This window comes from Streptomyces sp. NPDC006335 (genome assembly GCF_040612795.1).
GTDB lineage: Bacteria > Actinomycetota > Actinomycetes > Streptomycetales > Streptomycetaceae > Streptomyces.
On sequence record NZ_JBEXQX010000009.1, the window covers coordinates 55079 to 167656 of the forward strand.

Below are 112578 nucleotides of genomic sequence, written 5' to 3' on the forward strand. Positions count from 1 at the left end.
GGCAGAGCAGGATCACACCCCAGCCGGTGAGGTTGATCTTGTAGACGTAGTCGCCGACGCGGGTCCAGACGTCGTCCTTCGCGAGCAGGGAGATGCCCTGGAAGATCGCCAGGATGCCGTTCATCAGCATCAGCACACCGGCGAAGACGACCCCGCCGGCGGCCCACGCGGCCTCGGTCGGCGTGGGTCCCATGCCCGGGGTCGGCGTCGCCGTCGGCGTGGTGCCGGCGGACGGCTGGGTGGCGTGCGGTTGCTGCGTCATGGCCGTGTCCCACCTTTCGTGGTCGATGTGCTTCGACCATCCGGCGCAGCGGGCCCGCCCACCACGGGGGTGGGCCGTTCGGGTGACACGGGGCGTGCGGCCGTACCGCGGGGGCCCTTCACTGGTAAGGACCTGCACCCGGGAGGCGAGATGACCCGCTGGACGACGGCCGCGCTGCTGGCCGTCCTGTCCCTCACCGGCCTGACCGCCTGTTCCGGCGACGACAGCCCGTCGTCGGTGGCGAGCAAGGTCGCGTCGGCCGCCTCGCGCGCCGGGGACGCGGTGTCGTCGGCGACGGCGGAGGCGGGCAGACGGTTCGACGGCATCAACAACGGCGTCGACGCCGGGGACGACGTACGGCTCGGCACCCCCGCGACCGCCTCCGACGGCCGCACGACGGTCGAGGTCACCGCCGCCAACCGCGCGGGCTCGGCGAAGTCCTTCGCCGTCCAGGTCGACTTCACCGACGAGGCGGGAAAGCTGCTGGACGCGGTGGTGGTGACGGTTCGGGACGTCCCGGCGGGCGGCTCCGGGAAGGGAACCGCCCGCAGCACGCACGACCTGTCGGGGGACGTGCGGGCGAAGGTGTCCCGGGCGGTGCGCTACTGACCCGCGCACCGGCCCCCGGCCGGGATCACGCCATCCAGAAGAAGACGGCCGTCATCCGCTTCTCCTCCAGCGTGCCGCCGCAGTAACCGGTCGCGCTGTGCACGAGGTTGGCGTTGTAGAGGAGCAGCCGGTTGTACCGGTGCGGTACCCGTACGTCCTCCTCGAAGGCGCCGGGCGCGACGAACCGGGTGCCGAGGGCCTCGACGAGGTTGTTGTGCGGGGCCTGCACGACATTGCCGCCGAGCCGCCCGCCGGGCAGGGACTGCCGGTAGAAGCTGGTGCCGCAGTCCTTGGGGACGCCGGGGTTGAGGTACAGCACGGCGGCGTACCGGCACAGTGCCCGGGAATCGGTGTGCGGCCGGGGTTCGCTCTCGCCCTCCCCGACGACCTGGACGCAGTTGTGGTTGAGGGTGCCTCCGCCGGGCGCCCGCTGCACCCAGAGCTTCGCGGCCCCGGTCGCCTTCCTCACCAGCCGCTCCACGCCCGCGAGTTCGGCGGGTTCGAGCCCGGGCATGGTCCGCAGCCCCGGCCAGGTCTCCGAGGTGTACGGGTGCCCCCGCACCCAGTCGTCCTTCGCGAGACAGCGTTCCCGTACGGCGTCGGGGTCCCGGAGCACGTCGTCAATCACCCAGTAGTCGCGACCCTTGGTGGGCTTGCGGTAGGGGAGGACGGGGAGGGGCCGCTGCGCCCGCTGTGGCATGGACATGCAGTGAATCTAGGTCCGGGGCACGTCAGGTCTCTCCCGCGATTTCCCCCGGACTTCCCCGCGAACCGGTCAACGAACGGTCAACGCGCCACCGCTCTGTGACTCCGGTCATCCCGGAAAGAGCTGATGAACACTCACGCCCCCGCGTCCGTACTCCTGTGCGTCCGACCCGCCTCGTGGCGGGGCACCCTACCGGGCAGGAGGCACGGTGCCACTCTCGCGCAACGCGATGGGAACGCTGTTCGTCGGCGGAGCCCTCACATTGACCCTGGGCGCACTCGCCTATCCGTCGATGCTCGGAGTGAGCACCGTATCCAGCGCACAGGACAGAGTGATCGCCCAGACACAATGGGGTCCTCTGACCGAGCTGGACCGGGACTTCGTCGTCAAGGTGCGGGCCGCGGGCCTGTGGGAGTACCCGCTGGGCGAGGTCGCCCTGCAGAAGGGGACGACCCCGGAGGTGAAGGAGGCCGGACGGCACCTCATCGACGGACACGCGGCCCTGGACGCGGCCTGCCGCAAGATCGCGCCGATGCTCAACATCACCATCCCGAACGTGGCGAGCCCGCAGCAGGTCGGCTTCGTGAACACCATCGAGTCGAGCAGCGGCCAGCAGTTCGACACGAACTTCGCCAACATCCTGCGGGTGACGCACGGCTCGATCTTCAACACGATCTCGAAGGTCCGCTCCACCACGAAGAACTCGCTGGTGCGGTCGCTGGCCGACATGGCCAACGACACGGTGCTCGACCACATGACGGTCATGGAGAAGACCGGCTTCGTCAACTTCGACCAGGCCCTCTTCATGCAGACCACCCCGCCGAAGCTGCCCGACACCGACCTGACCCCGCCGGCGCCGCAGCCCGGCGCCCCGATGGTCGTGCTCACCCCGCCGCCGAACCCGACCTCGACGCCGCTCGCGGTCCCGGGCGAGAACGCGAACGGCGCCACCCCGGCCGCGGGGGCGACCCCGACACCGACCGTCGGCTAGCCCAGCCCTCGCCCTAGCCCAGCCAGGCCGTCGTGTCCGGTCCCAGCAGCCCGTCCTCCAATGGGCTGCTGGTCATGAGCACCTCCCCGGCCGGAAGCGGGACGGCGGCCTCCGACAGGTTGGCGACACACCGCCAGCCCTCGTGGCGGACGAAGTCCAGCACGCCGGCCGGGCTCCTGTCCGTCCAGGTGAGTTCCTCCCCCTGGAGGAGCTTGCGGCGCAGACGCAGCGCGGTGCGGTACAGCTCCAGCGTGGAGCCCTCGACACCGTCCTGGGCCTCGACGGCGTACTCGGCGAACCACTGCGGCTGCGGCAGCCAGGCACCGCCCGCGCCGAAGCCGTACGACGGACCGCTCCTCGTCCAGGGCAGCGGCACCCGGCACCCGTCGCGCCCCTTGCGGACCCGTCCCGTCTGCTCCCAGATCGGGTCCTGGAGCACCTCGAAGGGCAGGTCGGCGACCTCGGGCAGCCCGAGCTCCTCGCCCTGGTAGACGTACGACGATCCCGGCAGCGCCAGCATGAGCAGTGTGGCCGCGCGAGCCCGCCGCAGGCCGCGGGCGAGGTCGATCCCGGGCGCGTGGCCGCCGGACATCAGCCAGGCGTTCTCGTCGGTGCCCGGCGGCAGCACCAGGCGGGAGGCGTGCCGGACGACGTCGTGGTTGGAGAGCACCCAGGTGGCCGAGGCGTGGGCCGTGCGGGCGGTGGCGAGGGAGTCGGTGATGACCTGGCGCAGCTCCTCGGCGTCCCAGGCGGTCTGGAGGTACTCGAAGTTGAAGGCCTGGCCCAGTTCGTCCGCGCGGGCGTACAGGGCGCGGCGGGCGCCCGGCACCCAGGCCTCGGCGACGGCCATGCGGGGCGGGGTGAAGGAGTCGAGGATGGTGCGCCAGTCGCGGTAGATCTCGTGGACCTCGTCGCGGTCCCAGTAGGGGTGGTCGCCCGGCGGCAGGTGGTGCAGGGCCTCCTCCGCGACGCCGGGCAGGTCGCCGAGGTCGCGCAGGGGCTCGGTGAGGTCCTTGGCCAGCGCGTGCGCCACGTCCACGCGGAAGCCGTCGACCCCGCGGTCGCACCAGAAGCGCAGGGTGGTGCGGAAGTCCTCGCGGACCTCCTCGTGGGACCAGTTGAGGTCGGGCTGCTCGGGGGCGAACAGATGCAGGTACCACTGCCCGTCGGGGACCCGCCGCCAGGCACTGCCGCCGAAGACGGACTGCCAGTCGGTGGGCGGCAGTTCGCCGTGCGCGCCCCGCCCGTCCCGGAACACGTACCGTTCGCGCGCCGCGGACCCGGGCCCGGCGGCGAGGGCCTCCTGGAACCAGACGTGCTGGTGGGAGGTGTGGTTGGGGACGAGGTCGACGATCACCTTCAGGCCGAGCCGGTGGGCCTCGGCGACCATGGCGTCGAAGTCGTCGAGGCTGCCCAGGCGCGGGTCGACGTCCCGGTAGTCGGCGACGTCGTAGCCGCCGTCGGCGAGCTCGGAGGGGTAGAAGGGGCTCAGCCACAGGGCGTCGGCGCCCAGGGCGGCCAGGTGCGCCAGGCGCCGGGTGACGCCCTGGAGGTCCCCGAGGCCGTCACCGTCGGCGTCGGCGAAGCTGCGGGGATAGACCTGGTAGACGACGGCCTGCCGCCACCAGTTCGGGTCGTGGCTGGAGAGGTCGGGCGAGGGGTCGGGCGTGGTGGTACGCGGGGTCACGCGGGCTCCTCTGCGATTCCGGTGCGATATGTACGTTCCATGAAGGCGACAAAGGGGATATCTGTCCACCTCACCGGAAAAGTGAACCCGGGATTTCCGGAGGAGGCCGTTCCCGGTGTGTCGAAATTGTGATGGTCATTGAACGGACCTTGTATCACCGCAGGTTGACAGCGTTCCGCAAGGAGATCCACGATGTGCGAACACCGTGGCGCATGTGACCAATGGGCCCAGTGTTTTCTGAGACCACTCTCATCCTGACGGGATACGTATGTCCATAGCGAGACGTGTCACCATGCGGCGCCTGTTGGGGACGGGCGCAGCGACGCTCGCCTTCTCCGCTGCCCTCGCCTCCGTCGCCTCCGCCTCCGACTGCCCCGGCGGCAAGGGCTGGCAGGACGGCGGAAGCTACAAGCCGGGTACGGGCGCCGGCTCCAAGACCGAGACCGACCGCTGCGAGTTCTCCCTCGACGGCAAGAACTTCTTCGCCTCGGTCAAGGTCGACGACCTGAACCTGAAGCCGACCGACGACGGCAAGGTCCACGTCAAGGTCCGTGCGGCGGGCGACGCGTCCACCTGCACCGCCTCTCTCGCGTCCTACCGCGCGCACGGCCCGACGTTCGCCACCTCCGGTGAGCAGGTCTTCCACGACTTCGACACCGTGACCGTCAAGGCCGGCTCCGTCGACTCCCTCGACATCTCGATCCCGGACGCCGGCTGCTACGCGCAGATCGACCTCTACCGGGGCAACACGAAGTTCGACGGCAAGCTCGACGCCAACGACGGCCTCCCGCACGGCGACCTCCCCAAGGGCCCGGACCACCCGGTCATCAAGGACAAGCTGATCGCGGCCTGGAACGGCGGCACGAAGGACTGCACGACCACGCAGACCACGCCTCCGGCGACCCCGCCGGCCTCGGAGACCACTCCGCCGGCCTCGGAGTCGACGCCTCCGGCCTCCGAGTCCACTCCGCCGGCGTCCGAGAGCACGCCCCCGGCCTCCGAGACCCCGGGCACGGACACCCCGACCCCGTCCGCCTCGGAGTCCACCACGACTCCGGGCGCCCCCACGCCGAACGGCGGCGGCGGTGACAACCTCGCCGAGACCGGCGCCAGCAGCAACACCCCGCTCATCGCGGGTGGTGCGGCGGTGCTGCTCGCGGGTGGCGCGGGCATCGTGCTCGCCACGCGTCGCCGCAAGGCCTCGCGCGCCTGACCCCTTCTGACGGGGCCGTCCCACCTTCGGGTGCGGGCGGCCCCTTCCGCGTGTGTCCGCGGTCTTCCGCGTGCCGGGCGTCAGTGCAGGGTGGGCCGGTAGACGAGCTCCTGGATGTGACCGTCGAGCGTCCGGCTCTCGATCAGCTCCAGGTCGAAGTCGGCCGCGTCCCGGAAGACCGGGTCCAGGCCGGTCCGGCCGGTGATGACGGGGAAGAGGGTCACCTGCACCCGGTCGACCAGTCCGGCGGCCATCAGCGCCCGGTTCATCGACAGGCAGCCGTGCGAACGCAACGGCACCTCGGACTCCTCCTTGAGCCGGGCGACGACGTCCACCGCGTCACCGCTCACGACGGTGGCGTCCGGCCAGCCCAGCGTGTCCTCCAGGGTGGTCGACACCACCGTCGTCGGCAGGTTCCGCATCCGGGTGACCCACGGGTCCCGCACGTCGTCCCCCTCGCTGCTCGCCGCCAGCATCTGCGCGAACGCCCGGTAGGTGGTGGCCCCGAAGACCATCCGCTGCTCCTCGCGGTACTGGGCGAGGCGGTGATCGAGCAGCTCGGGGCCCTGCTTGCCCCAGTAGCCGCTCCAGTCGCCGCCGGCGGCGCCGTAGCCGTCGAGGCTGGAAAAGACGTCGAAGGTGTACGTGGCGGTCATGGCGTTCTCCGGTCTTCTCGAAGCTTTTTCGTGTCGTCCCGGCAGACCCGACGCGCCTCCCGAACTCATCGCTCGGCCCTGCCGTGGCCCTATAAATCGAACACATGATTGAATCCGGGCATGCGATCGTTCCCCGACGACCTCGCCCGGGCACAGCGCGAGTGGAGTGCCACCTACCGGCAGCTCGCCGAGCGCCCCGGCCGTACGGAGCTGCGCCGACGCCTGTACCGGCTGTCGACCCAGGTGTTCTTCCACCCCCACTGGCAGCACGGGCGCCCGCGCCCCGCGGAGTGGCGGGAACTGCGTGACCTCGCGGACGTCGGCGAACGGCTCCCCCGATGACGGACCGACATGCGGGACCGTACGTCGCGGACGATCCTGAAGACATGTCCGGACCGATCCGTGTGATCGTGCACCCTCCGTCCCCCACCGGCGGCCGCCGCGTGCGCGTCGACGGCGAGATCCTCGGCCTGGCCCACAACCTGACCGACGTCGCCGAGTTCCTCCGCCGCGCGGGACTGGAGATCGATCCGGCGGAGGTGGCGCAGTCACCGTGGATCGAGTGGAAGGGGGGCGGGCCGGAGCGGTGGGGGGTGGAGGGGTGACGCGGGTCACCGACCGGGGCTCTCTCTCCCTCTAGGGGCGCGAACGGGACCCTGCTCAGCGGGGGCGCGCGACCGGGGGCCTCTCTGGGGCCGAGGGGCGCGACCGGGGGCCCCTCCCTCAACCGCCCAGCACGACCGAGGGCCCTCCCTCAGCCGAAGGGTGACCAGGGGCCCTCCCCCTGCCGTCAGGCGCGACCGGGAGCCTCCCTGAGCCGAGGAGCACTACCGGGGCCCTCCGTCAGCCGCCCAGCACTACCAAGGGCCCTCCCTCAGCCGAAGGGCGCGGCCAGGGGCCCTCCCCCAGCCGTCAGGCGCGACCGGGGGCCTCTTTTGGGCCGAGGGGCCCTTCCTCAGCCGCCCAGCGCGGCCGGGGTCCGCAGGCCGAGCCACTGCTCGGCGTCCCAGGCCTCGAACCGCTCCACCTCGGTGAACCCCAGGTTCGCCGCGAGGCGCATCGAGCCGACGTTGGCGCTCTGGGTGGTGAGCACCACCGGCTCGCCGGGAAGCACACCGGCCAGCCAGTCGAGGGCCGCCCCGCACGCCTCGGCGGCGTACCCGTGTCCCCATGCCCGCGGCAGGAACAGGTAGCCGAGGTCGACCTTGCCCGCTGCGGCCGGCCTTCGGTGCCCGGTCGCTCTCCTGAGCAGGATCTGGCCGATCATCGCCCCGTCGAGATCGACGACGAAGCTCCCGGGCCACCGTTCGGGCACCGCGGGCAGCTCGCGCTCGAGCTCGTCACGCGGCCGGGGCCCGCCGAGGTAGGTGTGCACCTCGGGCGAGGCGAGCAGTTCGACGAACGCCGCACGGTCCCGGACCTCGGGCGCACGAAGCACGAGCCTCCTGGTTCTGATCGGTGAGGGCGGCCAGGTCACGGGTCCCAGGTGTTCCATCCGCGCACGCTAGCCGGTGATCGAACCCGGTGAACGGCAAACACCGTACACAGGCCCGCCCGGCGAACGAGGGCGACCGACCCGCGCGTTCACGACACCTGCTGCAACAACCCCCGTACCGCCTCGTCCACCACCGAGTACCGCACGACCCGCCCCTCCTTCTCCCCCGCCACGACCCCGGCCGCCCGCAGCAGCCGCAACGCCTGCGACACGGCGGGGTCGTTCATGCCCGTGGCGATCGCGAGGTCGGAGACGGCCAGGGGGCCGGTCCGGTGCAGGGCGAGCAGCAGGGACAGCCGGTTCGGGTCGGCGAGGAGGGCGAAGCGGTCGGACCAGGTGCGGACGTGTCCCGGGTCGCCGATCGCGGCGATGGCGTCGCACACCCGGTGCCCGTCGATGGTGCGGCGGTCGGCTCGGTCGGCCGGGACGAGGTGCATGGGGCACATCCTCGCAGGCGGCCATGTGTGATCTTCCATACCTGCGCAGGTGTGCAGCTATGCAGGAACCCCCACCCCCGCCTACGGTGGGCGGGCCGTGGTGCTCGGGAAACCGGTGACGACCCCTCAAAGGTCCATACCGGTGCGGCCCTCGCCACTGTGATCGGGGAGTTTCCCTCCCACGTCCCTCACGGGACAGCCACTGGCCGTCATCATCAGGCCGGGAAGGCGGGCGGGGAAACGCACGACCCGTAAGCCAGGAGACCGGCCACGGCAGCTCACGAGTTCATCCACGAGGTGCTGGAGTGACCACCGTATGACCGACCCTGCCCTGCCCGGGACCGCCGCCGCCCCCTCCTTCCGCTGGCGGCGCGAGGACACCGTCAAGACGGCCGGTCTGATGGCCGCGATAGCCGCGCTGCACGTCCTCGCCTTCGGCATCCTGTTCCTGCTCGTCGTTCCGGGGCACTACGAGGTCGGCGACAAGGCCTTCGGCATCGGGCTCGGCATCACCGCCTACACCCTCGGCATGCGGCACGCCTTCGACGCGGACCACATCGCCGCGATCGACAACACCACCCGCAAGCTGATGGCCGACGGCAAGCGGCCGGTGTCGGTGGGGTTCTGGTTCGCGCTCGGGCACTCCAGCGTGGTGGTCCTGCTCGCCGCGCTCATCGCGGGCGGCACCCAGCTCGCCGGCAAGGTCATGAACGAGGGGTCCGGCACCCACCAGGTCCTGGGTTTCCTCGGTACGACGATCTCCGGCACGTTCCTCTACCTCATCGCCGCCCTCAACCTGGTCGCCCTGGTGGGCATCCTGAAGGTCTTCCGGGCGATGCGGGCGGGGTCGTACGACGAGAAGGAGCTGGAGCAGCACCTCGACTCGCGCGGGTTCATGAACCGGGTTCTCGGGCGGCTCACCAAGTCCATCACCCGGCCCGGGCAGATGTACCCGCTGGGCTTCCTCTTCGGGCTCGGCTTCGACACCGCCACCGAGGTCACGCTGATGGTGATGGCCGGGTCGGGTGCGGCGGCCGGACTCCCCTGGTACGCGATCCTCTGCCTTCCCCTCCTCTTCGCCGCCGGCATGAGCCTGTTCGACACCCTCGACGGCACGTTCATGAACTTCGCCTACCAGTGGGCCTTCTCCAACCCCGTCCGCAAGGTCTTCTACAACCTCGCCATCACCGGGCTGTCCATCGCGGTCGCCTTCTTCATCGGCACGATCGAACTCGTCGGCGTCCTGCACGACAAGCTCGACCTCACCGACGCCCTCACCACCTGGATCGCCGACATCGACCTCGACAACGTCGGCTACGTCATCGTCGGCCTGTTCGTGGTGGTGTGGGCGGCGGCGATCGCCTACTGGCGGCTGGCGAAGGTGGAGCAGCGCTGGGGCGTCAGCGGTTCCTGAGGCGCGGGGTCTCCGAGACGCGGGGTTTCCGAGGTCCCCCGAGGCGCGGGGTTTCCTGAGGCGCGCGTGGCGACTAGACCCCCTCCACCGCCGTCAGCCACAGCTTCACGTACCGCTCCACGTCCACGCCCAACCCCACGTCCACCAGGGTCACTTCGCGCTCGCCCTCGTGGATCTCGGACTCGCCGGGACGGCGGCGGCGGTCGACGACGGTCTGGCCACGGGTGGGCCCGGGGGCCAACGAGACCTCCACCGGGAGGAGTTCGGTGGTCAGGCCGTCCGGGTCGACGACCGCGCAGACCGCGCCCGCGTCGCCGAGGCCGCCGGTGGGGGTGGGGTCCCCCGTGGTGGCCGGGTCGCGGTGGGCGAGGAGTTCGCCGGCCATGCGCAGGGACGGTTCCGAGCTGGCGCGCAGGCGCTGGACGTCCGCCGCCGGGACGATGACGCGCTCGAAGACGTCCAAGCCGTACATGGTGATCGGCACCCCGGCGGTGAGCAGGACCGCGGCCGCCTCGGGGTCGTGCCAGACGTTGAACTCCGCGACCGGTGTGGCGTTCCCGGTCGCCACCGCGCCGCCCATGAACACGATCCGCTCGATGTTCCGCACCACTTCGGGGTGCGTGCGCAGGAGCAGCGCGATGTTGGTGAGCGGCGCGGTCGGGACGAGCGTCACCGGGGTGGGCGAGGCGAGGATCTCCCGCCTGAGGAGCGTCACCGCGTCCACGTCCACCGCCACCCGGGTCGGCGCGGGCAACCCGAGGTCGCCCATGCCGTCGAGCCCGTGCACGTGCTGCGCGGTGCGCACGGGCTCGATCAGCGGCCGCTCGGCACCCCGGGCGACCGGGATGTCCCCGGCCCCGGCCTGCTCCAGCACGGTCAGCGTGTTGCGGACCACGCCGTCGACGTCGGTGTTCCCGGCGACACAGGTGACCGCCCGCAGGTCGATGCCGGGATGCCGGACGGCGAACAACAGGGCCAGGGCGTCGTCGACACCGGTGTCGCAGTCGATGATCACCGGGATGGGCTGACCGGTCACGGCGGGGGTCCTTTCGTCACTGGCGTACGTCGCTGGCGTACGGGACCGACCTTACGCAGCCGCCCAGAGTTCGGCCCCACGATCACCGTCCCGGGCGGCGATCCGGTCAAGCAACGCGTCGACCGGCACAGCTCCTGGCCTACGTCCGTCCCGCAGCCGTACGGCCGCACAGCCGGCGTCGGCCTCCCGCTCGCCGATCACCGCCTGGTACGGCACCAGGCGCGCGGCGCGGATGCGGGCGCCGAGGGTGCCGTCGCCGGGGCCGGAGAGTTCGGCCCGGATACCGCGCGCTTCGGCCCGCCGTACGACGTCGAGGGCCCGCTCCTCCTGGGCGTCGGCCACGGGGAGGACCACGAGCTGCACGGGGGCGAGCCACACCGGGAACGCGCCGCCGTGCGCCTCGATGAGATGCGCGACCACCCGTTCCACGCTGCCGATGACACTGCGGTGGACCATCACCGGGCGGTGCCTGCCGCCGTCGGGGCCGGTGTAGTGGAGGTCGAAGCGTTCAGGCTGGTGGAAGTCGATCTGGACGGTGGAGAGGGTGGACTCACGGCCGGCGGGATCGCTGATCTGCACGTCGATCTTGGGGCCGTAGAAGGCGGCCTCGCCCTCCGCGGACTCGTACTCGACGCCGTCCAGGACCTCTTCGAGGAGAGCGGTGGCGCGGCGCCAGAGCGCGGGGTCCGCGACGTACTTGGCGGAGCCGCCCGGGAGGGACAGACGGTACCTGGCCGCCCGGATGCCGAGGTCGTCGTGGGCGCGCCGGATGAGGTCGAGGGCGGCCCGGGCCTCCGCCACGGCCTGTTCCGGGGTGCAGAAGATGTGGGCGTCGTTGAGCTGGATGGCACGGACGCGGGTGAGACCGCCGAGGACACCGGAGAGTTCGGAACGGTACATACCACCCAACTCCGCCATCCGCAAAGGCAGTTCACGGTAACTGTGCGACCTCGACCGGTAGATGAGGGCGTGGTGCGGGCAGAGGCTGGGCCGCAGCACGACCTCCTCGCCGCCCAGCCGCATCGGCGGGAACATGTCCTCGCCGTAGTGGTCCCAGTGCCCGGAGATCTCGTACAGCTCCCGTTTCCCGAGCACGGGCGAGTACACGTGCCGGTACCCGGCGGCCCGCTCGGCCTCCCTGACGTACTCCTCCAGGACATGCCGTACGACGGCCCCGTCGGGCAGCCAGTACGGCAGCCCCGCGCCCATCAACGGATCGGTGTCGAACAGACCGAGCTCACGGCCGAGCCGACGGTGGTCGTGCGCGGGGTTCAGGGGGTGCTGGGGGTTCAGGGGGTACTTGGCGTTCATGGGGTTCTCCCTCGCGGTGGGGGCGAGGAACCGACGGGAACGGCGAAGCCCCGGGGCACTCGCCCCGGGGCTTCGGACTGCGTCAGCGGTCAGCGCGCCGGGACCTGCTCCGGCGTCGTCGTGATCGACGGGATGGCGATGAGGTGGGCACGCTGCATGGGGCGAGGGTAGGGGGTGGGGCGGGGGCGGGGCTACGGGGTTTTCCGCCGGGGCCGAGGACGACGCAGAGGGGCTTGTCGGTGGGCACCGCTACTATCCGGGACGACGAACGGAGTCAGGGAATGGGCCACGTGAACGAAGCAGCGCTCAAGCGGAAGTTGGGTATCCCGGACTGGCGGAACCTGTCCAAGGACAAGGTGCTCAAGTTCGCGGCAGCGATGCCCGAGATGGCCACTGAGGTGCGGCTCAAGCTCATCGAGCAGTTCCCCGCCTTCAAGGACCTGGCCAAGGCCGACATCGATGCGGTCACAGAGGCCCACAAGTCCACTCTCGCGGCCAACGAGAACAGTCAGAACCACTTCTACCAGGCTTCGCAGGACCAGCGGGACGCCCTGCGGGCCGACCTCGGTCGGGACGACCTCAGCTGGGAACAGCGGGAGGCCCTCCACGACCGCCTGGACCAGAACGTGCGGCGGGTATCCGAGAAGGACAGCGAGAGCAAGCAGTTCCTGGGGGCGGGGATGAGGGTGGTGGCAGCCGCTGGTGCAGCCGCTCTCGCGCTGAGCGTGGTGTACGTCGGCGGCAAGATCGCTGGAGCGAGCGAGGACGGTTCCGAGGAAGCCCAGTAGCACTGGTACTGATCGGCGCAGTCCTCCGTCTACCCGAGTTCACCGCGACGGAGGGCGTCCCTCATCTCGCTGAGCTTCGCCGTCGTTGCCGGAGTCCACTCCGGTGCTCGGTCAGCGAGTCGGAGGGCATCGTCGATCTCGCTGAGCTTCTCGGAGGACAGCACGGCCGCCCGCTCCATCAGGTCGTCCCGGGACACGGTGGTCAGCCATGTGCACGGGGTGAAGCCTGGACGCGGGAACGCGAGCCGCAGCACGCCTTCGAGCGGCAGCCCTTCACCGGCGCCGACCGTCACTTCGATGCCCAGACCGCTGACGTCGAGACCCGCCGGAGCGACGACCTGCATCACCTGGAACCCGGACGCGTCGTCTCCTGACAGCAGTACGACCAACCTCCGCTCGTCGAACTGGACCCACCAGACTTCGCCCCGTTGCACAAGCCCTCCCAGACACAGCACGGCAGGCAGACGCTGCGCGACCTGACGCGGCCACCGTTGAGCATCGGTGTGCGAAGACAACGATCATGCGGTGGCCGCAGGTCACAGCGTAGACCCCTGCCCCGCTGCCAGAAGGCGTTCGAGGGCCTGACGAGCAAGAACTGCTGGACCATCGCCGGTGACACTGGCTGCGCACCGGATGTGCGCAGCCGATACGGCAGTTGATCGTCGGCCGGGGTCGTGGCGGGGGGCGCAGTGCCCGTCAGCGGGAGTCGGCGGCCTCCGCTTCCCCTTGACGGGTGCTCGCTCCCCGTACCACCGCCACCGCCGTCAGCGCGACCGCCAGGCCCAGGGCCGTCTGGGGGGTGAAGGGTTCGCCGAACATCAGGGCGCCCCAGACGGCGGTCACCGGGGCCATGAGGAACATGAGGGTGTTGACCTCGGTGACTCCGGAGCGTTGCAGGACGAGCCAGTACAGGCCGTAGCCGCCGAAGGTGGAGAGCGTCACCAGCCAGATCGTGGCCAGCCAGAAGGATCCGTCGGCGGGCGGGGTCGCGGTGCCGGTCGCGACGGCGGCGGCCGTGAAGACGGCGGCGCTGGTGGCGCAGTGGACGGTCATCGACACGGCCGGGGTCACCGGGGTGCGGGAGCGCCGGTCGAGGAAGGTGGCCGCGACCAGCGAGAGCATCCCGGCGAACGGGACGAGGTAGGTCCACCACGCCACCCCCGTCGTCGACGCCGCGTCGGCCGTGGTGACCAGGGCGACTCCGCCGAGACCCAGGCACAGGCCGAGCCACTGCCTGGCCGAGACGTACTGGCGCAGCAGCGGACCGGCGAGCGCGCCGGCGACCAGCGGCTGGGTGCCGTCGATCAGGGCCGTCGTACCGCTGGAGACGCCGAGCTGGATGGCGTAGTAGACGGTGAGGAGGTAACCGCTCTGGGAGAGCAGCCCGATCAGGACCTGCCGTGCGAGGTCGCGGGGTGCCAGGGGGCGCCAGGCGGCCCGGCCCCGGTACAAGGCGAACGCGGCGAGGGCCACCGCCAGCGGCAGGAAACGCCACATGAGGAGCGTTGTCGCGCCGGCGTCCTGCGTGCCCAGCTTCGCTCCGACGAACCCGGAGCTCCAGCACACGACGAAAGCGGCGGAGAGCAGGACGTTCATCGAGGTCACCACCCGTGACTAAACAGATCTGTATACGTCCTTGCCCGCTCCACTATACAGATCGGTATAGTCGGGAGCGTGGGAGACAGCGCACAGGCACAGCAGGTACGGCGGATCAACATGACCCCGGGCGCCCGACGCGCCCTCGCGGCGGCGTCCCGGCTGTTCTACGAGCGCGGCATCCACGCGGTCGGCGTGGACCTGATCGCCGCCGAGGCCGGGGTGACGAAGAAGACGCTCTACGACCGGTTCGGCTCCAAGGAGCAGCTGGTGGTGGAGTACCTCGCCGACCGGGACGAGCGCTGGCGGACGTATGTCCTGGAGCGGCTGGGGGCGGCGGGGCCGGCGGCCGTCGACCGGGTCCGCGCGGTCTTCGAGGCCTCTCGGGAGTGGATGGACGACAACAGCCCCAAGGGGTGCGGCATGGTCAACGCCCACGCCGAGATCAGCGACCCCGCGCACCCGGCGTACGCCGTCATCACCGGCCAGAAGCAGTGGATGCTCCGGCTCTTCACCGACCTGGCCCCCGAGCAGGCCCGCACGCTCATGCTCCTGCACGAGGGCGCCCTGGTCGCCCACGGGCTGCGCGTCTTCACCGACCCGATCGGCTTCGCCTGCGAGGAGGCGATGGAGGTGCTGGGTGCGGACGGCGAGAACTAGATGTTGCGGGACATGACGTCAGTGAAACCAAGGTGCTTCGACTGGTATCGGTCGGGTACCGTGCGGGCCATGTCGAGTCCTGAGTCAGACAAGGTGGGGGCTTTCGGTCACGCCGTCAGCCCCCTGAGCCACTGAGCTCGTAGCCCTGTCGTCGCGCCACATTCTGCGGACGGGCGAGTGTGCCCTTGGGGCTGGCCGCGGTGACGAGATGACCTTCTCGTGCTTCTCCTCACCTCGGAGCCACTCGATGCCTTTCCCGCTGTACCTGCTTGCCATGGCTGTTTTCGCCATGGGCACCTCGGAATTCATGCTCGCCGGCCTCTTGCCGGACATCGCCTCAGATCTCGATGTCACAGTCGGGACGGCCGGAACGCTCACCTCGGCGTTCGCGGTCGGCATGATCGTCGGCGCCCCCCTTGTGGCCGCGCTGGCCCGCAACTGGCCCAGGCGCTCCAGCCTTCTCGGGTTCATCCTCACCTTCGCGGCAGCTCATGCCGTGGGCGCCAGCACCACAAGCTTCCCCATACTGTTCGCCACCCGGCTCGCCGCCGCGCTCGCGAACGCAGGGTTCCTTGCCGTCGCTCTGACGGCTGCCGCCACGCTGGTCTCACCCGACAGGAAAGGACGTGCGCTTGCCGTGCTGCTGTCAGGCACGACGGTGGCCACGATCGCCGGTGTCCCTGGCGGCGCGGTACTCGGCACGTTGCTCGGCTGGCAGGCCACCTTCTGGGCTGTCGCCGCCCTCTGCTTGCCGGCAGCTGTCGGCATCCTGAAGGGAATCCCGGCAGGACGTGATGAAGGTGAGGCTACCGGCAGGCAGGCGTTGCGAACGGAACTCGCCCAGCTCACACGGCCACGCTTGATTCTGGTGATGCTGCTCGGCGCGCTGGTGAACTCGGCAACCTTCGCAAGCCTCACCTTCCTCGCCCCCGTGGTGACCGACAGCGCCGGGCTGGGCGAGTTGTGGATCTCCATTGCTCTGGTGCTCTTCGGCGTCGGATCCTTCGTGGGCGTCACCGTCGCCGGCCGGCTGTCCGACCGGCGTCCCGGCCCGGTCATCGCCGTCGGCGGCCCATTGCTGCTCATCGGCTGGCCGACCCTGGCGATGCTGGCCAACGAGCCGGTCGCCCTGTTCATCCTCGTGTTCGTGCAGGGCGCACTGTCGTTCGCGCTGGGCAGCACGCTGATTACGCGGGTCCTCTACGAGGCCGCGGAAGCCCCCACCATGGCCGGCTCGTATGCGACCGCGGCGCTCAACGTGGGCGCCGCCGTCGGCCCCGTCATCGCTGCGGCCACCCTCAGCACCGAAGCCGGCAACCTCGGGCCGCTCTGGGCCAGCGGACTCCTCGTCGCGGCCGCGCTGCTCATCGCGTTCCCCTTCCTCACCGCCATCACGGCCGGCCGGAGCACCGAGGTGCTCCGATGACACATGCGAACGTCCCTTTGAACATGCAGGGACGCCGAAGGCTCGTGGCACGCTGCCGCACCCGTCCGATCGCGCGTGTCGCCGCCGAGGCCGGTGTCTCCCGCGCCTGCCTGTCCAAGTGGAAGAACCGGTACGACCGGTCGTCGAACGGGTCGAGCAGTTACGGCGAGACGACAAGTGGTCCGCCCGCCGGATCACCCTCGAACTCGCGAACCAAGGCATGCGGATCAGCGAGCGCACCGTAGGCCGGTGGCCGGCGCGCCCAAGCAGAGCGAGCTCGGGCAATCGCGGTCTGGAACGCCCACCACAACTACCACCGGCCTCGCACCGCCGCCGGAAACCGTCTCCCGTCTCACGCCTCACGCCTCACGCCTCACGCGCGAGCATCACCAACGTCATGGCCGGCAACAACTAGATCCCTGCGCAAAGGGCCTGGTGGGCGGCCGGGGTTCCTGCACCCCGGCCCCGTAGCCCCGTTGGCCCGGAACCCGTAGCCCGTACGGCCCAGACCGCTGGTGACCTCCGTGAAGCCGGTGATCACTTGAAGCATGACCCCGCCCCGCGCCGCCCGCGCCGCCGCCTCCGCTCTCGCCCTCTCCGGGCTCCTCGCCGCCACCGCCTGTTCCGCGCTCTCCACGCCCCCCACCGCCCCGAGGCCGTCGATCACGCCGCCCAGCAGCGCGCCGCCGCCGTCCCCGAAGGCGTCCGCCGCCCCGTCCTCGGCCCTCACCGAGGCGATGGCGCGGGCCGCGCTCGTCACCGACGCGGACCTCGGGGAGCCCTGGACACCGTCCCAGGGGGTGGCCACCTGGCACGACGAGGTGCTGAAGGCGAAGGCCGACCGACGGGAGTGCCAGCGGCTGCTCGACGCCCTGTACGCGGACGAGTTGTTCGGCGCCGACGCCCGTCCCCGCGCGGTCGTCGGGATGGACGACGAGTGGAACGAGGCGCAGATGCGGTATCAGGTGCTCGCGCGTCCCCAGGCGGAGATCGACAAGACCCTGGCCTGGCTCAGGAGCCTTCCGCGCACGTGCTCGCAGTTCGCGGCGACCACGACCACAGGGGCGGTCCTCGGGGCGCAGGTCGCCGAGTTGCCGTTGCCGGAGGCGGGAGACGCCCGGCAGGGGCTGCGGGTGCTGCTGACCGGGCAGTCGCCGGACGGCGAGCCGACGACGCTCACGCTGGACGTCGCCGCGCTCCGCGTGGGTGAGGACGCGATCAGTGTGACGAACGGCGGCTTCGGCGACGTACAGACGGACGCCACGCAGGCGGTCGTACAACTGGGGGCGGAGCGGCTGGCGGAGGTGCGCAGGCAGGGGCGGGTGCAGGTGTGAGCGGTCAGTCCCGCTCGAACCGTTTCCGGTGCCAGACCACGTCGTGCGCCACGTCGAGCGCGCTGCGGCTGTGCGCGAAGGCGTGCGCGCGCAGCCGGGCGAGGGCCTCGTCCGCGTCGACGCCGAGCTGCACCATGATCATGCCGACGGCCTGGTACACCTCGTCGTGCGCGGTGGCCAGGCCGCTGAGCCAGGGGTCCTCGCCCTCCGGGCCGTTGTCCTCCCCCCGGGGCAGTGCCATCAGGGCCACCGTCATGACGCTGGCCACCAGCTCGGCGACACGCAGCTCACGCCGGGTGAGTTCGCCGGGGGCCTCGCGGTAGAGGTCGAGGGTGCCCACGCACACGGTGTCGTTGCCGAGCGGCATCGAGTAGACCGCCCGTATCCCGGCGGCGGTGGCCTGCTGGGCGAAGACGGGCCAGCGGACCGCGTCCCGGTCGGAGGTCAGGTCGGTGGCGAACACGGCGGTGCCGGCCGCCGCGGCGGACATACAGGGTCCGTCGCCCAACGTCGCCTGCATGTCGGAGAGTTGGGCGGCCCGGTCGCTGCTGGCGCTGAGCTGGACGGGCATGCCGTCGCTGCGCAGCGACACGCTCGCCCCGGCCACCGGCAGCAGCGCGACGGCGGCCGCGCACAACTTGCCCGGGATCTCGGCGGGCTCGGCGCCCCGCACTCCGGCCGCGATCACCTCAGCCGCCCGCACCTGATCCCGCACCGGCCTGGGCACGGCTCCGGGGTGGTGCCCGCTCTCGCGGGCGGGTCCGGCCCCTGGGTCCTGACCCGCCTCGCGTGGCCGACCAGCCTCGCGTGGCCCAACGGGCTCGCGCTCGTCTCCGCCGCCCCGGCCCCGCTCCCGGCCGCCCTGCCGTGCGCGTTCCGGTCGGGGTGGTCCGCCTCCCGGTGGCGCGAGCGGGCCGGTGCCGTCGTCCGGGTTGGCGAAGGTGCCCGCTTCGCCCGCCGAGCCGGGGGACGGACCTGGCTCGTCGCCGTGGGCGTCGCCGCGGGCGTCCCTGGGCCGCACGGTCACCGCCTCCCTCGGTCGACGCGGGTGTCCGTCATGGCCCCCGAGCAGACTCACCGGGAGCGGGGGGCGCCGCTCGTGGCGTACCCGCCCAGGGGCACCGCCCGGCTACCCCTCGCACACTGGGCGAAACGCCCGGAAGCGGTACGGCGGACCAGCGCTCTTCAGCGGTCCCGGCGGCCTGAGAGCCCTGCCCGTACGGTCCCGGCCGCGGCCCAACTCGGCGGCGGGTCCCGGTGTTCCGGGATCCCGAGTCCTCCCTGAGTCCTCGCCGAGTCCTCCCCCGTGCCCTTCCCAGACCGCGCACCGATTCATTACGGTCTTCGATGACGGTCAGGGAGCGGCCGCGTGGCGTCGAACCGTGCCGGAGCCGCCCGTGCGCCCCGCTCCTCCCGCTGTTTCTCCACCTCTCCTCGCGCCCGGACCGCGCCGCGCCGTGCTCTTCGTCCCTGTTCCGCGACGCCGACCGGGGCGCCTCCCGCCGTCCCGAGCGGGCCGGGGACCTTCCAGGAGGACCGCGTGACAAGGCGCGTGTCCCCACCGGGGCGGCCGTTGTCCACCTACGCGGACGACGGCCGCCCCGGCGCCCCCTTCAGCGCTTCTCGTACGGATCGGCCGGTTGCCGCACCAGCCGTACCGCGCTGGCGTCCACGACCGGCGGCCAGGCGCTGTCGGTGCCCAGTTCGCCCTCGGGGTGCCAGGTGCCGGTGACGGTGACCCAGGTGTCGACCGGCGGGGCCCCGTCCGTGGCCCCGCGCACCTCGACCTTGCTGGTGGTGGCGTCGGCCGCGCAGCAGGTCACGGAGAGCCGGGTGAGGTACCAGGTCCCGTCGTCGCCGTGGGTCACGAACCCGGTCATCCGGACCGTACGGCCCTTCAGCGAGTGCCCGCTGTCGTAGATCGCCCGCGAACCGAACGCGCCGAGGGTGAGCTCGACCGGGTCCCCGGCGGGCAGGGCCGGGAAGGCTCCCACGCCCTGTGCCGCCCGCTGCGCCGCCTCGCGCTCGGCGCTGTAGGAACCGAGGGCGGGCGGCGGGAAGAGCAGCAGGGCGAGAGCGGGCAGGGTGAGCAGCCAGGCGATCCGCGGCCCGGCGGCACCGTGATCGTGACCGAGCCCGTGCCCGTACGCGCCCGCCTCGTTGTCCTCGCCCTCCCCGCGCCCCTCGACCGTCTCGACCGCCTCGCGCCCGCCCCGCCCTGCGACCGCCATCGCCGCCCCGAGCAGCACCAGCACCCCACCGGACACCACCAGGTAGGGCCGCAACCCCTCCTGCACGTACCGCAGGTACAGCTCACTGAACAGCGATATCCGCAGGACCGCCGCGCCGACGAGGACGAGGAGCAGACAGGGGCCGTAGCGCCTCACGACAGCCACCACCCCACGAGCACGCTGCTCAGCAATGCCACCACCCAGGTGACGGACGAGAAGCGGATGGCGAAGGCCCGGCCGAAGGTGCCCGCCTGGAGGGCGATCAGCTTGAGGTCGACCATCGGTCCCACCACCATGAACGCCAGTCGCGCGGTGGGCGGGAAGCCGCTGAGGGACGCGGCCACGAAGGCGTCCGCCTCGCTGCACACGCACAGCACGACCGCGAGGACGGCCAGCAGCGGCACCGCCAGCCAGGCGGAGCCGGTGAAGAGGTCGAGCACGGAGCGCGGGACCACGATGTCGAAGGTCGCCGCGGCCGCCGCGCCGAGCACCAGGAAGCCGCCCGCGTGCAGGAAGTCGTGCTGGAGCCCGGCGCCGAAGGCCCGGAGCCCGCGGGCGGAGGTCCCGGTTGATCGTTTCGGCAGCCGCAGCCACTCCTCCCGACCGAACCTCGCCCACAGCCAGCCCATCACCACGGCCGTGGTGAGTGAGGCGACCAGCCGGCCGAGCACCATCCCGGGCTGTCCGGGAAACGCGATGGAGGTCGCGACGAGCACCACGGGGTTGATCGCGGGCGCGGACAGGAGGAAGGCGAGCGCGGCCGCCGGGGCGACCCCGCGCCGCATGAGGCTTCCGGCCACCGGCACGGAGGCGCACTCGCACCCCGGCAGCACGACCCCGGCCGCGCCCGCCACCGGTACCGCGAGGGCCTGGCTGCGCGGCAGGAGCCGGGTGAAGACCCGCTCCGGCACGAAGGCGCCGATCGCCGCGGAGACGACGGTGCCGAGCAGGAGGAAGGGCACGCCCTGGACCGCGACCGCCGTGAACACGGTCCACCAGGCGGCGACGGGCGGAGTGTAGAGGTCGAGGGCGAGAGTGGGTCCGAGGACCGAGGCGACGGTGACGACGGCGGCCAGCGCGGCGCCGCCGAGGGCGATGTGGACCAGTACGCGCACACCGAGCGCGACGAGCCGCAGTCCGTCGGACACGGTCCGCCCCGTCGCGGTCCGTTCGGCCCCGGCCCGGCTGGCCACGGTCCGTCCGGCCACCGTCCTCTGGTTCTCCACGCGCTGTGTCCCACCCGCTCGTCCGTCCCGGGCAGGCTAACCGGACACACCTGTGCACAAGCCGGGAATCCTCATAGAGGGGGCTGTGCGGGCGCGGGCCCGAGCGTGGTGGTGCCGGGGGCCGTACGGTGTCCGAGGCCGGTGCGGTAGGCGTCCAGTGCCGCCTCGATCCTTCCGGTACGGCGGAGCAGATCGCCCAGCAGCCGGCACAGGTCGGCCAGGTCACCGGCGGCGCCGGCCCGCTCCAGCAGGCTCAGGGCACGCACGTAGTGCTCCTCGGCGGCCTCGGTGTCCCGGGCGTCCTCGGCGATGATGCCCAGGAGGCGGTGGGCGGCGGCGGAGTGCAGGGCGCCGCGCTCGGAGCTGAGGTCGCTGAGCACGTCGTGGAGCAGGGCGGCGGCCTCGTCGGACTTGCCGCGCCGGTGCAGCACGTCGGCGAGCTCGACGGCGGCCTGGCTGGAGTACAGGGCCGCCCGCTTGGCGGAGAGCATGGCGAGGGCCTGCCTCAACTCGGCCTCGGCGCGCTCCAGTTCGCCGTTCTGGGCGTAGACGTACCCGCGCATCCAGTGGCAGTTGGCGAGTTCGGTGCGCAGCTGGAGCTGCCGGTACAGTTCGGCGGCCTTGGCGAGGGAGGCGTCGGCCTCGGCGAGGCGGCCCTCGGCGAGCAGGGTGCGGGCGACGGAGCGGTGCATCCGGGCGACGAGGGCGGGGTCGGCGGACCGGGGGGCGAGCGCGAGGGCGAGTTCGGCGGCCTGGGCGGCGCGCGCGTGGGCGCCCATGTCCATGTAGGGGCCGATGACGCTCGCGTAGAGGAGGAGCAGGGCGTCGGGATCGTGGAGGCCACCGCGGTTGAGCTCGTCGATGGTGGATTCCAGCAGGTAGACGGAGTAGCGCAGTTCACCGGTGAGGTAGTGGGCGAGGGCGCGGCCGCGGAGGGCGGGGACCCGGGCGGGCAGCGGGACGTCGTCGCCGAGGGCCTGCTCGGCCCGCTCGAAGTACTGGCGTGCGGCGCCGAGTTCGCCCGTCTCCACGGCGCACTCCCCGAGCCCGAGCAGGGCGGCGGCCCGCACGTCGGGGAGGTCGAGCGCGTCGGCCTCGGCGAGCAGGGTGGTGTACTGGCCGGCGGACTCCTCGGCCTCCCCGGTGGCGAGGGTCCGCTGGGCCTCGGTGAGGCGCAGGCGCAGATCGGTGACGAGACGGGCCGGGCGGCCGGTGGCCAGTTCCTCGAAGCCGACGCCGAGGCGGTCGGCGAGATGCCGGAGCGCGTCGTCGGAGGGCCGCACCCGTCCGGACTCCAGGGTGGAGATGTAGGCCGGGGTGTAGGCCGGTTCGGCCAACTGTTTCTGCGTCAGCCCGCGTTCGACCCGCAGCCGCTGCACCCGTCGCCCGATGACGCCCGGGTCGTCCCGCTCCGACATGGCCAACTCCCCAAGCCCCTCTTGCCGTTCGGCTCTCGCAGCCCCTAGGTTAAACGGCGTATTAACCCTGCTTAATACACCGTCACCGCCCTGGGTACTCACCGCCACCGCTGCGAGGCCGCCGTGCTCGAACGCACCAGCACCACCGCGCGCTACACGAGGGGTTTCGCCGCCGCCGTCGTGGCCGTGGCCACGCTGGTCCTGGCGGCCAACGTGGGGCCGGCGAAGGCGTCGGGGGAGCGGCCGGCCGGGCAGGTGGACCGGGTCCGGCAGGTCACCGGGCACCCGTCGCAGTGAGACCGGCCGGGGACCGTCACGTCCCGTCGGTCTCCGGGCCGAGCATCATGTCCTTGCGGCTGTACAGCGGTAGGTCGGTCGTGTCGAGCTTCCAGGTGCCGAGCTCGGTCGCCACGGCGAGCGGGGTGCCGTACGGCTGCTTGTGGAGGCGGTTGGCGTAGCGGGGGCGCCCGCCGCTGGTGTCGATGCCCCACTGGTAGGTCCAGGTGCCGTCGCGGGGGTCGAGGATCAGGTAGTGACCGATGCCCATGGCGGGGTAGTCGCGGCTCTGACCTCGTAGTCGTTGCCCGGGTTGGAGGGCGAGACGATCTCGATGGCGAGGAAGATCTCGCGCGGGTCCAGTGGGCCGTCGGTCAGCATCGCCTCGCGTGCGGTGACGATGAGGTCGGGGACCCGGAGCTTGCCCAGGGAGTCGTCGTCGGTGTCGGTGGCTTCGAAGGTCAGTATCCCGTCGGGGAGCTGCGGATCCAGCTGACGTGCGACGTCCTTGGCCGTGACCTGGTGGCGCGGAGGGGGGCTCACCATCATGACGAACGTCCCGTCACTGATCTCCGGGTACGTGAAGCCGGGCGGCGGTGTGAAGTGCTCACGCAGCTCGCGCAGGTGTTGATAGATCGCCTGCTCGCTCATACCGCCGCCCCCTTCGGAGTCGCTGGTCGCACTCATCGTAGGTGGCAGTGCGTATACGTGGAGCAGCTGCTCAGAGCTGGAACTCCGCCGGGTTCACCCCCAGGGCCGCGCAGGCCTCCCGCAGGACCGCCTGTTCCGCCTGGGAGAAGTGACCGTCGGCGCCGGCGATGACGATGCCGGTCTGGATCACCGCGCGCGCCTCGGTCGGCTTCTTGGCGGCCTTGGCGATCTCCTGGAGCGCCTCGGCCTTGCCCTGCGGGAAGTTGCGGGTCAGTTGGTCCACATGCTTGTGGAAGCGCTGGCGCAGCTGCTCCGGCGGGAAGTTCTGCAACACGTCGTTGCCGAGGATCAGGGACTCCATCTGCTGCATCTCGGCCGCGTCCACCTGGCCGTCCGCGGCCGCGACCAGGGCGCACATCGCCATGCTGGCGTCACGGTACGCGCCGCTCTTCAGCTCGGTCTTCAGGGAGCCGAGCTGGGTCTTCAGCACGCCGACGAGCTGGGCGCGTGAGCCGCCGCGCGCGCTGCCGCCCTGTCCGTGCCCGCCGGTCGTCGTGCCGCGCCCGCCCTGCGCCTGCTGCTGCAGGTTCTTGGCCTGGTCCTTGAGCCGGTCGAACAGTGCCATTGACGTCACCTCGGTACTCGTCATGAGTGATCTCACCCGGTCAACGGACGCGCCCTGGTAAAGGTTCCACCAAGTGACCTCAGCAGATCTCCCGGTACCCGGCGTCCGGGACGTACGTCCGCCACCGCGCCCTGGTAAGTCCGCCCAGGGAGTCGATCCGCTCGGACTCCCCTCGGCGTCGGCGGCCTCTGCCGCATCCCCCGCGGGCTCCGGCGCCTACGCTGCCCGCATGACGTCTGCCGCCGCCCGTACCGCGCTGGAGCTCACCGCCGACCTCCCGGTCCCCGACCTGGAGGACTTCTACCGGGACCTGCACCGCCACCCCGAGCTGTCGGCCGAGGAGCACCGCACGGCGGCCCGGCTCGCCGAGCGGTTGCGGGCGGCCGGTTTCGAGACGGCCGAGGGCATCGCCGGCACCGGCGTCGCGGGCGTCCTGCGCAACGGCGACGGTCCGACCGTCCTGCTGCGCGCCGACATGGACGCGCTGCCCGTCGAGGAGCGGACCGGGCTGCCGTACGCCTCCGAGACGCCCGGGGTGATGCACGCCTGCGGGCACGACCTGCACGTGACCTGGCTCGCGGGGGCGGCGAAGGCGCTCGCGGACGGCCGGGACGCCTGGTCCGGGACGCTGCTGCTGGTGGGCCAGCCCGCCGAGGAGGCCGGCGGCGGGGCGGCCGCCATGGTCGCCGACGGGCTCTACGACCGTTTCCCGCGCCCGGACGTGCTGCTCGGCCAGCACGCGGTGCCGGGTCCGGCGGGCCTGTACCCGCACGTGCCGGGCCTGATCATGTCGGCGACGACGGACGTGGAGATCGTGGTGCACGGCCGGGGCGGACACGGCTCGCGCCCCGAGACGGCGGTCGACCCGGTCGTCACGGCCGCCTACATCGTCACGCGGCTCCAGACGGTCGTCAGCCGGGAGATCGCACCGCGCGAGTCGGCCGTCCTGACCGTCGGCCGGATCGAGGCGGGCACGGCCCCGAACATCATCCCCGCCACCGCCCGCATCTCCCTCAACCTGCGCACCCAGTCGGAGGCGGTCCGGGACCGGATGCTCGCCTCCATCCGGCGGATCGCCGAGGGCGAGTGCCGTGCGGCCGGCTGCCCGCGCGAGCCCGAGGTGACCCTCGGCGGCTCGTACCCGGCCACGGTCAACGACCCGGCGACCGACGACCGGATCGCCGCCGTGCACCGCGAGGTCTTCGGCACCGACACCGTCTTCGACTCCGGTCCGGCGATGGCCAGCGAGGACTTCTCGAAGCTCGCGCTCGGCGAACTCCCGTACTCCTACTGGTTCGTGACCTGCACCCCGGCCGCGGTGTGGGAGGCGGCGCCGGGCGCGGACCTGCTGGAGAAGTTCGACGCCGTCCCCAGCAACCACAGCCCGCACTTCGCCCCGGACCTGTCGACGGTGGCGCCGGGCGTACGGACGCTCGTGTCGGGGGCGCTGGCGATGCTCGGCTAGAACGGAGTCGCCTGGAGTTCCCGCAGCTGCTTGCGCACGTTCTCCAGGGCGCCGGGGCGGCGGCCCGGGACGCGGACGCGCAACTGGGCGAGCAGCGTGCCCAGTTCCTGGGCCCGGGACTTGTCGCGCACCTGGCCCCACTGGTGGTGGGCCCGGTCGACGGCCTTCTCCACGTCCGGCGAGTCGGGGGCCTGCCCGGCGGCCAGCCGGGTCTGGGCCACCGTCAGCCAGATCCCGCAGCTGCGCGCCGAGTCCTTGGCGAACATCGCGAGATCCGCCCGGACCTCGGACCAGTGCAGGGCCTGCTCGGAGGCGGGGCCGTGCGCCCGGGCAGCGGCCTGCTCGTGCGCCAGGGCGACCGCGTCGGCCTCCTGGTGACGGCCGGCCTGGACAGCGGCGGCGATGTGGGTGTGGGGGTCCACGGGTTCCTGCCGAGGAGGCTGCGCCGGAACCGCCAAAACCGCCGGCCGTTCGGGCCGGTACGCGGGTCTGGGGGCGAAGCCCCCGGGTACGGCCACCGGGGCGGGCGGCACCGTCAGCACCACGTCCCCGTACGCCTCGGAGCCCAGCCGTCCGAACGCCTGCTGATGCAGCTGCTCGACCGGCGGACGCCACCCGCTGCGCAGGATCGTCGCGATCGTCTTCATGTACGCCGGCACGGCCACCGTACGTCGGGAAGGCGGCGGCGCGATCCGCCCGTACACCGCGTTGTTGCGCCCGGAGTCGAGCGCGTGCGTCCGCAGCCATCCCCAGGTGTCGACGTCGGCGTGCAGATCGAGGACGAGGGTCGTCGACCCCGGGGAACGCAGCCGGAACTCCTCGCGGATCCACTGCCAGGGCAGGGCGGTGTAGCGCACGGTGGCCGGGGTGGTGCGGGCCAGTGCGAGGTGGGGCAGGTGCTGGCGGCGGTCCAGGGCGAGCTGGCCGGTGACGAACACGGTGAGCGGGCCCGGCGTGGCCGCGACGGCGCGCAGGCGGGTCAGGACGGCCTGCGGCTCCAGGGGGTCGGCGAGCTCGACGACGTTGGCGGTGTCGGTGCCGGAGAGCACGGCCGGCGGCACGGCCGCGAGGACGGGCAGCACGGACGCCGCGTCCACCAGACGGCTCTTGCCCACCGGCGAGGCGGCGAGCAGCAGCACGGTCCCGGGCATCGGTCCCTCCCCATCCCCCGTCGATCACTTACGGCAGCACGGTAACCGCTGCGGCCGCGAAGGGGAGTTCTCAGGACGGCAAACGTCCCTTTCCTGCCCGCTCGTCGGCCCTGCGCACCGCGAAGACCGTGGTGTCGTCGAGGAGTCGGCCGCCGCAGTGCCCGAGGGTGCCGTCGCGGACGAGGGCCACCAGGCGGCGGGGCTCGACGGCACGCGGGTCGGCGGCGAGGGCGCGGGCCACCTCGTCGGCGAGGGCGTAGAACTCCCCGGTGCCGTCGCGGGCCTCGGTGACGCCGTCGCTGGTCAGCAGGAGGGTCTCGCCGGGGCCGAGGGGGACGCGGTGGAGGGGCGGCGGACCGTCGGTGGACAGGGCGGTGAGGCCCAGCGGGAGTCCGTCGGCGGCGAGCAGCGGCCGTACCCCCGACGGGCCGACCACCAGCGGCGGTTCGTGACCGAAGACCATGGCCTCCACCACGCCGGTGTCGGCCTCGGGGAAGCCGAGCAGGACGGCGGTGGCGAAGCGGTCGCCGTCGTCGCGGCCGAGCGCGGTGACATGCCCGCCGTGCCGGAGCACCCGGACCTCCAGCCGCTCGGCGACCGTCGCGAGGTCCGCCTCGTGGTACGCCGCCTCACGGAACGTGCCGAGCAGCGCGGCCGCCGCCTCGACGGCGCCGAGCCCCTTGCCCTGGACGTCCCCGACGAGCACGCGGGTGCCGTGCGGGCCGGGCTGGATGTCGTAGAAGTCGCCGCCGACGCGGGCCTCGCTGTCGGCCGCGAGATACACCTCCGCGTGCTCCAGACCGCCCCACACCGGCGGGAGCGGGCGCAGCACGGTACGGCGGGTGGTGTCGGCGACGTCCCGCATGTGCAGCATGCTGCGCTCGCCGCGCAGGCGTACCGCGCAGGCGAGGACGGCGAGGACGCCGCCGACGGCGACCAGGATGAAATCCGGCAGTCCCGACTGGTACCGGTTCGGCCAGGAGCTGTCGCCGACGACGTAGGTGACGAGGGCGAGCGCGGCGAAGGCGGCGGTGCCGGGGACGCCGCAGATCGCGGCCGCGATGCCGGGGACCAGGACGACCCAGGAGATCATCCGGAACTCGGCGCCCGTCCTGTAGTCGATCACGGTGATCGCGACGAGCAGCAGGAGGGGCGGCACCCAGGCGGCACTGCGGCCGCGGACGCGGAGCACCTGCCCCCGGCCTACTCCGCTCATGGGGCCAGCGAAACACGGGGAACCTCCCCCCGCCATCCGACTTGCCCGCGCGCCCGCGCAGGTGTGCTCTGGTAGTCGGGGGCGTATCGGGGTGGAGAGAGAGGAGTGCTCTCATGGCTCACGCGGCACCCTCGGGCGGGTTCGCCCGGACACCGGATGTCTTCGGCGCCAAGGTGCACCTGGCCGCCAGGTACGGCATCCCGGTCGTGCTCGGCCTGGTCTACGGCTACTGGGCGGCCGCGAACCGCCGGGACGGCGGGCCGATCACCGGCTGGAACGTGCTGTTCGGCTGTGTCACGGCCCTCGCCTTCATCGTCCTGTGCATCGCCGTGGCGACGTTCGCCCCGCTGCTGAAGCGGGAACTGCACTCGGCCGTGAAGTCCGGCTTCGCCGGGGCGGCCGTCGGGTTCCTGTACAGCCAGACGGGCGAGAGCGTGCTGCGTTCGACGGCCCTGGGGCTGGTGGTCGCGGCGGGGATCTTCATGGTGTTCTTCTACCGCTACTACACGCACGAGGACGGCGAGGGTAACCGGATCCGCTAGCGGACACCGCACCGGCCGCCAGGACCACCGGACGGCGTAATCCCCGGCTCCACGGCTCGCGCGGGCGGCGGCGACGGTTTTGCCTGGAAGGGTGACCTCCCGTGTCCGTGGCCCCCTGTCGGCCGCCCTGATCGCCCTGGCCTGTCTCCTCGTGCCCTTCGGCGCGTTGGCGGCCTGGGCGGCGTACGGCCTCGCCGACACGGACCGGTACGTCACGGCGATGGCACCGCTCGCCGACGACCCCGCCGTGCGGGACGGCGTCGCGGACGCGGTGGCGGACGAGGTCGGCGCGCCGGCCCGGCCCTTCGTCCGCGCCCTCACCCGCACCCCCGCCTTCGGCACGGCTTGGGACGCGGGCAACAGGGCGATCCACCAGGCCGTGCTGCGGGCCGTCCGGGAGGGCGGCCACCACGAGGTGACCGTCGACATCGCCCCCGTCGCCGCCCGGGTGGAGCACCGGGTCGCCCTGCCCCGCACCGAGGTCGCCGTGCTCCCGGCACCCGCACTCGACCGTCTCCGGAAGGGCTACGTCGTGCTCGAAGTCACCGGTTTCTGGCTGCCCGTCACTGCCGCCGTCCTCGCCGTCGCCGGTATCGCCCTCGCCGCCTGCCGCCGCCGCGCCCTCACCGCCACCGCCCTCGGCACGGCACTCGGCGGGGCGCTGCTGGGCCTCGCCGTCGCCGTCGGCCGCCGTCTCACCCTGACCGACCTGACCGACCCGGTGCGCCGCCCGGCCGCGGGCGCCGTCTACGACGCCCTGACCGGCACGCTGCGCACGGTCTCCTGGCTGCTGGTGGCCGTCGGCCTGGCGGTGGCCCTGAGCTGCTGGCTCACCGGCCGGTACGGCTTGCTGCGAGCCCGGCGAGCGTGCGCAGCGCCCGTTCCAGATCCGGCACGGCCACCGACGCGAGCCCGAGTCTGACCGCGTCCGGGGTGCGGTTCGGGCCGACGGCGAAGGAGGGCCCGGGCGCGAGGGCGACACCGAGCGCCGCGGCGGCGGCCGTGAAGGTGTCCGCCCGCCAGGGGGCCGGGAGCTCCCACCAGGCGTAGTACGCGCGCGGATCGGACCGTACGGCGAACCCGGCCAGGCACTCGGCCAGCACCCGCTGCCTGCGCGCGGCGTCGGCCCGCTTGGCCTCGACCAGGTGCGCCACGGTCCCGTCGACCGTCCACCGCGTCCCCGCCTCCAGCGCGAACCGCCCGGCACTCCACCCACCGGACCGGACCGCGTCCGCCACCGCGTCCACCCGCCCTTCCGGTACGACGAGGAAGCCGACGGTGAGCCCGGGCGCGACCCGCTTGGACAGACCGTCGACGACGTGGGTGAGGGCGGGGGCGTGCGCGGCGAAGGGGTCGTCGGTCTCCGCCAGGAACGACCAGATGCGGTCCTCCACGACCGGGATGCCCAAGTCGTTGACGACACGGGCGAGTTGGCGTCTGCGTCCGGGGCTCGTGGTGACGGACGTCGGATTGTGCAGGGTCGGCTGCACATAGAGGGCCGACAGGGGAGCGGAGCGGTGGGCGGCGGCCACCGACTCCGGGAGCGGGCCGTCCTCGTCCGTGGCCAGCGGCACCAGGGTGAGGCCGAGCCGGGCCGCGATCTCCTTGACCAGGGGATACGTCAGTTCCTCCACGCCGACCCGGCCGCCCGGCCGCACCAGGGAGGCGAGGGCGGCGGCGACGGACTGGCGGGCGTTGCCCGTGAAGAGGATCCGGGAGGGGTCGGGCCGCCAGCGGGGGGTGGTGAGGAGGGCGGCGACGGCCTCGCGGGCGGCCGGGGTGCCGGTGGCGGCGGCCGGGCGGAGGGCTTCGGTCAGGACGTCGGGGCGCAGCAGGGGGGCGAGGGTGGCGGCGAGCAGCTCGGACTGGCCTTCGGCGGACGGGTAGTTGAGCTCCAGGTTGACGGGTGTCCCGGCGTCCTCGATGAGTCCCCTGCCGGGCCGCCCCGGCGCGGTGGCCTTCACGAAGGTGCCGCGCCCGACCTCTCCGACGACCAGTCCCCGCCGTACGAGTTCGCCGTACGCCCGCTCCGCCGTCGACGCGGCTATCCCGTGCCGGCGCGCGAACTTCCGTTGCGGGGGAAGGCGTTCGCCGGGCCGGAGCCGTCCGGTGGTGATGTCGGCGGCTATGCGGTCGGCGATACGCCGGTAGTCGTGCACGAGGACCCCCTGTGATTGCACTGAGGGCAAAAATTTTATTGCCCCGAGAAGTGGCGCCGACCTAGGGTCGGCGTCATGACGGCGATCCCCCTGGTCCTGGTGCACGGCCACCCCTTCGACCACACGATGTGGCGCCCGCAGATTGAGGCGTTCGCCGCCTCGCGCCGCGTGGTCGCCCCGGACCTGCGGGGCTACGGCACCTCCGCGCCGGCCGCCGAGGTCGACCGCTTCGAGCGTTTCGCCCAGGACATCGAGGCCCTGCTGGACGAACTCGACGTGTCCGCCTGCGTGTTGGCGGGCCTGTCCATGGGCGGCCAGATCGCCATGGACTGCTACCGGCGCTTCCCCGAGCGGATCCGGGGCCTGGTCCTCGCCGACACCTTCCCGGCGGCGGATACCCCCGAGGGCGTGCGGGTCCGGCACGCGACGGCGGACCGGCTGGAGCGCGAGGGGATGCGCGGGTACGCCGACGAAGTGCTGGAGAAGATGGTCGCGCCGTACGCCTCCCCCGAGGTCAAGGCGCACGTCCACGGCATGATGACGGCCACCCGCCCCGCGTCCGCGGCGGCCGCCCTGCGCGCCCGCGCCGCCCGCCCCGACTACCGCGAACTGCTCACCCGGGTCACGGTCCCCGCGCTGGTGCTGGTGGGCGCCGACGACACCTACACACCGGTCGCCGACGCCGAGGCCATGCACGCGGCGCTCCCCCACTCGGAACTGCACGTCTTTCAGGGGGCGGCACACCTGCCGAACCTGGAACGGGCGGAGGAGTTCAACGCCGTGCTCGGGGAGTTCCTGGCGAAGGCCGACGCCCGCTCGTAGGCTCGGGACGGTGACCCGCCGAAGACTCGGTACCTGGACCGCCGCCCTGCTCTTCACCGCGGTGAGCGTGATCCTGGGCTGCCGGCTCGCCGACACGGACGGCGTCACCCCCGTCCCCCAGCTCCTCGCCTTCCTCCCCTGGCTGCTCGCGCCCACCGCGGCGGGCCTGGCCCTCGCCCTGCTCACCCGCTGGTGGGCCGGGACGATCTGGGCGGCCGTCGTCCTCGCCCTGCTGGCGTGGTTCATCGCCCCGTACGGCCAGGGCCGCGAGCCGGACGGGCGGGTGCTCGCCTCCTTGCGCGTCCTCACCTCCAACGTCGAGTTCGGGCGGGCCACCGACGCCCTCGTCACCGCCGTCCGCGAGGAGAAGCCGGACATCGTGTTCGTGGCGGAGTGCGAGTACGGCTGCTCGGCGACGCTGCGCCGGTCCCTGTCCGAGGGCTACCCGTACCGGCGGTCCGTGGAGGGCGCCGGCTCGACGGGGTCCGTCGTCCTCAGCCGCTTCCCCCTGAAGTCCGCCGCCGGGATCCAGGACAGCACCATGGGCATGCCCGGGGCCGTCGCCGACGTGCGCGGTCACGCCGTACGGCTGCAACTCGCGCATCCGATGCCCCCGCTGCCCGGACAACTGGACGTGTGGCGGCGGGAGTTGGGGAAGCTGCGCGACTACGCGGCTGCCGCGGGCAAAGCACCGGTCGTCCTGGCCGGCGACTTCAACGCCTCCCAGGACCACGCGGCCTTCCGCGCGATCCTCGACACCGGGCTGCGCGACGCGGCCCGCCTCGCGGGATCGGGCCGCACACCGACCTGGCCGGCCCGCACCGCCCCGGCGATCGGCGCGCAGATCGACCACGTGCTGGTGTCGGCGGACTTCTCCGCGCGCGACGCCCGCTTCCTGGACCTGGCGGACACCGACCACCGGGCCCTGCTGGTGGACATCACACTGCACGGCCCGGCCCCTTCGCAGGCAGTGGTCGGGAGGACGATCACCGGATCCTCCTGAGGGTGCGGGGCCCCGCGCGCCCGTCGGGAGCCGGGCCGCCGGCGCGCCCCGCGTCCGCCGCTACACGCCGATGTCGCACCCGTCCTCGCGCCAGACGGCCACCACGGCCGGCCGCACGATCCTGCCCGCCCCGTCGGGCCAGGTGCTCGCCGGCTTCTCCACGGTCGCCCCACTGATCTCACCGGGGTGCTGCACGGCCACCAGCACCCGCCGGTCCTGCACCAGCGGACCGCAGGTCTCCGCCCCCGTCGGCACCGTCAGGAACTGCTTGAGCTCACCGCGCCGCTCGCCCTGGGTGGCCACGCCGAACAGTCCGTCGTGCGATCCGAGCTGGTTGCCGTCCGTGGAGATCCACAGGTTCCCGTGCGGGTCGAAGGCCACGTTGTCCGGGCAGGAGATGGGACTGACGTCGTCCTTGGGGAAGCCCGCGAAGTAGGTCGCGGGGTCCTCCGGGTCACCGGCGACGAGGAACAGCGTCCAGGCGAACCTCGTGCTGTCGGCACGGTTCCACCGCTCGGTGAGCTCCAGGATGTGCCCGTGCTTGTTGGCGTTGCGCGGGTTGGCCTCGTCGGCCGGGGCATTGGCGCCGACCCCGCGGTTGGTGTTGTTCGTCAGGGCCACGTACACCTTGCCGGTGCGTGGGTTGGACTCGATGTCCTCGGGCCGGTCCATCTTGGTCGCCCCGACCTTGTCGCCCGCGAGCCGGGTGAAGACGCACACCTCGTCGGCGGTCATGCCCTCGACGTGCGACACGGCCCCCTTCGCCGTGGCGGTGACCAGCGGGATCCATTCCCCGCCGCCGTCGAACTCCCCGTCGGTGGGCAGCTTCCCGGTCCCGTCGATCTCGAGGGCGGGGGAGTCACCGGTGAGCCGGGCGACGTACAGGGTCCCCTCGTCGAGCAGGGAGAGATTGTGCTCCCGTACGGCCCGCGAGCTGCCGTGCTTCATCCGCTTGCTGCCGACGAACTTGTAGAAGTAGTCGAACCGCTCGTCGTCCCCGGAGTACACGACAGGACGGCCGTCGTGCGTGAGCCGCACGGTCGCGCCCTCGTGCTTGAACCGGCCGAGCGCGGTGTGTTTGCGGGGCGTGGAGGTGGGGTCGTACGGATCGAGCTCGACGACGTATCCGAAGCGGTGCACCTCGTTGGGCTCCTGGGCGACATCGAACCGCTTGTCGAACCGCTCCCACTTGCGCTCACTGGCGCCGGTCCCGATCCCGTACCGCTTGTCCGTCGCGCGGCTCGCGTTGGCGAAGTACTGGTTGAAGTTCTCCTCGCCGTGGAGGGTGGTGCCCCAGGGGGTGGTGCCGCCGGAGCAGTTGTTGAGCGTGCCGAGGACCTTCCGGCCGGTCGGGTCGGCGGAGGTCCTGAGCAGCTCGGACCCGGCGGCGGGCCCGGTCAGCCGGAACGCGGTGGTGGCGGTGACGCGCCGGTTGAGGTGGTGCCGGGGTACGACGGTGAGCGCGCCGTTCCTCTTGTTCTCCTCCACGACGACGGCGGACAGCCCGTGCGCGGCCCAGGCGACCTCGACCTGCTCGCGGGTGGGGTTCGCGGCGTCGTAGCCGCGGAACATCAGGACCTCGTCGGTGTACTCGTGGTTGGCGACGAGCACCTGCCGGCCGCGCTCGCCCGGGAGGGGCAGCAGCGCGAGGAAGTCGTTGTTGTAGCCGAACTGGCCGGCCTGGGCGGCGGCGGTCTGGTGCTCCGGGTCGAAGGCGGGGGCGCCGCGCAGGATGGGCTCGCCCCAGCGGACGACGACGTTCTGGGAGTAGCCGTCCGGGATGGTCACGGTGTCGTCGGTGTTGGGCGCGACGGGGGTGAACCGCAGCCCGCGGGCGGCTTTGCCCTTGGGCTCGGGCTTGCCGGTGACCTGCTGGGCGGCTTCGGCCGACGGGGCCGTGACGACGGTGCCCGCGGTGCCGGCCGCGGCGGCGACGGTCACGACGGCGGCGGCGCGCATCATCGAGCGGCGGCTGAGCGCGGTGGCGATGACGTCACCGACGTACGGGTTGGCGGAGGTGTTGGGCGCCGGGTGGAAACAGGCGTCACCACACCGGAAACGGCAGGTCAGGGCGGACCGCCCATGGACGGTGTTGATCAACGGCAGCTGTGCGCGCACTTTTGCTCTCCCCTTGCTTCCCCTTGAAGCTCGCTTGACGGACGGTAGGCGCGGGTCCGTGCGAGAGCGGGGCGGGGCGGTGAACGGTGGATGAACCCGGGGTGGACGTAGCGGAGTTGACGTCACGCGCGGGTGAAGTCCGGAAGTAGGTCTTGACGCCCGGGCCCCTGGCCACCTGCCCCTGCCCAAGATCGCCCCCAGGGGCCGCTAACCTTACGTGTCCGTCCTGGCCAGGGATTGACGGGCTACAACTCATGCGAAGGGTTGCGCACATGGGCATTCTCACTCTCCTGCGGAACGCGTTCGGCGGCCGATCACGCAAGGGCGCTGCCACCGAGGCAGAGGGTGCGGTTCCTTCGCAGGAGGCGACGGAAGCGAAGCTCCCGTCCCCCGCGACCGAGCCGACCCCGTCTCCGGCGGCCTCCGAGCCGACGCCTGCGGCGGCCGCGGTCCCCGAACCGCGCACCGCCACGCTCTCCACCGAGTCCGAGCACGAGCTGGTCGCGGCCGCCTTCGACAAGGTGACGGTCCCGAAGCAGGTGCCTCCGGCGGCGGGACAGGTGGACGAGACGCCGGTGACGGAAACGCCGGTGGAGCCGGAGCCGGTCACGGAGACGCCGGTAGAGAAGGAGCCGGTCACGGAGACGCCGGTGGAGCCGGAGCCGGTCACGGAGACGCCGGTGAAAGAGGCGTCGGCGCCTGCCGTGGGCGAGGAGGCGGGCGTGGAGGCCGTGGCGTCCGAGGCGCCGGCGGTCGAGACGGCGGACGTCGGGACGGCGGAGGCCGAGGCGCCGGCGGTCGAGGCGCCGGCGGTCGAGGCGCCGGCGGTCGAGACGGCGGAGGCCGGAACGGCGGAGGCCGAGGCGCCGGCGGCCGAGACGGCGGAGGCCGAAGGGCCGGCGGTCGAGACGGCGGAGGCCGGGACGGCTGAAACCGAGACGGCGGAGGCTGAGGAGCCGGCGGCTCAGACGGGGCGGGTTCCGGACGAGTCCGCGGCTGCGAACGGGCGGCCCAGCGAGGAGACGACGGCCGAGCCCGAGGCGCCCGCCGAGGAGACGACGGCCGAGAACGCGGCTACCGCCGAGGAGACGCCCGCCGAGAGCGCGGCGTCTGAGGTACCCGCCGCTGACGAAGCGGTGGCTCAGGACGCGGCCGTAGAGGAGCCGACGGCTTTGCCGGACGCGTCCGCTGAGGAACCGGTCGCCGAGGATGCCACGTCCGAGGAGCCGGCGACGGAGCCCGGGGCAGCCGTGGAGGAGAAGGCCGCTGAGGGAACCACCTCCGAGGAGCCCCCCGCCGACGAGCCCGTCGCCGAGGAAGCGGCCTCCGAGACCCCGGCCGACGAAGAGCCCACCTCCGACGCGCCCTCTTCCAGCGAGCCCGTCGCCGAGGAGCCGGTCGCGCAGGAGACGGTCGTAGAGGAGCCGACCCCCGGCACACCGGAGGCCGAAGCCTCGCAGGTCACGGAGCCGGTCGCCGAAACCGTCGAGGAACCGCAGGTGGAGCCGGACTCCGAGCCGGCCCCCGGCCCCGCCGTGCCGGCCACCCTCCGCACCGCCTACGACGCGGCCGCCGCCACCCTCGCCGCCCACGACCTCACCGGCACCACCGCGAGGACGTACCTCGTCCTGGACCGTTCCGCGAGCATGCGCCCGTACTACAAGGACGGCTCCGCGCAGGCGCTCGGGGAGCAGACGCTCGCCCTCGCCGCTCACCTGGACCCCGAGTCCAAGATCCACGTCGTCTTCTTCTCCACCGAACTCGACGGCACCGGCGAGCTCACCCTCGCCGAGTACGAGAACAAGATCGACGACCTGCACGCCGGGCTGGGCCGCATGGGCCGTACCAGCTACCACGCGGCCGTCGAGGAAGTCCTCGCGCACCACACCAAGGAGTCCCCGGACACCCCCGCCCTGGTCGTCTTCCAGACCGACGGCGCCCCGGACGCGAAGACCCCCGCCACCCAGGCGCTCACGGAGGCGGCGAAGAGCCACCCCGCCGTGTTCTTCTCGTTCGTCGCCTTCGGTGACCCGGAGAACAAGGCGTTCGACTACCTCCGCAAGCTCAAGCTCGCGAACACGTCCCACTTCCTCGCGGGCGAGACCCCGAAGGAGCTCACGGACGCGGAGGTCTACGAGGGCATCCTGGCGAACTGGCGCCCGTAACCCCCGGAGATCACCACAGCGCACCACCGGGCCGCCCGCTTCCCACCCCGTAAAAGGGGAAGCGGGCGGCCCACCCATGTCGGATACGATTTCAAGACTCGCGACGCGACTCACCCGCACGACCAACCTGGGAGCAGCCCCCGATGGCTCGACACCTCATCACCAGCGCCCTTCCGTACATCAACGGGATCAAGCACCTGGGCAACATGGTGGGGTCCATGCTCCCGGCGGACGTCTACTCCCGCTACCTGCGCCAGCGCGGCCACGAGGTCCTCTACATCTGCGCGACGGACGAGCACGGCACCCCGGCGGAGCTGGCCGCGAAGGAGCAGGGCCTGCCGGTCGACGAGTTCTGCGCGCAGGCGCACGACGCGCAGAAGGCGGTCTACGACGGCTTCGCGCTCGCCTTCGACTACTTCGGCCGCAGCTCCAGCGCGCAGAACGTCGAGATCACCCAGCACTTCGCCCGCCGCCTGAACGAGAACGGGTTCATCGAGGAGCGGGCGATCCGCCAGGTCTACTCCCCGACCGACGGCCGCTTCCTCCCGGACCGCTATGTCGAGGGCACCTGCCCGCACTGCGGCTACGACAAGGCCCGCGGCGACCAGTGCGAGAACTGCACGCGGGTCCTGGACCCCACCGACCTGATCGACCCGCGCTCGGCGATCTCCGGCTCCACCGACCTGGAGGTCCGCGAGACCAAGCACCTCTTCCTCCTCCAGTCCAAGCTCCAGCACGAGGTCGAGGAGTGGGTCGCCCGGCACGAGGACGACTGGCCGCAGCTGGCCTCCTCCATCGCCCGCAAGTGGCTGACCGAGGGCCTGCACGACCGCGCGATCACCCGTGACCTGGACTGGGGCGTGCCCGTCCCGGCCGACACCTGGCCGGAGCTGGCGGCGGAGGGCAAGGTCTTCTACGTCTGGTTCGACGCCCCGATCGAGTACATCGGCGCGACGAAGGAGTGGGCGGACCTCGACCCGGAGAATAGGGACTGGAAGTCGTGGTGGTACGACGTCGACACCGATGTCCGCTACACCGAGTTCATGGCGAAGGACAACGTCCCCTTCCACACGGTGATGTTCCCGGCCACCGAGCTCGGGGTGCGCGAGCCGTGGAAGAAGGTCGACTACGTCAAGGCGTTCAACTGGCTGACGTACTACGGCGGGAAGTTCTCCACGTCCCAGAAGCGGGGCGTCTTCACCGACCAGGCCCTGGACATCCTCCCGGCCGACTACTGGCGTTACTTCCTGATCGCCAACGCCCCCGAGTCGGACGACTCGTCCTTCACCTGGGAGCACTTCACGGCGACGGTGAACAAGGACCTCGCCGACACCCTCGGCAACTTCGTCAACCGCGTCCTGTCCTTCTCGAAGAAGCGCTTCGGCGAGGAGGTCCCGGCGGGCGGTGCGCCGGGGGAGGCGGAGGCGAGGCTGGGCGAGGAGATCGCACGCCTGCTCGCCGAGTACGAGGCCCAGATGGAGGCGCTCCAGTTCCGCAAGGCGGCGGCCGCGCTGCGCGCCCTGTGGTCGGCGGGCAACTCCTACCTGGAGGAGAAGGCCCCCTGGCTGGAGATCAAGACCGACAAGGACGCCGCGGCGCTGACCCTGCGCACCGCGATGAACCTGATCCACCTGTACGCGGTGGTCTCGGAGCCGTTCATCCCGGCCACCTCGGCCGCCATGCGCCAGGCCTTCGCCCTGCCCTCCGACACCGCCACCTGGGTCACCGCCGACGAGGCCCGCGCCCTCACCGCCCTCACCCCGGGCATCGCGTTCACCGTTCCCCCGGTCCTCTTCGCCAAGCTGACGGACGAGGACCTGGAGACGTACAAGGAGCGCTTCGGCGGCGAGTAGACCGCTCGGGGACACCGATCGGAAGGACCCCGCTACTGCCGTGTCCGCGCCAAGCCGTATGGTTTGCGCCATGGCAGTGCCCGGGGTCATTCCTGTCGCGTACGAGCCGAAGCACCGCACCGAGACGATCGGGCGGTATGCGGAGGGTCAGTTCCTGGCGTCGATCACATATGCCTTCCCTGAGGGATTCCGCCTCGAGGAGGGCTGGGAAGATCAGAAACGCCTGTACGCGGTCCTGCACACCTTCGACGCCGAGGGCAATTACCGCGACTCGGACATCTGGTGCGCCGGTACCTGGGCGGATCAGCAGCGTGACCCGGGCGGCGACGCCTCGCCCCTCACCCGCGCCCAGGTCCACCGCGCGACCCTGCTCCGCAGCCTCCCGCGCCGCTCGTACACGGACATCGCGATCCGCCCCTTCAGCGTCACCCACGAGGGCGTCCGCTTCGGCCTGGTGATCCGCGAGGACGAGGGCGAGCAGTGGGCGGAGCTCTACCCGGACCGCCTCGCCTTCGCGGAACCGTGGGACGGGACCTACGACACCTGAGTGCGTCGGTACGCGAGGGCCGGGGGCTCGTGGTCACCCGGCCCTCGCGTGTCTCTTGTGCTACTGGAGCACGCCCGCCCCGGTCGTCGTGGCCAGTGACGTAGGCAGGTTCTTCACCGACGAGGCGGAGGTCTCCAGGCCCGCCGTCAGGGTCGGGGTCCAGTTCACCGTCGTCTTCAGGTCCTTCGAGGACGCGGCGTTGTAGGCGGCCACCAGGTCGGTCGCCGTGCCGTTGACCAGGTTGCCGGAGCCCGCGATCGCACCCGTGCCGTCGCCGGACAGCAGCTTGGAGACCTTCACGCTCGACGGGACCGTCCAGTAGTTGTTCGCGGCGACGACCTGGGCCTTGGCGCGGGAGTTGATGCTGTACTGCAGCGCGTAGCCGTTCAGGGTCGTCACGTCGTAGTGGTTGTTGTAGATGTGGATCTGCCCGACGCGGGCCAGCGGCGCCCGCTGGACGATGCCCTTCCACACGTTGTGGTGGATCGAGACCCGCAGCTTGCCGCTCGGCTCGCTGTCGCTGCTGCCGATCAGCATCGTCTTGTCGTGGTTGGTGAACTGGTTGCGGGAGACGGTCACCAGGTCCGAGCTCTTGGTGATGTCCAGCGCCCCGTCGTGGATCTGGTACTCGCGGCCGAAGTACTTCGGGTTCGCGGAGTCCAGGTGCGGCGCGTCCGTGAACGTGTTGTGGTCCGCCCAGACATGGGTCGCGCCGCGCAGCGTCACCGAGTCGTAGTTGGAGTTCCAGTTGCCGTCGTCGCCGTCCGTCGGGTCCCACTGCGGGAAGCAGTCCTCGGTGGCGGCGAAGGTCAGGTTGCGGAAGATGACGTTGTCCACGTTCTGGATCTGGAGCATGCCGCCGGAGATCCCGGCCTTGGTGCCCGGCTCGCCCACGATCGTCGTGTTCGCGGGCACCTTGAAGACGATGTTCGCGGCCTGCTTCTTCTGGGCGGCGGCCCGCGCGGTCTCCTGCGTGCCCGACGGCAGCTTCGAGCGGCCGTAGGTCGCGGGGTCGAACGCCTTCAGGTACGAGGCGAGCGAATAGCCCGTCCCGGACGCGTAGTTCGCGCAGGTCAGCTTCTTGCCGGCGTCGTCGGTGTTGGCGTCGATCGTGCCCTTGACCTTGATGATCCGCGGAGTGGTGTCGGACGCGGACCCGAGCGCCTTCACCAGCTGTGCCCGCGTGGAGACGGTGAAGGTGTGCGCGGAGTCGGCCTTGGTGCCCCCGGTCGTGCCCGTGCCGGAGGACGCCCAGCCGTCCTTCGCGGCGAGCGTCTGGTGGGACAGGTCCACGGCCTGGGCGTTCGCGTTCATCACGACGGCACCGGCGCCGACGCCCGCCGCCACCACGGCGGCGGAGACGACCAGGGTGCGGCGCTTGCGGAGGGACCGGCGGTGGGAGGCAGAGGCCACGGGGATTTCCTTACGAGCGGTGGTGGGACATGTGTGTTTCATGGAGCACCGGTGAAGGCGCTTCCGTCCTCAAGTGGCCGCCGGGATCAAGGGGGTTGCCGCCACCGGGAAGAAATTTCCGGGCTCCGGGCCCGCCCGCCGCGCCCGGTCCTGACGCTGATAGCGTCCGATCACTTGTGCGAGGGCATGGGCCCTCGCGGGGAGGGAAACCCACATGGGCAGATACGCCCTGCCGCGCCGCCGTCTGGCGGTCGCGGTCTCCTCGGTGGCGCTGGCCCTGGCGGGCGGCGCCGTGCTTCCGACGACGGCGGCCGTGGCGGCCCCGGCCGTCCCGTGGACCTCGGCCACCGCCGTCACCGGCGCCGACACCGACACCTACGTCAAGGACCTGGTGACCGCCGCCGACGGGTCCGCCGTCGCGGTGTGGAACCAGTTCGCGGACACGGACAGCACCGAGCGCAAGCTCTACGCCGCGGTCCGCCCCGCCGGCAGCGACACCTGGGGCACGCCGGCCCTGCTCACCACCACCCCGGACGAGGCGGGCGGCGTCACACTGCACGCCTCCGCCGACGGCACGGTCACCGCGCTGTGGACGGAGTACCCGGACGAGACCTCGCCCGGCGCCGGTCCCTTCGACAGCCGGGTCGTCACCTCCGTGCTCTCCGCCGACCACTCGGGCTGGTCCACGCCGGTCGAACTCGTCGGCACCGACACGGCCTGGGGCGACGGCGGCATCGACCTCGCCGAGGCACCCGACGGCACGCTCACCGCGGTCTGGAGCGTGCGCACCGACTCCGGCAGCTCCCCGTGGGAGGTGTACGCCCGCACCCGCGCCGCCGACGGCACCTGGTCGGCGGCCGCACAGCTCAGCGACACGGCCGCGGACGGCGCCGACAGCGCCCACGCGCCGAGCGTCGCCGTCACCTCCGACGGCACCGTCGTCGTGGTGTGGAAGCAGACCGACGGCCCATCCGCCTCGGTGCGCACGGTCTCGCGCGCGCCCGGCGCCACCACGTGGACCGCTCCCGCAGCCGCGACCCCGAGCTACCAGTCGATCAGCGACCCCGAGGTCAGCGCGGCCGACGACGGCACCGTGACCGTCGCGTACGAGGGCACCGACGCGTCCGAGGACCAGTCGATCCTCACCGCCGCCCGCTCCGCCGCCGGCGTCTGGGCCGCTCCCGAGACGGTCACCGCCACCGACAGCCTCGCCGGCACTCCCGAGCCGCTCATCGCGCCGGGCGGTGACGTCACCCTCGTCTGGGTCGACTGGACCACGACGTTCGGCACCCGCACCGCCACCCGCGACGCCGCCACCGGCGCCTGGTCGGCCGTACAGACGCTGTCCACGTCGTACGTCTCCGAGGCCTGGGACACCGCCGTCGCCGACGACGGCACCGTGCACGCCCTGTGGCCCCAGGCCGTCGGCGACAAGACGACTCTGATGGAGTCCGTGCGCAGCGACGGGCGGTGGAGCAGCCCGACCGCACTGCCGGGCTCGACGTTCGCCAACGTCCTCGGCCAGGTCAGCGTCGGTGAGGACGGCACTGCCAGCGCCGTCTGGTCCGGCGCCACGAGCGACTCCGCGAACTGGCACCTGTTCGGCAGCCGTACCGCCTGGCCCGCGCTCGCCGTCCGCGGTTCGAACGTCCCGGCCACCGCCCCGCTCAAGGGCACCACCACCGCGAGCAACGCCTGGGCGCCCGCCTGGACGCTGAGCAGGCCCACCTCGTCCTGGTCCGTGACGCTCACCGACACGGCCGGCCGGACCGTCCGCACGCTCACCGGTTCCACGGCCGGCCTGAGCGTCACCGCGAGCTGGAACGGCCGTACGGCAGTGGGGACCTACGCCGCCAACGGCCCGCTGACCTGGACCCTCAGGGCCACCCAGGAGGGCGCGGCCTCGGCCGTGAAGCTCGCCTCCGGCACGGTCGCCGTCACCGGCGGCGCGGCCGTCGCCCGTGACTTCGGCGGCGCCTCGGCCACCCCCGACGGCACCGGCGACCTCCTCACCCTCGACTCCTCGGGCGCGCTCACCTTCCAGATGGGCAAGGCGTCCACGGGAGCCTTCTCGGCCAAGGTCAGCGGCAGCGGCTGGCCCACCACCGTCAAGGCGGTCCCCTTCGGTGACCTGAGCGGCGACCGCTGCAACGACGTCCTGGTCCGGCTGAGCAGCGGCGCCCTGCGCCTGTACAAGCCCGGCTGCGGGTCGGCGGTCAAGCCGTCGACGTCGTACACCTCGCTCGGCACCAGCGGCTGGAACCAGTACGACGTGCTGACCTCGCCCGGGGACGTCAGCGGCGACGGCCGCCCGGACCTCGTCGCCCGCAACGCCTCCACCGGCACCGTCTACCTCTACAAGGGCACCAGCACCGGCACGCTCTCCGCGCGCGTGAAGCTCTACGACAACTGGAAGGGCTACAAGAAGATCGTCGGCGCCGGCGACCTCAACGGCGACGGCGTCGGCGACCTGCTCGCCCAGGACGCGTCCAACACCCTCTACCGCTACGACGGCACCGGCAGCGGCACCTTCAGGGCCCGAGTGAAGCTCTTCACCAACTGGGGCGGCTCCTACAACGCCGTCGTCGGCGTAGGGGACCTCACCGGCGACGGCAAGACGGACCTCGTCTCCCGCGACACCGGCGGTGTGCTGTGGCGCAACAACGGTGACGGCAAGGGGTCGTTCGGGGCGAGGGTGAAGGTCGCCACCGGCTACGGCGGCTACAAGTTCCTTTCCTAGGGGGAGTGCACATGCGCAGATGGAGTGCGGCCGCGCTGGTGGCCGCGAGCGTGACGCTGGGCGCGCTGCTGCCGGTCACCCCGGCGGCCGCGGTGCACGGAGGCGTGCCGGGCGACTTCAACGGCGACGGCTACAAGGACGCCGTGCTGCCCGCGCCGGGGGCGGACGTGTCCGGCAAGGAGGGGGCGGGCGCGGTGGTCGTGCTGTACGGCTCGTCGTCCGGGCTCGCGGCGAGCCGACGCAAGACGATCACGCAGAACACGTCCGGGGTGCCGGGCACGGCCGAGAGGGGCGACGGCTTCGGTACGGCCACGGCGACCGCCGACCTGAACAGGGACGGATATGCCGACCTGGTCGTGGGATCGCCGCTCGAGGACTCCTCGAAGGGTACGGACGCCGGTGCGGTGACGGTCCTGTGGGGCAGCAGGAGCGGGCTGGCGGGAGGGACGGATCTGCCTTCGCCGTCGGGCGAAACGACTCGGTACGGCCAGGACATCGCCGCGCTCAGCACCGGGTCCGGCGCGAAAACCCGGGTCGCGGTCTCAGGCTGGGACGGGTCGGTGTACTTCAGCGGACCGTTCAGCCGCAACGGCACCTACGGTTCGGTCACGTACAACGAGCAGACTCCCTCCACCGAGTCCGTCACGCTCGGCGACTTCGACGGGAACGCCGTCCCCGACCCGGCCCTCGCCACCTCCCGCTTGAGCGAGCTGAGCGGCGGCGCCATCTACGCGAATCCCGCTTTCGGCAACCAGCTTCAGGGCAACGGCCTCATCGTGTCCGCCGGTGACCTCAACGGCGACGGCTGTGCCGACCTCGTGGCTGGCGACCCCGACGAGCCCGAGAAGGCCGGTGTGGACGGCGAGCCGGGCGGCCGGGTCCTCATCTGGTACGGCTCGCCGACCGGCATCGCCACCGACACCAAGCCGGTGGAGATCACGCAGGACACCGCTGGTGTCCCCGGCGCTAGCGAGAAGGGCGACGCCTTCGGCGGGGCGCTGACCGTCGCCGACCTGAACCGGGACGGGCTGGCCGACATCGTGGTCGGCTCACCGTACGAAAAACTCGCCACCATTCATGCCGGCCAGGTCACCGTGATCCCCGGCCGTGCCTCCGGCGCCCTCGGTGCCGGCGCGTACTCCTTCTCCCAGGACACCGCGGGCGTCCCGGGCGCCTCCGAGATCGACGACTTCTTCGGTACAACGGTCGCCGTGGGGGACATCGACAAGAACGGCAGGCCGGAGCTGTTCGTCAGCGCGACCGGTGAGAACAACTACACCGGCGCGGTCTGGGTCTTCCCGGGCGGCTCCACCCGACCGACCGCTACTGGCAGCAAGCTGTTCACGGCCGCGTCCGTAGGCCTCTCCCAGGTCAACGGCACACTGCTGGGCGGCTACGGACTGTTCTCGGTGATCTGAGCTGCCGTGAGGCACGGAAGGAGCCCGGGACTTCGCCGTCCCGGGCGCCTGTTCATGCGTGGATCAGATCGATGTGCCGTCGTTCGTCGTGTCCGGGTCGACGCCCATCGTGAGGGAGCCGACGACGCCCTTCGCGATGTTCTTCTTGTTGTACTTCAGCTTGAGCAGGCCGCCCGTGGTGCCGCTCTGGTCGTAGATCGTGTCCTCGGTGAGCGTGGTGCGCTCGGTGGTGCTGGTGGAGTACGGCGCGACCTCGGCGGAGGCGAGCACGGCCTCCTCGGAGAAGAAGAACTGGCCGGTGTGGCAGGTGTTGCCGCCCTCGTAACCGGCGTCCGTCCACGCGCCGTTGACGTGCACCTTGGTGTGGATGTGCACACAGCGGCCCTGGTACCAGCCCGGGAAGATCGTCCTGAAGGTGACCTGGCCATGCTTGTCGGTCCTCCAGGTGCCGCGCAGGTAGCGCTCGTCGTCGGTGGGCTCCTGGTGGACGCCGCCTCCGGTGCCCCCGGTCGGCGCGCCCGACGGCGGCTCGCCCGTGGGGGTGCCGCTCGGTGCGCCGGTCGGGGCGGTGCCGCCACCGCCGGTCGACGCGGCCTCGTAGCCCGAGTAGATGCCGAGCGCGTCGCAGTGCCAGATGTCCACGGCCGCGTCGGCGACGGGCTTGCAGGTCTCGGAGTCGATCACCTTGAGCCTGAGGGTGAGGGGGATGCCCTCCTTGTCCTCGGTGATGTCCTGGCGGATCTTGTCCGCGTCGATGTAGTAGGGGCCCTCGGTGGTCTCCGAGGTGAGCTTGTAGCAGGCCTCCGCGGCGGTGGAGGTACCGCTCGCGGAGGCGGCGGCCGCGCTCTTCTCGCCCGCGAAGGCACCCGACGCGGCAAGGGTGCCCGCCGCACCCACCGCCACGGCCGCGCCCGCTCCGGCCACGACGACCTTGCGCCGCGTGAGGTCCTTCTTGTGTTTCGGCCCGGGGGCCGACTGCTGGTGTTCCGGCTGGATTCCCGTCATGCACAGCGAAGGTAGGTAAGAAGGCTGTCACGGGCGTGGGAGCGGACTGTGGCTTCCTGTGACGCCGGAAGGGCCCGGAACCGACATCGGTTCCGGGCCCTTCCCGCGCTGCCTGAGTCCTACTTGGGCTGCGGCTTACGCACCGACAGGTGCAGCTCCCTCAGCCGGGCCTCCTCCAGCTCCGTCGGCGCGCCCATCATCAGGTCCTGGGCGTTGCCGTTGAGCGGGAAGGCGATGGTCTCGCGGATGTTGGGCTCGTCCGCGAGGAGCATGACGATGCGGTCGACACCGGGGGCGATGCCGCCGTGCGGCGGGGCGCCGAAGCGGAAGGCGCGCAGCATGCCCGCGAACTTCTCCTCGACGGTCTCGCGGTCGTAGCCCGCGATCTCGAACGCCTTGAGCATGATCTCGGGCTCGTGGTTCCGGATGGCGCCGGAGGACAGCTCGACGCCGTTGCAGACGATGTCGTACTGCCAGCCCAGGATGTCCAGCGGGTCCTGGTTCTCCAGGGCCTCCAGACCGCCCTGCGGCATGGAGAACGGGTTGTGCGAGAAGTCGATGGCGCCGGTCTCCTCGTCCTTCTCGTACATCGGGAAGTCGACGATCCAGCAGAACCGGAAGACGCCCTCCTCGAAGTGCCCGGCGCGCTTGGCGGCCTCGACGCGGACCGCGCCCATGATCTTCGAGACCTCGTCGAACTCGCCCGCGCCGAAGAACACCGCGTGACCGGCGGCCAGCGACAGGCGCTTGGTCAGCTCGGCGACGTTCTCCTCGGTGAGGAACTTCGCGATCGGACCGGACAGCGAACCGTCCTCGGCGACCCGCACCCAGGCCAGGCCCTTCGCGCCCTGCGAGACCGCGTAGTCACCGAGCTGGTCGAAGAACTTCCGGGGCTGGGCGGAGACGTCCGGCACCGCAAGGGCCCGCACGTGCTTGCCGGCGAACGCCTTGAACTCCGAGCCCTCGAAGACGTCGGTGATGTCGACGAGCTCCAGCTGGGCGCGCAGGTCCGGCTTGTCGGAGCCGTACTTCAGCATCGCCTCGCGGAACGGGATCCGCGGGAACGGCGAGGTGACCTCGCGGCCGCCGCCGAACTCCGTGAACAGCTCGGTCATGAGCTTCTCGATCGGCTGAAAGACGTCCTCCTGCTCGACGAAGCTCATCTCCACGTCGAGCTGGTAGAACTCGCCCGGCGAACGGTCCGCGCGCGCGTCCTCGTCACGGAAGCAGGGCGCGATCTGGAAGTACCGGTCGAAGCCGGAGATCATCAGCAGCTGCTTGAACTGCTGCGGTGCCTGCGGCAGGGCGTAGAACTTGCCCGGGTTCAGACGGGAGGGGACCACGAAGTCGCGGGCGCCCTCGGGGGAGGTCGCCGACAGGATCGGGGTGGCCATCTCGTTGAAGCCGAGGGCGACCATCTTCGAGCGGATCGAGGCGATCACCGACGACCGCAGCATGATGTTCTTGTGCATCCGCTCGCGGCGCAGGTCGAGGAAGCGGTACTCCAGACGCCGCTCCTCGTTGACCCCGTCCTCGGTGTTGATCGTGAACGGCAGCGGGGCGGCCGCGCCGAGCAGCTCGACCTCGCCGACCTCGACCTCGACCTCACCGGTGGGCAGGTCCGGGTTGACGTTCTCGGTGCCGCGGGAGACGACCTTGCCGTCGACGCGGACCGTGGACTCCTTGGTCAGCTTGTCGAGGGCCTCGTACGCGGGCGTGCCCGGACGGGCGACCAGCTGCGTGATGCCGTAGTGATCGCGCAGATCGATGAAGAGGATGCCGCCCAGGTCGCGCCGATTGTGCAGCCAGCCACTCAGCCGGACGTCGGTACCGACGTCAGAGGAGCGGAGCTCGCCGCAGGTGTGGGACCTGTACCGATGCATCGTCGTTCATCCAGTCTTCGCGGATCGAGGGGCGTGTTTCACGTGAAACAGCTCCCAGCCTACCGGGGACCCCGAGATCGCCTCCCCACCATTACGACTCGGCCAACAGTGGCACTTCCGGAGCCCCTGTTCTTAAAGTGGGGCAATGCGCACTGGTGAGCCCCTGCCCGCCGTGGGGGAGGTCCTCACCGCCCTCGCGACCGGCCTGTGGCAATGGGACACCGCCACCGAACTGGTCACGGTCGACGCGGAGGCCGCCCGGCTGCTCGGGCTGCCCGCCGAGCGGGCCACCCTCACGGAGGCCCAGGCACGGGCCCGGCTGCACCCGGTCGACTGGAACGAGATCATCAGCGTCGTCGGACTCGCCGTCGCCGAGGACACGCTCGCCGAGGTCCGGATCAGGATCATGGACGAGCGGGGCCGGGTGACCCGTACCGTGCGCAGCCGCTCCAAGCCGTCGTACGACCGGGCCAAGAAGTCGTTCCGGCTGATCGGCACCCTCCAGGAGGTCACCGAGCCGACCCCCGGCACCCCCGCCGGACGCACCGCGGTCACCGGCGACTGGCGGCGCTCCCGCGAGGCCTTCCTGCTGGACGCGGGCCGCGCCCTCGCCGAGGCCCGCTCCACCGCCGAGGTGCTGCGGGTGGCCGCGGGCCTGTCCATGCCGGGTTTCAGCCCCGACGGTCTGGCCGTCTTCGGCGTCGAGGGCGACCGTTTGACGATCATCGGCCACCACGGCCAGCAGCCCGGTGACGAGAGCCCCTTCTCGCACATGTCCCTGGGGACGGACTACCCGGCCGCCGAGGTCGTGCGCACGGGCCGTGCCGTCTATCTCTCCAGCCCCGAGGCCTACCGCTCGCGCTACCCGGTCACCTGGCCGCTCGCCCAGCGCTTCGACCGTCAGTCCTGGGCGTTCCTGCCCCTGACGGTGGCCGGCCGCACGATGGGCGCGTGGATGGCGGCCTTCGCCTACCCGGTCGCCTTCACCCCGGACGAGCGCTCGGTCCTCACGACGGTGGCCCGCATGCTGGCCCAGGCCCTGTCCCGCGCGGGCCTGGCCGAGTCGGAACGCGAACTGACCGACGGCCTCCAGCGCTCGATGCTCCCCACCCTGGGCCCCGAGATACCGGGCATGACCGTCGCCGCCCGCTACGTCCCCACCGGCGGCGGCCTCCAGGTCGGCGGCGACTGGTACGACATGATCCCGCTGCCCGGGGGCACCTCCCGGACGAAGTCCGGCACCGGACGGTTCGCCCTGGTCATCGGGGACGTCCAGGGCCATGACGTACGGGCGGCGGGCCTGATGGGCCAGCTCCGCATCGCCCTGCGCGCCTACGCCGCCGAGGGCCACCGCCCCGACGCGGTCCTCTCCCGCGCCTCACGCTTCCTCAACGGCATGGCGTACGGCGTCGACGACCCCTCCGACACGCGCTTCGCGACCTGCCTGTACGTCGAGGCCGATCCGGTGACCGGCGTTCTGGAGGTGGCCCGGGCGGGCCATCCCGACCCGGCGATCCGCATGGCCGACGGCACGGTCCTGGCCCGCCGCACCGAGGGCGGTCTCCCGCTGGGCATCGACCCGGACGCCGACTACCCCACGACCCGGATCACCCTGGAGCCGGGCGAGACGCTGATGCTGTGCACCGACGGGCTGATCGAGACCGGCGGCCACGACTTCGAGACCGGCTGGAAGCGCATCCGCGCCATCCTGGAGACCCATGACGGCGACCTGGAGGCACTCGCCGACGCCCTGATCCAGGCCGTCCACGGCCCCTCCTCGCACCACACCACCGGCCCCCTCGCCGACCGCCGCGAGGACGACATCGCGGTCCTGCTGCTGCACCGGGAGGGAGACGCCCGGGACCCGGCCGTCGTAAGGCCCACGGTCCGCCGCACCATGCTGTCGGTGGCCCAGGCGGAGCCCGAACGGGTCGGGGTGGCCCGCCAGCAGCTCCGCGAACTGCTGCACGACTGGCCCTCCGCGGACCAGGTCGACTCGGCGGTCCTGCTGCTGTCCGAGATGCTGACCAACGTCCTCGTCCACACCGACGCGGACGCGCTGCTGCTCGCGGAGGTCCGCGGTGAGGCGGGCGAGCGCCGGATGCGGATCGAGGTCACCGACACCAGCGACGACCTCCCGCACAAACGCCGCCCCGGCGAGCTGGCCTCCTCCGGCCGGGGTCTGATGCTGATCGAGCTCCTGGCGGACGTGTGGGGGGTGGACCCCCGGGGCGAGGGCATGAGCATCTGGTTCGAGCTGTGCGAGTCCTCCGGCGAGCCCTCCGCATAGGGCGGGGTCAGGCGGCAGACGTCAACACGCATCCCCCACTCTCACCCATTCAAGTGACCACCGAGCGACTGGCGGCGACGGCTCCCGCACCGCCTGCACGATGTGTGCCCTGGCCGTGACCCGACCGCAGGCAAGGAAGTCGCATGGGCAAGCCCGCATCCCAGAAGGACCGTGCCAAGGGGTCCTCGTTCTCGCTGTCGTACGAAGGCGCCGAACGCGAGCCTTCCAAGAACCACATCAAGGTGGGGAAGGGCGGCTTCTCGTTCAAGGGATCGACGCTGGCTCTCGTCGCCCTCGCCGCCCTGACCGTGGCCGGCGCGGGGACCTACTGGATGCTGACCGGTCAGGGCCAGGGCAGCCCGAGCGGTGCGGGCGTCACGCCGGGCACGAGCGTGACCTCAGGCGGGGCCGACGCCGCGGCGGCGCCGGCGAAGACCGGGCCACCGCAATCCCCGACGCCGGGTGTCACCCAGGCGGTCGACGCGGGGCCGGCGGCGGTACGGGAGCACCGCAAGGTCGTCCTGCGTTCGGGATCCAACGTGGACCTGGACTTCACCAACGGCCAGTCCGACATCATCTTCTCGCTGCCCGCGAACGCCGCCGACGGCTATGCCATCGTCGGCGACAACGGCGACCTCGCCACCGTCGACGGCCCCGCGACCGCGGAGAGTTGCGCCGCGGCCACCGAGTTCGGATTCGCCGTCGACCAGAAGAACATCCGCCGGGGACTCACGGCGTGCGTGCTCACCGACGAGAACCGGGTCGCGGCCATCACCGTCCTCGGCTGGCAGGCGGACGACGCGAACTACGAGGGCGGCCTGTCGTCCGTCACCATGGACGTCACCACCTGGGAGAAGCCCGAAGGCGCCGCGTGACGCCCGGCGGGCGACCTACAGCCCGCCCTCGGTCATTCCGTGCACCGCCGGTACCGTCCCCAGCCGCCCCTTCTGGAAGTCGTCGAACGCCTGCTGGAGTTCCTCGCGGGTGTTCATGACGAACGGGCCGTAGTGGGCCATCGGTTCGCGGATCGGCTGTCCGCCCAGCAGGACGACCTCCATGTCCGGAGTGTTCGAGTCCTGCTTCTCGTCCGCGCGGACGGTCAGCGAACCGCCGGCTCCGAAGACCGCCGTCTGGCCCAGGTGGATCGGGCGGCGCTCGGCGCCCACCGCACCGCGGCCCGCCAGCACGTACGCCAGCCCGTTGAAGTCCTCACGCCACGGAAGGGTGATCTCCGCGCCCGGCGCCAGCGTCGCGTGGATCATCGTGATCGGGGTGTGGGTGACACCGGGACCCTGGTGGCCGTCCAGCTCACCGGCGATGACACGGAGCAGCGCGCCACCGTCCGGCGTCGACAGCAGTTGCACGTTGCCGCCCCGGATGTCCTGGTAGCGCGGCGCCATCATCTTGTCCTTGGCCGGCAGGTTCACCCAGAGCTGGAGCCCGTGGAAGAGCCCGCCGGACATCACGAGGGCCTCCGGCGGAGCCTCGATGTGCAGGAGACCCGAACCGGCCGTCATCCACTGGGTGTCGCCGTTGGTGATGGTGCCCCCACCGCCGTTGGAGTCCTGGTGGTCGAAGATCCCGTCGATGATGTAGGTGACGGTCTCGAAGCCGCGGTGCGGGTGCCAGGGGGTGCCCTTGGGCTCTCCCGGCGCATACTCCACCTCACCCATCTGATCCATCATGATGAACGGATCGAGGTGCCGGTAATGGATTCCCGCGAACGCCCTGCGCACCGGGAAGCCCTCCCCCTCGAAGCCACTCGGCGCGGTCGTCACGCCGAGGACGGGACGGGCCACCGCGTCCGCCGTCGCGGCCACGCGCGGCAGGGTCAGCGGGTTGTCGACAGTCACTGCGGGCATGTCGGTACCTCCTTGTGGTTGGTTCGAGTTTAGTTGAGCGTTGAACTTCCTGCCACCCCTAACGGCAGAAGCCCGGAGGGAATTCCCTCCGGGCCTTCCGTCACGGGCCTACCGCGTCAGTTGCTGAAGTACAGGTACTTCCATGCCCCGTAGGTCGTCGAGTTCACGGTGTCGCCGGACGAGCCGTTGACGTACACCGACCGCATCCGCGCCCGGATGCCGGACTCACCGGCCGCCTCGAGCGTGACGGCCGACTTGCCGTTCGAGCCGAGCGCGAAGTACTCCGAGCCCGCCGAGTACCAGGTGCCCTGGTAGTAGACCTCGAGGTCCATGCGCTGCTCGCGGCCCGGGTAGTAGGTCATCGTCGTGGTGAGCACCGGGTCGGTGTTCTTGTGGAACCAGTAGTACGACGTCGAGCCGATCTTCGCCGTCTTGTAGTGCTTGGAGACGGCCGTGGAGACCTTGACCCGGGCGTACGCCGTGGAGGCCACCGTCTTCGGCTTGTACCGGGCGTCGCCCGAGAAGACCGCGGTGACCTTGGTGTCGCGGGTCATGTCCACCACGGCGGAGATGTTGCCGTCGGCGTTGACGGTGCCGGTCTTGATCAGCTTCTTCCCCCGGTCGCTGCCGAAGGGGTCCGCGTAGATCGAGACCGAGCGGTTCTTGTACGTCGTGCCGAGGTGCGCGGTGAACTTGACGTCGGTGCCGTAGTTGTACAGCTTGCCGTTGTTGTTCAGGCTCAGCGTGGTCGCGGCGCGGGAGACCTCGACGCTGTCGGAGGCGGTGGCCGCGGTGTGCGTGGCGTCGCCCGCGTACTTCACCGTGTACGTCACCTTGCCGCCGGCGGGCGGGGTGTTGGTGAAGGAGTACGTGCCGTCGGCCTTCACCGTGACGGCCGGCAGCGCCTTGCCGTTCGGGCTGTCCAGGTCGGTGCGGGTGACCGAGAGCTTGGCCCCGGCGGGCAGCGGCACCGTCGCCGAGAGCTTGCCGGTGACGGTGAGCGACTTGGCCCGGGTGGCGGTGGAGGGCGCGTTGACCGTGAGGGTGGGGACGTTGAGGTTGGGGTCGGTGAGCACCTTGACCGTCCAGCCGCCGTTGCCGGCGACGAGGGCGAAGACCCGGGAGGAGTCGCCGGCCCAGGCCACGTCGGCCGCGGGCTGGGTGCCGGTGCTGTAGGAGCGGACCGGCTGCGTGGCGCTGGGCCGGTAGATCGCGACCTTGGTGCCGGTGACCTGGGCGATCAGGCCGCTGCGTCCGACGTCCGCGGACTGTCCGCCCGGGTAGGCGCCGGCCTTGGTGAGGCTGCCGTTCGCATAGGCGTGCCGGTCGGTGCCGTTGACGAGCACCTTGTCGTCGCCGGCGACGAGGTCGATGTCGCCCACGCCGTCGTTCAGCTCGTACGAGGTGTCGTTCCAGGCGATCACCTCGGGCGTGCCGCTCGACACGTCGAGGACGGCCTCGGCGCCCGTGGAGACCCCGGTCACGCCGACGGCCAGCAGGCCCGGCCGCAGCGGGTCGGTGTCCAGCAGGGCCTGCCCCCACAGCCCGCTGCCCGTTCCCTCGGTCGGGAGCTGGGTCAGCGCCACCGGGTCGGCGCCCGTCGTCGGGTCCACCGCCAAGTCGACCGAGCCCAGGTCGCCGTCCCACTGGTCGCCGTAGGAGAACCAGACCTTGCCCCCGGCGAAGGCCACGTGGCGCGGGCCGGTGCCGGTGGCGACCGGGTAGCGGGCCTTGACCTGGAGGTCGGCCGCGTTCAGGGCGACGATCTCGTGGCTGGTGGGCAGGGCCGCGTAGAGGGTGGCGCCGTCGTCGGAGACGGCGAGGTCACCGGCGTTGTCGAGGCCGGTGGCCTGGGCGACGAGGGTGCCGTTGTAGTCGGTGGCCAGGATCTGGCCGTCGGCCTGGTCGCTGACGAAGACCCGCCGGAGGGCGTCGTCCACGACGAGGCCGCCGGGGCTGGTGACCACGGCGGAGGCGGCCGAAGCGGTGCCGGCCGCGGCGACGCCGAGCGCCACCGAGCTGAACATGACCGCGAGCGCCGTCGCGGTCGAGGTGCTGCGCATGCGCACAGTGATGAACCCCCACAGAGAATCCCGGCGGTGCCGGGAGAGCTGAAAGCGCCGCGCGGCACCCGGACGCGAACCGCCGGAAGGCGGTGGCGTGCGGGGCGCGGCTGCCGAAGGGAACTCTATGGCATGGCAGTGACAATCGAACGGGAGTTTTGAACTCGCGATGCGACGGCTACCCGTACATCCGCCGCATCGCGAACTCGACCATCTGCTCCACGGCCTTCGCGTCGAAGACGATCCGGTGTTCGCCCTCCATGTCCAGGACGAAGCCGTAGCCCGTGGGCAGCAGGTCGAGGACCTCGGCGCCGGTGATGACGAAGTACTTGGACTCCTTGCCCGCGTACCGCCGCAGCTCCTTGAGGGTGGTGAACATGGGGATCACCGGCTGCTGGGTGTTGTGCAGGGCGAGGAAGCCGGGGTTGTCGCCGCGCGGGCAGTAGACCTTGGACGTGGCGAAGACCTGCTGGAAGTCCTCCGCCGCCAGCTGCCCGGTGGTGAAGGCACGCACCGCGTCCGCGAGGGAGGGCGGGGACGGCTCGGGGTACAGCGGCGGCTGCTGGCCGTACCCGCCCACACCGCCGGCCATGGGCTGCTGCGGTGGGACGCCGTACTGCTGCTGGGCGCCGGCGTTCTGGTCGTAGCCGTACATGGGCGTAAGCGTACCGAGGGGTGCGGGGGCCGCGGACGGCTACCGGCCATGCGGGAAACCGACAGCGACCCGACAGCCGCCGGCTCTGGGTCTGCGGGGCCCGTCGCTCGTAGCGTCGACCCATGCGCCGACACCACGACGACGAGAGCCACGAGCACGACAGAGGGCTCTCCTACGACCTTCCCGTGCTCGCCCGCCGACGGATGATCAGGCTCATGGCGGGAGCGGGGGTGGGGGCGGCCCTGGTACCCCTGGCGGGCTGCACGGCCGACGCCACCTCCTCCTCCACCTCGGCGGCGGACTGCGCCACGGTCCCCGAGGAGACCGCCGGCCCCTACCCCGGCGACGGCTCGAACGGCGTGAACGTGCTGAAGGAGAGCGGGGTCGTCCGCCGCGACCTCACCCGGAGCTTCGGCGACTCGGCCGGCGGCACCGCCGAGGGCGTGCCCCTGACGCTCACGCTCACCGTGCTGGACGCCGGCTCCGGCTGTGCGGACCCGAGGAAGGGGGCCGCCGTCTACGTCTGGCACTGCGACCGGGAGGGCGGCTACTCCCTCTACACCGAGGGCGTCACCGACGAGAACTACCTGCGGGGCGTCCAGGAGACCGACGCGAAGGGGCAGGTCACCTTCACCACGGTCTTCCCCGGCTGCTACACCGGCCGCTGGCCGCACATCCACTTCGAGGTCTACGGCAGCCTCCGGGACGCGACGCGGGCCACCGCGATCACGAACACCTCGCAGCTCGCGCTCCCGAAGGACGTCTGCGACACGGTGTACGCGACCGAGGGCTACGAGCGGAGCGTGGACAACCTGGGCCGGCTCTCGCTGGAGTCGGACAGCGTCTTCCGGGACGGCCACGATCAGCAGCTCGCGGCCGTGACAGGAGGCGTCGAGAAGGGCTACACCGCGACACTGACCGTCACGGTGTGAACCGTCACAGATGGCGGGCTCGGGGTTGCGGCTTATTACCGACGGGTAGCATCATCGTAGCTACTTGTTGGTATGTGAACTAGCGCGAGGAACCAGGTGCCTCGCCGAACTCTTTACGGAGCCGTCGCCATGGGGCACTACAAGTCGAATCTGCGCGACATCGAGTTCAACCTCTTCGAAGTACTCGGCCGCGACAAGCTGTACGGCACCGGGCCCTTCGCGGAGATGGACGTCGAGACCGCGAAGAGCATCCTGGAGGAGCTGACCCGCCTCTCGGAGAACGAGCTGGCGGAGTCCTTCGCGGACGCCGACCGCAACCCGCCGGTCTTCGACCCCGAGACGAACACCGCGCCCGTCCCGGCGTCCTTCAAGAAGAGCTACAAGGCCTTCATGGACTCCGAGTACTGGCGGCTGGGCCTGCCCGAGGAGATCGGCGGCACCACCGCGCCCCGCTCGCTCATCTGGGCGTACGCGGAGCTGATCCTCGGCGCCAACCCGGCCGTGTGGATGTACTCCTCCGGCCCGGCCTTCGCGGGCATCCTCTTCGACGAGGGCAACGACGTGCAGAAGCACATCGCGAAGATCGCCGTGGACAAGCAGTGGGGCTCCACCATGGTCCTCACCGAGCCGGACGCCGGCTCGGACGTGGGCGCCGGCCGCACCAAGGCGGTCCAGCAGGAGGACGGCTCCTGGCACATCGAGGGCGTCAAGCGCTTCATCACGTCCGGTGAGCACGACATGGAGGAGAACATCCTCCACTACGTCCTCGCGCGGCCCGAGGGCGCCGGTCCCGGCACCAAGGGGCTGTCCCTCTTCCTCGTTCCCAAATACCTCTTCGACTTCGAGACCGGCGAGCTGGGCGAGCGCAACGGCGTCTACGCGACGAACGTCGAGCACAAGATGGGCCTGAAGGCCTCCAACACCTGCGAGATGACCTTCGGTGACCGCCACCCCGCCAAGGGCTGGCTGATCGGCGACAAGCACGACGGCATCCGCCAGATGTTCCGCATCATCGAGTTCGCCCGCATGATGGTCGGCACGAAGGCGATCTCCACGCTCTCCACCGGCTACCTCAACGCGCTGGAGTACGCCAAGGAGCGCGTCCAGGGTCCGGACCTGGCCAACTTCATGGACAAGACCGCCCCCAAGGTCACCATCACCCACCACCCCGACGTGCGCCGCTCGCTGATGACGCAGAAGGCGTACGCGGAGGGCATGCGCGCCCTGGTGATGTACACCGCGGCCGTCCAGGACGAGATCCAGGTCAAGGAGGCGGCCGGCGAGGACGTCTCCACCGAGAACGCCCTCAACGACCTGCTCCTGCCGATCGTGAAGGGCTACGGCTCCGAGAAGGCCTACGAGCTGCTCGCCCAGTCCCTCCAGACCTTCGGCGGCTCCGGCTTCCTCCAGGAGTACCCGATCGAGCAGTACATCCGGGACTCCAAGATCGACACCCTGTACGAGGGCACCACCGCGATCCAGGGCCAGGACTTCTTCTTCCGGAAGATCGTCCGCAACCAGGGCGCCGCGCTGAACTCCCTCGCCGAGGACATCAAGAAGTTCCTGGCGCTCGGCACCGGCGGCGAGGAGCTCGCGGGCGCCCGTGAGCACCTCGCGAAGGCGGCCGTCGAGCTGGAGGCGATCGTCGGCCTGATGCTGACCGACCTCGCGGCCACCGAGCAGGACGTCAAGAACATCTACAAGGTGGGCCTCAACACCACCCGCCTGCTGATGGCCTCCGGTGACGTCGTCGTCGGCTACCTGCTCCTCAAGGGCGCCGCGATCGCCGCCGAGAAGCTGGAGACCGCCTCCGCCAGGGACAAGGCGTTCTACACCGGCAAGATCGCGGCGGCGAAGTTCTTCGCGGCCAACGTCCTGCCCGGCGTGACCCTGGCCCGCAAGGTCGCCGAGGGCGTCGAGCTGGACCTGATGGAGCTGGACGAGGCCGCGTTCTAGTCCCCGCGACGCCGCGCTCCGTTCCGGGCGGGGCCGCGTTCTAGGACACACCTGCACAGCTCCACACCGTCCGCACGAGAGCCCGCTCCCATCGCCGGGAGCGGGCTCTCGTACGTCGTTAAGGTGAACCCCATGAGCGCACCCCACCGCTTCGACCGCGGCCACACCGACGACCTCATGACCTTCCTGGCGGCGAGCCCCACCCCGTACCACGCGGTGGCGAACGCCGCCGAGCGCCTGGAGAAGGCCGGCTTCCGCCAGGTCTCGGAGACGGACGCCTGGGACGGGGCGAGCGGCGGCAAGTACGTGCTGCGCGGCGGCGCGATCATCGCCTGGTACGTCCCCGAGGACGCGGCGCCCCACACGCCGTACCGCATCGTCGGCGCGCACACCGACTCCCCGAACCTGCGGGTCAAGCCGCTGCCGGACAGCGGAGCGCACGGCTGGCGCCAGGTCGCCGTGGAGATCTACGGCGGTCCCCTGATGAACTCCTGGCTGGACCGTGACCTGGGGCTGGCCGGCCGGCTGACCCTGCGGGACGGTTCGACGCGGCTGGTGAACGTGGACCGGCCGCTGCTGAGAGTGCCCCAGCTCGCCATCCACCTGGACCGCGCGGTGTCCTCGGACGGGCTCAAGCTCGACAAGCAGCGGCACCTCCAGCCCGTCTGGGGTCTCGGCGACGACGTGCGCGACGGCGACCTGATCGCCTTCCTGGAGGAGGAACTGGGGCTCGGCGCGGGCGAGGTGACCGGCTGGGACCTGATGACCCACTCCGTGGAGGCGCCCGCCTACCTGGGCCGGGACAAGGAGCTGCTGGCCGGCCCGCGGATGGACAACCTGCTGTCCGTGCACGCCGGGGTGGCCGCCCTGACCGCGGTGTCCGGCACGTCCGGGCTGCCGTACATCCCGGTCCTCGCCGCCTTCGACCACGAGGAGAACGGTTCGCAGTCGGACACCGGGGCGGACGGGCCGCTGCTCGGCGGGGTGCTGGAGCGCTCGGTGTTCGCGCGCGGCGGGTCGTACGAGGACCGGGCGCGGGCCTTCGCGGGGACGGTCTGCCTGTCCTCCGACACCGGGCACGCCGTGCACCCCAACTACGCGGAGCGGCACGACCCGACGCACCACCCGCGCGTCAACGGCGGCCCGATCCTCAAGGTCAACGTCAACAACCGCTACGCCACCGACGGTTCGGGGCGGGCCGTGTGGGCCGCCGCCTGCGAGCGGGCCGGGGTGCCCTTCCAGTCCTTCGTCTCCAACAACTCCATGCCCTGCGGCACGACCATCGGCCCGATCACCGCGGCCCGGCACGGCATCAAGACCGTCGACATCGGGGTGGCGATCCTGTCGATGCACAGCGTCCGGGAGTTGTGCGGCGCCGACGACCCGCATCTGCTGGCGAACGCTCTGGTGGCGTTTCTGGAGGGGTAGTTCGCGGGAAGTGGGGGTACCCGGGATTCCGGACCGGAACTACCGGACCGGACAGGGAGGCGACACTCATGGGCCTCGGCGGGTGCATCATCCTCATCGCCGTGGGAGCAATCCTCACGTTCGCCACCGACTGGCACATGCAGGGGGTCAACCTCGACCTGGTCGGTGTGATCCTGATGATCGTGGGACTGATCGGCGTGACGACGTTCAGCAGCATCGCCCGGCGGCGGCGCGTGGTGGTACCGCCCACCACGTCGACGGTCGTCGAGGAGCGGCGCCGCGACGGATACTCCGACGGATACGGCATGTAAGGAACACCGACCCGCCGCGCCTGGTGGTCACCGGTTCAGCGCGTGCCCCGTCGTCACGTCCACGTGGGCCGGTACCTCGTCGTGGCGGTCGCCGACCGTGGAGGTGCCGGTCGGTTCGAGGAGGAGGATGTCGGTCGGGACGGGGGCGTAGGGCTTGTGCTCGACGCCTCGCGGGACGGTGAAGACGGACAGCCTCGGCAGGACGACCGTGCGTTCGCCGGCCGGCTCGCGCAGGGAGATGTGCAGTTCGCCGTCGAGGACCAGGAAGAACTCGTCGGTGTCGTCGTGCACGTGCCACAGGTGCTCGCCCTCGACATGGGTGACGCGCACGTCGTAGTCGTTGACGGCGGTGACGATGCGGGGGCTCCACTGCTCGGTGAAGGAGGCCAGCGCGGCGGGCAGGGAGACGGGTTCGATTGCCATGGCGTCATCGTGCGGGCGCCACGGCCGCCGTACGAGTGCTAGAAATCGCACATGGCGCAAGAATCCTCTCACCGTGTCGTCCTGCTGGTGGACGAGAACTCCAACCCGTTCGAAATGAGCTGCGCCATCGAGGTCTTCGGGCTGCGGCGGCCGGAACTGGGCCGGGAGCTGTACGACTTCACCCTGTGCGCAGACGGGCCGAGCATCCGTATGCGGGACGGCTTCTTCACCCTGACCGGGGTCGCCGGTCTGGAGGCGGCGGACGAGGCGGACACCCTGATCGTGCCGAACCGGCCCGACATCGACGCCCCGCGCTCGCCCCGCGTGCTGGACGCCGTACGACGGGCACACACGCGTGGCGCCCGGCTCGTCGGCTTCTGCTCGGGCGCCTTCACGCTGGCGGAGGCCGGGCTGCTGGACGGGCGGCGGGCCTCCTGTCACTGGATGTGGGCCGACTCCTTCCGGGCCCGCTTCCCGCGCGTCCGGCTCGAACCCGACGTCCTCTTCGTCGACGACGGCGACATCCTCACCGCGTCCGGCAGCGCCTCGGCGCTCGACCTGGGGCTGCACCTCGTACGACGGGATCACGGCGCCGAGGTCGCGAACGCGGTCTCCCGCAGGCTCGTCTTCGCCGCCCACCGCGACGGCGGGCAGCGGCAGTTCGTGGAGCGGCCCGTACCGGACGTACGGGACGAGTCGCTGGGACCGCTGCTCGCGTGGGCGCAGGAACGGCTGGGGGAGCCGCTGACCGTCGCCGGCCTGGCGGCCCGCGCGGCCGTCTCCCCCGCGACCCTGCACCGCCGCTTCCAGGCGCAGCTCGGCACGACTCCGCTGGCCTGGCTGACGGGGGAGCGGGTGGCGCTGGCCTGCCGGCTCATCGAGCGCGGGGAGGAGCGGCTGGACGTGGTGGCCGCGCGGAGCGGTCTGGGGACGGCCGCGAACCTCCGCGCGCGTGTGCGGCGCGAGACGGGACTCAGCCCGTCGGCCTACCGGCGGCGTTTCGGGACCGGCGCGGGGGAAGCGGTAACGGCATGAGATTCCTCGTACGCGACCGGCTGCTCGGCATCGGTGACGACTACTGGATCGAGGACGACCGGGGCAACAAGGTCTTCCTCGTCGACGGCAAGGCCATGCGGGTCCGGGACACCTTCGAGCTGAAGGACACCCACGGGCGGGTCCTGATCGACATCCACCAGAAGATGTTCGCCCTGCGCGACACCATGGTGATCGAGCGGGACGGCGTGCCCCTGGCGAAGATCAAGCGCAAACGCCTGTCGCTGCTGCGCAACCACTACCGGGTGACCCTCGCCGACGGCGGCACCGAACTCGACGTCAGCGGCAAGATCCTCGACCGGGAGTTCGCCGTCGAGTACGACGGTGAGCTGCTCGCGGTGGTCTCGCGGCGCTGGCTGCACGTCCGGGAGACCTACGGCGTCGACATCGTCCGGGACGACGCGGATCCGGCGCTGCTCATCGCGGTGGCGGTGTGCGTGATCCACCTCGCGGAGAAGGAGCGGGAGGACGACTGACCCGGTGGCCGGGGGTGAGGGCCCGGTTTCAGAGCACCCGGTCCTTCAGGGCCGGGAACTGCTCCCGGGTCACGGCCACCTTCCCGGGGTCGAACTCCACCGTGAGGACCTGCTCGCCGGCGCCCGCCTCCGCGAGAACCTCGCCCCAGGGATCCACCACGATCGAGTGACCTGCCTGTGGAACTCCCGCGTGCGTCCCGGCCGTTCCACAAGCGAGCACGAACGCCTGGTTCTCGACCGCCCGCGCCCGGGCCAGCAGCGTCCAGTGCTCCCGGCGGCGCTCCGGCCAGCCCGCGGGGATCACCAGGGTCTCGGCGCCCGCGTCGACGAGCCCGCGGAAGAGTTCGGGGAAACGGAGGTCGTAGCAGGTGGCGAGGCCGACGGTCGTCTCCGGCAGACGGACCGTCACCAGGTCCTCGCCCCGGCCCATCAGCACGGCCTCGCCCTTGTCGAAGCCGAAGCGGTGGATCTTGCGGTAGGAGGCGGCGCGCTCACCGGAGGGCGAGAAGAGGAGGGAGGTGTTGTAGAGGGTGCCGTCAGGGGCCCGCTCGGGGATCGAGCCCGCGTGCAGCCATACGCCCGCGTCGCTCGCGGCCTTCGCCATGACCTCGTGGGTCGGCCCTTCCAGCGGCTCGGCCTCGCTCCCGAACTCCTCGAAGGCGAAGGCCCCGGTGGTCCACAGTTCCGGCAGGACGACGAGGTCGGCTCCGGCCTGGTCCCGTACCAGTGACGCCACGCGACGCCGACGCGATTCGACCGATTCGCCCTCATCCACGGCGATCTGGATCACAGAGGCGCGCACACTACCACCGTCCTGGCATTCGGGCCGTCCATTACGGGCCTACGATCGTCACACGAAAGCACTGCCGGGGTGCCTCACAGCAGCGTAACTTAGCGTTCCAAGACACCCGCCGACAGCCACCACCTCCACTGGCAACGCCGCCATCACCAGCCCGTGCTCCGACCGCCGAGGGGTCCCGTTCCGTGAGTCTGCATCCCACCCTCCAGCCCTACGCCGACGCCTGGACCCACTCCATCGAAGCGATATCCGAGCTGGTGAACCCCCTCGTGGAGGGGGAGTGGAACCGCCGAACCCCGTGCCCCGGCTGGTCGGTGAGGGATGTGGTGTCCCATGTCATCGGCCTGGACTGCGAGATGCTGGGCGACCCGCGGCCCATCCACACCCTTCCCCGCGACCTCTTCCACGTCACCAACGACCACCAGCGGTACATGGAGATGCAGGTCGACGTCCGCCGTCACCACACGGCGCCGGAGATGACCTCCGAGCTGGAGTACGTCATCATCCGCCGCAACCGCCAGCTGCGGAACGACTCCCGTGACCCCGGCACGAAGGTGCGCGGTCCGCTGGGGACCGAACTGACCCTCGCGGACTCCATGCGCCAGCACGCCTTCGACGTCTGGGTGCACGAGCAGGACCTGCGGGCCGCCCTGGGCCGGCCCGGCAACCTCGACTCCCCCGGCGCGCACATCGCCCGTGACGTCCTGCTCGCCGCGCTCCCCGACATAGTGGCCGTCAAGGCGGACGCGCCCCGCAGCTCGGCGATCGTCTTCGACGTGCACGGCCCCGTCGAGTTCCTGCGCACCATCCGCGTCGACATCCAGGGACGCGGCACCCTGGAGACCGCCCCCGCCCTCGGCCCGGCCGCCTCCCTCAGCCTCGACTGGGAGACCTACGTCCGTCTGGCCTGCGGTCGGGTGAGCCCGGAGTCGGTGGCGGACCGGGTGAAGGCGGAGGGCGACCCGGACCTGACGTCGGCGATCCTGCGGAACTTCACCGTCACGAAGTAGCGGACGGGGCGGCCGGAGCGGGACCGGCCCGTCCCCGTGCGCCGACGTCCGTTCAGGCGGGCACGTGGACCGTCTCCACCCGGCTTGCCACCAGGCGTTCCCGCTCCCGGCGGGCCGCGCGTCCGCGCAGCCGCAGGATCTGGCTGACGCCGAGCGCCTGGAGCACGAAGACGGAGGAGAAGGCGACCGTGTAGTCGTCGCCGGTCGCGTCCAGGAGCACACCGACGGCGAACAGGGTGGTCATCGACGCGACGAACCCGCCCATGTTGGTGATGCCCGACGCGGTGCCCTGCCGCTCCGGCGGATTCGCCGGCCGCGCGAAGTCGAAGCCGAGCATCGACGCCGGTCCGCACGAGCCGAGCACCGCGCACAGCACGATCAGCAGCCACATCGGCGCCCGCTCGCCCGGGTAGGCCAGCGTGGCCGCCCACAGCAGCGCCGTCGCGCCCACGGTCCCAAGCGCGAGCGGCAGCCGTGCGCCGTGGTGCCGGGCGACGACCTGGCCGTAGACCAGACCGACGACCATGTTGGACAGCACGACGAGGGTGAGCAGTTCGCCCGCCACCGCCCGGGACAGCCCCTGCGCCTCGACGAGGAACGGCAGGCCCCACAGCAGCAGGAACACCATCGCCGGGAACTGGGTCGTGAAGTGCACCCACAGCCCGAGGCGGGTGCCGGGCTCCCGCCAGGACGCGGCGATCTGGCGCCGGACGTAGGCCGCTCCCCGGTGCGGGAAGGGCTCCGGCTCGTGCCCCTCGGGGTGGTCCTTGAGGAAGAGCAGCAGCAGGACCAGCACGACCACGCCCGCCAGCGAGCTGCCGGCGAACGCGGGCGTCCAGCCGATGCCGTGCAGCAACCGGGCCAGGACCAGCGTGGAGACCAGGTTGCCCGCCATGCCGGCGAGCCCGGCGAGCTGTGCGACCAGCGGGCCGCGTCGGGCCGGGAACCAGCGGGTGCCCAGGCGCAGCACGCTGATGAAGGTCATGGCGTCACCGCAGCCGAGCAGGGCGCGCGAGGCGAGGGCGGTGCCGTACGACGGTGAGAACGCGAAGCCGAGCTGGCCCGCCGTGAAGAGCACCACGCCGATCGTCAGCACCTTCTTGGTGCCGAGCCGGTCGACGAGGAGGCCGACCGGTATCTGCATGCCGGCGTAGACGAGGAGCTGGAGGATCGAGAACGTCGACAGGGCCGAGGCGTTCACATGGAAGCGGTCGGCCGCGTCGAGGCCGGCGACCCCGAGCGAGGTGCGGAAGATGACGGCGACGAAGTAGACGGAGACGCCGATGCCCCACACGGCCATCGCGCGCCGGCCGCCCGGGGGCGCCCCCTGAGGGCGCGGGTCACCCGGAAGAGTGGACCTGCTCATCGGACCTCACCCCGGGCGAGGTGGGAGAACCACTCGACGTGGCCGTGGATCAGTCCCACGACAGCCTCCGCGTCGCCGGCGCGCAGGGCGTGGAGGATCTGCTCGTGCTCGGTGAGGGTCTTGGTGATGCGGTCCGGGTGGGCGTGCATGACGGCGACGCCCATCCTGAGCTGGCGGTCGCGGAGCTGGTCGTAGAGCCGGTTGAGGATCTCGTTGCCGCCGCTGCGGACGATCTCGGCGTGGAAGCAGCGGTCGGTGACGGCGGCGCCGGCCAGGTCCCCGGCGGCGGCCTGCTCCTTCTGCCGCGCGAGCAGTTCTTCGAGGCGCGCGATGAGCTGGGGGGAGGCGGGGACGGCCTTGCGGGCGGCGTGCTCCTCGACGAGCTGCCGGGTCTCGACGACGTCGGCGATCTCCTGTGCGGAGACGGGCAGGACCAGCGCTCCCTTTTTCGGGTAGAGCTTGATCAGCCCTTCGACCTGGAGCCGCAGCAGCGCCTCGCGCACCGGTGTCCGGGAGACCCCGACGGCCTCGGCGAGCTCGCCCTCGGTGAGCAGGGTCCCGCCCTCGTAACGGCGGTCCAGGACGCCCTGCTTGACGTGGGCGTAGACGCGATCGGCGGCGGGCGGCTGTTTCACGGCCAGACTCATGCCCACAGCATAGATACAACAGGTACGCATGATGAGTCCCGTCCAGTATGCGGACCTCGCGCGGAACTCTTACCGACGAAAACGACACCCGCCCCATCCGGAGCACAACCTTGTGTGCTACTTACGTGTCACACACGTGCGGCCCCACTTTCTTCCCCTTTCAACTCGGCCGCACTCAGGGGCATTCGACGTATTCGGGGTATTTCAGTTGATTACCGCCACCAAGGGCCTCCGCGTCCGCAGAGCCGCAGCCGTCGCGATCACGACCGGCGCAGTGCTCGCCACCGGAGCTCTCACCGCGGCACCCGCGCAGGCGCTCACCACGCCGACCATCACCGCCAAGGGCGGATTCCTGATGAACAGCGCGACCGGCTCGACCCTCTACAGCAAGGCGCCGAACACGAAGCGGCTCACCGCTTCCACCACGAAGATCATGACCGCCAAGGTCGTGCTCTCGCAGTCGAACCTGAACCTGGACGCCAAGGTCACCATCAAGAAGGCGTACAGCGACTACATCGTCTCCAAGGGCGCGTCGTCCGCGCACCTGATCGTCGGCGACAAGGTGACCGTCCGTCAGCTCCTCTACGGGATGATGCTGCCGTCCGGCTGTGACGCCGCGATGGCCCTCGCCGACAAGTTCGGTTCGGGCTCGACGGTCTCCGCGCGCACCAAGTCGTTCATCGCGAAGATGAACACGACGGCCCGCAGCCTCGGCATGACGAACACGAAGTTCGACTCGTTCGACGGCATAAGCAATGGTGCGAACGCCTCGACGCCGAAGGACCTCACGCTGCTCGCCCGCAACGTGATGAAGAACTCGACCTTCAAGTCCGTCGTGAAGACCAAGTCCTACACGGCCAAGACGATCACGAAGACCGGCAGCACCCGCACCATGGGTGCCTGGGCGAACACCAACACCCTGCTCGGCTGGAACGGCACGCTCGGCATCAAGACCGGCTCGGGCACCGATTCCAAGTACTGCCTCGTCTTCGCCGCCACGAAGAACGGCGAGTCCGTCATCGGCGCCGTCATGACGTCCTCGTCCGCGGCCAACCGCACGACCGACGTGAAGAAGCTCATCAACTACGGCTACGCGAAGATCAGCTGACGCACCGGAACATCCGAAGAGGGGCCCGTCGCTGTCGCAGCGGCGGGCCCCTTCGTCATGCCGGACACGTGTCGAACCTGGGAATTTCCCTCGCAGGGGTGAATATCGAACCCAGCAAGCGGCCCGAGGCGGGCAAGAGGCATGAGGCGATCGACGTCGGCGACTTCGTCTACGCGGCGACCGGACACCGGATTCGGCGACTGACCATGCCGGACGGGAGTCATTGGTTTCCGGCAGTGGACGTGTGCAAACAGTTGGGACACACCAACACCCAGAAGGCACTCTCCGACCATGTCCCAGAAGAGCACCGAGACATTCTCGAGACCCTAACTGGAGGTTACGGTCTCAGCGTTCCCGCAGGTAGAGAGTGGCGTCGAGACCTGAACGTCATCTCTCTCCAAGGGCTGATCCTTCTCGTCAACGCCTGCACCAAGCCCGCCTGCGCTCCCTTCAAACAGTGGGCCGCAGAAGTGATCGAGACCGTCCAGCGAGAGGGCTCCTACACCCTCGAAGAGGCCGAGGTGCAGCCCTCCGAGCCGGGCGCGCCCATCGCCTACGCCATGCCGGAGCAGGTCGCCGAGGCCATCGTCCGGCTCGAAGAGCGCAATCTCCAGGCCGACGAGCAGTTCGCCGCCGCCCAGCACAAGTCGATCGTGCTGCAGGAGGCGATCGTGGAGTCGCACCGCGAAATGCTGGAGTCACAGCGCGAGATGCTGGAGACGCAGCGTGCCACTCTCGCGGCCCAGCAGACCATGGCTCTGGCCATGGAGCGCATCGCGAACCGGCTCGACGCCCTGGTCCTCGAACGCCCGGCGCCCACCGCCGACCTGTCCGCCGAGGACGGGGCTCCGGTGTATGTGCTCAACCAGCCCTGAGTGCTCCCGTGAATGACTGAAGGGGCGGCCGCAAACCGAACTTGCGGCCGTCCCTTCAGTGTTGGACAACTGGTCCACTGCGCGCGGGTCACGCCCAGGTGATGAGTTTCTTCGGCTGTTCCAGGATCGCCGCCACGTCGGCGAGGACCTTGGAGCCCAACTCCCCGTCGATCAGGCGGTGGTCGAAGCTGAGGGCCAGAGTGGTGACCTGGCGGGGCTTCACCTTGCCCTTGTGCACCCAGGGCTGGAGCTTGATCGCGCCGACGGCGAGGATCGCGGACTCGCCCGGCGGCAGGATGGGGGTGCCGGTGTCGACGCCGAAGACGCCGACGTTGGTGATGGTCACCGTGCCGCCCTGCATCGCGGTCGGCGAGGTGCGGCCCTCCTTCGCCGTCGCCACCAACTCGCCCAGCGCCTCGGCCAGCTGAGGAAGCGTCTTCGCGTCGGCGTCCTTGATGTTCGGGACGATCAGGCCGCGCGGGGTGGCCGCCGCGATGCCCAGGTTGACGTAGTGCTTGAGGACGATCTCCTGGTTCGCCTCGTCCCAGGACGCGTTGACGTCCGGGTTGCGCTTGATCGCGACCAGGAGGGCCTTGGCGATCAGCAGGAGCGGGTTGACGCGCAGGCCCGCGAAGTCCTTGTCCTGCTTGAGTTCCTCGACGAGCTTGAGGGTGCGGGTCACGTCCACCGTCACGAACTCCGTGACGTGCGGGGCGGTGAACGCGGAGCCGACCATCGCCTGCGCTGTGGCCTTGCGGACCCCCTTGACGGGGACACGGGTCTCGCGGGCCGTGTCGTACGAGGCAGCCGGGGCCGCCGGGACCGCGGGGGCCTGGGTCACCGGAGCCTGCGTGACCGGCACCGGCGCCTCGGTCGCGGTGACGGCCGCGTGGACGTCCTCGCGGGTGATGATTCCGTCCGGACCGGTGGGGATCACCGTGGTCAGGTCGACGCCCAGGTCCTTGGCCAGCTTGCGCACCGGGGGCTTGGCCAGCGGGCGGGGGGCCGCCGCCGGAGCCACCGCCCCGTGACCGTTCAGCTCGGTCCGGACGGCTGCCGACGCCTGCTGGCCCGGCACCTCGGGCCCCTTGCGGGGACGCCGCTTGGTGGAGGAGGCGGCCACGCCGTAGCCGACCAGGACCGGCTGGCGGCCGGTGCCCTCCGGCTTCTTCTCGGCGGCGGCCGCGGGGGCCTCCGGAGTCACGGTCTGCGTCCGCTCGGCCGGGGTCTCCTCGGGCGCGGCGCCGCCACTCACGTCGATCGCGATGATCGCGGTGCCCACGTCGACCGTGGTGCCCTCGGGGAAGCGCAGGTCGCGCACCACCCCGTCGTAGGGGATGGGCAGTTCGACGGCCGCCTTGGCCGTCTCCACCTCACACACCACCTGCCCGTCGGTGACCGTGTCGCCCACCTGGACGTACCACTTGAGGATCTCCGCCTCGGTCAGGCCCTCACCCACGTCGGGCATCTTGAACTCGCGTACGGACGTGTCCGTCATCGTCGTCACGACCCTCTCCTCAGTACGCCAGGGCGCGGTCGACGGCATCCAGTACCCGGTCCAGGCTCGGCAGGTACTCCTCCTCCAGGCGCGCCGGCGGGTAGGGGGCGTGATAGCCGCCCACCCGCAGCACCGGCGCCTCCAGGTGGTAGAAGCACCGCTCGGTGATCCGGGCGGCGATCTCCGCGCCGGAGCCGAAGAACACCGGCGCCTCGTGCACCACCACCAGGCGGCGGGTCTTCTCCACCGAGGCCTGGATCGCGTCGAAGTCCAGCGGTGAGACCGAACGCAGGTCCAGAACCTCCAGGTTCTTGCCCTCCTCGGCGGCCGCGTCCGCGACCTCCTTGCAGAGCTTGACCATCGGGCCGTAGGCGACGAGGGTCAGGTCGGTGCCCTCGCGGACCACCTGCGCCTTGTGCAGCGGACCGGGGATCGCCTCGGTGTTGACCTCGCCCTTGTCCCAGTAGCGCCGCTTGGGCTCGAAGAAGATCACCGGGTCGTCGCTCTGGATGGCCTGCTGCATCATCCAGTACGCGTCCGAGGCGTTGGAGGGGCTGACCACCTTCAGGCCCGCCACGTGCGCGAACAGCGCCTCCGGGGACTCCGAGTGGTGCTCGACCGCGCCGATGCCGCCGCCGTAGGGGATACGCACCACGACCGGCATCTTGACCTTGCCCAGCGAACGGGCGTGCATCTTCGCGAGCTGGGTGACGATCTGGTCGTAGGCCGGGAAGACGAACCCGTCGAACTGGATCTCCACCACCGGCCGGTAGCCGCGCAGCGCCAGCCCGATCGCGGTGCCGACGATGCCGGACTCCGCGAGCGGGGTGTCCACGACCCGGCTCTCACCGAAGTCCTTCTGGAGGCCGTCGGTGACCCGGAAGACACCGCCGAGCTTGCCGACGTCCTCGCCCATGACCAGGACCTTGGGGTCGGTCTCCAGCGCCCGCCGCAGCGATTCGTTGATCGCCTTGGCCAGGGCCATGTTCTTGGTTGTCACAGTCTCCGCCGCCATGATCAGGCCCCTTCCCCATCCGCGAACGACGCCTGGTAGGCGGCGAAACCGGCCCGCTCCTCGTCGACCAGCGCATGCCCGTCCGCATACGCGTGCTCGAAGATGGCGAAACGGTCCGGGTCCGGCATCGCACGGACCGCCTCACGCACTCGCCTTCCCAACGCCTCGGACTCGGTCTCCAGTTCCGCGAAGAATCCCTCGTCCGCGTGGTTTGCGGCCTCCAGGTACCGGCGCAGGCGCAGGATCGGGTCCTTCGCCTCCCACGCCTCGCGCTCCTCGTCGGCCCGGTACTTGCTGGGGTCGTCGGAGGTGGTGTGGGCGCCCATCCGGTAGGTGTACGCCTCGACGAGCGTCGGCCCCTCGCCCGCGCGGGCCCGCTCCAGCGCCCACTTGGTGACCGCCAGCGACGCGAGCACGTCGTTGCCGTCGACCCGTACGCCCGGGAAGCCGAAGCCCTGCGCGCGCTGGTAGAGCGGGACGCGGGTCTGCCTCTCGGTGGGCTCGGAGATGGCCCACTGGTTGTTCTGGCAGAAGAACACCACCGGGGCGTTGTAGACCGCGGAGAAGGTGAACGATTCAGCCACGTCGCCCTGGCTGGAGGCGCCGTCGCCGAAGTAGGCGATGACCGCGGAGTCGGCGCCGTCCTTGGCGACGCCCATCGCGTAGCCCGTGGCGTGCAGCGTCTGGGAGCCGATGACGATCGTGTAGAGGTGGAAGTTGTTGCTGTTCGGGTCCCAGCCGCCGTTGTTCACCCCGCGGAACATGCCGAGCAGGTTGGTCGGGTCGACCCCGCGGCACCAGGCCACGCCGTGCTCGCGGTAGGTCGGGAAGACGTAGTCGTCGTCGCGCAGTGCCCGGCCCGAGCCGATCTGGGCGGCCTCCTGGCCGAGCAGGGAGGCCCACAGGCCCAGTTCGCCCTGGCGCTGGAGGGAGGTGGCCTCGGCGTCGAAGCGGCGGGTGAGCACCATGTCGCGGTAGAGGCCGCGGAGCTCTTCGGGGGTGATGTCGGCGACGTACTTGTCGTACTCGGCGTTCTTGACGCGCTTGCCCTCGGGCGTCAGAAGCTGAACCAGTTCGGGCTTGGTGCTCGGGGACTTCCTCGTCCCGGCGCTGCGTCGCGGCTTGCGCGCGGCAGTGCTCTCCACGGTCACGTGTGCTCCTCCGTCGGTCCGGCCCCCGGGGTTGCCGGGTGTACCAGTGCGGCTCACCTGTTGCCGACACCCGTGCACGGGGTGGGTGCCACTCGGCCGGAACAGGCGTGACAGGTGCCCCGGCGAGCGCCCTGCAAGAATCACGTTACCCAGTGCTCCACATTTCTGTGAAACCCCCTTTGACCTGCGATTTTGCTTGGATTTCCAAGTAAATCGGAAAAGGGCCGAAGGGGTGCTGGTCACAGCCTTGCAGGAGGCCGGAGCAACGGCACGTTATCCCGTCTACCCAGGTCACCGGAAGACTTATGGGGTTCGACTTGCCGAGCAGGAGAAGAAGGAAAAACAGGGTATTCCTCCTCGCCGACCTTTTGACGTTCGTCGGGCGTGGCGACCGGGCAGCGTCTGACGCCGGCCATGACCGAAGGAGACCGAGCGCGACTTACTGTGGCGCTCTGTGACTGGCTGTGACAACGCCCAGCTCACGGCCCTGGTTCGTGCCCTAGCATCTGGCGCGTGCCGCGCTCTCCCGTACCACCCCTCATGCCTCACGCGCCCCCGCTGGGCGCCCTCCTCCGCCAGTACGCCGCCGGATCCGCCCTCGCCTGCGATCCCGTCGACCAGGGCCTCCTCAACCGCGGCTACCGGCTCCGCACGACCCGCGGCCGCTACTTCCTCAAGCACCACTTCGACCCCGAGACGGCCGCCCCCGAGGCGATCGCCCGCCAGCACCGGGCCACCCAGCGCCTCGCCGCCCTCGGCGTCCCGGTCGCCCCGCCCTTCCCCGCGCACGACGGCCGTACGGTCGCGGTCGTCGGCGGCCACGCCTACGCCCTGCACCCCTGGATCGAGGGCCGCCACCGCCACGGCGCCCAGCTCACCGCCGAGCAGTGCGGCCGCCTGGGAGCACTGCTGGGTGTGGTGCACGCGAGTCTGGAGCGGGTGATGCCGTTGCAGGGGTGCGAGCGGGCGGGAAAGGGTGCGCGGGCAGCCGGGGGCGTACGGCCCGAGGAAAGCGCCCCCGACCCCGAGCCGCACGCGCCGAGCGGACCCGCCCCCGCGCATGCCGACGGCTCCCGTGCGCAAAGGCCGTACGCCGAGACCCCGCCCCCCGACGGGGCCACGGTCGACGCCGGTGCCGACCCCGCCGCCACCTTCGCCCTCATCGACGACCTCCTCGCGCGCGTGCGCCGGCACCGGCCCGCCGACTCCTTCGACGAGCTGGCCCGGCACCGGCTCCTGGAGCGGCGGGCCCTGCTCGAACAGCACGTGGGCCGGCGGCCTCCGCACGGCGGACCGGTGGGCTGGGTGCACGGGGACTTCCACCCCTTCAACCTGCTCTACCGGGGCGACGCCCCCGCGGCGATCGTCGACTGGGACCGGCTCGGCGTGAAGCCCCGCGCCGAGGAGGCCGTACGCGCCGCCGCGATCTTCTTCGTACGGCCCGCGGGAACACTCGACCTGCCGAAGGTTCGGTCCTACGCGCGCGCGTACCGGCGTACGGCGGGAGCCACGCCCTCGGAGCTCGCGGCGGCCGTGCACCGCGTGTGGTGGGAGCGCCTCAACGACTTCTGGATGCTGCGTTGGCACTACGAGCGCGGCGACACCCGCGCGGACCCCCAGTTCCCGGCGGCCTCGGCGCTGGTGGTGTGGTGGACGCGGGAGTACGACGCGGTGTGCGACGCGTTCGTGGGCTGACGCGGGGGCCCGGGGGACATGGGGGTCTCACAAACGCGGGGCTCGCAAAACAGCACGCGCGCGTGGCGCCCGTTCCCGGGGCCACGCGCGCGTGGAGTGTCGCGGTCGGCGGTTCAGCCGCTCAGGAGTCGCCGCCTTCTCCGCCGCCGTCCGAACCCCCGACGAGGTTGCCGGTCGGGTCCGCCGTGTCGGTGGGCTGTGCCGTGTCCGTCGGCTCCGGCGTGTCCGAGGGCTCCGGCGCCGTCTCGGACGGCTGCGTCGCGGAGGGCGACGGCGTGTAGGAGGGCGTGTACGACGGCGTCCAGGACGGTGTGTAGCCGGAGCCGCCCGAGCTGCCGTTGTCGTCCGTGGAGGTGTCGGTCTCCTCGCTCGTCGCCTCGTCGCTCGGCGTCTCGCTGGCCGTCTGGTCGTCGGTGCTCTTCGAGGTGGTCGGCGACACGGACTTGCCGGTGCCGCCACCGCCGCCGCCTCCACCGCCGCCGTTGAGCGCGAGGGCGACGCCCGCCGCGACGGCGATCACCGCGAGGACGGCGAGGATCCACAGCTTGCCGCGGCCGCTGCCCCGGTTGCCGTGTCCCTCGAAGCCGCCGTCGTCCCCGCCGCCGTAACCGGAGGGCAGGATCTGCTGCGGGATCTGGGTGGTGCCGGAGGCGGCGCCGGGGTGCGGCAGCACGCTGGTGCTCGCGAAGCCCGCGGCGGCCGCGCCGCGGCCGTCGTGCGCCGTCACCGGGCCGGTGTTCCAGGTGCCGGTGTGGCCGCCCTGGTCGTACAGCATCTGCAGGCCGTACTGGACGAGCCCGCGCATCTCCTCGGCCGTCTGGAAGCGGTCGTCCGGCTCCTTGGCGAGCGAGCGCATGACCAGGCCGTCGAGTTCCGGCGGGACGGCGTCGGAGACCTGCGACGGAGGCGTCGGGATGTCCTGGACGTGCTGGTAGACGACGGACAGCGGGGTCTCGCCGGTGAACGGGGGCCGCAGCGCGAGGAGTTCGTAGAGGAGACAGCCCGTCGCGTACAGGTCGGAGCGGTGGTCGACCGCCTTGCCGAGGGCCTGCTCCGGGGAGAGGTACTGCGGGGTGCCCATGACCATGCCGGTCTGCGTCATCGTCGTGGACGCGCCGTGCAGGGCGCGGGCGATGCCGAAGTCCATCACCTTGACGGCGCCGTTGTGCGTGATGATCACGTTGGCGGGCTTGATGTCACGGTGCACGATGCCGTGCTGGTGCGAGTAGGCGAGCGCCTCCAGGACCCCGGAGACGATGATCAGGGCCTGCTCGGGCCCCGGCGCCTCGGCGTTGAGGAGCAGATCGCGGATCGTCCGTCCCTCGACGATCTCCATGACGATGTACGGCACCGACTGGCCGCCCACGAAGTCCTCGCCGGAGTCGTACACGGCGACGATCGCGTGGTGGTTGAGGCCGGCCACGGACTGGGCCTCGCGCGTGAAGCGGGCCTTGGAGGTCGGGTCCTCGGCGAGGTCGGCGCGCAGCAGCTTGACCGCCACGGTCCGGCCGAGCCGTACGTCCTCGGCCGCGAACACCTCGGCCATTCCGCCCCGGCCGAGTCTGCGGGTCAGCCGATATCGGCCGTCCCCCACCAGTCCGCCGTTACCCCACAGCTCCGGCGCATCTGACATTCCGCCGCCAGTCGCCTCGGGGTCGGACGGGCCCTGAGCGCGCTGCTGCTGTGCCATCGGTCCTCGCCGTCGTTTCTGCCCGCGGTGCGCGCGGTGTTGTTACGGTCTCCGTCGGCCACGCTACAGCCTTCGCGCAAGCCGCCGGTCCGGGATGCGCCCGGGGACCGGCCCGAGACGGACCGGCCATCAAACCTGTACTACGCCTCGGCGTGCAAATTCTGTGTACCGGCCGTGTGGCCGCTGTAACGCCCGCACGACCTTTCTTTCGCTTACGGTCACGGAACGGGCACTTCACGGACGCGTCGCCGCCGCAGGGACGGCGGGCCCGGAAAGGGGGCTCCGTGGCCAAGGTCACGCCGCCGGTCTCCAGGGCGCCGACCGGGCACGGGCCCGCCACGGAAAAGGAACCCGAACGAGCGCTTCCCACCGGCGATTTCCCGCCCGCGCGACCCACCCGCCCGCGACCTCCCGCCCACGACACGAAGGGCCCGGCAGCGTCGGCTGCCGGGCCCTTCTCCGTCGGGGGTTACAGGTACGGTCCGCCCGAGCGGCCGCCCGCGCGCGGGTCGATGCCGTCCTCCTGGCCGCCGACGCCCGGCGGGAGGGCGCGGCGCATCTGCTCGAGCTGGGCCCGCGCGGCCATCTGCTGGGCGAACAGGGTGGTCTGGATCCCGTGGAAGAGGCCCTCGAGCCAGCCCACCAACTGGGCCTGCGCGATGCGCAGTTCCGCGTCGCTGGGGGTCGCCTCCTCGTTGAAGGGCAGGGAGAGCCGCTCCAGCTCCTCCACGAGCTCGGGGGCGAGCCCGTCCTCCAACTCCTTCACCGAGCTGTGGTGGATCTCCTTGAGCCGGGCCCGGCTGGCCTCGTCGAGAGGAGCCGCGCGCACTTCTTCGAGAAGCTGCTTGATCATGCTGCCGATCCGCATGACCTTCGCGGGCTGCTCGACCATCTCCGTGACCGGCACCTCGCGGGATTCGTCGTCACCCCCGCCGCCCAGTGCCATCCCGTCCTGGCCCACGACCAGGATCTGGGGACTTTCCGGCGAACCTTCGTTCCTCGGCATCTCCATGCCGCCATTCTCTCGCACGCGTACACCTCACCACTGAGGTGCCCCCACTGTGTGCTGATCCACCGCTCCGGAAGCAGATCGCCCCCATGGAGCCACCCGGAATGCCGCTTCTTGGGCGAAATGCCAGTCTTGTCCCGTGACTTTCTGGCTCCGCGCGACGGTTCTGGCGATCGTGGTGGGCTCGAGCGCGACCGTCCTGCCGCAGGCCGAGCGGGCGTACGGCACCGAGCTGACGCCGCTCGTCACGGCGAGCGCGCCCGACCGGCGGACAGCTGACTCGATGTCCCTTCCGGGGCCCCGGCGCGGGCCCGCGAGTCCATCGGCCGCTGCCCCGCGGTCTTCGGACCCGGTGCCGGCCCGCACAGCACCGAGGAAGAGCCCGGGACCGTACGCCACCGGGCTCCCGTCGAGCCCGACGTCGGCCCGTGGGCCGCGGCACCCCGCCTCCCCGTCCGCCGTCCGCTCGCCTTCCGCACGCGGCCACGGCCCGGAGCGGGCCTCGCCCTCGGCCTCCCTCGCGCCCTCCCCGTCGGCCGCCACTCCCTCCCGCGCCGGGAGCCGTGCGGGTGAGGGGCGGGAGCGGCCGGGGCGGCGGGAGGAGCCGGCGGCGGAGGACACGGAGGGTACGGACACCGGGGTGAGCGACCCCGGAGCGACGGACTCCGGGGACGGTGACCTCACCGCCGTGTCGGAGCCGCCCCCGCGGACCGCCGTGGCGCGGCCGTCCCACCCCGCCCAGCGGCCGGTGGCCGGGCCCAGGGTGTTCATCCTGCCGCTCGGCACCGGGCTGGTGCTGGTCGGAGCGGGACTCGGGCTCGGCCTGTTCGCGCTGCGGCTGCGGCGCGGGTAGGGCCGTGCCGGAGGACCTACGGCGTGACCAGCAGGACCTTGCCGATGTGGCCGCTCTCCTCGACGACCCGGTGTGCGGCGGCCGCGTCGCTCATCGGGAGCTCGCGGTCGACGACGGGCCGGATGCGCCCGGCGTCCACCAGGGGCCACACGTGCTCGCGTACGGCCGCCACGATCGCCGTCTTCTCGGCCGGCGGCCGCGCCCGCAGCGAGGTGGCGCTGATCGCGGCGCGCTTGTTCAGCAGCGCGGCGATGTTCAGCTCGCCCTTGACGCCGCCCTGCATGCCGATGATCGCGAGCCGGCCGTTGACGGCGAGGGCCTTGACGTTGCGGTCGAGGTACTTCGCGCCCATGTTGTCGAGGATGACGTCGGCGCCCGCCCCGTCGGTGGCCTTCCCGATCTCCTCCACGAAGTCCTGTTCCCGGTAGTTGATCAGGACGTCCGCGCCGAGCTGGGCGCAGCGCTCCAGCTTCTCCGGTGTGCCCGCGGTCACCGCGACCTTGGCGCCCACGGCCTTCGCGAGCTGGATCGCCATGGTGCCGATGCCGCTGGAGCCGCCGTGCACCAGCAGGGTCTCGCCCGGGCGCAGGTGGGCGATCATGAAGACGTTCGACCAGACCGTGCAGACCACCTCGGGCAGCGCGGCCGCCTGCTTCAGGTCGATGCCCTTGGGGACGGGCAGGAGCTGTCCGGCCGGGACGGCGACCTTCTCGGCGTATCCGCCGCCCGCGAGCAGCGCGCACACCTCGTCGCCGACGGACCAGCCGGAGACACCGGGGCCGATCGCGGCGATCCGTCCCGCGCACTCCAGGCCGGGGTAGGGGGAGGCGCCGGGCGGGGGGTTGTAGAAGCCCTGCCGTTGCAGGATGTCGGCGCGGTTGACGGCCCCGGCCACCACCTCGACCAGCACCTCGCCCTCGCCGGCGACGGCGTCCGGCACCTCGTTCCAGACCAGCGCCTCGGGCCCACCGGGTTCGGGAATCGTGATCGCATACATGCGCCCGACGCTACTCCTGGTGCTCCGGACCCTCGGTGCTCCGCCCCTCCTGGGTCCCCGGTCCCGCGCGGTCCGCGTCCTTGGACCGGTTCCCGCGAAAATCGCTGTGCGCGACCGATGAGTTTGCGCGACGGTAAAGGTCTCCCCATGCGTAGCCCAAGCACGCGGAAGGAACCCCGCCCATGAGCCAGCACACGTCAGCCCTGGCGATCGAGACCGCCGGCCTCGTGAAGACGTTCGGCGAGACCAGGGCCGTCGACGGAGTCGACCTCGCGGTGCCGGCCGGCACGGTCTACGGCGTCCTCGGCCCGAACGGCGCAGGCAAGACCACCACCGTGAAGATGCTCGCCACCCTCCTGCGGCCCGATGGCGGCGAGGCCCATGTCTTCGGCCACGACATCGTCCGCGAGGCCGACGAGGTCCGCGGCCGCGTCAGTCTCACCGGCCAGTACGCCTCCGTCGACGAGGACCTCACCGGCGCCGAGAACCTGGTCCTGCTGGGCCGTCTCCTCGGCCACCACAAGAAGGCGGCACGCGAGCGTGCCGGGCAGCTCCTGGAGGCCTTCGGTCTCTCGGAGGCGGCCGGAAAGCAGGTCAAGCACTACTCCGGTGGCATGCGGCGCCGTATCGACATCGCCGCGTCCATCCTCAACACCCCCGATCTGCTCTTCCTCGACGAGCCGACCACGGGCCTCGATCCGCGCAGCCGCAACCAGGTCTGGGACATCGTGCGCGCGGTCGTCGCCCAGGGCACCACCGTGCTGCTGACCACGCAGTACCTGGACGAGGCCGACCAGCTCGCCTCCCGGATCGCCGTCATCGACCAGGGCCGGGTGATCGCCGAGGGCACCAAGGGCGAGCTGAAGGCCTCCGTGGGCGCCGGGACCGTACACCTGCGCCTGCGGGACGGCGGGCAGCGGCCCGAGGCGGCGGAGATCCTACGGCGGGCCCTGGACGCCCAGGTGCAGCTCGAACCGGACTCGGTCGCGCTGACGGCCCGGCTCGCCACGGCAGCCGGGGACACGGCCGCCGAACAGGCCTCCCGCGCCCTCGCCGAACTGGCCCGCACCGGCATCACCGTCGACAACTTCTCACTCGGCCAGCCCAGTCTGGACGAGGTGTTCCTCGCCCTCACCGGGCACGACACGCACGAGGCCCGCGACTCCAGCGGCTCCCACGGCTCCCATGGCTCCCATGGCTCCCGCGACGACAAGGACGAGGTGGCGGCATGAGCACCGCGACACAGACCGAGGCCCAGGATCTCGCTCCCGTCAGCGCCGAGTCGCTGGCCGCGCTGCTGGTCACCGGGGAGCGGCCGCCGCGTCCGAGCGCGCTGTCGGCCTCGCTGACCTTCGGCTGGCGGGCGATCCTCAAGATCAAGCACGTGCCGGAGCAGCTCTTCGACGTCACCGCGTTCCCGATCATGATGGTGCTGATGTACACGTACCTGTTCGGGGGCGCTCTGGCCGGGTCCCCGAAGGAGTACATCCAGTTCCTGCTGCCGGGCATCCTGGTGATGTCGGTCGTGATGATCACGATGTACACCGGTGTCTCGGTCAACACCGACATCGAGAAGGGCGTCTTCGACCGTTTCCGATCGCTGCCCATCTGGCGGCCGTCGACGATGGTCGGCTATCTGCTCGGGGACGCCCTGCGCTACACGATCGCGTCCGTCGTGATGCTCACCGTCGGCGTGATCCTGGGCTACCGCCCGGACGGCGGGGTCGGCGGTGTGGTCGCCGGGATCGCGCTCCTTGTGGTCTTCTCGTTCGCGTTCTCGTGGATCTGGACGATGTTCGGGCTGCTGCTGCGGACCGAGAAGTCCGTGATGGGCGTCAGCATGATGGTGATCTTCCCGCTGACCTTCCTGTCCAACGTCTTCGTCGATCCGAAGACCATGCCGGGTTGGCTCCAGGCCTTCGTCAACAACAGCCCGATCACCCATCTGTCCTCGGCCGTGCGCGAACTCATGGCGGGCGACTGGCCCGCCGACGAGATCGCCTGGTCGCTGGGGTGGGCCGGCCTGTTCGTCGCGGTCTTCGGCCCGGTCACGATGCGGCTCTACAACCGCAAGTGATCACTGCGAGGGCATGGGCGGAAGCGGGCGGGCGTCGGGTGCCACCTGGGTGCCCGGCGTCGCCCGCACGATGGTGATCAGCCGGTCCGTCAGCTCCAGCGTCCCGACGGCCGGATCGTCGTAGCCGAGCACCCGGTGCCCGCGCAGAACGCTCACCACCAGGTCGTCCGTCTCCCTCGGCTTCCGTCCCACCTCGGCCTTTATGACCGGCCGTTCGACGATGTCCAGGCCGCTGCCCTGCTGGATGAGGTCCTCCATCACCATGCCGGCGGCGGGGCTGAGCACCGACAGACCGAGGAGCCGGCCGGCCGCGCTGGCGCTGGTGATGACGGCGTCGGCGCCGGACTGCTTGAGCAGCGGCGCGTTCTCCTCCTCACGCACGGCGGCCACGATCTTGGCGCCCTTGTTGAGCTGGCGGGCGGTCAGCGTCACGAGGACCGCCGTGTCGTCGCGCTGCGTGGCGATGATGATCTTCCGCGCCCTGTGCACCTCGGCCCGCTTGAGCACCTCGCTGCGGGTGGCGTCGCCGACGATGCCCGCGTAGCCGTCGGCGGTCGCGGCGTCGATCGCCTTGCCGCTGGGGTCGACCACCACGACCTGTTCCTTCTTGAGCCCCGTCGCGCAGACGGTCTGGATCGCGGACCGGCCCTTGGTGCCGAAGCCGATGACGACGGTGTGGTCGCGCAAGGTGGACCTCCAGCGGTTGAGTCGCCATTCCTCCCGGGTGCGTTCGGTGAGAACTTCGAGCGTGGTGCCGACCAGGATGATCAGAAACAGCACGCGCAGGGGCGTGACGACGAAGATGTTGGTGAGCCGGGCGGCATCGCTGACCGGGGTGATGTCGCCGTATCCGGTGGTGGAGAGGGTGACGGTCGCGTAGTACCAGGAGTCGAGGAAGTCGACCGACTTGTCGGAGTTGTCGTTGTAGCCGTCACGGTCGAAGTAGACGATCAGGGCGGTCGCCGCGAGGACCAGCAGGGCCATCAGCACCCGCTTGGCTACCTGGCGGAACGGATGCTCCACCACCTTGCGCGGCAACTTCACCTTGTGGGTCACGAGATGCTCGTCCGCCTGTCGGGCGATCGCGTCATGGCCCGGAAGTTTCACGTGAAACACACCCCGATTCCGGCGGACGCCCAGGGCAGGTCGAGCAGTTCGGCCTCCTGCCCCGGCCGGGTTCCCCCGGGCGGTACGACGGCGAGGGCGTCGGCGGCCGCGATGCCCCGCAGCATGGCCGGTCCGTTGTAGTGCAGCGGGATCGCGCTGTCGCCGCGCAGCACGACCGGGACGAGCCGGGTGTCGTACGGGTGACCGTGGGTCTCGTCCCTCAGGGGCAGCGTGTACGGCTCCGGGGCCGGGCGGGCAGCCAGGGTACGCAGCAGCGGTTCGGCTAGCGTGAGCAGGCCGGAGACGGCGGCGAGGGGGTTGCCCGGCAGGCCGACGAGGTGCTGGTTCTCCTTGGTGCGGGCCAGCAGCATGGGGTGGCCGGGGCGCACCTTGACGCCGTCGACCAGGAGTTCGGCGCCGATGCGGCCGAGGACGGGGTGGACGTGGTCGACGGGCCCGGCCGCGGTGCCGCCGGTCGTGACGATCACGTCGGCCTCGGACCTGGTGATCGCCTTGTGCAGGGCCGCGGCGGAGTCACCGAGTCGGCGTACGGCGGTGACCTCGGCACCGAGCGCGCGCAGCCAGGGCGGGAGCATCGGGCCGAGGGCGTCCCGGATCATGCCGTCGCGCGGGGTGCCCTCGGTGAGCAACTCGTCGCCCAGGACGAGGACTTCGACGCGGGGGCGGGGGACGACGGCGAGGGTGTCGTATCCGGCGGCCGCGGCCAGACCGAGGACGGCCGGGGTGGCGAGGGTGCCGGGCGGCAGGAGCTGGTCGCCGCTGCGGCACTCCTGGCCGCGCGGCCGGATGTCCTGGCCGTGCACGACCTCCCGGGTGGCGTGCAGCCGTCCCTTCTCGTCGGTCTGCCCGTGCTCGCTGCGCAAAACGGCCGTGGTGTCCGGGGGGACGCGCGCGCCGGTCGCGATCCGGACCGCCTCGCCGTCGGTGAGGGGCACGGGCTCGGCGTGCCCGGCCAGCACGCCCTCGTCCCGTACGGCCCAGGGGCCGGGCCCCGCGACCGCCCAGCCGTCCATGGCCGAGGTGTCGAAGGAGGGGAGGTCGGTGAGGGCGTCGACAGGGGCGGCCAGCGTGAGGCCGAGAGCGGCCTCCAGCCGTACGGAGACGGGGGTGCGGCCGCTGCCGCGGGTGACCGCGCGGGCGGCCCGGGCAGCGGTGGCCCGGGCCTCGGGCCAGGGGGTCGCCCGGTGATGCGCGTCCGGCTCGGCTGCCCGGCCGGAGCCCTGGGGCGGGGGCCCGGGAGGGCGATGGCCCCCGTGCTGCCCGGTGCCGTGGTCCTCTCTCACCAGGGCCAGTGCCTCCTCGACGTCGAGATCGTCGGCGTCTGCGGCGGAGCCGGCGCGGTCGGCGTGGTCGCCGGTGCGTACGGACCGGGCGGTCATCCGGCGTCCGGACGGTTGTCCGAGGCCCCGTCGGGAGCGGCATCGGTCTTGCCGTCGGCCTCCTCCGCCCAGCGCACGGCGAGCGCCGCGGCCTTGCGGGAGGCCTCGGCGACCGCCTCGGGACCACCGCCCGCCTGTGCGGCGGCATAGCCGACGAGGAAGGTGGTCAGCGGAGCCGCGGGCCTGGCCACGCCGTGCGCGGCGTCACGGGCGAGGTCGAGCAGCACGCCGGTGTCGACATCGAGGTCGATCCCCAGCTCGTCCTTGACTGCGGAAATCCATTCATCCAACACGTGCCCATGCTCCCTGATGCGTGCCCTGGCGGTGGCGATGTCGTCCCAGGTGTCGCAGTCGAAGGACGCGACGGGGTCGGGGACGCGGGTCAGATCGAGCGCGGCGGTCAGCCGGCGCAGCGGAAGGCCGGTGAGAGCGCCGTGCTCCTTCGTGAGTGAGGCGAGTTCGTGGCGCAGCGAGGGGGTGCGGTACGCGGCCACCAGCGGCTGGTCGCGGCCGTCGGCGTCGGTGAGCAGCACGCCGTCGGCGCCGCCCGTGCGCAGGACGGTCAGCAGCAGGCGGGCGGTGCCCTCCTGGAGGAAGGGCAGGTCGGCGGAGAGCACCAGGACGTACCGCGCCGTGGTGTGCCGCAGACCGGCGTCCAGGGCGGCCAGCGGACCGCCGCCGGGCGGGTCCTCGCGGGCCCAGATCACCGGCCGGGCGGTCGGGCGGGGGTCGGCGACGACGACGGTGGTGCCCGCGTCGGCGCAGGCCGCGAGGACGCGGTCGAGCAGGGCGCGTCCGCCCACCCGCACACCGGGCTTGTCCGCGCCGCCGAGCCGCCGGGCGGCACCCCCGGCGAGCACGACCACGTCGTACACAGGGCCGGCGTCCGGGTCGCGTGGGGGCTCGTACGAGGTCACCCCCTGAGTATGCGTGCCGTGGCGATCACAGGGAACGTGCGGCGGGGCCGGGATCGCGGTGGGCGGGGGCCGGCGCGCGATCGCGGGTGGCGGGGGACGGCCTGTAACCGCGGGGGCGGGTGCTGGCCCGTGACCACGGTGGGCGGGGGCTGACGCGCGCTCGCGGTGGGCGGGGGCCCGCCCGTGACCACGATGGGCAGGGGCCGGGCCGTGACCTCGATGGGCGGCGGCTGACGCGCGCTCGCGGTGGCCGGGGGCCGGCCCGTGACCACGATGGGCGGGTGCCGACCTGTGACCCGATGGGCGGGGCCGGGCCGTGACGCGATGGGCGGGGCCGGGCCGTGATCGCCGTGCGGGGGTGCCGCGGTCACAGGGTGCGCAGCAGCACCGCCGGTTGTTCCACACAGTCCGCCACGTACCGCAGGAAGCCGCCCGCGGTGCCGCCGTCGCAGACCCGGTGGTCGAAGGTGAGCGAGAGCTGGACGACTTGGCGCACCGCCAGCTCTCCCTCGTGCACCCACGGCTTGGGGACGATGCGGCCGACGCCGAGCATGGCCGCCTCGGGGTGGTTGATGATCGGCGTGGAGCCGTCGACACCGAACACGCCGTAGTTGTTCAGCGTGAAGGTGCCGCCCGTGAGGTCCGCGGGGGTGAGGGTGCCGGTGCGGGCCGCCTCGGTCAGCCGGGCGAACTCCGCGGACAGCGATTCGGCGTCCCGCGCGTGCGCGTCCTTCACGACCGGTACGACCAGTCCGCGCTCGGTCTGCGCGGCGAACCCCAGATGCACGGCGTCCAGTCGCACGATCTCCCTGGCCGCCGTGTCCACCGTCGAGTTGAGCTCGGGGAAGCGGGCGAGGGCGGCGGTGCAGATCCGGGCGAGCAGTGCGAGCAGGGAGATCTTCGGTCCGCCGGCCGCGTTCATCGCGGCACGCGCGCGCATGAGTTCCGTCGCGTCGGCGTCCACCCAGCAGGTGGCGTCGGGGATCTCGCTCCGGCTGCGGGACAGCTTGTCGGCGACCGCGCCCCGGACGCCCTTGAGGGGGACCCGGGTCCCCGCGGGGGTGGTGGCGGGGGCTGTCGCCGGGGTCTGCGGGGCGGCGGCCGGTGCCGTGGCGGCCGGTGCCGGGCGCGTCTGGGAGGCGGCGGCGCGCAGCGCGTACTCGACGTCGGCCCGCAGGATCAGTCCGTCGGGGCCGGAGCCGGTGAGCTCCCTGAGGTCGAGGCCGTTCTCGCGGGCGAGGCGGCGGACCAGCGGGGAGATCACGGGGACGGGGCCCTCGACCACCTCGGCAGGTGCCGACCGGCCGTTCACCGGCACGGGGACCTGCTGATCGCGGCGCACCCTGCGCCTGCGGGCGGGTGCCTCGGAGGTGCCGTACCCGACCAGGACGTTCCCCGAGCCCCCGCTCTGGGCGTCGGCGTCGGACGCGGACGCCGGGGCCCCCACCGCCACCGTGATGAGGGGCGACCCCACCGGGAGTTCGCTGCCCTCCTCGCCGAAGCGGGCCGTGACGACACCGGCGTAGGGGCAGGGGACGTCGACCATCGCCTTGGCCGTCTCGACCTCGACGACCGGCTGGTCGACCGCGACGACGTCGCCGACCTCCACCAGCCAGCGGACGATCTCCGCCTCGGTCAGGCCCTCGCCGAGATCCGGCAGCCTGAACTCCAGGACCTGCGCCATCAGTTCTCCGCCTCCCATTGCAGACGCCCGACGGCGTCCAGGATCCGGTCCACGCCGGGCAGGTGGTGACGCTCCAGCATCGGCGGCGGATAGGGGATGTCGAACCCGGCCACACGCAGCACCGGCGCCTCCAGATGGTGGAAGCAGCGCTCCGTGACCCTGGCCGCGATCTCCCCTCCCGGTCCGCCGAACCCGCCCGACTCGTGCACGACTACCGCCCGCCCGGTCCGCCGCACCGAGGCCGAGACCGTGTCGTCGTCGAACGGCACCAGTGAGCGCAGGTCGACGACTTCGAGATCCCACCCCTCGTCCCGCGCGGCCTCGGCGGCTTCGAGGCACACGGGTACGGACGGCCCGTACGTGATGAGTGTGGCGCTCCGGCCGGAGCGCCGCACCACCGCGCGGCCTATCGGTTCAACGCTCTGCGGGTCGTCCGGGTTCCAGGAGTCCTTCGACCAGTACAGCCGCTTGGGCTCCAGGACGACGACCGGGTCGTCGGAGGCGATGGCGGCGCGCAGCAGTCCGTAGGCGTCGGCGACGGTGGCGGGCGTGACGACGTGGAGGCCCGGTGTCGCCATGTAGTAGGCCTCGGAGGAGTCGCTGTGGTGCTCGACCCCGCCGATGCCGCCGCCGTAGGGGACCCGGATGGTGATCGGGAGCGGCATCGCGCCGCGCGTGCGGTTGCGCATTTTCGCCACATGGCTGATCAGCTGTTCGAACGCCGGGTACGCGAAGGCGTCGAACTGCATCTCCACGACCGGCCGCAGCCCGTACATCGCCATGCCGACGGCCGTGCCGAGGATGCCCGCCTCGGCGAGCGGGGTGTCCGTGCAGCGGTCCTCGCCGAACTCCTTGGCGAGTCCGTCGGTGACCCGGAAGACCCCGCCGAGGGTGCCGACGTCCTCACCCATGACGTGCACGGTGGGGTCGGCCGCCATCGCGTCGCGCAGCGCGCGCGTGAGAGCCTGCGCCATGGTGGCCGGCTTGAGGGCGACGGTGGTCATCGGTGCGCACCCCCGTGGGAGTCGTGCTCGGCTTCGAGCTCGGCGCGCAACTGGGCCTGCTGCTCGCGCAGTTGCGGGGTGGGCTCGGCGTAGACGTGGGCGAACAGGTCCATGGGGTCGAGGGCCGGGTCCTGGTTCATGCGCTCGCGCAGTCCGGCGGCGAAGTCCTCGGCGTCCTGGCGCACGTCGTCGATGGCGGCCTCGTCGAGCAGGCCGCGTTCGGTCAGTTCGTGTTCCAGGAGGGCGATCGGGTCGTGTCCGCGCCAGGTCTCGACCTCGGCGTCGCCGCGGTAGCGGGTCGCGTCGTCGGCGTTGGTGTGGGCGTCCACGCGGTAGGTGATCGCCTCCACCAGGGTGGGTCCGCCGCCCGCGCGTGCGTGGCGTACGGCGGCGGTGAGGACCTCGTGCACGGCGGCCGCGTCGTTGCCGTCGACCAGACGGCCGGGCATGCCGTAGCCGACGGCCTTGTGGGCCAGCGACGGGGCCGCGGTCTGCTTGGCGAGCGGGACGGAGATCGCGAAGCCGTTGTTCTGGACCAGGAAGACGACCGGGGCCTGCCAGACGGCGGCGAAGTTCAGCGCCTCGTGGAAGTCGCCCTCGCTGGTGCCGCCGTCGCCGACCATGGCGAGCGCGACCACGTCGTCGCCCTTGAGGCGGGCGGCGTGCGCGAGGCCGACGGCGTGCGGGAGTTGGGTGGCGAGGGGGGTGCACAGGGGGGCCACCCGGTGCTCGCGCGGGTCGTAGCCGGTGTGCCAGTCGCCGCGCAGGAGGGTGAGCGCCTGGACGGGGTCCACGCCGCGGGCGACGGCGGCGAGGGTGTCGCGGTAGCTGGGGAAGAGCCAGTCGCGCTCCTGAAGGGCCAGCGCGGCGGCGATCTCGCAGGCCTCCTGGCCGGTGCTGGAGGGGTAGACGGCGAGGCGGCCCTGCTTGGTGAGGGCGGTGGCCTGGGTGTTGTAGCGGCGGCCACGCACCAGCTCGGCGTACAGCCGGCGCAGCAGGGCCGGGTCGGCCTGCGCGGCCGCTTCGGTGCCGAGGACGCGATGGGGCTGCGCGTCGGGCAGCAGGGGCGCGGGGTCCGTGCGGGGCTGCCAGGCGGGCGGCGGCGATGGCCGATACGCGCCACGCTGCTCCATGACCGTCATGACGGCACCTCCTCGTGGGAGCGGCTGGTGGCGCACCACGGGTGTGAGGCGCCTCACCTACCGATTGTTCGGTCGTCGGCACATTTTGGCTACAGGCCCCCTCAGGCTGTGGACAAACGGTTCTGCACAGCCTGAGATGGACGCAGTACGTCCATGGTAGGGAGGCGGGGGGACATGGCACCTGAACAAATGGCCGAAGGCGCGGAGGGCGGCACCCCCCTTCCACCCCCGCGTCCGCTCGACGCCATCGATCAGGACATCCTCCAGATGCTCCAGGCGGACGGCCGCGCGTCGATACGGTCGGTCGCCGAACGGGTGCACGTCTCCCGGGCCAACGCCTACGCGCGGATCAACCGGCTCGTCGAGGACGGCGTCATCCGCGGCTTCGGCGCCCGTGTCAACCACGAGCGCGCCGGGCAGGGCACTTCGGCGTACATCACCCTGAAGATCGTCCAGAACTCCTGGCGCACGGTCCGCGAACAGCTCAGACAGCTCCCCGGGGCTTCGCACATCGCGCTGGTCGGCGGCGATTTCGACGTGCTGCTCCTCGTCCACACGCCGGACAACAGATCCCTGCGCGAACTGGTCCTCACCCGCCTCCAGGCGATCCCGGAGGTCCTCAGCACGCGCACCCTGCTGGTCTTCGAGGAGGAGGACCTGGAACCGCAGGGCTGACCCCTGGGTCGAAGGAATTCGACCGGGCAACCCGCCTGCCGGAGGCCGAGCGACCGGCCGAGGGCGGAGCCGTCGAGCCTGACGGCAGCGGTTGGCGGTCGCCGGGATGTGCCGGTGAGAGGCTCCTGCAAACCCCGGCGGTGACGGCCCCGCGGGCAAGCGGTTCCGGACCCTCTCGCCGTCCTGCGGGTAGCGGGGCCGGGTCCGTGCGAGGGGGTCGTCGCCGCGGATGGCCTCAGGAAGCCCTGCGCAGGCCCCCGAAGATCAACTGGGCCACCGCGTCCGCCACTTCGCGTTCGTTCATGCCCCGGCCGTCCGGGCGGTACCACTCCACGATGGAGTTGATCATTCCGAAGACCAGGCGGGTCGCGAGGCGTACCTCCACGTCGCCGCGCACGTCGCCGTCGGCCGCGGCCGCCTTCAGGAGTTCGGCGACCCGGTGGTCGAAGTCGCGGCGGCGCTCAAGGGCCCAGCGCTCGGTGTCCGTGTTGCCGCGCACCCGCAGCAGCAGGGTCACGTACGGCAGCTCGGCGATCAGCACCTCGACCATGCGCCGCACGACGTACTCCAGGCGCTCGCTGGCGCGTCCCACACGCGCGTGCTCCTCGTCGAGGATGCCGAAGAGGCCGTCCAGGGCCCGGCTGACGGCCCGGCGCAGGAGCTCCTCCTTGCCGGACACGTGGTGGTAGATCGACGACTTGGAGATGCCCGCCGCCTTGGAGAGGTGCTCCATGGAGGTGCCGTCGTAGCCCCGCTCGTTGAAGACCTGGACGGCGACGGACAGCAGCGTCTCGGGCGTGTACGTGTCGCGCTTGGCGGTCGTCATGAGGTGCTGCCCTCCCGCTTGTCGGAGGCGTACGCGTGCCGGTACAGCGCGAGCGAGGGCGCGTACCGGCCGGACGGGTCGCGCAGGTGCAGGTCGTCGAGGAGGGCGTAGGCCCAGTTGCGGCCGAGCCTGCGGCTCCACTCGAAGGGGCCCAGCGGGTAGTTCACCCCGAGCCGCATGGCGGTGTCGATGTCCTCCTTGGTGGCCACGCCCTTGGCGACGGCGTCGTGCGCGAGGTCGACGATCCGGGCGACCGTACGGGCGACGATCATGCCGGGCACGTCCCCGATGACGCTGACGGCCTTGCCGAGCGCCTGGAAGAGTCCGACGGCCTCGGAGAGCGTCTGCTGCGAGGTGTCCTGGGAGGCCGAGAGCGCGATGCGGGTGGCCCTGCGGTAGTCGAGCGCGAGGTCGAAGTAGACGACGTCCCGGAACTCCACCGAGGTCTGCCCGTCGGCGAGCGCGAGCTGCCCGCCGCTCGGCAGGACCAGACGGGTGCCGTGGTCCTCCTCGTCCTCACGGACCTGGATGCCCGCCTCGCGGATCAGCGCGAGCAGTTCGGACGCGGGGCCCAGATCGCCCTCGGCCACGACGTAGGCGGGCGCCTGGGCCGGCTCCGCGGTGTGCGGCTCGTCGCGCTCGGCGCCGTCCGTGTAGTCGTACCAGCCCCGCCCGCTCTTGCGGCCGAGCCGGCCCGACTCGACCAGGCGCTGCTGGGCCAGCGAGGGCGTGAAGCGCACGTCCTGGAAGAAGGCGCGCCACACGGAGTGCGTCACGGACTCGTTGACGTCCTGCCCGATCAGGTCGGTCAGTTCGAACGCGCCCATCTTGAAGCCGCCGCACTCGCGCAGGACCGCGTCGATGGTGGCGGGCTCGGCGCCCTGGGCCTCGTAGACCGCGAACGCCTCGGCGTAGAAGGGCCGCGCGATGCGGTTGACGATGAAGCCCGGGGTGTCCGCGCAGGCGACCGGCGTCTTGCCCCACGCGCGTGCCGTCTCGTACGCGCGCGTGGCCGACGAGACCTCGGTGGCGAACCCGGAGACGACCTCCACCAGCGGCAGCAGGGGCGCGGGGTTGAAGAAGTGCAGGCCGACGAAGCGGCCCGGGTGGCGCAGGGCGCCGGCGATGGCCGTCACCGACAGGGAGGAGGTGTTGGTGGCGAGCAGACAGTCCTCGCCCACCACGTCCTCCAGCTCCTTGAAGAGCTGCTGCTTGACGTCGAGCCGCTCCAGGACCGCCTCGACGACCAGGGTGCAGTCCGCGAGGTCGGTGAGGTGCTCGGCGGCCACGAGACGGGTGCGCGCGGCGTCCCGGTCGGCGGCGGTGAGCCGGTCCTTCTCGACGAGCCGGTCAAGGCGGGCGCCGATCGCGTCGGCCGCCTCCCGGGCACGGCCCGGTGCGGCGTCGTAGAGCCGCACGGGGTGCCCGGCGACCAGCGCGACCTGGGCGATGCCCTGGCCCATGGTGCCGGTGCCGACGACGGCCACGGGGCTGCTGAGGTCGAGTCCTGTCATGTGCGCGATCCTCCCGCACGGGGTTTTCCACAGATGCGGCGGACCCCCTTGTCCCGACCGATCGTTCGGTTACTCTAGCTCTGTCTGGCTGTTCCTGCCCATGTTCTGCCCAGGTCATGAGCTCGACGAAGAGTTCGAAAGACGAGGAGTTGGTCCCGCATGGCCGCCGAACTGACCGCCCACCAGCTGATCGCCGAGCACCGGCCCACCCTCGACCAGGCGCTCGAAACCATCCGCACCCGCGCGTACTGGTCCCCGCATCCGGAGCACCCCAAGGCCTACGGCGAGGGCGGCAGCCTGGACACGGCGGCGGGCAAGGCCGCCTTCGACGCCCTGCTGGGCACCCGCCTCGACCTCGGCCAGCCCGGCACGGACGGCTTCGTGGGCGGCGAGGTCTCGCCGTACGGCATCGAGCTGGGCGTCGAGTACCCGCACGCGGACGTGGACGTGCTGCTGCCCGCGATGAAGGCGGGCCAGAAGGCGTGGCGGGACGCGGGCGCGGAGATGCGCGCGGTGGTGTGCCTGGAGATCCTCAAGCGGATCAGCGACCGCACCCACGAGTTCGCGCACGCGGTCATGCACACCAGCGGCCAGGCGTTCATGATGGCGTTCCAGGCGGGCGGCCCGCACGCGCAGGACCGCGGCCTGGAGGCGGTGGCGTACGCGTACGTGGAGCAGGTCCGCACGCCCGACACCGCGGAGTGGACCAAGCCGCAGGGCAAGCGCGACCCGCTCGCGCTCACCAAGCGCTTCACGCCGGTCCCGCGCGGGATCGGCCTGGTCATCGGCTGCAACACCTTCCCGACGTGGAACGGCTATCCGGGCCTGTTCGCCTCCCTGGCCACCGGCAACGCGGTTCTGGTGAAGCCGCACCCGCGCGCGGTGCTGCCGCTGGCGCTCACGGTCCAGGTGGCGCGGGACGTCCTGCGCGACGTCGGCTTCGACCCGAACCTGGTGGCGCTCGCCGCCGAGCGCCCCGGTGAGGGCATCGCGAAGACCCTGGCCACCCGCCCGGAGATCCGGATCATCGACTACACGGGCTCGACGGAGTTCGGCGACTGGCTGGAGGCCAACGCCCGCCAGGCGCAGGTCTACACGGAGAAGGCCGGCGTCAACTCGGTGCTCGTGGAGTCGGCCGGCGACTACAAGGGGATGCTCTCCAACCTGGCCTTCTCCCTGTCCCTGTACAGCGGCCAGATGTGCACGACCCCGCAGAACCTGCTCATCCCCCGCGACGGCATCCGCACCGACGAGGGCCCCAAGACCTTCGACGAGGTGGTCTCGGACCTCGCCCGCTCGATCGACGGCCTCCTCGGCGACGACGCGCGCGCGAACGCGCTGCTGGGCGCGATCGTCAACCCGGACGTGAAGGCGCGCCTGGAGGCCGCGGCGGGGCTGGGCGAAGTCGCCCTGGCCTCGCGGGAGATCACCAACCCGGAGTTCCCGGGCGCGGTCGTGCGCACCCCGGTCGTCGTCAAGCTGGACGGGGCCAAGCCGGACGACGAGGCCGCCTACATGAGCGAGTGCTTCGGGCCCGTCTCCTTCGCCGTCGCGGTCGACTCGGCGGCCGACGCGGTGGAGCTGCTGCGGCGCACGATCCGCGAGAAGGGCGCGATGACGGTCGGCGCGTACACCACCGACGAGGAGGTCGAGCAGGCCGTCCAGGAGGTCTGTCTGGAGGAGGCGGCGCAGTTGTCGCTGAACCTGGTCGGCGGGGTGTACGTCAACCAGACGGCCGCGTTCTCCGACTTCCACGGCTCCGGGGGCAACCCGGCCGCCAACTCCGCGCTGTGCGACGGGGCGTTCGTCGCCAACCGCTTCCGGGTGGTCGAGGTGCGCCGGGAGGCCTAGACAGTGCCGCCCAGGCTCCAGTGGTACAGCGTCATGGCCACGCTCGTCGCCAGGTTGTAGCTGGAGACCTGGGGGCGCATCGGCAGCGACACCAGATGATCGGCACGCGCGCGTAGTTCCGGCGACAGCCCGCTGCGCTCGGAGCCGAACGCGAGGACGGCGTCGTCCGGGAGCTTCACCCCCCGGATGTCGTCGCCCTCCGGATCCAGGGCGAACACCGGGCCGGCCGGCAGTTCGGCGACCGTCAGGCGCTCCACCGCGGTCGCGAAGTGCAGGCCCGCCCCACCGCGCACGACGGTCGGGTGCCAGGGGTCGAGCGTGCCCGTCGTGACCACACCGGTCGCCCCGAAGCCCGCGGCCAGCCGGATCACGGCCCCGGCGTTGCCGAGGTTGCGCGGATTGTCGAGGACCACGACCGGGGCGGCGCGCGGTGTGTGCGCCAGCCTCTCCAGACTGGCGGCCCGGGGCGGCCGTACGGCCAGGGCCGCGACCGCGGTGGGATGCGGGCGCGGCACGAGGGACGCGTACGCCGACTCCGGGACCTGCACGAGCAGCGCGTCCAGGGTGTCCCGTACGTCCGGCGCCAGCTCCTCGGCCAGGGCGAGCGCTGCGCCCCGGTCCACGGCGACCGCCACCGGGACCTCGGCCCCGAAGCGCACGGCGTGCTTGAGGGCGTGGAAGCCGTCGAGCAGCACGGAGGTGTCGGCGAGCCGGCGCCACAGGCTCACGGGATCGGGACCGGTCATGCGGGGAAGCCTACGTGCCGGTGATCGGGGTTCTCGGGGTTCTCCGGGTCGCCCGGGCGGTCGGCGGGCCACAGGGTCTTCGCGGAACCGGGCCGACCGGAAGCCCGCTGCCCCTTCGGAGTGCGCTGGCCCAGCAACCCGGGCCCCGGGCGGTCCCCGATCGTGAGCCGCGCCCACAGCCGCGCACGCACGCGTGCGGACCCGGCGCCGAGTCGGCGGAGGAACGACGTCGGCAGGAAGACCGAGTCGGCGGCGATCATCGCCAGCGAGAAGAACGGCAGGCCGAGGACGACCGCGATCACGGCGTGCTCGGTGATCATCGCGGCCAGCAGGACGTTCTTGACCCGCCGGTTGAACAGCGTGAACGGGAAGGCGACCTGCACGGCGACCGTGCCGTACGTCACCAGCATCACCATGACGCCGTTGGCCGACAGCAGGTCGGCGAGGGCCGGCCACGGCGAGAAGGACTCCAGGTGGAGGGGGTAGTAGACGGCGGTGCCGTCCTGCCAGCGGGAGCCCTGGATCTTGTACCAGCCCGCCGTCGCGTAGATGAGACAGGCCTCGGCCATGATCACGAGCAGGGCGCCGTTGTGGACGACGTTGGCGATGACGTCGAGCGTGATCCGTGACTGTCCGGACCGGGAGAACCGTCCGACCGCCCACCACAGGGCCTGCGCCAGCCACAGGGTCCACAGCAGCGCCGGGACGAGCCGGTCGCCGTTCAGCTTGTCCAGGAAGGCCGCCGACACCAGCGCGAGTCCGAGGACGACCCACAGGGCCGGGCCGACGCGGTCCACGACGTGCTCTCCACGCGCGTGTGCCTCCCGCGTGCGCCGGGCCCGCCGCTCGTCCAGCGACCAGACCTGGCCGCAGCGCGTGAAGACAAGGTAGACGCACATCAGGTGCAGGACGTTGTCGCCGCCGTCGCCCATGAAGACGCTGCGGTTCTGGAGCGAGAGCACGCCGACCATGAAGAGCACGGACATCGCGCGGGTGCGCCAGCCGAGCAGCAGCAGAAGGCTGGAGGCGACGGCGAGCACATAGACCGTCTCGAACCAGAACCGGCCGTCCGACCACATCAGGGCCGTGAACGCGCCGTTGAGCGAGATCAACTGTTCGGCGAGGTTCCAGCTCCACGGACCGTCCGGGCCGTACAGCTCCTGGCGGTGCGGGAACTCGCGCAGCAGGAACAGCAGCCAGGTCGCGCTGAACCCGACACGGATCATCGCGGTCTGGTACGGCCCCAGGGCGGCCTCGGTGACGCGGGCGATGCCGTGGGACACCGCCAGGGCGAATCGGTTCACCGGGCGCTCCCCTCTCTGTCGTCCGCCGTCACGGCCCACCAGGGCAGCTCGCGGTAGACCGGCTGCACGGAGACCTTCTCCTCGCTCCACTTCGGCGGCGGCACGTTGGAGGTCCTGGAGCGGACCTGGACGCTCACGAGGGTGTCGGTGCGCGGGCTCACGTGGTCGCGCTCCAGCCGCAGCACCACGATGCGGCGGAGATACGTCTCGGACAGGGTGCCGCGCAGGCCGACCGGGCGGTTGTCGGCGCCGTGCGTGGCGACGAAGAGGTCCCAGGAGCGGCGCAGTTCGTTCTGCTGGGTGTGGCTGGGCAGCGGGTTGCCGTCGACGGCTCGGCCGTCCTGGGCGGACAGGTCGTACCAGCCGGTCGTACGGCTGCCGCCGTCGGCGGTCCGTATCCGGGCCCGGACCTGCACCGCGATGTTCTGCTGGAGGGGGTTCGGCGCGAAGAGCTTCCAGTTCTGCTCGAACTCCGGGTAGACCCAGTCGTCGATCGCCCTGCCGTGCTGCTTGGTCACCGTGTTGGACGGCGCGACGTGCAGGAACACCATCCCGATGTGCACACAGACGACGACAGCCACGACGGCGAGCGCCAGGACGACAGCGATCTGGTAGCGCAGGGACAGGGCGGCGACGCCGGCCGGGGGCGGGGCGGGCGCGCGTATCTCGGCGGGGTGGGTGGGGTGGGGGTCGCTGTGGTGGCGGGTGCCGGAGGGACGGGGGTCGGTGGGGCGGGGGTCGGTGGGCTCGGCGTACGGAGCGTGCGTGGTCGACGGCGCGTCGGCGGGGGCACGGTCCGGCGCGGGGGCCGGCTCCCGCGAGTCGACGGGCGCGTCCGGCACACCCGGCGCTTCCGGACCGCCCGGCGGTTCCTGACCCTCCGGCTCGCCCGGCCTGCCCGGCACGTCCGGCACGTCCGGACCGTTCGGCACGACTGGACCGTTCGGCGCTTCCGGCTCGCCCGGCGCTTCCCGGCCGTCCGGCTTGACCGGCTGGCTCTCCGGCTCGGGGGCACCGCCCGGCTCGCTCGTGGCGCCCGGTCGTCGCCGGGCGTTCGAGCCTCCGTCGTACGCGTCCATTCCGCCCCGTTCCCGATTCCGGTCCGTCCACCGCCGCTCGGCCGCGGGAGGCGGCGGCGACCGGTGGCCGGTGCCCGCACCCGCCTCGCCGCGGTGGCTCGCACCGGCACGGTACTCAGCCCCGACCGCCCCGCACAGCCCCTGCCGGAGGGCCCCACCGTGGCCGTGCTCACTTCCGCCCGGGTTTTCCACAGGCTGTCCCGTGGGTTTTCCACAGCGGTTGACACCTTACGGCGCCCGGCACACCATGGAATCGCACGAACCGAACGATCGGTCGGGAGCAGATTCCGGCGAAGCCCAGGTCGAGGGGGCCTCATGGCGACAGCAGCCGCGCATCAGACGGCGAGCACACAGACGTACGGCGCCGCGGGCGCCGTCGGCGACACCACCGCGTACCAGCGCGTCTTCGACGCCGCCGTGGCCGCCGACGAGCGCATCGAGCCGCGTGACTGGATGCCCGACGCCTATCGCGCGACCCTGGTCCGCCAGATCGCGCAGCACGCCCACTCCGAGATCATCGGCATGCAGCCGGAGGCGAACTGGATCACGCGCGCGCCCTCCCTGCGCCGCAAGGCCATCCTGATGGCCAAGGTCCAGGACGAGGCGGGGCACGGCCTGTACCTCTACAGCGCGGCGGAAACCCTCGGCACCGGCCGCGACGAGCTCCTCGACAAGCTCCACTCCGGGCGCCAGAAGTACTCCTCGATCTTCAACTACCCGACGCTGACCTGGGCGGACGTCGGCGCGATCGGCTGGCTGGTGGACGGCGCCGCGATCACCAACCAGGTTCCCCTGTGCCGCTGCTCCTACGGCCCGTACGCGCGCGCGATGGTCCGCATCTGCAAGGAGGAGTCCTTCCACCAGCGCCAGGGGTACGAACTGCTGCTGGCCCTGAGCAAGGGCACGCCTGAGCAGCACGCCATGGCCCAGGACGCGGTGGACCGCTGGTGGTGGCCGTCCCTGATGATGTTCGGTCCGCCCGACGACGAGTCCGCGCACTCCGCGCAGTCGATGGCCTGGAAGATCAAGCGCCATTCCAACGACGAGCTCCGTCAGCGTTTCGTCGACATCTGCGTCCCGCAGGCCGAGTCCCTGGGCCTCACGCTGCCCGACCCGGACCTGCGGTGGAACGAGGAGCGGGGACACCACGACTTCGGCCCGATCGACTGGACGGAGTTCAAGGAGGTCCTCAAGGGCAACGGCCCGTGCAACGAGCAGCGGATCACCCAGCGCCGACGGGCGCACGACGAGGGCGCCTGGGTGCGGGAGGCGGCCGCGGCCCACGCGGCGAAGCACACAGCGGTGAAGCAGGTCGCGGTGATGAAGCAGACCGCGGTGAAGCAGTCAGCGGCGGAGCAGACCGGCGAGACAGGAGCGGCACGCGCATGACTAACACCGACTGGCCCCTGTGGGAGGTCTTCGTGCGCTCGCGCCGCGGCCTGTCCCACACCCACGCCGGCAGCCTGCACGCCCCGGACGCGGAGCTCGCCCTGCGCAACGCCCGCGACCTGTACACCCGGCGCGGCGAGGGCGTCTCCATCTGGGTGGTGCCCTCGTCCGCGATCACGGCCTCCTCGCCCGACGAGAAGGACCCGTTCTTCGAGCCCTCCGCCGACAAGCCGTACCGGCACCCGACGTTCTACGAGATCCCTGAAGGGGTGAAGCACCTGTGACGGCGCCCGAGACGGCATCCGAGTCCGCATCCGGGACGTCCACCGCCCCGCTGCCCACCCCGGTTCCCACGGCGGCGGCCCTCGCCCTCGGCGACGACGCCCTGGTGCTCTCGCACCGCCTCGGCGAGTGGGCGGGTCACGCCCCCGTCCTGGAGGAGGAGGTCGCCCTCGCCAATATCGCCCTCGACCTGCTCGGCCAAGCCCGGGTGCTGCTGTCCATGGCCGGTGACGAGGACGAACTGGCGTATCTGCGCGAGGAACGCGCCTTCCGCAACCTCCAGCTGGTGGAGCAGCCGAACGGCGACTTCGCCCACACCATCGTCCGCCAGCTCTACTTCTCCACCTACCAGCACCTGCTGTACGCCGAACTGGCCGCGGGCGGCGGCCCCTTCGCCCCGCTCGCCGCGAAGGCCGTCAAGGAGGTCGCCTACCACCGCGACCACGCCGAGCAGTGGACCCTGCGGCTCGGCGACGGCACCGAGGAGAGCCACGGCCGGATGCGGCGGGCGTGCGAGGCGCTGTGGCGGTTCACCGGCGAGATGTTCCAGCCGGTGGAGGGAGTGGACGTCGACGTCGAGCGCATGGAGGCCGTCTGGCTGGCGGCCGTCGGGGATGTCCTGCGCCGGGCCACCCTGAGCGTCCCCGAAGGACCGCGCTCGGGGGCGTGGGCCGCGGGGGCGGGGCGGCAGGGCCTGCACACCGAGTCCTTCGGGCGGATGCTCGCCGAGATGCAGCACCTGCACCGCAGTCACCCGGGGGCGTCATGGTGACGCTCACCCCGCTGGAGACCGAGCTGTTCGCGCTCGCCGGCTCGGTGCCCGACCCCGAACTGCCCGTGCTCACCCTGCGCGAGCTGGGCGTGCTGCGCGCGGTGCGTGTCCGGGCCGCGGACGCTGTCGAGGTCGAACTGACCCCGACGTACACCGGCTGCCCGGCGATCGAGGCCATGTCCCTCGACATAGAGCGGGTGCTCCACGAACACGGCGTGCGGGAGGTCACCGTCCGCACGGTGCTCGCGCCCGCCTGGTCGACCGACGACATCACCGACGAAGGGCGCCGCAAGCTGCGGGAGTTCGGCATAGCGCCGCCCCGCGTGACGTCGGCCGGTCCGGTCACGGTGGGACTGGGGCCGACAAGGACACGCGACGCGCAGGTCGAGGCCGTCGTCTGCCCGCACTGCGGTTCCGCCGACACCGAACTGCTCAGCCGGTTCTCCTCCACCGCGTGCAAGGCGCTGCGGCGGTGCCTGGACTGCCGTGAACCGTTCGACCACTTCAAGGAGTTGTGATGGCCCGCTTCCACCCGCTCCCGGTGGCCGCGGTCGACCGGCTCACCGACGACTCCGTGGCCCTGACCCTCACCGTGCCGCCCGAGCTGCGCGAGGAGTTCCGGCACGCCGCCGGCCAGCATCTCGCCCTGCGCCGCACGGCCGACGGCAAGGAGATACGCCGGACCTACTCCATCTGCTCCCCGGCGCCCGACGCGGAGGGACCGCGCGAACTGCGGGTCGGCGTGCGGCTCGTGGAGGGCGGCGCCTTCTCGACGTACGCCCTCAAGGAGATCGACGTCGGTGACGAGCTGGAGGTGATGACACCGGCGGGCCGGTTCACCCTCGACCCGGCGCCCGGTCTGTACGCGGCGATCGTCGGCGGCAGCGGCATCACCCCGGTGCTGTCGATCGCGGCGACCCTGCTGGCGCGCGAGCCCGAGGCCCGGTTCTGTCTGATCCGCAGCGACCGTACGTCCGCGTCGACGATGTTCCTGGAGGAGGTCGCCGACCTGAAGGACCGTCACCCCGAGCGGTTCCAGCTGGTCACGGTGCTTTCCCGGGAGGAGCAGCAGGCGGGGCTGCCGTCCGGGCGGCTCGACCGGCAGCGGCTGACCGGGCTGCTGCCCGCGCTGCTGCCGGTGGACCGGGTGGCGGGGTGGTTCCTGTGCGGGCCGTTCGGACTGGTTCAGGGTGCCGAGAAGGCGTTGCGGGAGCTCGGGGTCGCCCGTACCCGGATCCACGAGGAGATCTTCCATGTGGACGCGGGGGCTGCTCCGGTGCAGACGGTTCCCGCGCCCGCGCACAGCACGGTGACCGCACGGCTCGACGGACGCGGCGGCAGCTGGCCCGTCCAGGACGGCGAGTCGCTGCTGGAGACGGTGCTGCGCAACCGGTCCGACGCGCCCTATGCCTGCAAGGGCGGGGTGTGCGGGACCTGCCGGGCCTTCCTGGTCTCCGGGGAGGTGCGCATGGAGCGCAACTTCGCGTTGGAGCCGGAGGAGACGCAGGCGGGCTATGTGCTGGCGTGTCAGTCGCATCCGGTGACGGAGAAGGTGGAGCTGGACTTCGACAGGTGAGGGGAGGGTAGGCGAGCCCGGGCGGGCAGCGGGGCGTGGACCCCGTTCCCTTCTTCTAGAACCTGTTCTATCTTGACGGACCGTCAGATCGTGGCCCGATCTGCCGACGCGTCGGAAGGACAGGGACCGTGGACTTCACCTTCAGCGAGGAGCAGCAGGCGGCGGCCGAGGCGGCGCGGGGGGTGTTCGCCGATGTCGCGCCGGACGCGGTGCCGTCCCCGGCGCTGACCACGGGTGCCGTGGCCGACGAGTTCGACCGCGCGCTGTGGGCCAGGCTCGCCGACGCGGACCTGCTGAGCCTGCTGTTGCCGCAGGAGCAGGGCGGTGCGGGCCTGGACGCCGTCGCGCTGTGCCTGGTGCTGCGCGAGTCGGCGAAGGTGCTGGCGCGGGTCCCGCTGCTGGAGACCAGCGCGGCCATGGCGGCCGTACAGGCGTACGGCGGGCGGGAGTTGCGGGGGGAGTTGCTGGAGCGGGCGGGGCGCGGGGAGGTCGTGCTGACCGTCGCCGCGAGCGGCCGCACCGGGCACGACCCCGCCGAACTCGCCGTCACCGCGCGGCAGGAGGAGGGGGAGGGCGCCGACTGGATCCTGGACGGGGTGCAGACGGCGGTGCCGTGGGCGTACGACGCGGACTTCGTCGTCGTACCGGCGCACACGGCCGCGGGCCGGACCGTCCTCGCGCTGGTGCCCCGGGTGCATGACGGGGTCGCGCTCGGCGAGCAGTTCTCCACCAGCGGGGAGCGGCTGGGCGAGCTGCGGCTGGAGTCGGCGCGGATCGCCGCGCGGGACGTGATCGACGTCGAGGGCGCGTGGGAGTGGCTGCGGGACCTGCTGACCACGGGGACATGCGCGCTCGCGCTCGGGCTGGGCGAGCGGGTGCTGCGGATGAGCAGTGAATACACCAGTGGGCGGGAGCAGTTCGGGTTCCCGGTCGCCACCTTCCAGGCCGTCGCCGTGCAGGCCGCCGACCGTTACATCGACCTGCGCGCGATGGAGGTCACGCTGTGGCAGGCCGCCTGGCGGCTCGCCTCGGGGGCGCGGGGGGCGCTGCCGGTGGCGGGGGACGTGGCCGTGGCGAAGATCTGGGCGTCGGAAGGGGTACGGCGGGTGGTGCAGACGGCGCAGCATCTGCACGGCGGGTTCGGCGCCGATGTCACATACCCGCTGCACCGGTACCACGCCTGGGCCAAGCATCTGGAGCTGTCGCTCGGCCCGGCGGCGGCGCACGAGGAGGCGCTGGGGGACCTGCTGGCGGCACATCCCCTGGGATGAGAGGAAACCGCGGAGCCCTTGGCAGGCGACTGAGAGGATGACGGAACCCCACCACCAGAAGGAGGCCGAGCATGCTGGTGCTCGCCCTGTCCGGCATCCCCGTGCTCACCGTCGGGGGATGTGCCTGTGTCTGGTGGGCGGCCCGGGGCGGTCCGCGCTGGACGCGCGCGGTGTCCGCCGCGACCCTCGCGGCGGGCCGACTGGCCCGCCACGCCAGCCGTTACGACCGGAACCCGAGCGGCCAGGACAACTGAGCGGCCCGCCGCCCGGGACCGCCGAAGGCTAGAGCACGAAGCCCGGCCGCCCGTCGTCGGTCACCACGGGGCGGCCCGCCTGGGCCCACGACTGCATCCCGCCGTCGACGTTCGCCGCGTCGACGCCCTGCTGGGCCAGGTACATCGTGACCTGGGCCGAGCGGCCGCCGGACCGGCAGATCACATGGACGCGGCCGTCCTGCGGGGCGGCCTCGGTCAGCTCGCCGTAACGGGCCACGAACTCGCTGATGGGGATGTGCAGCGCCCCTTCGGCGTGACCCGCCTGCCACTCGTCGTCCTCGCGGACGTCCAGCAGGAAGTCGTCGTCCTTGAGATCCGTGACCTGGACCGTGGGCACACCAGCACCGAAATTCATGAGGCCGACGCTACCCGACGCCCCGGGGAAACTGCCGGTCACTCCTGCGCGAGCAGCTCCGCGAGCTCCGCCTCGCGCGTGGAGACGTCGGCCAGGAGCTTCTCGGCGATCTCCTCCAGGAGGCGGTCCGGGTCGTCCGGTGCCATCCGGAGCATCGAGCCGATCGCGCTCTCCTCCAGCTCCCGCGCGACCACCGAGAGCAGTTCCTTGCGCTGGGCCAGCCATTCGAGGCGGGCGTAGAGCTCCTCGCTGGCGCTGGGGCCCTGCTCCGGCGGCTTGGGACCGGCGGCCCACTCCTCGGACAACTCCCGCAGGAGGGGCTCGTCGCCGCGGGAGTATGCCCCGTTGACCCGGGTGATGAACTCCTCGCGACGCGCCCGCTCGGTGTCGTCCTGGGCGAGGTCCGGGTGGGCCTTGCGGGCGAGCTCGCGGTAGAGCTTGCGGGCCTCGTCGCTGGGACGCACCCGCTGCGGGGGCCGCACCGGTTGGTCGGTGAGCATCGCGGCGGCCTCCGGGAACAGGCCCTCCCCGTCCATCCAGCCGTGGAAAAGCTCCTCGACGCCGGGCATCGGCAGCACGCGGGCGCGGGCCTCCTCCGCCTTGCGCAGATCCTCGGGGTCGCCGCTGCGGGCGGCCCGGATCTCCGCGATCTGCGCGTCCAGCTCGTCGAGGCGGGTGTACATGGGACCGAGCTTCTGGTGGTTCAGGCGGGAGAAGTTCTCCACCTCGATGCGGAAGGTCTCCACCGCGATCTCGTACTCGATGAGCGCCTGCTCGGCTGCCCGCACGGCCCGCTCCAACCGCGCCGTGCCTGCGTCTGCGGCGGCTGTGCCGGGGGGGTCGGTTTCCGGGGACGTCATCCGGACAGCGTAACTGTGTCGGTGCAAGGCAGGCGCCATCCGGGGTGGGTCAGGTGGTCGGGCCGGGTGGTCGGGCCGGGTGTCGGCGAGTGGAGGTTGAGCGCGCAGTTCCCCGCGCCCTCGGCGCCCTCGGTGGGTGCGGCCAAGCGCCTCCGGAGGGCGGGTGCGGCCAAGCGCCTCCGGGGGATGGGTACGGCCAAGCCTCTCGAGACGCCCCGCCTCCTCACACCCCCGTCTCCGCCGCGATCCGTCCCGACCTCACCGCCGACACCAGGTCCGCGTGGTCGGCCTCCGTGCGGTCGGCGTAGGTGACGGCGAAGGTGGCGACGGCCTCGTCGAGTTCGTCGTTCTTGCCGCAGTAGCCGGCGACGAGGCGGGGGTCGGCGCTGTGCGAGTGGGCGCGGGCCAGGAGGGCGCCGGTCATGCGGCCGTAGTCGTCGATCTGGTCGGCGGAGAGGGCGGCGGGGTCGACGCTGCCCTTGCGGTTGCGGAACTGGCGGACCTGGAAGGGACGGCCCTCGACGGTCGTCCACCCCAGCAGGATGTCGCTGACGACCTGCATCCGCTTCTGCCCGAGGACCACCCGGCGGCCCTCGTGGTCGACCGACGGGACGTCGAAGCCCGCGGTGACCAGGTGCGGCAGGAGGGCCGAGGCCCGCGCCTCCTTGACCTGGAGGACCAGCGGTTCGCCGCGGTGGTCCAGCAGCAGGACGACGTAGGAGCGCGTGCCGACGCTGCCGGTGCCGACGACGCGGAACGCCACGTCGTGCACCGCGTGCCGGGCCAGCAGCGGGAGGCGGTCCTCGGAGAGCGTGGTCAGGTAGTGCTCCAGTGAGGAGGCCACCGCCGCGGCCTCCTCGTCGGGCACCCGGCGCAGCACCGGCGGGGCGTCCACGAAACGCCGGCCGCCGTCCTCGGTGAGCTCCGTCGACCTCGCCGCGAAGCGCCCGCTGGTGTTGGCCCGCGCCTTCTCCGAGACCCGCTCCAGCGTGCCGACCAGGTCGTGGGCGTCGGTGTGGGAGACGAGTTCCTCGTCCGCGATCGCGTTCCACGCGTCCAGCACCGGGAGCTTGGCCAGCAGCCGCATGGTGCGCCGGTAGGCGCCCACCGCTCCGTGCGCGGCCGCGCGGCAGGTGTCCTCGTCGGCGCCGATCTCCCGGCCCGCGAGGACCAGGGAGGCGGCGAGCCGCTTGAGGTCCCACTCCCAGGGGCCGTACACCGTCTCGTCGAAGTCGTTCAGGTCGATGACGAGGCCGCCGCGGGCGTCGCCGTACAGGCCGAAGTTCGCCGCGTGCGCGTCGCCGCAGATCTGGGCGCGGATCCTGGTCATCGGGGTGCGGGCCAGGTCGTACGCCATGAGGCCCGCCGAGCCGCGCAGGAAGGCGAACGGCGTGGCCGCCATCCGGCCCACCCGGATCGGCGTGAGCTCGGGAAGGCGGCCCCGGCTGGACTCCTCCACCGCGTCGACCGCGCCGGGGCGGGAGATGTCGAGGTCGAGTGCCGCGTGGGCACTGCGCGGGACGCTCTCCCGCAGGGCCTTGCCCTTCTTCTTGGGCGAGCCCTCGACCGGCCACTGGGCGAAGCCGCGCACCAGGGGCCGCCGGGACCCGGCCGACGAGTCGGGGGACGAGCCCGCCGAGGCCTCGCGGACTCCGGCCGATTCCTCGTCCACCCCGGCCTTCGCACCGGCCCGCACCCCGGCCGTCGCCTCCACACCACCCTCGGTCACCGCGACCGCCTCCCCCGTGACTCGCAGGAACATCAATTCGTGCCGACCGTACAACCACCAGCCGAAACGCGTCAGACCCTGTGGACAACCACGTGGTGCACAACGGCCGTCCCGGCGCTCACGCCGCCGCGTCGCACGACGTCTTCTCCACGCCCGAGTACGTGGCGCACACGCGCTTGAGGTCGGCGTGGGAGGCGTTGTCCAGGAGGGCCTTGCTGGCCTCTGAGGTGCCGGCCGCCTCGTAGTTGCCGTGGCCGAAGTCATGAAGGCCTTGTAGCTGCTCGCGCCGGTCTGGGGCCAACTGCGAAGGCCCCCCGAGCCGGTGGACGACCGCACCGCCAGGGAAAGGCCCCCGCCGGCCAATGGAGAGGGCCACACCGTCAGGGAAGCAGCCACCCCAGCCAACCGCAGAAGCCGCACCACCACCACCCATAGCGAGCTCACCCCCAGCCGGGGGGGGAGGCCACACCGGCCAGGGGAAAGTCACCCCGGGCAGCAAGGGCCACCCCACACAGGCGACCGCCACCCCACACAGCCGACCCCTACCCCCGCCCAAGCGCCGCAGGCATCGTCACGCCCGCAAATACGCCAGTACCGCCAGCACCCGTCGATGTGTCTCGTCCGCGGGTGGCAGGTCCAGCTTCGTCAGGATGCCGCCGATGTGCTTGCCCACCGCCGCCTCGGAGACGACGAGTTCCCGCGCGATGGCGCCGTTGGACTTGCCCTCCGCTATCAGCGCCAGCACCTCCCGCTCGCGCGGGGTGAGCCGCTCCAGCGGATCGCGGCGCCGGCGCAGCAGTTGCCGTACGACCTCGGGGTCCACGACCGTGCCGCCGGCCGCGACCTCGGACAGCGCGTCGACGAACTCCTCGACCTGGCCGACGCGGTCCTTGAGCAGGTAGCCGACGCCCGTGCCGTCGCCGGAGTCGAGGAGTTCGGAGGCGTAGGTCCGCTGCACGTACTGGCTGAGCACCAGCACCGGCAGGGCGGGTCGGCTCTCCCGCAGGCGGACCGCCGCGTGCAGGCCCTCGTCCTGGAAGCCGGGCGGCATGCGGACGTCGGTGACCACGATGTCCGGGCCGTGCTCCTCGACCGCCGCGATCAGCGCCTGCGCGTCGCCGACGGCTGCGACGACCTCGTGACCGCAGCGGCCGAGCAGGCCTATGAGGCCCTCGCGCAACAGCACGCTGTCCTCGGCCAGGACTACGCGAAGCGGTCGGCCGCCTCGCTCAACTCGGTCACCTCGGTCACCTCGCAAGGGAACTCCACACGCAGCAGGGTCGGTCCGCCAGGCGGGCTGGACAGGGAGAGTCTGCCATCCAGGACCGACACCCGGTCCGCGAGTCCGGTCAGTCCGCTGCCCGCCGAGGCGTCGGCACCGCCGCAGCCGTCGTCGCGCACCTCCAGGACCAGCCGCCCGCCCGTGTGCCCGCCGCTGACCTGGGCGCGGCTCGCGCCGCTGTGCTTGGCGATGTTGGCGAGGGCCTCGCAGACCACGAAGTACGCGGCCGCCTCCACCGCCTGCCCGAACCGTCCCGGCAGCGGGAGGTCCACGTCGACGGGGACCACGGAGCGGTCGGCGGCGTCGGCCACGGCGGCCCCGAGGCCGTAGTCCGCCAGGACCTTCGGGTGGATGCCGTGGATGAGTTCGCGCAGTTCGGCGAGGGCCTTGCCCGCCTCGTCGTGGGCCTTGGCGAGCTGGTCGGCGAGGGGCCCCGGCGGGGCGTCGAGGCGGGCCAGGCCGAGCGTCATCGTCAGGGCGACCAGGCGCTGTTGGGCGCCGTCGTGCAGGTCGCGTTCGATGCGCCGGCGCTCCGCCTCGAAGGCGTCCACCAACCGCACCCGAGAGCGGCTCAGTTCGACGACCCGGGCGTCCAGGTCGCCGTCCCGGTCGGCGATCAACAGCCGGGTCAGTTCGGCGCGGGCGCCGGCCGCGACGGCCAGGACGTAGGCGCCGAGGGCCAGCAGCAGCAGTCCGAGCACGGCGACCCCGAACGCCGTCGGCCAGGTGGTGACCGTCCACTGCTTGAGCACCTTCGTCTCACGGCCCTCGCCGAGGGTGGCCATGAGGAGCGGGGTGGCGGCCATGGAGAGCGGGAAGAGCAGCGCGACCGTGAACACCAGCGCGTCCAGCGGCCACAGCAGGCCCGCGAACAGCACGGTGTACGCGAGTTCGCGCCAGGTGACCTGTTCCCTCAGCCGGGTCCTCAGCCAGGACACCAGTCCCTCGGCGGCGGGCGGCCGGTGCGGGTCCGGCGCCGGGTCCAGGTCGACCAGGGCGAGCCGGCGCCGTTCCACCCAGGCCACCGGCAGACCGGCGAGGGCGAGCACGACCAGCAGCGGCAGCCCGACGAGCACTAAGGCCAGCGCCCCGCCGACGGCCGCCAGCGTCACCAGCCCGACCAGGGCGAGGACACCGGCGAGCGCTCCGGTCAGCAGGTAGCCGACCGAGCGCCAGGGCCACGCCGACAACAGGAAGCCGGGCCGGGACATGGCCTGCCACACATTCCGAGGGTGCATGGGAATCACCGTAGAAGGGCGGCCGGACGCCCGGCCATGGGTCCAGGGGGCGGGCCGGGGGTAGGGCCAGCCATACCCCCGGCGGCGGGGGCGACGGGATCCGGCCAGGTCAGCGCAGGGGGCGCGGGTCCGCCGTACGGCCGCGCGGGCAGGCGTACGGCGGTCCCGGCCGCCCCACGACGGGGTACAGCTGTCCGCTCGACAGCGAGCCCCCACGGCACACCCTCGCGGCGAGCCCTCGCATGAGCCGGGTGAGCCAGGCCGCATGAGTCGCGGGAGTCGGGTGAGCCGGCCCGAACGCCGTGGGTATGCCCAGCCCTACCCCAAGCCTCGCCCCTGCCGCACTGCGCCCGGGGGTCCCCACGCGGTTTCGTTGAGTCACCGTAAAGGCGAGAGAGGCGGCACCCGGATGACGGCTTGGCTGGCGGAGCAGTTGGCGGCGCACGGCGGTGTCGGCATCCTCGCCGTGGTGCTGCTGCTGCCCGCGCTGGAGACGGCCCTGCCGGTGATCGGTGTGCTGCTGCCGGGGCAGACGGCGGTCGTGCTGGGCGCGATGCTCGCCCGCCGGGCCATGTGGCGGTCGAGGCGGCGCTGCTCACCGCGCCGGCCGGTGCCGTCCTCGGCAACCTGGCCGGATACGCGGTCGGACGGCGCTGAAAGGGCCGGGTGCCGACACCGCTCCAGGCACGGGCGGGCCGACGCCGGTACACCGAGCGGGCCCTCGGGCTCTCGAACCCCAGGGCGCCGGCGCGGTGTTCGTCGGCCGCTGCACCGCCGTCCCGCGGACCCTGATGCCGACACTGTGCGGAGCGCTGCGCATGCCCCTGCGCCCGTATCTGCTGTGGTCCGGGGTCAGCAGCGCCGTGTGGGCCCCGGCGTTCGTGCTCATCGGCTACGTCGTCGGGCCCGCCGGACCCGGATGACACCGCCCCCGGCCGCTCCCGGCGCAGCCTCCTGCCACGGCAGCCAGCCTCCTGCCAAGGCAGCCACCCGCAACCCGACACACGCCACCTGCCACACGCAACCCGCAACCCGCAACGCCGGACCCGGCGCCCCGGCCCCGGCCCCGCCCCTCATGGCGATGCCGGTGCCGGCTCACCGGGAACCGAACCCTCCGTCCCGCCAGGTGCGCGGGAGGACCGACACCGAACGAGTTGGGACAGATGAACAACGACGCCATCCAGTTGCGCTCCGTCAGCAGGAGCTACGGGTCGGGCGACAGCGCCGTGACGGCCCTCGACCAGGTCTCGCTCTCCTTCCCGCGCGCCACCTTCACCGCCGTCATGGGCCCCTCCGGCTCAGGCAAGTCGACGCTCCTCCAGTGCGCCGCGGGTCTGGACCGCCCCACCTCGGGTTCGATCTCAATGGGCGGCACCGAACTGACCAAGCTCAGCGAGACCAGGCTGACGCTGCTGCGACGCGAGTGCATCGGGTTCGTCTTCCAGGCGTTCAACCTGCTCCCCGCGCTGACCGCCGAGCAGAACGTCGCCCTGCCGCTGCGCCTGGCCGGCAAGCGGGTCGCGAAGTCCCGGGTCCGCGAGGTACTCCGGCAGGTCGGTCTCGGCGACCGCGCCCGGCACCGGCCGACGGAGATGTCCGGCGGTCAGCAGCAACGCGTCGCGCTGGCCCGCGCCCTGATCACCCGCCCCGAGGTCCTCTTCGGCGACGAGCCGACCGGCGCCCTGGACTCGCAGACCAGCCGTGAGGTGCTGGCCCTGCTGCGCTCCATGGTCGACAGCGAGGGCCAGACGATCATCATGGTCACCCACGACCCGGTGGCCGCCTCCTACGCCGACCGCGTGGTCTTCCTCGTCGACGGCCGTGTCAACGGCGAGCTGGTCGGCGCGAGCGCGGGCGACATCGCGGCGCGCATGACCAAGCTGGAGGCCGTGCCGTGCTGAGCGTCGCCCTGCGCACCCTGCGCACCCGCTGGGTCACCTTCGTCGGCAGCTTCGTCGCGCTTTCGCTGGGCGTCGCCCTGCTCGCCGTGATGGGCCTGGCCCTCGCCTCCTCCCTGGACGCGCCCGAGCGGAAGCCGGAGCGGTTCGCCGCGGCACCGGTCGTCGTCCAGGGGCAGGACACGCTGTCCGTGCCGACGCCGATCGGTGATCGCACCCAGAAGCTTGCCCACCCCCGCGCGGTGCCCGCGGAGACCGTGGCGAAGCTGCGCCGGCTCGGCACGGTCGTCGCGGACCGGTCCTTCCCCGTGCGGGCCGCGAAAGGCCCCGGCGACCTGGTCGGGCACCCCTGGTCCACGGCCGCCTTCGCGCCGTACGCGATCGACGCTGGCCGTGCTCCCCGCGCGGCCGACGAGGTCGTCGTCAGCGGTGACTGGGCGCGGCCCGGTGAGCGGGTGACGACCGACCGCGGCATCGTGACGGTGGTCGGCACCGTGACGGTGGCCGGCACCGTCGCCCCGCGCGGCTTCGAGGACGCCGTCTTCTACACCGACGCCCGGGCGGCCGGACTGGCGCCGAAGAGCACCCAGTTGGTGGTGAAGGCGGACGCGGCCGACGTCCGCGCGGCCGTCGCGGGCCAGGACCTCCAGGTCCTCACCGGCACCGACCGCAGGTTCGCCGACGCCGACCCGGACCGCGACAAGGAGGCGCTCACCGCGATGAACGCCATGTTCGGCACCGCCGGCGGGGTCACCGCGTTCGTGTCGGTGTTCGTGGTGGCGTCCACGTTCGCCTTCGCGGTCGCCCAGCGGCGCCGGGAGTTCGGCCTGCTGCGCACCGCGGGGGCCACGCCCGGCCAGGTCCGGCTGATGGTGTTCGCCGAGGCCCTGGTGGTCGGCGTGCCGGCGTCGGCGGCGGGCTGTGTGCTGGGCGCGTACGGCGCCCCGAAGCTGGCCGCGTGGGTGGTCGACGGCGGTCTGGCGCCCGGCTGGTTCACCATCGGCGACTTCACCTGGCCGTACCACATGGCCTTCTGGGCCGGTCTGCTCGTCGCGCTGCTCGGGGTGATCGCCGCGTCCTGGCGGGCCGGCCGCACCGGGCCCACCCAGGCGTTGCGCGAGGCGTCCGTGGACACCAAGGCGATGACGTGGGGCCGCTGGGTGTTCGGGGCGGGCCTGTTGCTGACCGCCGCGGTGACACTCGGCCTCGCCCTGGTCTCCGACCCCGGTGAGCTGCTGCACCGCAAGACCTATGTGAGCCGTCCGATGCTGCTGATCACCGCGGTCGCGCTGCTCGCGCCGATCCTGGTGCGTCCGCTCACCCGGCTGATCGCCTGGCTGCCGGCCCAACTGCCGGGCGCGGGCGGGATGCTGGTGCGGGAGAACGCCGCCGCGGGCATCCGCCGTACTGCGGCCGTCGCGGCGCCCGTCCTGGTCACCGTCGCCCTCGCGGGCTCGCTGCTGGGCGCCACGGCCACCCTGAACGAGGCGAAGGCGACCGAGACGCGCGAGCAGACGGCGGCGACGTTCGTCGTCACCCCGGCCGGGGACGCCGGATTCGACGCGGCGACAGTGAAGAAGCTCAAGGCGCTCAAGGGCGCCGTGGTATCGACGACCTCGTCGAGTGCCGTGTACGTCCTGGAGGAGGGGGTCGCCCTCGTCAAGTCCGAGGCCCGCTCGGCGGAGCCGGGCCCGCTCGCCGAGACCGTGCACCTGCCGCTGGCCGCCGGGAAGGTCAGCGACCTCGACGACGACTCGATCATCGTCAACGAGGAGTGGGACAAGCACACCGTCGGGCAGAGCGTGGACGTGTGGCTCGGGGACGGCACGAAGAAGTCGCTGCGGATCGCCGCCGTGATGACGACCGGCACCGGCGACAACGGCGCCTACGTCACCCCCGCCAACGCCCCCGGCGCGAGCGTCGACCAGGTGGACGTGACCGTCGCCGACGGCGCCGACCGTGCCGCCGTGACCGCAGCGCTCACCGAGGCGGGCGGGCACGTCCTCACCAAGGACCAGTGGGTGTCGGCCAGTTACCCCGAGGCCAACCGGACCACCCGGTACGGCTTCATCCTGGTCCTCGGCATCGCCCTCCTCTACACCGGGATCTCCCTGGTCAACACGATGGTCATGGCGACCTCCGACCGGGTGCGCGACCTGGCCGTCCTGCGGCTGGCCGGGGCCACCCAGTGGCAGGTGCTGCGGCTGGTCGCCGGCGAGGCCCTGATGGTCGTCGTGGTCGGCGGAGTGCTCGGCCTCCTGGTCGCCGGGCTCAACCTGGCCGGCATGTGGAGCGCGCTCGGTCTGCTGTCGGTGTGGAGCCCGGTGGAGATGCCGTGGGCGGAGCTCGGGGCGACCGTGGGCGCGTGTGCCGTGCTCGCGGTGGTGTTCTCCGTCGCCCCGGCCGGGCTGGCCATGCGGCGCCGGGCGGTGGAACTGGCGGGCATGAGGGAGTGACCCCCTGGACCGACGCCGATCGGTCTCCCCCGTCCACGTCCCGTCCGACGCCGGAGGCCCCCTCCACCGTCCCGTCCGACGCCGGAGACTCCCCTCCACCGTCCCGTCCGACGCCGGAGACTCCCCTCCACCGTCCCATCCGACGCCGGAGGCCTCTCCACCGCCTGCCGCGCCACCCGCACACCCGCCCCACCCGCACACCCGCACCACCCGACGCCCGCCCGCCACCCCACCCCGCAGCTCGCCCCCGGGGTGCAGCTCGATGCCGGCGGACCCGACGTCGGCAGGCCGGACACCGGCGAGCCCGAGTCCAGTGAGAGAGACCTCACAGCGTGAGCCCCGCCACCCTCGACCCCCGCACCGGGACGACAAGAAGCCCCCCAGGTCCAGGACCTGGGGGGCTTCCAGTTGCTGTGCGCGAGGGGGGAGTTGAACCCCCACGCCCTTTCGGGCACTGGAACCTGAATCCAGCGCGTCTGCCTATTCCGCCACCCGCGCATTGGGTGTGTCCTCGGGCTCCTCGCCTTGCGGTGCGGCGCCTTCCGACACGCAGAACATTAGCACGCTGGAGAGGGTGGGTTCACATCCGTTGTCCGTGGGCAGCCGCCCACCAGCGGCTTCGGAAGCGAGCCACCGATCCGGGGTCCCGTCGGCCATGTACCGACCAGTGCTGGTTCACGTATCAACCTCGTACCGGTAAGGGCCGTCTCCCCAGGAGCAGGCAGGGGTCCACAGTCAGGTGCGGGACACTGGTCCGCGGCCGCCTCTACGATCCTTGACAGCGGAGTTCGACAGCGGAGTTCGAAGTGGGGCTCCGCAGGGAACCTCGGAGGCGTCGACACCCGTCGACCGTGCCGACAGGGGGAACCAGCCGATTCACCGGCGCGTGGATACGATCAGTAAGCAGTACCAGGTAAGCAGCAGCCGGCGCAGTACCCAGGGCGGCAAGGACGGAGGAGGTGCCTCATGGGAGTCCTGAAGAAGTTCGAGCAGCGTCTCGAAGGTCTGGTCAACGGCACCTTCGCCAAGGTGTTCAAGTCCGAGGTCCAGCCCGTGGAGATCGCGGGAGCGCTCCAGCGGGAGTGCGACAACAACGCGACCATCTGGAACCGCGACCGCACGGTCGTACCCAATGACTTCATCGTGGAGCTGAGCACGCCGGACTTCGAGCGGCTCAGCCCCTACTCGGGCCAGCTCGGCGACGAGCTCGCCGGCATGGTGAGCGACTACGCCAAGCAGCAGCGCTACACCTTCATGGGCCCCATCAAGGTCAACCTGGAGAAGGCGGACGACCTCGACACCGGCCTGTACCGGGTGCGCAGCCGTACGCTCGCCTCCTCCACCAACCAGCAGGCGCCCGGCCCCGCGGCCCCGGCCGGCCGGCCCGGCGCACCGGCACCCGGCGGCTACGGCTACCCGCCGGCCGCCCCGGCGGGCGCCCCGCCCATGCCGGCCGCCCCGCCTCCCGGCCGCGGCGCCCCCGGCGGCTACGGCTACCCGCAGCCCGCCCAGGCCCAGCGCCCCGGCGCCGGCGGCCCGGTCGGCGCACCCGCCCCGGGCTCCCGCACCCGCCACTGGATCGAGATCAACGGCACCCGCCACCAGATCTCCCGCGCCACGCTGGTGCTGGGCCGCAGCACCGAAGCCGACGTGCGGATCGACGACCCCGGCGTCTCGCGTCGGCACTGCGAGATCCGGACCGGAACGCCCTCGACGATCCAGGATCTCGGATCCACCAACGGCATCGTGGTGGACGGGCAGCACACCACCCGCGCTACGCTCCGCGACGGCTCGCGGATCGTCGTGGGCAGCACCACCATCATTTACCGGCAAGCCGAAGGGTGAAGCGGGGGCAATGTCAGAGCTGACCCTCACGGTCATGCGGCTGGGTTTCCTGGCCGTACTGTGGCTGTTCGTGATCGTGGCCGTGCAGGTCATCCGCAGCGACCTGTTCGGTACGCGCGTCACCCAGCGCGGCTCGCGCCGGGAGGCAGGCCGGGCCCAGCAGGCCCAGCGCCAGGCGCCCCCGCAGCAGCGCCAGCAGCCGGCCACCGGGGGCCGCCAGCGCCGTAACGCCCCCACCAAACTCGTCGTGTCCGAGGGCACCCTCACCGGCACCACCGTCGCCCTCCAGGGCCAGACCATCACCCTGGGCCGGGCGCACGACAGCACCATCGTGCTGGACGACGACTACGCCTCCAGCCGCCATGCCAGGATCTATCCGGACCGCGACGGCCAGTGGATCGTCGAGGACCTGGGCTCCACCAACGGCACCTACCTCGACCGAACGCGGCTGACGACCCCGACCCCGATTCCGCTGGGCGCGCCGATCCGCATCGGCAAGACCGTCATCGAGCTGCGGAAGTAGTGCTACATCATGAATAGGCGCGAGCGGAGCGAGCACGCGGCGTGGGCCCCCACCCCGGGCCCCGGCGCGCTCCCGACCGGAGGGTGGGCACCGTGCGGATGTACCCGGAGCCGACAGGCGAGGTGCGCATGAGTCTGTCACTGCGCTTCGCCGCCGGATCGCACAAAGGCATGATCCGGGAGGGCAACGAGGACTCCGGATACGCCGGGCCCCGCCTGCTCGCCATCGCCGACGGCATGGGCGGCGCCGCCGCCGGCGAGGTCGCCTCCTCCGAGGCCATCTCCACCATCGTCGCCCTCGACGACGACGTCCCCGGCTCCGACGTCCTCACCTCCCTCGGCGTCGCCGTCCAGCGCGCCAACGACCAACTGCGCTCCATGGTCGAGGAGGACCCCCAGCTCGAAGGCATGGGCACCACCCTGACCGCCCTGCTGTGGACGGGCCAGCGGCTCGGCCTCGTGCACGTCGGCGACTCCCGCGCCTACCTGCTGCGCGACGGCGTCCTCACCCAGATCACCCAGGACCACACCTGGGTGCAGCGCCTGGTCGACGAAGGCCGCATCACCGAGGAAGAAGCCACCACCCACCCTCAACGCTCCCTGCTGATGCGGGCGTTGGGCAGCGGCGAACACGTCGAGCCCGACCTGTCCATCCGCGAGGTCCGCGCCGGCGACCGCTACCTGATCTGCTCCGACGGCCTCTCCGGCGTCGTCTCCCACCAGACGCTCGAGGACACCCTCGCCAGCTACCAGGGCCCCCAGGAGACCGTGCAGGAGCTCATCCAGCTCGCC

At 71.8% G+C, this 112578-nt stretch carries 103 protein-coding genes, 1 tRNA gene, 3 pseudogenes and 1 riboswitch (2 of these 108 only partly in view); of the genes and pseudogenes, 52 read left to right on the top strand and 55 right to left on the bottom strand.

Annotated features, from left to right (window positions below; translation table 11 throughout):
- A protein-coding gene (locus tag ABZ098_RS24570; RefSeq protein ID WP_356594508.1) for a hypothetical protein crosses the window boundary here: on the bottom strand, positions 1–262 show its 5' portion. It extends 209 nt beyond the left edge of the window; the window shows 262 of its 471 coding nt (coding positions 1–262); it begins with the start codon at positions 260–262; its stop codon lies off the left edge, out of view.
- Positions 263–412: 150 nt separating this feature from the next.
- Here ABZ098_RS24570 and ABZ098_RS24575 point away from each other — a divergent pair, with 150 nt between their 5' ends.
- Positions 413–871, top strand: a complete 459-nt coding sequence (locus ABZ098_RS24575; protein ID WP_356594510.1) for a hypothetical protein — start codon at positions 413–415, stop codon at positions 869–871.
- 25 nt (positions 872–896) lie between these two features.
- Here the strand turns inward: ABZ098_RS24575 and ABZ098_RS24580 are convergent, their stop codons facing one another.
- Positions 897–1577: a DUF6445 family protein gene (locus ABZ098_RS24580; protein ID WP_356594512.1), complete on the bottom strand. Its 681-nt coding sequence runs from the start codon at positions 1575–1577 to the stop codon at positions 897–899.
- A 229-nt stretch (positions 1578–1806) separates the two neighbouring features.
- Between ABZ098_RS24580 and ABZ098_RS24585 the strand changes: the two genes are divergently transcribed.
- Entirely contained in the window at positions 1807–2568 is a 762-nt protein-coding gene (locus ABZ098_RS24585; RefSeq protein WP_356595033.1) for a DUF4142 domain-containing protein, read from the top strand.
- Between the two features lie 13 nt (positions 2569–2581).
- Here ABZ098_RS24585 and ABZ098_RS24590 read toward each other — a convergent pair whose 3' ends face one another.
- Positions 2582–4255, bottom strand: a complete 1674-nt coding sequence (locus ABZ098_RS24590) for an alpha-amylase family glycosyl hydrolase (RefSeq protein ID WP_356594514.1) — start codon at positions 4253–4255, stop codon at positions 2582–2584.
- A 268-nt stretch (positions 4256–4523) separates the two neighbouring features.
- Between ABZ098_RS24590 and ABZ098_RS24595 the strand changes: the two genes are divergently transcribed.
- Complete coding sequence (locus tag ABZ098_RS24595; protein ID WP_356594516.1) at positions 4524–5468, top strand: LAETG motif-containing sortase-dependent surface protein; 945 nt, start codon at positions 4524–4526, stop codon at positions 5466–5468.
- An 80-nt stretch (positions 5469–5548) separates the two neighbouring features.
- On the opposite strand, the gene ABZ098_RS24600 is transcribed toward ABZ098_RS24595, so the two are convergent.
- Positions 5549–6124, bottom strand: coding sequence for a dihydrofolate reductase family protein (locus ABZ098_RS24600; RefSeq protein WP_356594518.1), 576 nt, complete (start codon positions 6122–6124; stop codon positions 5549–5551).
- Between the two features lie 120 nt (positions 6125–6244).
- Between ABZ098_RS24600 and ABZ098_RS24605 the strand changes: the two genes are divergently transcribed.
- Both ABZ098_RS24605 and ABZ098_RS24610 read left to right on the top strand, forming a co-directional pair.
- Positions 6245–6466 carry a hypothetical protein gene (locus tag ABZ098_RS24605; RefSeq protein WP_356594520.1) on the top strand — a complete coding sequence of 74 codons (222 nt, stop codon included), beginning with the start codon at positions 6245–6247 and terminating at the stop codon, positions 6464–6466.
- 44 nt (positions 6467–6510) lie between these two features.
- The gene (locus ABZ098_RS24610) at positions 6511–6729 is read left to right on the top strand and encodes a hypothetical protein (RefSeq protein ID WP_356594522.1); all 219 of its coding nucleotides are present in this window, start codon (positions 6511–6513) and stop codon (positions 6727–6729) included.
- Between the two features lie 350 nt (positions 6730–7079).
- Here ABZ098_RS24610 and ABZ098_RS24615 read toward each other — a convergent pair whose 3' ends face one another.
- Together ABZ098_RS24615 and ABZ098_RS24620 are read right to left on the bottom strand one after the other, a co-directional pair.
- Positions 7080–7619 (bottom strand): GNAT family N-acetyltransferase, encoded by a 540-nt coding sequence (locus ABZ098_RS24615; RefSeq protein ID WP_356594524.1) that lies wholly within the window; start codon positions 7617–7619, stop codon positions 7080–7082.
- Between the two features lie 89 nt (positions 7620–7708).
- The gene (locus ABZ098_RS24620) at positions 7709–8056 is read right to left on the bottom strand and encodes a metalloregulator ArsR/SmtB family transcription factor (RefSeq protein ID WP_356019614.1); all 348 of its coding nucleotides are present in this window, start codon (positions 8054–8056) and stop codon (positions 7709–7711) included.
- A gap of 81 nt (positions 8057–8137) precedes the next feature.
- Positions 8138–8344, top strand: a riboswitch (cobalamin riboswitch).
- Positions 8345–8372: 28 nt separating this feature from the next.
- On the opposite strand from ABZ098_RS24620, the gene ABZ098_RS24625 reads away from it, so the two are divergent.
- A complete protein-coding gene (locus ABZ098_RS24625; RefSeq protein ID WP_356594526.1) occupies positions 8373–9470 on the top strand; it encodes a HoxN/HupN/NixA family nickel/cobalt transporter in 1098 nt (365 codons plus the stop codon).
- A 73-nt stretch (positions 9471–9543) separates the two neighbouring features.
- On the opposite strand, the gene ABZ098_RS24630 is transcribed toward ABZ098_RS24625, so the two are convergent.
- Positions 9544–10506 (bottom strand): nucleoside hydrolase, encoded by a 963-nt coding sequence (locus ABZ098_RS24630; RefSeq protein ID WP_356594528.1) that lies wholly within the window; start codon positions 10504–10506, stop codon positions 9544–9546.
- 51 nt (positions 10507–10557) lie between these two features.
- Positions 10558–11817 carry a threonine--tRNA ligase gene (thrS, locus tag ABZ098_RS24635; RefSeq protein ID WP_356594530.1) on the bottom strand — a complete coding sequence of 420 codons (1260 nt, stop codon included), beginning with the start codon at positions 11815–11817 and terminating at the stop codon, positions 10558–10560.
- 290 nt (positions 11818–12107) lie between these two features.
- Between thrS and ABZ098_RS24640 the strand changes: the two genes are divergently transcribed.
- Positions 12108–12605 (top strand): hypothetical protein, encoded by a 498-nt coding sequence (locus tag ABZ098_RS24640; protein WP_356594532.1) that lies wholly within the window; start codon positions 12108–12110, stop codon positions 12603–12605.
- A 29-nt stretch (positions 12606–12634) separates the two neighbouring features.
- On the opposite strand, the gene ABZ098_RS24645 is transcribed toward ABZ098_RS24640, so the two are convergent.
- The gene (locus ABZ098_RS24645) at positions 12635–13039 is read right to left on the bottom strand and encodes a type II toxin-antitoxin system PemK/MazF family toxin (RefSeq protein ID WP_356594534.1); all 405 of its coding nucleotides are present in this window, start codon (positions 13037–13039) and stop codon (positions 12635–12637) included.
- 262 nt (positions 13040–13301) lie between these two features.
- Positions 13302–14201 (bottom strand): DMT family transporter, encoded by a 900-nt coding sequence (locus tag ABZ098_RS24650; RefSeq protein ID WP_356595035.1) that lies wholly within the window; start codon positions 14199–14201, stop codon positions 13302–13304.
- 120 nt (positions 14202–14321) lie between these two features.
- Here ABZ098_RS24650 and ABZ098_RS24655 point away from each other — a divergent pair, with 120 nt between their 5' ends.
- The 4 genes and pseudogenes from ABZ098_RS24655 (at position 14322) to ABZ098_RS24670 (ending at position 17621) form a co-directional block, all read left to right on the top strand.
- A complete protein-coding gene (locus ABZ098_RS24655; RefSeq protein ID WP_356595036.1) occupies positions 14322–14861 on the top strand; it encodes a helix-turn-helix domain-containing protein in 540 nt (179 codons plus the stop codon).
- Positions 14862–15108: 247 nt separating this feature from the next.
- The gene (locus ABZ098_RS24660; RefSeq protein WP_356594536.1) at positions 15109–16287 is read left to right on the top strand and encodes a Cmx/CmrA family chloramphenicol efflux MFS transporter; all 1179 of its coding nucleotides are present in this window, start codon (positions 15109–15111) and stop codon (positions 16285–16287) included.
- Positions 16284–16537 (top strand): annotated as a pseudogene (locus ABZ098_RS24665) (leucine zipper domain-containing protein); the annotation flags it as partial. The gene ABZ098_RS24660 and the pseudogene ABZ098_RS24665, both read left to right, overlap by 4 nt.
- A 298-nt stretch (positions 16538–16835) precedes the next feature.
- A complete protein-coding gene (locus tag ABZ098_RS24670; protein WP_356594538.1) occupies positions 16836–17621 on the top strand; it encodes a hypothetical protein in 786 nt (261 codons plus the stop codon).
- A 4-nt stretch (positions 17622–17625) separates the two neighbouring features.
- On the opposite strand, the gene ABZ098_RS24675 is transcribed toward ABZ098_RS24670, so the two are convergent.
- From ABZ098_RS24675 to ABZ098_RS24690, 4 genes are all read right to left on the bottom strand, one after another.
- On the bottom strand, positions 17626–18642 hold the full coding sequence (locus tag ABZ098_RS24675) for a GAF and ANTAR domain-containing protein (RefSeq protein WP_356594540.1): 1017 nt from the start codon (positions 18640–18642) through the stop codon (positions 17626–17628).
- A gap of 592 nt (positions 18643–19234) precedes the next feature.
- Positions 19235–20008 (bottom strand): TIGR03943 family protein, encoded by a 774-nt coding sequence (locus ABZ098_RS24680; RefSeq protein WP_356594542.1) that lies wholly within the window; start codon positions 20006–20008, stop codon positions 19235–19237.
- The gene (locus ABZ098_RS24685) at positions 20005–21000 is read right to left on the bottom strand and encodes a permease (RefSeq protein WP_356595038.1); all 996 of its coding nucleotides are present in this window, start codon (positions 20998–21000) and stop codon (positions 20005–20007) included. Before ABZ098_RS24685 ends, ABZ098_RS24680 begins: the two co-directional genes overlap by 4 nt.
- A 149-nt stretch (positions 21001–21149) precedes the next feature.
- Positions 21150–22496: a tetratricopeptide repeat protein gene (locus tag ABZ098_RS24690; RefSeq protein ID WP_356594544.1), complete on the bottom strand. Its 1347-nt coding sequence runs from the start codon at positions 22494–22496 to the stop codon at positions 21150–21152.
- A 123-nt stretch (positions 22497–22619) separates the two neighbouring features.
- On the opposite strand from ABZ098_RS24690, the gene ABZ098_RS24695 reads away from it, so the two are divergent.
- Positions 22620–22793, top strand: coding sequence for a hypothetical protein (locus ABZ098_RS24695; protein ID WP_356594546.1), 174 nt, complete (start codon positions 22620–22622; stop codon positions 22791–22793).
- Positions 22794–22809: 16 nt separating this feature from the next.
- On the opposite strand, the gene ABZ098_RS24700 is transcribed toward ABZ098_RS24695, so the two are convergent.
- The 3 genes from ABZ098_RS24700 to ABZ098_RS24710 form a co-directional block, all read right to left on the bottom strand.
- A complete protein-coding gene (locus ABZ098_RS24700; protein ID WP_356594548.1) occupies positions 22810–23043 on the bottom strand; it encodes a hypothetical protein in 234 nt (77 codons plus the stop codon).
- Positions 23022–23423 (bottom strand): Uma2 family endonuclease, encoded by a 402-nt coding sequence (locus tag ABZ098_RS24705; protein ID WP_356594550.1) that lies wholly within the window; start codon positions 23421–23423, stop codon positions 23022–23024. Before ABZ098_RS24705 ends, ABZ098_RS24700 begins: the two co-directional genes overlap by 22 nt.
- A gap of 70 nt (positions 23424–23493) precedes the next feature.
- Positions 23494–24048, bottom strand: coding sequence for a tellurite resistance TerB family protein (locus ABZ098_RS24710; protein ID WP_356594552.1), 555 nt, complete (start codon positions 24046–24048; stop codon positions 23494–23496).
- Positions 24049–24277: 229 nt separating this feature from the next.
- On the opposite strand from ABZ098_RS24710, the gene ABZ098_RS24715 reads away from it, so the two are divergent.
- On the top strand, positions 24278–25513 hold the full coding sequence (locus ABZ098_RS24715) for an amidohydrolase (protein ID WP_356594554.1): 1236 nt from the start codon (positions 24278–24280) through the stop codon (positions 25511–25513).
- Here the strand turns inward: ABZ098_RS24715 and ABZ098_RS24720 are convergent.
- Together ABZ098_RS24720 and ABZ098_RS24725 are read right to left on the bottom strand one after the other, a co-directional pair.
- The gene (locus tag ABZ098_RS24720; RefSeq protein ID WP_356594555.1) at positions 25510–26664 is read right to left on the bottom strand and encodes a hypothetical protein; all 1155 of its coding nucleotides are present in this window, start codon (positions 26662–26664) and stop codon (positions 25510–25512) included. The genes ABZ098_RS24715 and ABZ098_RS24720 overlap by 4 nt on opposite strands.
- 70 nt (positions 26665–26734) lie before the next feature.
- Positions 26735–27880, bottom strand: coding sequence for a PP2C family protein-serine/threonine phosphatase (locus tag ABZ098_RS24725; protein ID WP_356594557.1), 1146 nt, complete (start codon positions 27878–27880; stop codon positions 26735–26737).
- 113 nt (positions 27881–27993) lie between these two features.
- On the opposite strand from ABZ098_RS24725, the gene ABZ098_RS24730 reads away from it, so the two are divergent.
- Complete coding sequence (locus tag ABZ098_RS24730; RefSeq protein ID WP_356594559.1) at positions 27994–28422, top strand: hypothetical protein; 429 nt, start codon at positions 27994–27996, stop codon at positions 28420–28422.
- Between the two features lie 91 nt (positions 28423–28513).
- A complete protein-coding gene (locus ABZ098_RS24735) occupies positions 28514–29344 on the top strand; it encodes a hypothetical protein (protein ID WP_356594561.1) in 831 nt (276 codons plus the stop codon).
- Here ABZ098_RS24735 and ABZ098_RS24740 read toward each other — a convergent pair.
- Positions 29253–30581, bottom strand: coding sequence for a PLP-dependent aminotransferase family protein (locus tag ABZ098_RS24740; RefSeq protein ID WP_356595040.1), 1329 nt, complete (start codon positions 30579–30581; stop codon positions 29253–29255). The genes ABZ098_RS24735 and ABZ098_RS24740 overlap by 92 nt on opposite strands.
- Before the next feature lie 75 nt (positions 30582–30656).
- Here ABZ098_RS24740 and ABZ098_RS24745 point away from each other — a divergent pair, with 75 nt between their 5' ends.
- Positions 30657–31403, top strand: coding sequence for an alpha/beta hydrolase (locus ABZ098_RS24745; protein ID WP_356594563.1), 747 nt, complete (start codon positions 30657–30659; stop codon positions 31401–31403).
- Positions 31404–31413: 10 nt separating this feature from the next.
- On the top strand, positions 31414–32406 hold the full coding sequence (locus tag ABZ098_RS24750; RefSeq protein ID WP_356594565.1) for an endonuclease/exonuclease/phosphatase family protein: 993 nt from the start codon (positions 31414–31416) through the stop codon (positions 32404–32406).
- A 60-nt stretch (positions 32407–32466) separates the two neighbouring features.
- Here the strand turns inward: ABZ098_RS24750 and ABZ098_RS24755 are convergent, their stop codons facing one another.
- Positions 32467–34524 (bottom strand): PhoX family protein, encoded by a 2058-nt coding sequence (locus ABZ098_RS24755; RefSeq protein WP_356594567.1) that lies wholly within the window; start codon positions 34522–34524, stop codon positions 32467–32469.
- Positions 34525–34796: 272 nt separating this feature from the next.
- Here ABZ098_RS24755 and ABZ098_RS24760 point away from each other — a divergent pair, with 272 nt between their 5' ends.
- The 3 genes from ABZ098_RS24760 to ABZ098_RS24770 all read left to right on the top strand — a co-directional run bounded on the left by ABZ098_RS24760 (position 34797) and on the right by ABZ098_RS24770 (position 39089).
- Positions 34797–36689, top strand: coding sequence for a VWA domain-containing protein (locus ABZ098_RS24760; RefSeq protein ID WP_356594569.1), 1893 nt, complete (start codon positions 34797–34799; stop codon positions 36687–36689).
- Positions 36690–36832: 143 nt separating this feature from the next.
- The gene (gene metG / locus ABZ098_RS24765; RefSeq protein ID WP_356594571.1) at positions 36833–38542 is read left to right on the top strand and encodes a methionine--tRNA ligase; all 1710 of its coding nucleotides are present in this window, start codon (positions 36833–36835) and stop codon (positions 38540–38542) included.
- A gap of 70 nt (positions 38543–38612) precedes the next feature.
- Positions 38613–39089, top strand: a complete 477-nt coding sequence (locus ABZ098_RS24770; protein ID WP_356594573.1) for a hypothetical protein — start codon at positions 38613–38615, stop codon at positions 39087–39089.
- 60 nt (positions 39090–39149) lie between these two features.
- On the opposite strand, the gene ABZ098_RS24775 is transcribed toward ABZ098_RS24770, so the two are convergent.
- Complete coding sequence (locus ABZ098_RS24775) at positions 39150–40502, bottom strand: polysaccharide lyase family 1 protein (RefSeq protein WP_356594575.1); 1353 nt, start codon at positions 40500–40502, stop codon at positions 39150–39152.
- A gap of 214 nt (positions 40503–40716) precedes the next feature.
- Between ABZ098_RS24775 and ABZ098_RS24780 the strand changes: the two genes are divergently transcribed.
- Positions 40717–43242: an FG-GAP-like repeat-containing protein gene (locus tag ABZ098_RS24780; RefSeq protein WP_356594577.1), complete on the top strand. Its 2526-nt coding sequence runs from the start codon at positions 40717–40719 to the stop codon at positions 43240–43242.
- Between the two features lie 11 nt (positions 43243–43253).
- The gene (locus ABZ098_RS24785; RefSeq protein ID WP_356594579.1) at positions 43254–44660 is read left to right on the top strand and encodes a VCBS repeat-containing protein; all 1407 of its coding nucleotides are present in this window, start codon (positions 43254–43256) and stop codon (positions 44658–44660) included.
- Between the two features lie 63 nt (positions 44661–44723).
- On the opposite strand, the gene ABZ098_RS24790 is transcribed toward ABZ098_RS24785, so the two are convergent.
- On the bottom strand, positions 44724–45665 hold the full coding sequence (locus tag ABZ098_RS24790) for an intradiol ring-cleavage dioxygenase (RefSeq protein ID WP_356594581.1): 942 nt from the start codon (positions 45663–45665) through the stop codon (positions 44724–44726).
- A 119-nt stretch (positions 45666–45784) separates the two neighbouring features.
- Positions 45785–47548, bottom strand: coding sequence for an aspartate--tRNA ligase (aspS, locus tag ABZ098_RS24795; RefSeq protein WP_356594583.1), 1764 nt, complete (start codon positions 47546–47548; stop codon positions 45785–45787).
- Between the two features lie 145 nt (positions 47549–47693).
- Between aspS and ABZ098_RS24800 the strand changes: the two genes are divergently transcribed.
- Complete coding sequence (locus ABZ098_RS24800) at positions 47694–49838, top strand: SpoIIE family protein phosphatase (RefSeq protein ID WP_356594585.1); 2145 nt, start codon at positions 47694–47696, stop codon at positions 49836–49838.
- Positions 49839–49981: 143 nt separating this feature from the next.
- On the top strand, positions 49982–50713 hold the full coding sequence (locus ABZ098_RS24805; protein WP_356594587.1) for a hypothetical protein: 732 nt from the start codon (positions 49982–49984) through the stop codon (positions 50711–50713).
- Between the two features lie 15 nt (positions 50714–50728).
- Here ABZ098_RS24805 and ABZ098_RS24810 read toward each other — a convergent pair whose 3' ends face one another.
- From ABZ098_RS24810 to ABZ098_RS24820, 3 genes are all read right to left on the bottom strand, one after another.
- Positions 50729–51700, bottom strand: coding sequence for a pirin family protein (locus ABZ098_RS24810; protein WP_356594589.1), 972 nt, complete (start codon positions 51698–51700; stop codon positions 50729–50731).
- A 116-nt stretch (positions 51701–51816) separates the two neighbouring features.
- Positions 51817–53763, bottom strand: coding sequence for an Ig-like domain repeat protein (locus ABZ098_RS24815; RefSeq protein ID WP_356594591.1), 1947 nt, complete (start codon positions 53761–53763; stop codon positions 51817–51819).
- Between the two features lie 178 nt (positions 53764–53941).
- Positions 53942–54418, bottom strand: coding sequence for an SseB family protein (locus ABZ098_RS24820; RefSeq protein ID WP_123990455.1), 477 nt, complete (start codon positions 54416–54418; stop codon positions 53942–53944).
- A 122-nt stretch (positions 54419–54540) separates the two neighbouring features.
- Between ABZ098_RS24820 and ABZ098_RS24825 the strand changes: the two genes are divergently transcribed.
- The 4 genes from ABZ098_RS24825 (at position 54541) to ABZ098_RS24840 (ending at position 59045) form a co-directional block, all read left to right on the top strand.
- The gene (locus ABZ098_RS24825) at positions 54541–55350 is read left to right on the top strand and encodes an intradiol ring-cleavage dioxygenase (protein ID WP_356594593.1); all 810 of its coding nucleotides are present in this window, start codon (positions 54541–54543) and stop codon (positions 55348–55350) included.
- Between the two features lie 129 nt (positions 55351–55479).
- Positions 55480–57306 carry an acyl-CoA dehydrogenase gene (locus tag ABZ098_RS24830; protein WP_356594595.1) on the top strand — a complete coding sequence of 609 codons (1827 nt, stop codon included), beginning with the start codon at positions 55480–55482 and terminating at the stop codon, positions 57304–57306.
- Positions 57307–57438: 132 nt separating this feature from the next.
- Positions 57439–58734, top strand: a complete 1296-nt coding sequence (locus ABZ098_RS24835; RefSeq protein ID WP_356594597.1) for a M18 family aminopeptidase — start codon at positions 57439–57441, stop codon at positions 58732–58734.
- Between the two features lie 68 nt (positions 58735–58802).
- The gene (locus ABZ098_RS24840) at positions 58803–59045 is read left to right on the top strand and encodes a DUF6458 family protein (protein ID WP_356594599.1); all 243 of its coding nucleotides are present in this window, start codon (positions 58803–58805) and stop codon (positions 59043–59045) included.
- A 27-nt stretch (positions 59046–59072) separates the two neighbouring features.
- Here the strand turns inward: ABZ098_RS24840 and ABZ098_RS24845 are convergent, their stop codons facing one another.
- Complete coding sequence (locus tag ABZ098_RS24845; RefSeq protein WP_356594601.1) at positions 59073–59468, bottom strand: cupin domain-containing protein; 396 nt, start codon at positions 59466–59468, stop codon at positions 59073–59075.
- 51 nt (positions 59469–59519) lie between these two features.
- On the opposite strand from ABZ098_RS24845, the gene ABZ098_RS24850 reads away from it, so the two are divergent.
- Together ABZ098_RS24850 and ABZ098_RS24855 are read left to right on the top strand one after the other, a co-directional pair.
- On the top strand, positions 59520–60503 hold the full coding sequence (locus ABZ098_RS24850; protein ID WP_356594602.1) for a helix-turn-helix domain-containing protein: 984 nt from the start codon (positions 59520–59522) through the stop codon (positions 60501–60503).
- A complete protein-coding gene (locus ABZ098_RS24855; protein WP_356594604.1) occupies positions 60500–60997 on the top strand; it encodes an LURP-one-related family protein in 498 nt (165 codons plus the stop codon). Before ABZ098_RS24850 ends, ABZ098_RS24855 begins: the two co-directional genes overlap by 4 nt.
- Positions 60998–61025: 28 nt before the next feature.
- On the opposite strand, the gene ABZ098_RS24860 is transcribed toward ABZ098_RS24855, so the two are convergent.
- A complete protein-coding gene (locus ABZ098_RS24860) occupies positions 61026–61799 on the bottom strand; it encodes a carbon-nitrogen family hydrolase (RefSeq protein WP_356594606.1) in 774 nt (257 codons plus the stop codon).
- Positions 61800–61981: 182 nt separating this feature from the next.
- Here ABZ098_RS24860 and ABZ098_RS24865 point away from each other — a divergent pair, with 182 nt between their 5' ends.
- Positions 61982–62806 (top strand): maleylpyruvate isomerase family mycothiol-dependent enzyme, encoded by an 825-nt coding sequence (locus ABZ098_RS24865; RefSeq protein ID WP_356594608.1) that lies wholly within the window; start codon positions 61982–61984, stop codon positions 62804–62806.
- Positions 62807–62858: 52 nt separating this feature from the next.
- On the opposite strand, the gene ABZ098_RS24870 is transcribed toward ABZ098_RS24865, so the two are convergent.
- Positions 62859–64172 (bottom strand): MFS transporter, encoded by a 1314-nt coding sequence (locus tag ABZ098_RS24870; protein WP_356594610.1) that lies wholly within the window; start codon positions 64170–64172, stop codon positions 62859–62861.
- The gene (locus ABZ098_RS24875; RefSeq protein ID WP_356594612.1) at positions 64169–64819 is read right to left on the bottom strand and encodes a GntR family transcriptional regulator; all 651 of its coding nucleotides are present in this window, start codon (positions 64817–64819) and stop codon (positions 64169–64171) included. The genes ABZ098_RS24870 and ABZ098_RS24875 overlap by 4 nt, the downstream gene beginning before the upstream one ends.
- A 208-nt stretch (positions 64820–65027) precedes the next feature.
- On the opposite strand from ABZ098_RS24875, the gene ABZ098_RS24880 reads away from it, so the two are divergent.
- Complete coding sequence (locus tag ABZ098_RS24880) at positions 65028–65927, top strand: serine hydrolase (protein ID WP_356594614.1); 900 nt, start codon at positions 65028–65030, stop codon at positions 65925–65927.
- Positions 65928–66025: 98 nt separating this feature from the next.
- Positions 66026–66745, top strand: a pseudogene (locus tag ABZ098_RS24885) (Bro-N domain-containing protein); the annotation flags it as partial.
- Between the two features lie 145 nt (positions 66746–66890).
- Here ABZ098_RS24885 and ABZ098_RS24890 read toward each other — a convergent pair.
- The 3 genes from ABZ098_RS24890 to pdhA (ABZ098_RS24900) are packed head-to-tail and all read right to left on the bottom strand — an operon-like array spanning position 66891 to position 70466.
- Positions 66891–68309, bottom strand: a complete 1419-nt coding sequence (locus ABZ098_RS24890; RefSeq protein ID WP_356594616.1) for a dihydrolipoamide acetyltransferase family protein — start codon at positions 68307–68309, stop codon at positions 66891–66893.
- A gap of 10 nt (positions 68310–68319) precedes the next feature.
- A complete protein-coding gene (locus tag ABZ098_RS24895; protein ID WP_356594618.1) occupies positions 68320–69315 on the bottom strand; it encodes an alpha-ketoacid dehydrogenase subunit beta in 996 nt (331 codons plus the stop codon).
- Between the two features lie 2 nt (positions 69316–69317).
- Positions 69318–70466, bottom strand: a complete 1149-nt coding sequence (gene pdhA / locus ABZ098_RS24900) for a pyruvate dehydrogenase (acetyl-transferring) E1 component subunit alpha (protein WP_356594620.1) — start codon at positions 70464–70466, stop codon at positions 69318–69320.
- A 540-nt stretch (positions 70467–71006) separates the two neighbouring features.
- Between pdhA (ABZ098_RS24900) and ABZ098_RS24905 the strand changes: the two genes are divergently transcribed.
- On the top strand, positions 71007–72161 hold the full coding sequence (locus ABZ098_RS24905; protein ID WP_356594622.1) for a phosphotransferase: 1155 nt from the start codon (positions 71007–71009) through the stop codon (positions 72159–72161).
- Between the two features lie 121 nt (positions 72162–72282).
- Here the strand turns inward: ABZ098_RS24905 and ABZ098_RS24910 are convergent, their stop codons facing one another.
- Together ABZ098_RS24910 and ABZ098_RS24915 are read right to left on the bottom strand one after the other, a co-directional pair.
- Positions 72283–73851, bottom strand: coding sequence for a protein kinase (locus ABZ098_RS24910; protein WP_356594624.1), 1569 nt, complete (start codon positions 73849–73851; stop codon positions 72283–72285).
- A gap of 469 nt (positions 73852–74320) precedes the next feature.
- The gene (locus tag ABZ098_RS24915) at positions 74321–74863 is read right to left on the bottom strand and encodes a bacterial proteasome activator family protein (RefSeq protein WP_356594626.1); all 543 of its coding nucleotides are present in this window, start codon (positions 74861–74863) and stop codon (positions 74321–74323) included.
- A 637-nt stretch (positions 74864–75500) separates the two neighbouring features.
- Between ABZ098_RS24915 and ABZ098_RS24920 the strand changes: the two genes are divergently transcribed.
- Complete coding sequence (locus ABZ098_RS24920; protein WP_356594628.1) at positions 75501–75713, top strand: hypothetical protein; 213 nt, start codon at positions 75501–75503, stop codon at positions 75711–75713.
- 16 nt (positions 75714–75729) lie between these two features.
- Here the strand turns inward: ABZ098_RS24920 and ABZ098_RS24925 are convergent, their stop codons facing one another.
- Positions 75730–76710, bottom strand: coding sequence for an NAD(P)H-quinone oxidoreductase (locus ABZ098_RS24925; RefSeq protein ID WP_356594630.1), 981 nt, complete (start codon positions 76708–76710; stop codon positions 75730–75732).
- A 182-nt stretch (positions 76711–76892) separates the two neighbouring features.
- On the opposite strand from ABZ098_RS24925, the gene ABZ098_RS24930 reads away from it, so the two are divergent.
- Positions 76893–77942, top strand: coding sequence for an ATP-binding cassette domain-containing protein (locus ABZ098_RS24930; RefSeq protein WP_356594632.1), 1050 nt, complete (start codon positions 76893–76895; stop codon positions 77940–77942).
- Positions 77939–78787 carry an ABC transporter permease gene (locus tag ABZ098_RS24935; RefSeq protein ID WP_356594634.1) on the top strand — a complete coding sequence of 283 codons (849 nt, stop codon included), beginning with the start codon at positions 77939–77941 and terminating at the stop codon, positions 78785–78787. Before ABZ098_RS24930 ends, ABZ098_RS24935 begins: the two co-directional genes overlap by 4 nt.
- Here ABZ098_RS24935 and ABZ098_RS24940 read toward each other — a convergent pair whose 3' ends face one another.
- From ABZ098_RS24940 to pdhA (ABZ098_RS24965), 6 genes are all read right to left on the bottom strand, one after another.
- Positions 78788–79903 carry a potassium channel family protein gene (locus ABZ098_RS24940; RefSeq protein ID WP_356594636.1) on the bottom strand — a complete coding sequence of 372 codons (1116 nt, stop codon included), beginning with the start codon at positions 79901–79903 and terminating at the stop codon, positions 78788–78790. It abuts the gene before it with no gap.
- A complete protein-coding gene (locus ABZ098_RS24945; protein ID WP_356594638.1) occupies positions 79891–81294 on the bottom strand; it encodes a molybdopterin molybdotransferase MoeA in 1404 nt (467 codons plus the stop codon). The genes ABZ098_RS24940 and ABZ098_RS24945 overlap by 13 nt, the downstream gene beginning before the upstream one ends.
- On the bottom strand, positions 81291–82211 hold the full coding sequence (locus ABZ098_RS24950; protein WP_356594640.1) for an NTP transferase domain-containing protein: 921 nt from the start codon (positions 82209–82211) through the stop codon (positions 81291–81293). Before ABZ098_RS24950 ends, ABZ098_RS24945 begins: the two co-directional genes overlap by 4 nt.
- 367 nt (positions 82212–82578) lie before the next feature.
- A complete protein-coding gene (locus tag ABZ098_RS24955; protein WP_356594642.1) occupies positions 82579–83895 on the bottom strand; it encodes a dihydrolipoamide acetyltransferase family protein in 1317 nt (438 codons plus the stop codon).
- Positions 83895–84899, bottom strand: coding sequence for an alpha-ketoacid dehydrogenase subunit beta (locus tag ABZ098_RS24960; RefSeq protein WP_356594644.1), 1005 nt, complete (start codon positions 84897–84899; stop codon positions 83895–83897). The genes ABZ098_RS24955 and ABZ098_RS24960 overlap by 1 nt, the downstream gene beginning before the upstream one ends.
- Positions 84896–86041 (bottom strand): pyruvate dehydrogenase (acetyl-transferring) E1 component subunit alpha, encoded by a 1146-nt coding sequence (gene pdhA / locus ABZ098_RS24965; protein WP_356594646.1) that lies wholly within the window; start codon positions 86039–86041, stop codon positions 84896–84898. The genes ABZ098_RS24960 and pdhA (ABZ098_RS24965) overlap by 4 nt, the downstream gene beginning before the upstream one ends.
- Positions 86042–86230: 189 nt before the next feature.
- Here pdhA (ABZ098_RS24965) and ABZ098_RS24970 point away from each other — a divergent pair, with 189 nt between their 5' ends.
- Complete coding sequence (locus ABZ098_RS24970) at positions 86231–86716, top strand: Lrp/AsnC family transcriptional regulator (RefSeq protein ID WP_053851618.1); 486 nt, start codon at positions 86231–86233, stop codon at positions 86714–86716.
- Between the two features lie 235 nt (positions 86717–86951).
- Here the strand turns inward: ABZ098_RS24970 and ABZ098_RS24975 are convergent, their stop codons facing one another.
- Positions 86952–87542 (bottom strand): TetR/AcrR family transcriptional regulator, encoded by a 591-nt coding sequence (locus ABZ098_RS24975; RefSeq protein WP_053851619.1) that lies wholly within the window; start codon positions 87540–87542, stop codon positions 86952–86954.
- A complete protein-coding gene (locus tag ABZ098_RS24980) occupies positions 87539–89056 on the bottom strand; it encodes a 3-hydroxyacyl-CoA dehydrogenase (protein WP_356594648.1) in 1518 nt (505 codons plus the stop codon). Before ABZ098_RS24980 ends, ABZ098_RS24975 begins: the two co-directional genes overlap by 4 nt.
- A 159-nt stretch (positions 89057–89215) precedes the next feature.
- Here ABZ098_RS24980 and paaN point away from each other — a divergent pair, with 159 nt between their 5' ends.
- Positions 89216–90907 (top strand): phenylacetic acid degradation protein PaaN, encoded by a 1692-nt coding sequence (paaN, locus tag ABZ098_RS24985; RefSeq protein WP_356594650.1) that lies wholly within the window; start codon positions 89216–89218, stop codon positions 90905–90907.
- Here paaN and ABZ098_RS24990 read toward each other — a convergent pair.
- The 3 genes from ABZ098_RS24990 to ABZ098_RS25000 are packed head-to-tail and all read right to left on the bottom strand — an operon-like array spanning position 90904 to position 94036.
- Positions 90904–91653, bottom strand: coding sequence for a TrmH family RNA methyltransferase (locus tag ABZ098_RS24990; protein ID WP_356594652.1), 750 nt, complete (start codon positions 91651–91653; stop codon positions 90904–90906). The two genes, paaN and ABZ098_RS24990, sit on opposite strands and share 4 nt — an antisense overlap.
- A complete protein-coding gene (locus tag ABZ098_RS24995) occupies positions 91650–92957 on the bottom strand; it encodes an HTTM domain-containing protein (protein ID WP_356594654.1) in 1308 nt (435 codons plus the stop codon). The genes ABZ098_RS24990 and ABZ098_RS24995 overlap by 4 nt, the downstream gene beginning before the upstream one ends.
- On the bottom strand, positions 92954–94036 hold the full coding sequence (locus ABZ098_RS25000) for a DUF5819 family protein (protein WP_356594656.1): 1083 nt from the start codon (positions 94034–94036) through the stop codon (positions 92954–92956). The genes ABZ098_RS24995 and ABZ098_RS25000 overlap by 4 nt, the downstream gene beginning before the upstream one ends.
- 315 nt (positions 94037–94351) lie before the next feature.
- Between ABZ098_RS25000 and paaA the strand changes: the two genes are divergently transcribed.
- From paaA to ABZ098_RS25035, 7 genes are all read left to right on the top strand, one after another.
- Complete coding sequence (gene paaA / locus ABZ098_RS25005; RefSeq protein WP_356594658.1) at positions 94352–95425, top strand: 1,2-phenylacetyl-CoA epoxidase subunit PaaA; 1074 nt, start codon at positions 94352–94354, stop codon at positions 95423–95425.
- Positions 95422–95709, top strand: a complete 288-nt coding sequence (gene paaB / locus ABZ098_RS25010; protein ID WP_020119451.1) for a 1,2-phenylacetyl-CoA epoxidase subunit PaaB — start codon at positions 95422–95424, stop codon at positions 95707–95709. The genes paaA and paaB overlap by 4 nt, the downstream gene beginning before the upstream one ends.
- Positions 95710–95759: 50 nt before the next feature.
- Positions 95760–96479, top strand: a complete 720-nt coding sequence (gene paaC / locus ABZ098_RS25015; protein ID WP_356595043.1) for a 1,2-phenylacetyl-CoA epoxidase subunit PaaC — start codon at positions 95760–95762, stop codon at positions 96477–96479.
- Positions 96473–96997 (top strand): 1,2-phenylacetyl-CoA epoxidase subunit PaaD, encoded by a 525-nt coding sequence (gene paaD, locus ABZ098_RS25020; RefSeq protein ID WP_356594660.1) that lies wholly within the window; start codon positions 96473–96475, stop codon positions 96995–96997. Before paaC ends, paaD begins: the two co-directional genes overlap by 7 nt.
- Positions 96997–98055 (top strand): 2Fe-2S iron-sulfur cluster-binding protein, encoded by a 1059-nt coding sequence (locus ABZ098_RS25025; protein WP_356594662.1) that lies wholly within the window; start codon positions 96997–96999, stop codon positions 98053–98055. Before paaD ends, ABZ098_RS25025 begins: the two co-directional genes overlap by 1 nt.
- Positions 98056–98183: 128 nt before the next feature.
- Entirely contained in the window at positions 98184–99326 is a 1143-nt protein-coding gene (locus ABZ098_RS25030) for an acyl-CoA dehydrogenase family protein (RefSeq protein WP_356594664.1), read from the top strand.
- Between the two features lie 71 nt (positions 99327–99397).
- Complete coding sequence (locus ABZ098_RS25035) at positions 99398–99580, top strand: hypothetical protein (protein ID WP_356594666.1); 183 nt, start codon at positions 99398–99400, stop codon at positions 99578–99580.
- 28 nt (positions 99581–99608) lie between these two features.
- Here ABZ098_RS25035 and ABZ098_RS25040 read toward each other — a convergent pair whose 3' ends face one another.
- The 6 genes and pseudogenes from ABZ098_RS25040 to ABZ098_RS25065 form a co-directional block, all read right to left on the bottom strand.
- The gene (locus ABZ098_RS25040; RefSeq protein ID WP_356595045.1) at positions 99609–99938 is read right to left on the bottom strand and encodes a rhodanese-like domain-containing protein; all 330 of its coding nucleotides are present in this window, start codon (positions 99936–99938) and stop codon (positions 99609–99611) included.
- A gap of 56 nt (positions 99939–99994) precedes the next feature.
- Positions 99995–100816, bottom strand: coding sequence for a J domain-containing protein (locus ABZ098_RS25045; RefSeq protein ID WP_356594668.1), 822 nt, complete (start codon positions 100814–100816; stop codon positions 99995–99997).
- A gap of 223 nt (positions 100817–101039) precedes the next feature.
- A complete protein-coding gene (locus tag ABZ098_RS25050; protein ID WP_356594670.1) occupies positions 101040–102578 on the bottom strand; it encodes a DUF2252 domain-containing protein in 1539 nt (512 codons plus the stop codon).
- An 85-nt stretch (positions 102579–102663) separates the two neighbouring features.
- Positions 102664–102810, bottom strand: a pseudogene (locus ABZ098_RS25055) (phospholipase A2); the annotation flags it as partial.
- 306 nt (positions 102811–103116) lie between these two features.
- On the bottom strand, positions 103117–103731 hold the full coding sequence (locus ABZ098_RS25060) for a response regulator transcription factor (protein WP_356594672.1): 615 nt from the start codon (positions 103729–103731) through the stop codon (positions 103117–103119).
- Positions 103732–103748: 17 nt separating this feature from the next.
- Positions 103749–105038, bottom strand: coding sequence for a sensor domain-containing protein (locus ABZ098_RS25065; protein ID WP_356595047.1), 1290 nt, complete (start codon positions 105036–105038; stop codon positions 103749–103751).
- 539 nt (positions 105039–105577) lie between these two features.
- Between ABZ098_RS25065 and ABZ098_RS25070 the strand changes: the two genes are divergently transcribed.
- From ABZ098_RS25070 to ABZ098_RS25080, 3 genes are all read left to right on the top strand, one after another.
- A complete protein-coding gene (locus tag ABZ098_RS25070) occupies positions 105578–105988 on the top strand; it encodes a VTT domain-containing protein (RefSeq protein WP_356594674.1) in 411 nt (136 codons plus the stop codon).
- Positions 105989–106228: 240 nt separating this feature from the next.
- Positions 106229–106966 carry an ABC transporter ATP-binding protein gene (locus ABZ098_RS25075; RefSeq protein WP_356594676.1) on the top strand — a complete coding sequence of 246 codons (738 nt, stop codon included), beginning with the start codon at positions 106229–106231 and terminating at the stop codon, positions 106964–106966.
- Positions 106960–109419, top strand: coding sequence for an FtsX-like permease family protein (locus tag ABZ098_RS25080; RefSeq protein WP_356594678.1), 2460 nt, complete (start codon positions 106960–106962; stop codon positions 109417–109419). Before ABZ098_RS25075 ends, ABZ098_RS25080 begins: the two co-directional genes overlap by 7 nt.
- A 414-nt stretch (positions 109420–109833) precedes the next feature.
- Here the strand turns inward: ABZ098_RS25080 and ABZ098_RS25085 are convergent.
- A tRNA-Leu gene (locus ABZ098_RS25085) sits at positions 109834–109917 on the bottom strand.
- Between the two features lie 468 nt (positions 109918–110385).
- On the opposite strand from ABZ098_RS25085, the gene ABZ098_RS25090 reads away from it, so the two are divergent.
- The 3 genes from ABZ098_RS25090 to ABZ098_RS25100 form a co-directional block, all read left to right on the top strand.
- Complete coding sequence (locus ABZ098_RS25090; RefSeq protein ID WP_356594680.1) at positions 110386–111264, top strand: DUF3662 and FHA domain-containing protein; 879 nt, start codon at positions 110386–110388, stop codon at positions 111262–111264.
- Between the two features lie 10 nt (positions 111265–111274).
- A complete protein-coding gene (locus ABZ098_RS25095) occupies positions 111275–111787 on the top strand; it encodes an FHA domain-containing protein (RefSeq protein ID WP_352387250.1) in 513 nt (170 codons plus the stop codon).
- 98 nt (positions 111788–111885) lie between these two features.
- Positions 111886–112578: the start of a Stp1/IreP family PP2C-type Ser/Thr phosphatase gene (locus ABZ098_RS25100; RefSeq protein WP_356595049.1), read on the top strand. 876 nt of this gene lie beyond the right edge of the window; the window shows 693 of its 1569 coding nt (coding positions 1–693); its start codon is at positions 111886–111888; its stop codon lies beyond the right edge, outside the window.

Bases quoted from the DNA above. Each gene is read 5' to 3' on its own strand.
- ABZ098_RS25035 (WP_356594666.1), top strand. From the start codon at position 99,398: ATGCTGGTGCTCGCCCTGTCCGGCATCCCCGTGCTCACCGTCGGGGGA.
- ABZ098_RS24855 (WP_356594604.1), top strand. From the start codon at position 60,500: ATGAGATTCCTCGTACGCGACCGGCTGCTCGGCATCGGTGACGACTAC.
- ABZ098_RS24655 (WP_356595036.1), top strand. From the start codon at position 14,322: ATGACCCCGGGCGCCCGACGCGCCCTCGCGGCGGCGTCCCGGCTGTTC.
- ABZ098_RS24730 (WP_356594559.1), top strand. From the start codon at position 27,994: ATGGCTCACGCGGCACCCTCGGGCGGGTTCGCCCGGACACCGGATGTC.
- ABZ098_RS24650 (WP_356595035.1), bottom strand. From the start codon at position 14,201: ATGAACGTCCTGCTCTCCGCCGCTTTCGTCGTGTGCTGGAGCTCCGGG.
- ABZ098_RS24935 (WP_356594634.1), top strand. From the start codon at position 77,939: ATGAGCACCGCGACACAGACCGAGGCCCAGGATCTCGCTCCCGTCAGC.
- ABZ098_RS24820 (WP_123990455.1), bottom strand. From the start codon at position 54,418: ATGTACGGCTACGACCAGAACGCCGGCGCCCAGCAGCAGTACGGCGTC.
- pdhA (WP_356594646.1), bottom strand. From the start codon at position 86,041: ATGACGGTCATGGAGCAGCGTGGCGCGTATCGGCCATCGCCGCCGCCC.
- paaN (WP_356594650.1), top strand. From the start codon at position 89,216: ATGGCCGCCGAACTGACCGCCCACCAGCTGATCGCCGAGCACCGGCCC.
- ABZ098_RS24845 (WP_356594601.1), bottom strand. From the start codon at position 59,468: ATGGCAATCGAACCCGTCTCCCTGCCCGCCGCGCTGGCCTCCTTCACC.
- ABZ098_RS24960 (WP_356594644.1), bottom strand. From the start codon at position 84,899: ATGACCACCGTCGCCCTCAAGCCGGCCACCATGGCGCAGGCTCTCACG.
- ABZ098_RS24780 (WP_356594577.1), top strand. From the start codon at position 40,717: ATGGGCAGATACGCCCTGCCGCGCCGCCGTCTGGCGGTCGCGGTCTCC.
- ABZ098_RS24825 (WP_356594593.1), top strand. From the start codon at position 54,541: ATGCGCCGACACCACGACGACGAGAGCCACGAGCACGACAGAGGGCTC.
- ABZ098_RS24915 (WP_356594626.1), bottom strand. From the start codon at position 74,863: ATGGAGATGCCGAGGAACGAAGGTTCGCCGGAAAGTCCCCAGATCCTG.
- ABZ098_RS24805 (WP_356594587.1), top strand. From the start codon at position 49,982: ATGGGCAAGCCCGCATCCCAGAAGGACCGTGCCAAGGGGTCCTCGTTC.
- ABZ098_RS25025 (WP_356594662.1), top strand. From the start codon at position 96,997: ATGGCCCGCTTCCACCCGCTCCCGGTGGCCGCGGTCGACCGGCTCACC.
- ABZ098_RS24710 (WP_356594552.1), bottom strand. From the start codon at position 24,048: ATGGCACTGTTCGACCGGCTCAAGGACCAGGCCAAGAACCTGCAGCAG.
- ABZ098_RS24620 (WP_356019614.1), bottom strand. From the start codon at position 8,056: ATGCACCTCGTCCCGGCCGACCGAGCCGACCGCCGCACCATCGACGGG.
- ABZ098_RS24870 (WP_356594610.1), bottom strand. From the start codon at position 64,172: ATGAGCAGGTCCACTCTTCCGGGTGACCCGCGCCCTCAGGGGGCGCCC.
- ABZ098_RS24625 (WP_356594526.1), top strand. From the start codon at position 8,373: ATGACCGACCCTGCCCTGCCCGGGACCGCCGCCGCCCCCTCCTTCCGC.
- aspS (WP_356594583.1), bottom strand. From the start codon at position 47,548: ATGCATCGGTACAGGTCCCACACCTGCGGCGAGCTCCGCTCCTCTGAC.
- ABZ098_RS24785 (WP_356594579.1), top strand. From the start codon at position 43,254: ATGCGCAGATGGAGTGCGGCCGCGCTGGTGGCCGCGAGCGTGACGCTG.
- ABZ098_RS24800 (WP_356594585.1), top strand. From the start codon at position 47,694: ATGCGCACTGGTGAGCCCCTGCCCGCCGTGGGGGAGGTCCTCACCGCC.
- ABZ098_RS24975 (WP_053851619.1), bottom strand. From the start codon at position 87,542: ATGACGACCGCCAAGCGCGACACGTACACGCCCGAGACGCTGCTGTCC.
- ABZ098_RS24605 (WP_356594520.1), top strand. From the start codon at position 6,245: ATGCGATCGTTCCCCGACGACCTCGCCCGGGCACAGCGCGAGTGGAGT.
- ABZ098_RS24760 (WP_356594569.1), top strand. From the start codon at position 34,797: ATGGGCATTCTCACTCTCCTGCGGAACGCGTTCGGCGGCCGATCACGC.
- ABZ098_RS24990 (WP_356594652.1), bottom strand. From the start codon at position 91,653: ATGACCGGTCCCGATCCCGTGAGCCTGTGGCGCCGGCTCGCCGACACC.
- ABZ098_RS25065 (WP_356595047.1), bottom strand. From the start codon at position 105,038: ATGTCCCGGCCCGGCTTCCTGTTGTCGGCGTGGCCCTGGCGCTCGGTC.
- ABZ098_RS24700 (WP_356594548.1), bottom strand. From the start codon at position 23,043: ATGGGCATCGGTCACTACCTGATCCTCGACCCCCGCGACGGCACCTGG.
- ABZ098_RS24610 (WP_356594522.1), top strand. From the start codon at position 6,511: ATGTCCGGACCGATCCGTGTGATCGTGCACCCTCCGTCCCCCACCGGC.
- ABZ098_RS24895 (WP_356594618.1), bottom strand. From the start codon at position 69,315: ATGGCGGCGGAGACTGTGACAACCAAGAACATGGCCCTGGCCAAGGCG.
- ABZ098_RS25075 (WP_356594676.1), top strand. From the start codon at position 106,229: ATGAACAACGACGCCATCCAGTTGCGCTCCGTCAGCAGGAGCTACGGG.
- ABZ098_RS24615 (WP_356594524.1), bottom strand. From the start codon at position 7,619: ATGGAACACCTGGGACCCGTGACCTGGCCGCCCTCACCGATCAGAACC.
- ABZ098_RS24690 (WP_356594544.1), bottom strand. From the start codon at position 22,496: ATGTCGGAGCGGGACGACCCGGGCGTCATCGGGCGACGGGTGCAGCGG.
- metG (WP_356594571.1), top strand. From the start codon at position 36,833: ATGGCTCGACACCTCATCACCAGCGCCCTTCCGTACATCAACGGGATC.
- ABZ098_RS24660 (WP_356594536.1), top strand. From the start codon at position 15,109: ATGCCTTTCCCGCTGTACCTGCTTGCCATGGCTGTTTTCGCCATGGGC.
- ABZ098_RS24905 (WP_356594622.1), top strand. From the start codon at position 71,007: ATGCCTCACGCGCCCCCGCTGGGCGCCCTCCTCCGCCAGTACGCCGCC.
- ABZ098_RS24715 (WP_356594554.1), top strand. From the start codon at position 24,278: ATGACGTCTGCCGCCGCCCGTACCGCGCTGGAGCTCACCGCCGACCTC.
- ABZ098_RS24575 (WP_356594510.1), top strand. From the start codon at position 413: ATGACCCGCTGGACGACGGCCGCGCTGCTGGCCGTCCTGTCCCTCACC.
- ABZ098_RS24725 (WP_356594557.1), bottom strand. From the start codon at position 27,880: ATGAGCGGAGTAGGCCGGGGGCAGGTGCTCCGCGTCCGCGGCCGCAGT.
- ABZ098_RS24930 (WP_356594632.1), top strand. From the start codon at position 76,893: ATGAGCCAGCACACGTCAGCCCTGGCGATCGAGACCGCCGGCCTCGTG.
- ABZ098_RS24670 (WP_356594538.1), top strand. From the start codon at position 16,836: ATGACCCCGCCCCGCGCCGCCCGCGCCGCCGCCTCCGCTCTCGCCCTC.
- ABZ098_RS24810 (WP_356594589.1), bottom strand. From the start codon at position 51,700: ATGCCCGCAGTGACTGTCGACAACCCGCTGACCCTGCCGCGCGTGGCC.
- ABZ098_RS24790 (WP_356594581.1), bottom strand. From the start codon at position 45,665: ATGACGGGAATCCAGCCGGAACACCAGCAGTCGGCCCCCGGGCCGAAA.
- ABZ098_RS24600 (WP_356594518.1), bottom strand. From the start codon at position 6,124: ATGACCGCCACGTACACCTTCGACGTCTTTTCCAGCCTCGACGGCTAC.
- ABZ098_RS25050 (WP_356594670.1), bottom strand. From the start codon at position 102,578: ATGTTCCTGCGAGTCACGGGGGAGGCGGTCGCGGTGACCGAGGGTGGT.
- ABZ098_RS24835 (WP_356594597.1), top strand. From the start codon at position 57,439: ATGAGCGCACCCCACCGCTTCGACCGCGGCCACACCGACGACCTCATG.
- ABZ098_RS24955 (WP_356594642.1), bottom strand. From the start codon at position 83,895: ATGGCGCAGGTCCTGGAGTTCAGGCTGCCGGATCTCGGCGAGGGCCTG.
- thrS (WP_356594530.1), bottom strand. From the start codon at position 11,817: ATGAACGCCAAGTACCCCCTGAACCCCCAGCACCCCCTGAACCCCGCG.
- ABZ098_RS25090 (WP_356594680.1), top strand. From the start codon at position 110,386: ATGGGAGTCCTGAAGAAGTTCGAGCAGCGTCTCGAAGGTCTGGTCAAC.
- ABZ098_RS24830 (WP_356594595.1), top strand. From the start codon at position 55,480: ATGGGGCACTACAAGTCGAATCTGCGCGACATCGAGTTCAACCTCTTC.
- ABZ098_RS24745 (WP_356594563.1), top strand. From the start codon at position 30,657: ATGACGGCGATCCCCCTGGTCCTGGTGCACGGCCACCCCTTCGACCAC.
- ABZ098_RS24875 (WP_356594612.1), bottom strand. From the start codon at position 64,819: ATGAGTCTGGCCGTGAAACAGCCGCCCGCCGCCGATCGCGTCTACGCC.
- ABZ098_RS24580 (WP_356594512.1), bottom strand. From the start codon at position 1,577: ATGTCCATGCCACAGCGGGCGCAGCGGCCCCTCCCCGTCCTCCCCTAC.
- ABZ098_RS24970 (WP_053851618.1), top strand. From the start codon at position 86,231: ATGGCCGAAGGCGCGGAGGGCGGCACCCCCCTTCCACCCCCGCGTCCG.
- paaA (WP_356594658.1), top strand. From the start codon at position 94,352: ATGGCGACAGCAGCCGCGCATCAGACGGCGAGCACACAGACGTACGGC.
- ABZ098_RS24910 (WP_356594624.1), bottom strand. From the start codon at position 73,851: ATGGCACAGCAGCAGCGCGCTCAGGGCCCGTCCGACCCCGAGGCGACT.
- ABZ098_RS24980 (WP_356594648.1), bottom strand. From the start codon at position 89,056: ATGACAGGACTCGACCTCAGCAGCCCCGTGGCCGTCGTCGGCACCGGC.
- ABZ098_RS25095 (WP_352387250.1), top strand. From the start codon at position 111,275: ATGTCAGAGCTGACCCTCACGGTCATGCGGCTGGGTTTCCTGGCCGTA.
- ABZ098_RS24945 (WP_356594638.1), bottom strand. From the start codon at position 81,294: ATGACCGCCCGGTCCGTACGCACCGGCGACCACGCCGACCGCGCCGGC.
- ABZ098_RS24705 (WP_356594550.1), bottom strand. From the start codon at position 23,423: ATGAGCGAGCAGGCGATCTATCAACACCTGCGCGAGCTGCGTGAGCAC.
- ABZ098_RS24815 (WP_356594591.1), bottom strand. From the start codon at position 53,763: ATGCGCAGCACCTCGACCGCGACGGCGCTCGCGGTCATGTTCAGCTCG.
- ABZ098_RS24595 (WP_356594516.1), top strand. From the start codon at position 4,524: ATGTCCATAGCGAGACGTGTCACCATGCGGCGCCTGTTGGGGACGGGC.
- ABZ098_RS24585 (WP_356595033.1), top strand. From the start codon at position 1,807: ATGGGAACGCTGTTCGTCGGCGGAGCCCTCACATTGACCCTGGGCGCA.
- ABZ098_RS24925 (WP_356594630.1), bottom strand. From the start codon at position 76,710: ATGTATGCGATCACGATTCCCGAACCCGGTGGGCCCGAGGCGCTGGTC.
- ABZ098_RS24720 (WP_356594555.1), bottom strand. From the start codon at position 26,664: ATGCCCGGGACCGTGCTGCTGCTCGCCGCCTCGCCGGTGGGCAAGAGC.
- ABZ098_RS24850 (WP_356594602.1), top strand. From the start codon at position 59,520: ATGGCGCAAGAATCCTCTCACCGTGTCGTCCTGCTGGTGGACGAGAAC.
- paaB (WP_020119451.1), top strand. From the start codon at position 95,422: ATGACTAACACCGACTGGCCCCTGTGGGAGGTCTTCGTGCGCTCGCGC.
- ABZ098_RS25045 (WP_356594668.1), bottom strand. From the start codon at position 100,816: ATGACGTCCCCGGAAACCGACCCCCCCGGCACAGCCGCCGCAGACGCA.
- ABZ098_RS24770 (WP_356594573.1), top strand. From the start codon at position 38,613: ATGGCAGTGCCCGGGGTCATTCCTGTCGCGTACGAGCCGAAGCACCGC.
- paaD (WP_356594660.1), top strand. From the start codon at position 96,473: ATGGTGACGCTCACCCCGCTGGAGACCGAGCTGTTCGCGCTCGCCGGC.
- ABZ098_RS24840 (WP_356594599.1), top strand. From the start codon at position 58,803: ATGGGCCTCGGCGGGTGCATCATCCTCATCGCCGTGGGAGCAATCCTC.
- ABZ098_RS25000 (WP_356594656.1), bottom strand. From the start codon at position 94,036: ATGGACGCGTACGACGGAGGCTCGAACGCCCGGCGACGACCGGGCGCC.